We start from the raw sequence: 115,343 nt of genomic DNA on the forward strand, positions 1-115,343 counted from the left end.
CAACCAAGTCAAACAGAGGTTAAGACAACAGAAGGCACATGGAGCTTCAAGTCCTATGACAAGACTTCAGAAACCATTAATGGTTCAGATGTTAAGTTTGTAGGGACATGGGAATTTACAGCAAGCCCAGCTCCAACTGTGACTCATAAAGCAGTTCACGAGTTTGTCAGTGGAACTCCAGGAAAAGAACTTCCACAAGAAGTAAAAGCTCTGCTTCCAGCAGACATAACAGACTTGAAAGATGGCATTCAAGTAACTCCAACTCAACCAAGTAAAACAGAGGTTAAGACATCAGAAGGCACATGGAGCTTCAAGTCCTATGACAAGACTTCAGAGACTGTCAACGGTTCGGATGTTAAGTTTGTAGGAACATGGGAATTTACAGCGAGCCCAGCTCCAACCTACAAGGCAACTCACGAGTTTGTCAGTGGAACTCCAGGTAAAGAGCTTCCACAAGAAGTAAAAGCCTTGCTTCCAGGAGATCAAACAGATCTGAAAGATGGTATTCAAGTAACTCCAACTCAACCAAGTCAAACAGAGGTTAAGACATCGGAAGGTACTTGGAGCTTCAAGTCCTATGACAAGACTTCAGAAACCATCAATGGAGCAGATGCACACTTCGTAGGAACATGGGAATTCACCCCAGCTTTAACACCACATAAAGGTTCCGGAACTAATACTAAATCAGAAGAAGCTACGACTAAAAATAAGAATGTTTTACCAGGTACTGGTGAATCTTCTATTAAAAACAAGAATGTTTTACCAAGTATTGGTGAATCATCTACTAAAAATAAGAATCTTTTGCCAAATACAGGTGAAACTTCTACCGTTCTTCTTTCAATGATTGGTTTTGCTTTCGCAGGTCTAGTTGGTTACGTAGTTCGTAAGAAAGGTAAAGCTTAGAATTTTCAGCTGAATAAGGAATCTAAATATTGATTCTTTATCATATCATGAGAGAGAACGAGCTCGTTCTCTCTTTTTATGTGACTTTTAGTCTATTTCTTTTTGTAAGGAAAATAACAAAAGAACCACTCGTTAAGCGAGTGGTTCTGATTTTGTATTTTGAAAAATTTGACTTCTATTAAGGTGTTTATATGAACTAAGTAGATTAACTAAACGAGTTCATCAATCGAAGTGTAGTCCTTATTTAAGCCTTCAGCAACAGGCTGACTAGTAATGTGACCTTGGTAGGTTGTAACACCTTGGCGTAATCCCTCGTCATCTGCAATAGCTTTTCTGAATCCTTTTTCCGCCAAAGCTTCGACGTAAGGAAGGGTAACATTGGTTAAAGCGATAGTAGATGTGCGGGCTACGGCGCCAGGAATATTTGCAACTGCATAGTGGAGGACACCGTGTTTTTCATAGACAGGCTCGGTGTGAGTTGTTACACGGTCTGCTGTTTCAATGACACCGCCTTGGTCAACAGCTACGTCTACAATGACAGATCCTGGACGCATATGCTTAACCATATCATCTGTCACCAATTTTGGAGCTTTAGCTCCAGGAATGAGGACAGCACCGATCACGACATCTGCCTCTCGAACACTAGCTTCGATATTGAAAGGATTAGACATGAGGGTCTGGATTTGATGGCCAAAGACATCTTCTAGGACAGATAGACGCTTAGCACTGATATCCAGAATAGTTACCTGAGCACCCAGTCCAAGAGCAATACGAGCGGCATGAGTTCCTACGACACCACCACCGATGATGGTTACTTTCCCTTTAGGAACACCTGGTACACCACCTAATAGGACACCAGATCCTCCTTCTTGTTTAGTCAAGAAGTGTGCCCCGATTTGGACAGCCATTCGTCCAGCGACCTCACTCATTGGTACCAAGAGTGGCAATTGTCCATCTTGATCGCGTACGGTTTCATAGGCTAGACCAGTCGTCTTGGCACTCGTCATAGCATCAGCTAGCTCAGGAGCGGCAGCCATGTGCAGGTAGGTAAAGAGCAAGAGATCATCACGAAGGTAGCCATATTCAGCTTCTAAAGGCTCTTTAACTTTTACTACAAGTTCAGCCGCCCAAGCTTCTGCAGCAGTAGGGACGATTTTTGCACCTTGTTTTTCGTAGTCTGCATCCGCAAAGCCAGAACCAAGTCCTGCATTGGTCTCAATCAGAACTTCATGGCCTTTACCAACTAAACTGTGAACACCAGCAGGTGTCAAGGCTACACGATTTTCATTATTTTTGATTTCTTTTGGAATACCGATTAACATTGTATTTCTCCTTACTTGAACACATTTGAGTAAAAGACTGTGATAACTTAAACTTTCTTTTTCTCATCATTCATTTTTCTAATTTAATGTAATTATTTTATATAAAAGAAGCTTAAATTGCAAGGAGAAAATGACATATTGCTTTGATTGATCACTTATGATATGCTTAAAAACAAAAAGGAGGACGATAATGGAAAATATTTATGTTAAACTATCTAGACACACTAGACTGGAGACAGATAGACTAGTTTTGCGTCCTGTAACTTTAGATGATGCACCAGCAATGTTTGAATATGCATCAGATGAGGAGAATACTCGCTATACTTTTGAGACAAACAAAAGCCTAGAAGAGACTCGTAATAATATTGCTCTATTTTACCTGGCAAACCCTTTGGGACGTTGGGGAATAGAAGTAAAATCTAGTGGTCAGTTTATTGGAACCATCGATCTCCACAAAATAAACCTAGATTTAAAGACAGCTGCTATTGGCTATGTTCTTAATAAAAGACACTGGAACCAAGGCTACACGACAGAGGCTAATTGTGCAGTGATAAAATTAGCTTTTGAAGAAATTGGAATGAATAAACTTGTAGCTTTACATGATAAGACTAATCCAGCTTCAGGCCGTGTGATGCAAAAATCTGGAATGATTTTTTCTCATGAGGAACCTTATGCAAGCTTGGACAAACATGAAAAAGGCCGTCTAGTGACGCGAGTATACTATGGCCTGACCAAAGAGGAATATTTTGCGGATAAATGAGTCAGCAAGTATTGACAAGCACCTATCTGCATGGTATAGTAGATAGGTACGCTGATTTAGCTCAGTTGGCAGAGCGCATCCATGGTAAGGATGAGGTCGCCGGTTCGATCCCGGCAATTAGCATCTTGTAGAACAAGGTTGGGTCTTCCCAGCCTTTTCTTTTTGTCAATGAAAGCAGCTAGTAAAAGGAAAAGTTTTTGGGAAGGGAAAAAATAAAAATAGCTTCTTTTTTTTTGCAGTGAGAGTTTGACGAATCTGCTCTGCTATTTTGAAAAAAGAAAATTCCTAGCTATTATCTAGCCTCGATTATGATATAATAAAGGTGATACAAGTAAAGTAGGTGCATTATGTATATAGAAATAGTTGATGAAACGGGTCTGGTTTCAGAAGAAATCATCAAACAGACCCAAGACATTTTGGAATTTGCTGCCCAAAAAACGGGCAAGGAAAAGAAAGAAATGGCTGTGACTTTTGTAACCAATGAGCGTAGTCATGAGCTCAACTTGGAATACCGAGATACGGACCGACCAACAGATGTTATCAGCCTAGAATACAAGCCTGAGCTAGACATTGCTGTTGACGAGGAAGATTTACTGAATCATCCTGAACTGGCTGAGATGTTAGATGATTTTGATGCCTATATCGGCGAGTTATTCATTTCGGTGGATAAGGCGCGTGAGCAGGCAGAAGAATATGGCCACAGCTTTGAGAGGGAAATGGGCTTTTTGGCAGTACATGGTTTTCTGCATATCAACGGCTATGATCACTATACACCGGAAGAAGAAGCAGAAATGTTTGGTTTACAGGAAGAGATTTTGACGGCCTATGGACTCACAAGGGAATAATAAACGCAAATGGAAAAACCGAGATGTCGTCTCGAGTTTGGAATTTGCCTTAACAGGGATTTTTACCGCCATTAAAGAAGAACGAAATATGCAAAAGCATGCTTTTTCTGCTGTTCTTGTAGTGATTGCGGGTTTGATTTTTCGAGTTTCTGCCATAGAATGGCTATTTTTGCTATTGAGTATTTTTTTGGTTGTCTCATTTGAGATTGTTAATTCAGCCATTGAGAATGTAGTAGACTTAGCCAGTGATTATCACTTTTCTATGTTGGCTAAGAATGCTAAAGACATGGCAGCTGGAGCTGTTTTAGTGATTTCTGGTTTTGCAGTGATTACAGGTTTGATCATTTTTGTTCCCAAAATTTGGGACTGGATTTTTTAAAGATTTGAAAATCGGGGGAGATCGCCGATTTTCTGCTGTTTTAATGGAAATAATAGAGGTGAAATAATGACTTTTAAATCAGGCTTTGTAGCTATTCTAGGCCGACCAAATGTCGGTAAATCAACTTTTTTGAATCATGTTATGGGGCAAAAGATTGCCATCATGAGCGATAAGGCTCAAACCACACGCAATAAAATTATGGGAATTTATACGACAGATAAGGAGCAGATTGTCTTTATCGATACGCCGGGAATTCATAAACCTAAGACGGCTCTAGGGGATTTCATGGTAGAAGCAGCTTACAGCACCTTGCGTGAGGTGGATACCGTCCTCTTCATGGTGCCGGCTGATGAGCCACGTGGCAAGGGCGATGACATGATTATCGAACGGCTGAAAGCGGCTAAGGTGCCAGTTATTTTGGTGGTTAATAAGATCGATAAAGTCCATCCGGATCAGCTCTTAGCGCAAATTGATGATTTCCGTCAGCAGATGGACTTCAAAGAAATCGTACCGATTTCAGCTCTTCAGGGTAATAATGTTTCTCGTCTGGTTGACATCCTCAGTGAGAATTTGGAGGAAGGCTTCCAGTATTTCCCAGAAGATCAGATTACTGATCATCCGGAGCGCTTTCTGGTGTCAGAAATGATTCGGGAGAAGGTTTTGATGCTGACGCGGGAGGAAATTCCTCACTCAGTCGCTGTGGTTGTTGACAGCATGAAGCGAGACGAGGAGACGGACAAGGTTCATATTCGAGCGACTATCATGGTGGAGCGTGACAGCCAAAAAGGTATTATCATCGGTAAAGGCGGTTCCATGCTGAAGAAAATCGGATCCATGGCTCGGCGCGATATTGAGCTCATGCTGGGGGACAAGGTCTTCCTAGAAACCTGGGTCAAGGTCAAGAAAAACTGGCGGGATAAGAAGCTGGACTTGGCGGACTTTGGCTATAATAAGAAGGAGTATTGAGGTTTTCTAAGCCAGTAAGTGAGGTGATGGAGATGCCGTCATTATTCATTGACGAAAGAGGGCAGCAAAATCCAAAAAGTATTATCTTTTTGCATGCTTCAGGCTCGAGCAGTCAGATGTGGTGGCACAATGTTGCTGCGCTTGAGCAAGATTTTCATTGCATTCTTGTGGATTTACCTGGTCACGGAGCCAGTCGTGATATTGAGTGGACAAACTTTGATAATGTCGTAGAAATGATTGTGGCTGTCATTAAAAGCAAAGCACATGGCAAGCCGCACTTGGTTGGGCTTTCATTAGGCGGTTCACTCATACTTAAGTTGTTGGAAAAACATTCTAGCCTTATAGATAGAGTCATTGTGGATGGGGCAACCCCTCAGCCAATTAAGGGCTATCGCAAGATCATTGCCATTGTATATCTGATTTCTTTCTTGAAAAACACTAAATTTGTAGCTAATCTCCTGACAAAAATTATGAAAGAGGACGGAGCGCCCGTCCAAGACGTTCAGCACTTTGTTGCAGATTTCCAAAGCGCTGAACGGCGCTCATTTCGACGTGCGATGTCACAGGCGAATCTCTTGAGGCTCAACTTGCAGTTTGATAATCCTGCTTTCTTTGTCTCAGGTGGGAAAGAAGCCGAAACCATTCATGACTGGCACCGCAGGTTGGCAGATAAAAATGCTAGGTCTGAATGCGCCTATTATCCTGGTAAAGGGCACGCTTGGCTATTTAGTGACGTGGATACGCATATTCAGCTGTTAGGCTATTTCTTTCAAGATGCTGCTTTCCCAGAGAAATTGAAGAGATTTTGATATATCCTAGACTTGTTATATTGTCTCCAAGCTAGTGAAGATAAGATTATTCTTTGTTTTGTTGGCTTTCTGTGAAAAGGCGGATTATCAACTTAATGATATTTTAGAGTATATTTCTGACTAATAAATAGAAGATAGAAAGGAACTTTATGCCTGAATTACCTGAAGTGGAAACGGTTCGGCGAGGTTTGGAGCGTCTGGTTGTTGGCAAGACGATTGGGCAGGTGCGGGTCCGCTATGCCAAGATGATTGGAACGGGAGTGGACAGCTTTATCCACGACTTGCCAGGCCAGACCATTGAAAAGATTGGCCGTCGGGGCAAGTATTTGCTTTTTTACCTGACGGGTGGAGTGCTGATTTCCCATCTACGAATGGAAGGCAAGTATCTTTTTTATCCTGATGCGTTGCCTGAGCGCAAGCATGCCCATGTCTTTTTCGAGATGACAGATGGTGGGACGCTTGTTTATGAGGATGTCCGCAAGTTTGGGACCATGGAGCTGTTGAGAAAGGATCAGCTGGAGGCTTATTTTGCTGCCAGAAAGCTTGGTCCTGAGCCGACAGAGGCGGACTTTCTTTTGCCGCCTTTTGCAGCAGCTTTGAGTCGTTCTAAGAAGCCCATCAAACCCTATTTGCTGGAGCAGACCCTGGTCGTCGGTCTGGGCAATATCTATGTAGATGAGGCTCTTTGGCGGGCGCGGATTCATCCGGCAAGACCAGCAGCTAGTCTAAAGCCTGCTGAAGTGAAGAGGCTACGCGAGCAGATTATAGAAGTTTTGCAGCTTGGGATTGAAAAGAGAGGATCGACCATTCGGACCTACCGCAATGCTTTGGGTGAGGATGGCACAATGCAGGACTTTCTGCAGGTCTATGGAAAGACTGGTCAACCTTGTGCTAGATGTGGTAGCCCGATTGAGAAAATTAAGCTGGGTGGACGTGGTACTCATCTCTGTCCTCATTGCCAGAAAGCGAGGTAGCTGCCATGGTAAGAATTATCGGTATTACTGGTGGTATTGCCTCGGGTAAGTCAACAGTGACAGAGTTTTTGAGGCGGCAGGGCTACCAAGTCATTGATGCGGATCAGGTGGTTCATGAGTTACAGGAGCCTGGGGGACGGCTTTATCAAGCTCTTTTATCCGCTTTTGGTCCAGCTATCTTACAAGAAGATGGGCGCTTGAATCGACCCAAGCTGGGAGCTATGATTTTTGGGAATCCCGAACTTTTGGCCAAGTCCAGTCAAATACAAAATCAGATTATCCGTGAGGAACTGGCTCACAGGCGTGACCTACTAGCAGAGACGGAAGATATCTTTTTCATGGATCTTCCCCTCTTGTTTGAGCTGGGTTATGAGTCCTGGTTTGACCAAATCTGGCTGGTGGATGTGACGGAGGAAACTCAGCTCAGTCGACTTATGACTCGAAACGCTCTCAGTCAGGAAGAGGCAGAAAAACGTATAGCTGCTCAGCTATCTTTCCAAGAAAAACGAAAGAGGGCGGATGTACTTATTGATAATAATGGCTCGCTTGAGGAAACTCGACAGCAGATTCGCGATGCTTTGCAAAAACTAGAAAGAAGATGATTTTATTACAAATCAAGTAAATTGGAAACACAATCTTTGGATTGCCTGGTTGGGAAATTTTTTTGTTGGAGCTAGTCTATCTTTGGTCGTTCCTTTTATGTCCCTTTTTGTGGAAGAATTAGGAGTGCGTGGCCATATGGTTGATCTGTATGCAGGGATCGCTGTATCAAGCTCAGCTATGACAGCAGCTTTTCTCTCGCCGGTTTGGGGAAGTTTAGCAGACAAATATGGTCGTAAACCCATGATGATTCGGGCTGCACTGGCTATGACCTTTACTATGGGGGGAATGGCATTTGTACCAAGTGTCTTTTGGCTGATTGTCTTACGGCTTTTAAACGGTGTTTTTTCTGGCTATGTTCCAAATAGTACAGCCTTAATCGCTAGTCAGGCTCCCAAAAAGTATTCTGGCTATGCTTTAGGAACGTTATCGACTGGTGTGGTGGCAGGAACACTGATGGGGCCACTATTAGGAGGTTTTGTAGCACAAAGCATCGGAATTCGAAATGCCTTTTTGCTTGTTGGTTTATTTCTTTTTATTGTCACTCTTTTGACAATCTTCTATGTAAAAGAAGACTTTGAGCCAGTGGCTAAAGATAGACAGCTGGCAACCAAGGATCTTTTAGCTGAGCTACCCCATAAATCTATATTGTTTGCCTTGTTCTTAACTAGCATGGTGATTCAAATGTCTGCTCAATCTATTTCTCCTATTTTGACTCTTTATATTCGATCCATGGGGCAAACAGATAATCTGATATTTGTCTCTGGACTTATTGTGTCAGCTATGGGAGTTTCTAGTATTTTGTTTTCTAGTCATCTTGGGAAATTAGGGGATAAGATTGGTAACCACCGTCTCCTGCTTTTGGCACTTTTGTACAGTTTTGTTATTTATCTATTCTGTGCTTGGTCGAAGACACCTTGGGAATTGGGTTTTTTGCGTTTCTTATTTGGCATGGGAACAGGTGCACTTTTACCTGGAGTCAGCTCTCTGCTTAATAAGTTGACACCTAAAGAAGGGATTTCTAGGATTTTTAGCTATAATCAAACCTTTTTTTATATTGGTGGAGTCGTAGGACCAATAATGGGGTCAGCTATTGCGGTCAGTCTCAGTTACCACTGGGTCTTCTATGTGACGGCAGGTTTGGTCTTACTAAACTTTTTAGTTTTGTTAATTTGTTTTAGAAAATATTTAGGAGTGAGAGAAATCAGTGCGGGTTAAAGTAAATCTCAAATGTTCTTCCTGTGGCAGTCAAAATTATCTGACAAGCAAGAATAGTAAAAACCATCCAGAAAAGATTGAAGTATTAAAATATTGCCCTAAAGAAAGAAAAGTAACTTTACATCTTGAATCTAAATGAATTTTATGATAAAATAGATAAGATTTTAAGGAGTTTGTATTTATGTATAATCTATTATTAATGATTCTATTAATTTTGTCAGTCATTATTGTCATTGCAATCTTTATGCAGCCAACAAAAAACCAATCTAGCAACGTTTTTGACGCCAGCGCGGGTGATTTATTTGAACGATCAAAGGCGCGAGGTTTTGAGGCTGTTATGCAGAATTTGACCGGTCTTCTCGTCTTTTTCTGGTTAGCGGTTGCCTTAGCGTTGACAATCTTATCTAGTAGATAAAATGGGCTCTGACTTTGTCTTAGCCTTTTTTTAAAGTTAAAAATAGGCTATAAAATAGTTTAATGGAGCAAAGAAGAGAAAAAGTATGAAATCAGAAATAATTCAATATTTAGAAATGAGACAGCAGGCCAGCGTGGATGAGCTGGCGGCTGCTTTGGGGAAAGAGTCTTCCAAGGACTTTAGTGACTTGGTCAAGACCATCTCCCAGATGGAAAGAAAGCGTCAGATTCGCTTTGATGACAAGGGGCGGATTGAGCTTTATGAGAAGAAAAAGCAGGAGCGTCTGACGCTCAAGGGTGTTTTTCATGCCCACAAGAATGGCTTTGGCTTTGTCACTCTGAATGAGGAAGAGGATGACCTCTTTGTCGGCCGTAATGATGTCAATCATGCCATTGATGGCGATACGGTGGAAGTAGTCATCACCAAGGTGGCAGACCGAATCAAGGGAACATCAGCTGAAGCTAAGATTATCGATATTTTGGAGCACAGCCTGACGTCAGCGGTTGGCCAGTTGGTTTTGGATGAGGAAAAGCCTAAGTACGCGGGCTATATCCGCTCGAAAAATCAGAAAATTAGCCAGCCTATTTATGTCAAAAAACCAGCCATGGTTTTGGATGGCACAGAAGTGCTCAAGGTTGCTATTGATAAATATCCAACCAAGAAACACGATTTCTTCGTGGCTAGTCTGGTTGATGTCGTCGGTCATGTCAACGACCCAGGTATTGATGTACTGGAAGTGCTGGAGTCCATGGATATTGTCTCTGAGTTTCCAGAAAAGGTCTTGGAAGAGGCCGAGCGAGTTCCAGAGGCACCGACAGAGAGTGATTTGACAGGACGTTTGGACCTGCGTGAAGAGATTACTTTTACTATCGATGGGGCGGATGCCAAGGACTTGGACGATGCGGTTCATATCAAGCGCCTGAAAAATGGTAACTTTGAGCTGGGCGTCCATATCGCAGATGTGTCCTACTATGTCAAAGAAGGCTCTGAGCTGGACAAGGAAGCCCTCAATAGGGCGACCTCTGTCTATGTGACTGACCGCGTGGTGCCTATGTTGCCAGAGCGCCTGTCTAACGGTATCTGCTCGCTCAATCCCAATGTGGACCGGCTGACCCAGTCGGCTATCATGGAGATAGATGCCAAGGGTCGCGTGGTCAAGCATACTATTACCCAGACTGTGATCAAGACGATCTTCCGCATGACCTACAGCGATGTCAACGACATCATTGCTGGAAATCAGGAAAAAGCTGAGCAGTTCAAGGCTATTGTGCCTAGTATTGACAGCATGGTCCAGCTACATGAGATTCTGGAAAGCATGCGCTTTAAACGCGGTGCACTCAACTTTGACACCAATGAAGCCAAAATCATGGTCAACAAGGAAGGTCGTCCAGTGGATATTGTCCTGCGCCAGCGTGGGATTGCCGAGCGAATGATTGAGTCCTTTATGCTGGTGGCGAATGAGACGGTGGCTGAGCATTTTGCTAAGCTAAATCTGCCCTTCATCTATCGGATCCATGAGGAACCTAAGGCGGAGAAGGTGCAGAAGTTCATCGACTACGCCTCTAGCTTTGGGATTCGGATATACGGGACGGCTAGCTCTATGAGTCAGCAGGCCCTGCAGGATATTATGGAAGCGGTCAAAGACCAGCCTTATGAGGATGTCCTATCCATGATGCTTCTACGCTCCATGCAGCAGGCTCGCTATTTTGAGCACAATCACGGACACTATGGTCTGGCAGCGGAGTTTTATACGCATTTCACCAGTCCGATTCGTCGCTATCCGGACCTTCTGGTTCACCGGATGGTGCGGGATTATGGCAAGTCTAAAGAAATAGCAGAGCATTTTGAGCAAGTGATTCCAGAGATTGCCAGCCAGTCTTCCAGCCGGGAGCGTCGGGCTATCGAAGCCGAGCGTGAAGTTGAAGCCATGAAGAAGGCTGAGTACATGGAAGAATTCGTTGGGGAAGAGTTTGACGGCGTGGTCTCAAGCGTAGTTAAGTTTGGACTCTTCGTCGAACTGCCTAATACAGTCGAAGGCTTGATTCATGTTACCAACCTGCCAGAGTTTTATAGCTACAATGAGCGGACGATGACCCTTCAAGGAGAAAAGTCTGGCGTGGTCTTCAAGGTCGGTCAGCAGATTCGCATCAAGCTGGTCCGAGCAGATAAGGCTACAGGCGAGATTGACTTTGAATATCTGCCTAGTGAATTTGACCTGGTAGAAAAGACAAGTAAGAGTGGTAGGGGCAAGTCAGGCAGAAAGAGACGCCGTGAGGATGACAAGCGAAGCCATTCTTCCAAAGAAAAAGGCAATAGAGATAAGAAAGATAAGAAGTCCAAGAAAGGCAAGAGCCAGAAGGCATTTTACAAGGAAATAGTCAAGAAAGGAGCCAAGCATGGCAAAGGGAGAAGGAAAGGTCGTCGCGCAAAATAAAAAGGCCAGACACGACTACACCATTGTAGACACCATCGAGGCTGGCATGGTACTGACCGGGACGGAAATCAAAAGTGTCCGTGCTGCCCGCATCAATCTCAAAGATGGCTTTGCCCAGATCAAGAACGGTGAGGCCTGGCTCAGCAATGTCCATATCGCACCTTATGAAGAGGGCAATATCTGGAACCAAGAGCCTGAGCGCCGCAGAAAACTGCTGCTGCATAAGAAGCAGATCCAAAAGCTGGAGCAGGAGACCAAGGGAACTGGAATGACGCTGGTGCCGCTCAAGGTCTATCTCAAGGATGGCTATGCAAAGCTCCTCCTAGGCTTAGCCAAAGGGAAGCACGACTACGACAAGCGCGAGTCAATCAAACGTCGCGAGCAAAACCGCGATATAGCAAGACAGATGAAGAACTTTAATACAAGATGAAAGACTGGGCGACCGGTCTTTTTTATCTCTTCTCTTTCCGTCCATTGCCATAAATAGACTAAAAGTACACAAAAGAAGCATTAAATCAAAATAATATAGAATAAACAAACACTTTTGTAATAAATATTGTAAACGCTTGCAAAAATACCTTTATATAGTATACTGAGGATGGAATGTTTTGGTATTATGGTTTATACTACTTAGACTGGGACTTGATTCCAGCCCTGCAGATAGTCAAAAGGAGATAGACTATGAAGAAAATACTGCTCAGACTAATGTTCCTTGCAATGTTAGTTGCTCTTTTGCCTGTTCAAGTTGCACAGGCTTGTTCTGCGTTTATTGTCGGTAAAGACCTGACAGCAGATGGCTCTACTCTATTTGGTCGGACAGAGGACTATCCCTACGCCCCTGACGGTGGTCGGCACAATCAAAACTATGTAGTTGTGCCAGCTAAGACCTATAAAGATGGCGATAAGATAGAAGATGAGTCAAATGGCTTTACCTATCCGCATTTGGCGAATGAAATGAAATACACAGCTGTCTACGACTCTGATCGTGACAACGGAAGTAACGGAAACTTCGCTGCGCATGGTTTTAATGAACTTGGTGTAGCTATGACAGCGACCGTTTCAGCAACACCAAACGATAAAGTGTTAAAAGAAGATCCACTTGTAAAAGATGGTCTTCCAGAAGCATCATTAGTTGACCTTGCTTTGCCTCGTGCGAAAACAGCACGTGAAGTTATTGAGACAGTCGCGAAAGTTCTGGATGAAAAAGGGTCAGCAGAAGGAAATATCATCGTTGCAGCAGATAAAAATGAGCTATGGTACATGGAAATCCTGTCTGGTCACCAATATGTAGCCATCAAATTCCCAACGAATAAGTATGCTGTCTTTGCGAACACTTACTATCTTGGTCACGTTGACTTGAACGATAAGGAAAATGTCATTGCTTCTAAAGATGTGGAAGAAGTAGCTAAAAAAGCAGACAACTATAAGACCGACAAAGATGGCAACTTTATGATTGCTAAATCATACGGACCTGATAAATATATGGAACGTAACCGTTCTCGGACTTATGCAGGTATCAAGTGGATGGACCCACAAGCAAAAGTAAATTATGACGATGAAGCTTTTGATCTCTTGCGCGAACCAACTGATCCAAATAAGAAATACACGGTTCATGATGTGATCGCGGAACAAAGAAATCGTTTTGAACACTTGCCAGAATATAAGGCAGATGATTTGGTTGAAGTTGGTAAGAAAATAGATACCAATGTTTATAAGTATGCTTTAGGTAACGAAAATGTAATCGACGCCCACGTTTATCAAATCAAACCAAACCTACCAAATGCCTTTGGCGGTGTTATGTGGCTGGGTCTGGCACAAAGTCGCAACACACCATATGTACCATTCTATGGTAATGTAGAAGATACTTACGAAGCTTTCAAGAACCGTTCTACTAAATATGACGGAAAATCTTGGTATTGGACTGTTTGGCATATTGACCAAATGGTTATGAAATATCCAGAAATCTTTGGTAACAGCATTCAAGAAAAATGGAAAGAAAAAGAAGCTGAATGGGATAAAGAACAAACCGAACGCGACGCCAAATATGCAAACTACACAGATGAACAAGCCAAAGCCGCTGGACCAGAAGTGACTAAGGAAGCCTTGGAACGCTCAGAAAAAATCTTTAAGGAAATCAAAGCAGTTGAAGCTGAGATGGAAGAAAAGATCAAGAAAGAAAAAGGTCAAGATGCCGACCTTGTTTATACCGGATATAACAAGGCAAATCTCTTGGCAGATGCCAAAAAAGGTAAGCAAAAAGACAAAGCTAAGGAAAGTGACACCAAGAAAGAAAACTCTGAAACTAAGAAGAGCGATTCTAACCAGTACGGCTTGTGGATAGTCATAGCCTTAGTCGTTGTTGTAGGTGGCTTTATTGCATTCAAACAATTTAGCAATAAGAAAGAAGACTAAGTTTTTCTGATCTATTCTGACTAAAGAGCCGAGTTCCGATACTCGGTTCTTTTTCCATTTCTAGCTTTAACTTCTCAAAGGTTTGGTATTTTCTTAATTTTGATGTGCAGGTAAGCTTGTCAAGAGGACGATTTTTCGGTATGATTAAAAAGAAATCAGATTGCTTGGAAGGAATTATATGATGCAAGATTTAGTTATGTATAAACGTATGCCCATTTGGACTGCAGAAACTATGCCAGAAGCTGTGCAACGCAGGCATAATACCAAGGTAGGTACTTGGGGGAAAATCACAGTTCTTACTGGAGAATTAAAATTTATTGAAATGACTGAGGATGGGGAAGAGTTGGCTGAGCACATTTTTAAAGCTGGTGAAGACAATCCCTATGCCCAGCCCCAGGCTTGGCATCGTGTCGAAGCCTTGACTGACGATCTCGAATGGTACTTAGAGTTCTACTGTCTACCTCAGGATTACTATGCAAAGAAATATGGTCTGACGCCTGTGCATTCTGAGGTACTGGAAGCTGCAGAAACTGTAAAATCTGGAAAAGCTTTGGATTTGGGCTGTGGCCAAGGAAGAAATGCTCTCTTTTTGGACCAGTTGGGATTTGATGTAACTGCTGTAGATGTTAATCCCTTGTCATTAAACAATCTTGCCTCTATTATTGAAGAAGAAGATCTGAATATGTTAGCTGGAACTTATGACATTAATTCTGCAAATCTGACTCAAAAGTATGATTTTATTGTATCCACTGTAGTCTTTATGTTCTTGAATCGCGAACGTGTTCCTGAGATTATCCGCAATATGCAAGAGCAAACAAACCCAGGCGGCTATAATCTTATCGTCTGTGCTATGGATACAGAAAGCCATCCTTGTCATATGCCTTTCTCTTTTACCTTTAAGGAAGGAGAGCTACGTGAATACTACAAGGATTGGGAATTCATCAAATATAATGAAGATTTAGGCAGACTTCATAAGGTTGATGAAAATGGCAATCGAATCCAGCTTCAATTTGCGACGATGCTGGCTAAAAAGAAATAAACAATAATGGAAGTACTAGTTTTGCTAGTATTTCCAATTTTTTTATGTTTGCAAAAAAATTTTTATACAGCTTGATAGGAATGTTTGTAAATTTATACAAGAACCTCAAGTGAAAAATTAAATTTACAAAGTAATCAGAATTTTTCTTAGGTGAATTTATTCATTTTTCTGTAGAAGTCTAATTTGGAAACGCTTGCAAGCATAGAAGGAGAATAGTATACTAAACATGTGGTATTCGGTTTACCAATTAATATATAAAGGAGAAACTGATGAAAAAGAATCTTTTCAGATGGCTTGTCACAGCCATGATGCTTCTTATACTCTTTCCTTTCCAAGTCGTCCAAGCTTGTACGGGCTTTATCATTGGGAAGAATTTGACGACCGATGGTTCGACTCTCTATGGCCGAACAGAGGACTTAGAGCCCAATCACAATAAAAACTTTGTTGTGAGGGAGAGAAAGAATAATAAAGCTGGTGATAAATTCGTAGATGAAACCAATGGCTTTAGCTTTGATTTACCGTCTGTTAGTTACAAGTATACGGCAGTTCCAGATGTGACTCCAGAACAAGGTGTCTTTGATGAAGCTGGCTTCAACGAGGAAGGAGTTTCTATTTCTGCGACTGTCTCAGCAAGTGCCAACGATGACATTCAGAAAAAAGATCCTTACGTTAAGGATGGTATTGCCGAGTCAGCTATAACTTCTGTAGTTCTTCCTCATGTCAAAACGGCTAGAGAAGGAGTAGAGCTCCTAGCAAAAATTGTTAGAGAAAAGGGGGCAGCTGAAGGAAATATTATAACGATTGCAGACAAGACTGGTGTTTGGTATATGGAGATCCTTTCTGGGCACCAATACGCAGCAATCAAGTTTCCGGATGACAAATACGCTGTCTTTCCTAACACCTTCTTCCTTGGCAATATAAATGTAAATGATACAGAAAATACTATTGCTTCAGCAGATCTTGAGAAAACAGCTCGTGATGCTGGAACTTACAAAGAAGTTAATGGGGCATTTCATATAGCTCAATCGTATAATCCGCCTTTGGCTGAAGCGAATCGTTCTAGGGTTTGGTCTGGTATCAAGGCTTTGAATCCAAATGCAGATGTAAAATATGACGATGAATATTTTGAACTCATGCACTCAACCAATGACAAGCTTAGTCTACGAGATGCTATGAATTTGCAACGGAACCGCCTAGAGGGAACAGACTTTAAACCGCTTGATAAGATGGAGCTAGATGGTAAAGGGATTCCAGATAAGAAAAAGGCAGATCCTGTTTATAAGTATCCGATCTCCAATCCTAATGTCATGGAAGCACATATCTTTCAGTTAAAAGATAATTTACCTGCTAAAACAGGAGGAGGCATTTTCTGGCTTTCTATGGGAAGTCCGCGAAATGCACCATACCTACCTTACTATGCAAATATCAACAATACTTATCAGGCTTATCAAGAAATGAGTACAGCCTATAATGAAAATTCTTGGTATTGGACAGTTAGCCGTATCAATGATCTAGTAGCTAAATATCCTGATTTATTTGAAGATGGCTCTATCCGTAGTGAAATTGAACGTCTAGAAACCCAATGGATGGAAGAGCAGGCTGCTTATGATAAAGAACAAATTAGCCTTGCTAATCAACCAGAGGAAGCTAGTCTGAAAGCAACGAAACTTTCCATGGAACGAGCGGAATCAGTCTTTAAACACCTCAAGGAAATTCAGAAAAAAGCTGAAGACAAGGTAGTAAGTGAATATGGTATTAAAGCCCTAAAAGAAATTGAGGAATCAGAAGATTCTAATACTGAAGAAACCATTCGTCTGGAGGATTTTGATTACGATATTGCTTTGGCTGGAGGAATCTTTGTTCTGACTGTTGTTGGAATAGTGATCTATCTCGTAAAACGCAAAAATAAAAAAGGAGCAGACAGTCATGAATAAAACAAGAAGAATTGCTCTTTATATCTACTTAGCATTAGCAGGTATTGGCTTGCAGTTTGAATTAGGAGACATGGCAAATAAGGACATCACCCTAGAGGCTGGTCGCGACCTCATCCTTAATCTAGCTGTTTTAGCGGCCTTCTTCCTACCTATCTATTTCTTGATTAAAAAGCTTGCCAAAAAGTTATCTGTAGAGACCATTGTTCTCGGAACTGCCCTTTTTGGAGGTGCATTTATTGCAGGCTGGCTTAGCTTTGCAGGTAATAGCCTGATTGACATTATTAACTCAAATTTCATCAAAGATCCTGCTGTTTTTAATGACTGGACCAATGCATTGACAGCTCCATTTGCTGAGGAATTTTTCAAGGCCTTGACTGCCTTTGCAGCCCTTTATATTTTGGGCAAAAAAGATCTTCAATCTGTCTTAATAGCTGGACTGAGCTCTGGTTTTGGTTTCCAAGTCATAGAAGATATTGGTTATGTATCCAGACAGACTTTTGGTGGAGAAAATAGCGGTGCTTTGGAAGCGATTGGTAGAATTGCTGGTGGATTTGCTTCTCATACGCTCTATACGGCAGTTGTGACTGTTGGGGTCTACCTTCTCTTTTCTAAAGTTTATAAGAAATATCGCCGCTTCGGTCTCTGGTGCGTCGTTTCAACAGTTGTTAACCATTTTATTTGGAACTCTCCATTTTACGAAACAGAACACCGGATCAATCTAGTTGTTGGAGCTCTTTTTGCCTTTCTTGCCGCTACCTTTGTAGAGGTTTACCGACTAGTCATAAAAGAGAGTAATTTAAGTTGAATAAACTAAAAACAAGCCTTTGAGAGGCTTGTTTTTAGTTTGAAAAGTGAGGTCTGTTTGCACATATCAGTTAGGTTCAGCATATAATTCTCTCTTCCCAGACTACCAGTATTCCGTGTAAGTAGAAGCTTATGTCACAAAGAGATTGACAAAGTAGTTCTGCTCCTTCTTATCTCAAATAATCATAGTTATAAGTAGTCAAAATTATGTCAGTGAGTTCTTCAGGTTCTTCTTGAGCTCCGCCAGCTATCCAAAGAGAAATAATCCCCTCAACACTTGATAGGAAGATTTCTAGGGCGTATTTCTGAGGGATATGGAAGTTCTCTTCTAAAAAACGCTGGGTAGCAGCCTTTTGCTTATCACTCAGAATGATAGTGGTTATGTACTCCCGAATAGCTTCGCGAAAGTCAATATAATGGCTCTTGGTCAGGGCATTGATAAGACGTTCATTAGCGCGCAGTATATGAAATTTTGCTATCATTAACTTTTTGGGATATTCGTTCTCCGCTTCAAACATGCTATAACTAGAAAGTTGGGAAATAATTTCTTTTTTGAGACTATCAACCATCTGATACTTATCTTGGTAGTGGAGGTAGAAGGTGCCGCGATTAATCCCTGCCCGTTTGCAGAGTTTGCTGATGGAGATAGTATCAAACCTTTCTTCTGATAGTAGCTGAATCAAGGCTTCTTTGATATCTTCCTTGGTGCTGGTTTTTCGTTTCTGGACCATTTTCTTCCTTTTTCTTAAATCAACACTTTGTTGATTTTTGCTTATTGCTTTTTATCTAAGCTCATTATATAATATCTGTGATTTAGAATCAACATCTTGTTGATTTAAGGAAACGAGCTTTGAAAAGGAGAGATGATGACATGGCTTATATTGAAATGAAACATAGCTTTAAACGTTATCAGGTAGGTGACTCAGTGATTGTTGCTAATAACGATGTTTCTTTTGAGATTGAAAAGGGGGAACTGGTCATTATCCTGGGGGCTTCTGGTGCCGGTAAGTCAACAGTGCTCAATATTCTCGGAGGTATGGATACCAATGATGAGGGAGACATCCTGATAGACGGCCAGAATATTGCTGACTACAATTCCCACCAGCTGACGGACTATCGTCGTAATGATGTGGGCTTCGTCTTTCAGTTTTACAATTTGGTGCCCAATCTGACAGCCAAGGAAAATGTTGAATTGGCTTCTGAGATTGTCAAGGATGCTCAAGATCCTGTTGCCGTTCTAACTGCGGTTGGTATGGAAAATCGCCTCAATAATTTTCCTGCGCAGTTATCAGGCGGGGAGCAGCAGCGAGTGTCCATTGCTCGGGCTGTGGCAAAAAATCCCAAGATTTTGCTCTGCGATGAGCCGACAGGGGCTCTGGACTACAATACTGGCAAGCAAGTGCTGCAAATCTTACAGGACATGTCTCGCAATCAAGGAGCGACGGTGATTATCGTGACCCACAATGCTGCCTTGGCTCCCATTGCTGACCGGGTCATCCGCATGCACGACGCGAGAGTCAAGAGTATCACAGTCAATGATCAATCACAGGATATAAGTACATTGGAGTATTGATATGAAGAGAAAGATTTATTGGAAAGATATTCTGCGCTCCTTCACTAGCTCTAAAGGACGTTTCCTATCTATTTTAATCCTCATGATGCTGGGTTCTCTAGCTCTCGTGGGGCTCAAGGTCGCTCCTCCCAATATGCGCAGAACAGCAACAGATTACTTGAAAGAACAGCGAACCATGGACTTGGCTATTATGGCGGACTATGGTTTGGATAAGGCGGATCAGAAAGAGCTGGAAGCTATCAAGGGAGCCGATGTCGAGTTTGGCTATCTGACAGATGTCACTGTAGATGAAGAGGCTCTCCGAGTTTTCTCAGATACCAAGGATATTTCAAACTTTCAAGTGACCTCCGGTCGTCTTCCTAAGAATGAGCAAGAAATTGCCCTAGCTAGCTTTTGGTCTAAAAAATATAAAATTGGCCAGGAGATTGATCTGACCGAAAAAGCCGGCAGTCGATCAGTTCTGAAAAACAAGACCTATAAGATCGTGGGATTTGTCAACTCGGCAGAGCTCTGGTCTGATAGAAATCTGGGCAATGCGACTAGTGGTAGCGGGGCTTTATCAGCCTATGCTGTAGTCAGCCCTAAGGCTTTTGATTCAGATGTTTACACTATTGCCCGCCTGCGCTATCATGATATAGAAAAGCTGGCTCCCTTCTCTGAAAGCTATCAGGAGCGTTTGGAGCAGCACCAGACTGCTTTGGACAAGAGCCTGGAAGATAACGGAGCGGCCCGGTTTAAGCGATTAGAGGCGGATGCCAAACGTACCGTTCAGAAGGGCCAAGATAAGATTGCTCAGGCTGAGGGTGAGCTGACCCAAGGTAAAAAGCAATTAGAGCAAGCTCAGAGTCAGCTGGACCAGCAAAAAAACCAGCTAGCGGCAGCTCAAGCCGCTTCTATCCTAGCTCCTGCACAGCTCAGCCAGAGCCAGCAGCAGATTCAGGAAGCTGAGTCCCAGCTCAATCAGAAAAAAGTAGAGCTAGCTCAGGCAGAGAAAGACTTATCAGCTAGCAAGGACAAGCTAGCTAACGCTAAGGCAGACTTGAATCGTTTGAAAGAGCCAGCCTATCATAGCTATGACCGCAAGTCTCTGCCAGGTGGTAATGGCTATCATATGTATACAAACTCCATGAATAGTATTGCGTCGATTGGCAATATCTTCCCGGTGGTGCTCTATCTGGTGGCAGCTATGGTGACCTTTACCACCATGACTCGCTTTGTCGACGAGGAACGAACGAATGCAGGTGTTTTTAAGGCTCTAGGCTATCATAGCCGAGATATCATTCGCAAGTTTTCTCTTTACGGTTTGGTGGCGGGGAGTCTAGGTACCCTCATAGGGATTCTGCTGGGACATTATTTCTTGTCGGGAGTGATTTCTTCTATTATTACCAGAGGGATGGTGCTCTCTGCCCCTCATGCATATTTTTATATTTCCTATAGTTTACTGGCCCTTGGGCTTTCCCTTCTTTCTAGCGTTCTCCCTGCCTATTTGGTGGCAAGACGGGAGCTAACAGAAGAAGCAGCCCACTTGCTTTTGCCCAAGCCACCAGTCAAGGGCTCCAAGATTTTCTTGGAAAGACTGTCCTTTATTTGGCGGCGCCTTAGCTTTACTCAGAAGGTCACTGCTCGAAATATCTTTCGCTATAAACAGCGGATGTTTATGACTATCTTTGGTGTGGCGGGTTCTGTTTCCCTGCTCTTTGCCGGCCTAGGACTCCAATCTTCTATTGGTGGTATTCCAAAGCGTCAGTTTGAGGAGATTCTGCGCTACGACTTGATTGTCGCTGTCAATCCTGGGGAGAATCAATCTGAGCAAGACAAGCTGAAAAAGATGCTGTCAGATGGCTCGATTGCTGATTATCAGGAGATCTATAGTGAAACCTTGACAGAGAAATACAAAGGAAAAAAAGAGACAGAGTCAATCACTTTAATGGTTACGGACAAGGAAAATTTTGAACCTTTTATTTCTATGGAAAGTCCTGACAGCCGACAAAAGCTGACTCTCAAGGACGGTGCAGTGGTTTCGGATAAACTGGCCCGTATAGCTGGGGTTAGCCCCGGTGACCGTATAGAGCTGGGTGGCAAGTCTGTCAAGCTCGCAGCAGTCAATGAGAATCATTTTGGCCATTTTGCCTTTATGAAGGCGACTGACTACCAGAAGATTTACAGAAAAAAGCCCGAGAAAAACGCTTATCTAGTGCGACTCAAGAACCCTTCTAGTAAGAATATTGTGGACAAGGCCAATGAATTTATGAGCCTCAAGTCTGTCAAGAGTGTCTCACAAAATGCTAGTATGGTGAAGCAGTTCAACGTTCTAGCTGATTCTCTTAATAATACGATGCTTATTTTGGTGGTGATCTCTGTTCTTCTAGCAGTTGTCATTCTCTACAATCTGACCAATATCAATGTAGCTGAGCGGATTCGCGAGCTGTCCACTATCAAGGTTCTAGGCTTCCATAATAAGGAAGTGACCCTCTATATCTATCGAGAGACCATTATTCTGTCAGTGATTGGGATGGTAGTTGGGCTTCTAGGCGGTTTCTTCCTGCATCGTTTTTTGATTGAGAAGGTTGCGCCTAGCATTATCAGCTTAAACCCTCAAGTAAGTTCCTCAGTCTATCTGTTTCCTCTAACAGCAGTGACTCTTATCCTGACCTTGCTTGGCTTCTTTGTCAACTACCGCCTCAGACGGGTGGATATGCTGGAAGCGCTCAAGTCTGTTGATTGATAAAAAAAGACTTCAAAACTTTCACTCACTTGATGGGTGGAAGTTTTTTTGAACTTTGATATAATATTCCTTGTAAAGAAAGAGAAAGACACATGATGACACGAAAAATTGCCTTATTATCCGATGTACATGGAAATAGCACAGCCTTGGAAGCAGTACTGGCGGATGCGGAAAGCCAGCAGGTGACAGACTATTGGTTTTTGGGAGATTTGCTCCTGCCAGGAACCGGTCGCAGAAATATTTTAGACAGGATGGAGCAGCTGAACATCAGCGTCCAGGTCAGGGGGAATTGGGAAGACAGTCTCTGGCATGCTCTGCATCAAAAGTTAGACTTGACACGTCCCAGCCATCTCTACCTGACCCGGCTCTGCCATTTTGTCCTAGAGGAAATCAGTCCTGAAGAGATCAACCGTATGCAGGAACTTCCTCTGCAAATCTTGACAGAAGTAGAGGGATTGAAGATTGCGGTCAGCCACCATCTGCCAGATAAGAATTGGGGACGGGAGTTGATTCATATTGGTGAACAGAGTGATTTCGACCGCCTTTTTGAAGGAAACGACTGCGCTATCGCTGTTTATGGTCACATTCACCAGCAGTTTCTCCGCTACGGGACTAAGGGCCAGCTGATTATCAATCCCGGCTCTATTGGTCAGCCATTCTTTCTAGATTCGGCTTTGCGTCAGGACTTGCGAGCCCAGTATGCCATTTTAGAGATTGATGAGACGGGGCTGGCTGATGTCGACCTTCGGCGCGTTGCCTACGATGTAGAGCAGGAGATGAGATTGGCTCGGGAGCTCCACTTGCCTTACTATGAGATTTATCGGGAGAGCTTGGTCAATGGTATCCACCATACTCACAACCACGACCTGCTGCGGGAAATCAGTGAGCGGGAAGGCTATGCGGATGAGATTGCAGCTTTCTTAAAGTCCAGTCGTAACTCTTGAAGTTACACCATTTTTGAGCTATAATAAAAATAAAGGAAAATGATAAGGGAGAAGAAGAGATGCAGATTTCTAGCCGTTTTACCATTGCCACCCATATGCTGATTGTTCTGGCTTTGGAAGGAAAAAAACAAAAACTGACAAGTGATATCCTTGCTGGCAGTGTCGGCGTCAATCCAGTTATTATTCGCAAGACCCTGTCCCAGCTCAAGAATGCAGGAATGATTACCGTTGCTCGTGGGACCGGAGGAGCAGAGATTGCTAAAGATTTGAAAGATATTAGCCTTTTAGATGTTTATTGTGCTGTTGAGTGTCTAGGAAAGAGTGGCCAGCTCTTTAGCTTTCATGACAAGCCCAATCCAGACTGTCCTATCGGCAAGAACATTCACAATGTCTTAGACGACCGCTTGGCAGCTATTCAGGCAGCCATGGAAGCTGAATTGGCTCAGACCAGCCTTGACGAAGTTGTCGCAGCAACCGAAAAAGAAATTAAAGAACAATCTGTTTCCTAGAAAGCAGGTTGTTTTTTTTTGGTGAATAGTATTCTGAGATGTAATTATTGACATTACATTAGGATGTGCTATACTAGTAGTTGTAACAAAGACAATTACAATTTAGAAATAATCCTTAGGAACAAATGGCAATGTGAAAAGCCATATCAAGGAACCTATCTCTGTTTTGGAGAAATAAAAAAAGATGGAGCAGGAGCACTCCTGACATTTAAAATTAAAGAGAGGAGAAAGGACATGACATTTGAATATCAAAGCAAGATTTATCTAGGAGAGGTGGCACTTTATGTGGCCGATTTAGCAAGACAAAGGGATTTTTATCAGCGCGTTTTAGGCTTGGAACTTTTGGAAGAGCAAGACGGACAGGTGGCTTTGGGCAGGGACGGACAAGTGCTGGTGAGGCTCTTAGCGACCAGTGACCGGCAGTCCATTAAGTCGGCTTACGGTCTTTATCATCTGGCACTTTTGCTTCCAAGCCGTCAAGCCTTGGCAGATATCCTGAAGCATTTATCAGAAAATAAAGTTCCTATGGTCGGAGGAGCAGACCACGGTTATAGTGAAGCCATTTATCTGGAGGATCCAGAAGGCAATGGCATTGAGCTTTATCGGGACAAACCTCAGGCTGATTGGGATATTCGAGAAGATGGCCACATTATCGGAGTGACGGAAGCGCTCGCGGCTCAAGAAATCTATGAACTAGGTCAGAAAGTCCAGCCGTTTAGTATTGCTGAAGGTACTCGTATGGGCCATGTCCACCTATCTGTGAAAAATAGCAGAGCTGCCAGTCATTTTTACCAAAAGCTTCTAGGCTTGGAGGATAAATTTTCTGTACCTTCTGCTAGCTGGCTGGCATCCGGAAACTACCATCATCATTTAGCTGTTAATGAATGGGGAGGTTCTCACTTGAATCATCGCCAATCTAAGCAACTGGGGCTAGCCTATTTTGAGGTGCAAGTAGAAGGAAAAGAAGAGCTAGTATCTATTTATGAAAATGCTCTGGACTTGCAGTCGCCAGTCCGGTGGATTAGCTCCCAAGAGCTAGAAGTCACAGACCCAGATGGAATTGCTGTGAGAATGATTGTACCCGCTAAATCAAATATAGAAAATAAAGGCTAAGAATTTTCTTAGTCTTTTCTTTGATATTAATCAGAATCAGCCTTGAGCCTGATGGATTTTCCAAAATAAATGATAAAATGAGATTATCTACAGAAAGAGGGAATAGAACATGAAAACGGTCCTTTATAAAACAAGAAGAAATCGATTGGTGGCTGGTGTTTTAGCTGGTTTGGCAGATAAGTTTAAATTTGATCTTAGTTTGATTCGTTTTTTATATATCCTTTTTACCATTTCGTCTTTTGGACTTGGAGTTGTTATTTACATTTCTTTAGCAGTACTTCTTCCAACTAAGGAAGATATAGAAGCTGAAATGTACGGGACTGGACCAAGAAAGCGTAAGGATGCAGAACCAATTGATGACGATAAAGGACTCTTTTGGTAATGGTTGGCCGGTCAAAAAGGAGAACTATGGAAATATGGGATGCTTATAATGACAAGCGAGAAAAAATTGGCCAGTACTTGGTAAGAGGAGAGCGGATACCGTCTGGCCTATATCATCTCTGTGTGAATGTCTTAGTACGACATGAGGATGGAGATGTTCTTTTTATGAAAAGAAGTAGTCAAAAGGAACTCTATCCCAACTACTTTGAATTTGGGGCTGGTGGCAGTGTCCTAGCTGGTGAGGATAGCCTTAGCGCTGCGCTTCGAGAGTTGAAAGAAGAAACAGGTTTAGTCCCCAGCCAGATAAGACTCATTGAGCAGACAATATCCTTTGAAGATCAGTGTCTATTTGACTACTATGAAGCAATTATAGTAGGCGATAAGGGGAATATAACCTATCAAGATGGAGAGACTGATGGACATGTCTGGATAGGAATAAATGAATTGTCTGCATTCATGAAAGAGGAGCTTCTCTTTCAACATCAAAAAGCACTATTAAAAAAACTAATAGAGAAACAAGGTGACAGATAAAGTGTAGAAGCCTTCCCTGTCATCTTTTCTTTTCCCAAAAAGGACGCTGAAACTCTCTATAAAAGTAATTTTTTGCTATAATAGAAAAAGAAAGATTCCAAAGGGGGAAACTTATGTCTGTTAAGGTCAAGGACCTCTTGCAAAAAGTAAGATTACAATTGATTTATGGTAGCGAAGAACTACTGGAAAAAGAAATTACGACATCCGATATTTCACGGCCTGGGCTTGAGATGACAGGATATTTTGACTACTATACACCAGAACGCATTCAGCTGATTGGGATGAAAGAATGGTCTTATTTGATGAAGATGACGAGTCATAACCGCCATCAAGTTCTTCTGAAAATGTTCCAACCGACGACACCTGTTGTCATCATTGCCAGAGATTTGGAAATTCCAGATGAAATGATGCAGGCTGCCCAAGAAAAGCAGATTGTTATTTTGCGTAGCCATACAGCAACCAGCCGATTGTCAGGAGAAATATCCAGCTATCTAGATTCTCGCTTGGCTGAAAGAACAAGCGTTCACGGTGTCTTAATGGACATCTACGGCATGGGTGTCCTCATTCAGGGTGATAGTGGTATCGGTAAAAGTGAGACGGGACTTGAGTTGGTCAAAAGAGGTCACCGTTTGGTAGCGGATGATCGTGTTGATATCTTTGCTAAGGATGAAATGACTCTCTGGGGTGAGCCAGCTGAAATTTTACGTCATTTACTTGAAATTCGAGGTGTTGGAATTATTGATGTGATGAGTCTCTATGGTGCTAGTGCAGTTAAAGATTCGTCACAGGTTCAAATTGCAGTATATTTGGAAAATTATGATGTCAATAAGACCTTTGACCGCCTAGGTAATGGTTCAGATGAATTAGAAATTGCCGGTGTTCGAATTCCAAGGGTCCGCATTCCTGTTAAAACTGGTCGTAACATCTCCGTTGTAATTGAAGCTGCGGCCATGAATTATAGAGCAAAAGAGATGGGCTTTGACGCTACAAAGATTTTTGAAGAACGCTTGACAAATCTGATCAGCCAGAATGAGGTGAAGCATGATTAATCCAATTGCCTTTCAAATCGGACCATTTGCTATTCGCTGGTATGCAATCTGTATACTTTCGGGTTTAATATTAGCTGTTTATTTAGCTAGGAAAGAAGCACCTCGTAAAAAGATTAAACCTGACGACATTATTGATTTCATCTTGATTGCATTTCCACTTGCTATTGTGGGTGCACGACTGTACTATGTGGCCTTTGAATGGTCTTATTATTCAAAACAGCCCTTTATTGAGATTTTTATTACCTGGCATGGTGGTTTAGCTATCTATGGAGGACTGATTACTGGTGCTCTAGTTCTTTATTTCTTTTCTAGGAGTAAATTTATTAATACTTTAGATTTCTTAGATATAGCGGCTCCAGGTGTTATGATTGCTCAGAGTATTGGACGCTGGGGGAATTTTATCAACCAGGAAGCTTACGGTGCTGCGGTCAAGAGTTTAGACTACTTGCCAGGATTTATCAGAGATCAAATGTATATTGATGGAGCTTATCGACAACCTACTTTCCTTTATGAATCTTCTTGGAACTTGCTAGGCTTCATTCTTATTCTCTTTTTACGCAGAAAACCCAATTTTCTCAAGCAAGGAGACATTACAGCCTTCTACCTTATCTGGTACGGTTGTGGTCGGATGATTATTGAAGGAATGCGGACAGACAGTCTCTACTTTATGGGACTCCGGGTTTCTCAGTGGTTGTCTGCTCTCTTAATTATTCTTGGTGTCGCCTTGGTTGTTTATCAACATAGAAAAAAAGATACACCGTATTATTACACATCTTTAGAAATGGAGAAGAAAAATGCTTGAAATTTCATATAGTTTAGTCGCAGTCGCTTTGATTGCTTTGATTGTTTACTCCATCTTCTTGGTTAGAAAAATTAGCAATGTTGTGGATGAGACAGAGAAGACGATTAAAGTTCTTACAGCGGATGTTAATGTCACACTATATCAAACCAATGAATTACTAGCTAAAGTCAATGTTTTGACTGATGATATTAACGGTAAAATGGAGACCATAGAACCCCTCTTTACAGCTGTTGCAGATCTGTCACTATCTGTTTCAGATTTAAATGATTCAGCTCGTAATCTGAGTAAAAAAGCAGCAACGGCTGGTAAAAATTCAGTCAAGGCGGGTGCAGGTTTAACAGCTTGGCGTCTATTATCAAAATTTTTCAATAGATAATCACAAGAAAGAAGGTCCGTTATGGGTAAATTTTCATCGATTGTATTAGGAGCAGCATCTGGGGCTGTAGCAGCTATCTTCTTAAGCAGTGAAAAAGGCAAAGAAGTAAGAGCTAGAGTCAGCAATTTTATCAAAGAAGTGCAAGAGAATCCAGAAGAAGTAAAAGAGCAAGTTTGCCATTCGGCTACTGAGTTAAAAAATCATGCAGTAGATACCGTAGCTCAAGTAAAAGACAAGGTCAATAATGGTGAGATTACAAAAGAGTCTATTTTGACATCTGTAAAGGAGACTACAAAAGAGATGTTAGACTATTCACAGGGTAAGTTCCAAGCCATTAAAGAAAAAATTCAGGAAGAACATCTGACTAAAGATGATTTGGTATCTTCTATCAAAGAAAAAGCACATGCTTTGACAGATGAAAAAGATCATTCTGAAGAAATCGTTATAGACCTAAAAGAAGAATAAAAGAGCTGGTTAATCCAGCTTTTTTATTTTGTAGAATAACTTGACTCCAGGTCTCTAAAAGAATATGATAAAACTGGGGAGGTGGTCTGATGAAATGCATCAAACTTTTAAGCCTTATGTTTGCGATATTGTTTTTTACTGCATGTGCTAACCAAAGAAAAGTAGCAAAGCCATTAGATTCTTCTAACTCTGTTTCTAGTAAGAAGTTTTCAAGCAATTCATCTACTTTTTACAGATCAAAAGAAACTTCTTCGGACAATGGTTCGTCTTCGAGTAGTGCTTCAGAATCGCAGGAGATGCCACAAGTTCAAAAAACAGAAGAAGGATCACTTCAGTTGAGACATAGGCTGGAAGTACCTATGCAGGTGCAAAGAGCATGGAATACTTGTGCTCCAACGACTGTCAGCATGATGTTAGCCTGTCGGGGAATCGATATATCGCAAGAACAATTGGCTGAGGAAATGGGCACAGATGCTCATTTTGGGACCCATAATGCCAATGCTATTCAGGTACTTAATCAGCATTTATTTGGTTATCCAGAACCAACTGATGGACAGGCGGGCTATCGCTTGGAAACTGTGAGATCTAGCTCATCTAATTCAATTGATATGCGCCTCTTTAAAGAGCGACTCAAGAAGAACATTGATGCAGGCTATCCTCTATATTATACCTTTGATAATTCAAAGATGTATCCTGGACGTAGTGGGGAGCACAATGTTATCGGAATTGGATATGAATTAAACTCAGATGCTTCTGATATTATTGGAGTTTATTATATTGATCCATCTTATACTGTTCAAGATCCGGTTTATGGAGGGTTAAAGAAAGTGACCCCTCAAGAGCTTTTGACAGCTATGTTGACTTGCCAAGAGCCGAATTATGCATGGTAAGAGAAAAGACCTGCTTCAAGTCAGAAGCAGGTCTCTTGTTTGATTAAAATTTCTTTTTTGAAATAAAACGATAGGTTTGCACTGTTGCAAAGCTTAAAGTCATAGCTAATGCCAGAGCAAAGAAAGTATTCAGTTTGAAAGACAGAAACAGAAAACTAAAAATTGCTGTTAAAATACAAAACGCAGCAATATTAAAGAAGAAAAGCAACTCTTTTATTTTAGGTTCAATATCTGATTCTGGAATATATTCTTGGTATAAAGGTAATTGTTCTTCAGGAAGTTCCTGATAGACATAATCCTCTTGATAATTTTTATAATCTCTAAGTGCCATTTTTCTCTCCCCTACTAGTACTATAACATTGTATCATGATTTATTGAGTCAATTATTACATTTTTGTTACAGAAAGAATAAAAATAGTTTTCAATATAAAAATAAAGTATCGAAAATTTAAGGGAAATAAAAGTAAAAGAAAGAATTTAAAAAGAAAACTGGTTCATTTCTAAAAGTGTGTTATAATTAACTTTATGGAAAAGATAATTATTACAGCGACAGCTGAAAGTATTGAGCAAGTGAAGGAACTGCTGGAAGCAGGAGTTGATCGGATTTATGTTGGAGAGAAAAACTATGGTCTTCGTCTTCCCCATACTTTTTCTTATGAAGAACTACGAGAAATTGCTAATTTAGTTCATGAGGCGGGCAAAGAAATCGTCGTAGCAGTCAATGCTCTCATGCACCAGGAAATGATGGACAAGATCAAGCCGTTTCTTGATTTTCTAGCAGAAATTCAGACGGATTATATTACTGTTGGAGATGCGGGAGTTTTTTACGTTGTTAACCGCGATCACTATCCCTTTAAGACAATTTATGATGCTTCGACCATGGTTACCAGCAGTCGTCAGATAAATTTTTGGGGACAAAAAGCTGGTGCATCAGAAGCAGTTTTAGCTAGAGAAGTTCCCTCAGCTGAACTTTTTGCCATGCAGGATATTTTAGAGATTCCTGCAGAAGTCTTGGTCTATGGGGCTAGTGTTATTCATCACTCCAAACGCCCTCTACTTCAAAACTATTATAATTTCACTCATATTGATGACGAGAAAACTCGGGAGCGAGATTTGTTCTTAGCTGAGCCGGGAGATCCAAGCAGTCATTATTCCATTTTTGAAGACAACCACGGAACACATATATTTGCAAATAACGACTTAGATTTGATGACAAAATTAACCGAGTTAGTGGATCATGGATTTACTCATTGGAAATTAGAAGGAATCTATACTCCAGGTCATAATTTTGTAGAAATCGCTAAGTTGTTCATTCAAGCTCGAGATTTAATTTTGGCTGGTAAATTCACTCATGATCAGGCTTTTCTTTTGGATGAAGCTGTTCATCGTTTTCATCCTAAAAATCGTTTCTTGGATACTGGTTTTTATGAATATGATCCAGATATGGTCAAATAATTATAGCTAACAAAGAAAGCAAGAAATTTTCTTGCTTTTTTCTGTTGCAAAGATGTAAAATCACAATTTATTTAATTCAGAATAAATTAGAATTGTGAAAACATTTGCCACATCTTGATTTTCCAAGTTTTTTGCTATAAAATAGAAAGGATTAAAAATTAGGGATTATCGATCTTATCTTGCAAATAGGAGAAATGATGACAAAAACATTGAAACGGCCAGAGGTCTTGGCACCTGCTGGTACTTTAGAGAAGTTAAAAGTAGCTGTTCGTTATGGAGCAGATGCAGTATTTATTGGTGGTCAGGCCTACGGACTTCGTAGCCGAGCTGGGAACTTTACTTACGAACAAATGGAAGAAGGAGTCCAGTTTGCAGCAAAATATGGTGCAAAAGTATATGTTGCTGCTAATATGGTGATGCACGAAGGTAATGAAATTGGTGCTGGAGAATTCTTCCGTAAACTACGCGATATTGGTATTGCTGCAGTAATTGTATCTGACCCAGCTCTGATTGCTATTGCAGCATCAGAAGCACCAGGACTAGAAATCCATTTGTCTACTCAAGCTAGTGCTACCAACTACGAAACCCTAGAATTTTGGAAAGAGCTAGGGTTGACACGTGTGGTTTTGGCCCGAGAAGTGTCTATGGAAGAATTGGCAGAGATTCGCAAAAGAACTGATGTTGAGATTGAAGCCTTCGTCCACGGAGCAATGTGTATTTCCTACTCAGGACGCTGTACACTTTCTAACCACATGAGTATGCGTGATGCCAACCGTGGTGGGTGCTCGCAGTCTTGTCGTTGGAAATACGACCTTTACGATATGCCTTTTGGCCAAGAAAGAAAGAGCTTGAAGGGTGAAATCCCAGAAGAATTTTCTATGTCTGCGGTAGATATGTCCATGATTGATCACATACCTGATATGATTGAAAATGGTGTGGACAGCCTGAAAATCGAAGGTCGAATGAAGTCCATACACTATGTATCCACAGTATCGAACTGTTACAAGGCTGCTGTTGATGCCTATTTGGAAAGTCCTGAGAAATTTGAAGCGATTAAACAGGACTTGATTGATGAAATGTGGAAAGTGGCTCAGCGCGAATTGGCAACAGGATTCTACTACAGTACTCCGACAGAAAACGAACAGCTGTTCGGAGCTCGTCGAAAAATTCCTGAATACAAGTTTGTGGCTGAAGTTGTAGACTATGATGCTGAAAAACAGATCGCGACTATTCGTCAGAGAAATGTTATTCATGAAGGAGATCAGGTTGAATTCTATGGTCCTGGCTTCCGTCATTTTGAGACAGTCATTACAGATTTGCATGATGCACAAGGCAATAAAATTGATCGAGCGCCAAATCCTATGGAACTCTTAACGATTTCTATGCCGACACCTGTCTGCCCAGGTGACATGGTGCGTAGCAGAAAAGAAGGCCTTATCAATCTATATAAGGAAGATGGTACTAGCGTAACTGTCCGAGCCTAGATATAAAATAAATCCCAGTTTGTAAAAACTGGGATTTACTTTTTCTTTGGATTAGCTTTCTGTGCTACTCGAACTGTCTGAGGAACCAGACGTACACGTTGAATATCAGGAATCCGAATAATAGTTGACATGCTCTTATTGAAATTCTTAACAATCAACTGCTGGCGTTCTTGGTCATACTTAACAATATCGCCAGTAAAGCTTTTATTTTGAAAAATAACATGAATTCCGGATTTTTTCTTTAAGGCTAGCTCAATCGCGGATAAAATAGCAGTATTATTCTCACCGATCTGTTCGGTTTTTTTATCGTTTATAAACTCATTAGCTTTCTCAGTCAGCATTCTTAGAAATTTTTTCATAGCTAAAATCTCCATAACTTGATACAATATCATTATATAACATTTTCTCGTAAAATTCTAAATTTTTACGAATGAATTAAATGAAAGATGGACAATTGTTAAACAGCTGAGGCTGTTTTAGCATATCTGCTTTTGAATTCACCAAGGAGGTACTATGTCAGAATTTACATTTGAGATTGAAGAAAAACTTCTAGTCTTATCAGAAAACGATAAAGGTTGGACCAAAGAGCTTAACCGAGTTAGCTTCAATGGAGCGCCAGCTAAATATGATATTCGAACTTGGAGTCCGGATCACAGTAAAATGGGCAAGGGAATTACTCTTTCTAATGAAGAATTTCAGGTTCTACTTGATGCATTTAAAAACTGATAGAAAAGTCTATCAGTTTTTTTGTTTATCAGCAAAGTAAGGATGAAATCCGAGACTTTTTAATACTGGCAAGCTGATAATAGCTATCAGGAGCATTTTTAAAAGATCCGGTAGAATGAATGGGGTAACGCCAACAGCGATAGCCTTTGAAAAATCAAGATTCCCTAAGATATTCAAACCTATAATTCCACCGATAAAAAGGATGGTATCTCCCAACATATTTGCTAGTAAAATAGTCAAGAATGAACTGTTTTTATGAGTTAAGTTAGAAGTAATGAAGGCAAAGAGAGGAGCAGACAAAAGGTAACCAGCAGTTGGATTTAGGAATGATTGGAATCCGCCATGACCGCCTGCAAAAACTGGGAGACCGATAGCACCAAGTAGTAAATAAAGTAGCGTAGCTGAAACCGCTTCTCTGGGTTTAAAAATAGTTGCAATCAAACCGAAAGCAAAGGTTTGGAGAGTAATAGGAACAGCACCAATAGCAAAGCTAAATTGTGATAAAACCGCTAAAATAGCAGCCCCAATGGCTGGGAGTACAAGTAAGAAAACTTTATTTCGATTCATAATAGTAAACCTCTTTTGTTTTATATGGTAACTATTTTAAAATCTCTAGTGATAAAAGTCAAGTATTTTTTATCGACTCTGACTATTTCGTATTATTTTTTCCCTTTACTTCTGAAATATAAGAAAATAAATGCTATTAAGCCAAAGATGTTAAAGAAGACAATACCGAATGTTGCAAGAATTTTATTTGTTTTACTCATCAAATCCTCCTCATATATACGTGTTTCTATAGCATAGCAAATTAATATCCAAAAGAAAAGTAGGAATTGGAAGAAAAGATATAGTTATAAACTATATAATAATCAATAAAATAAGATTAGCTCAAAACCCTTTAAAAACTTGAGATAAGCTGGTCATGTTGATATAATGAACCATAACCAAATTTCCATTTGATTTTTATAACATTTTTATAGTAGAAAAAGAGAGTTGAGATGACAGTTAATCATGGACCATTTCGAGTAGATCACGTTGGCTCTTTCCTTCGTCCTAAGGAATTGGTAGAAGCAAGGGAAGCCTTTGCTGAGGGGACTATTAGCCAAGAAGAGTTGACTGCAGTGGAAGACCAAGCTATTCGAGCTTTAGTTTCTAAAGAAATTAAAGCTGGATTGAAGAATGTAACAGACGGAGAATTTCGTCGGGCTTATTGGCATTTGGACTTCTTCTGGGGGTTTCAAGGAATTGAGCATGTCCAAGCCGCTGAAGGCTATCATTTTCATGGGGAGACAACCAAGGCGGATTTGGCCCTCATTGCTGGTAAGATTACCGGATTCCACCATCCCTTTGTGGAACATTTTAAGTTTCTAAGAGATTTAGTGGCTGATCAAGATGGAGTTGAAGCAAAGTATACCATTCCGGCCCCTGCCCAATTTTATTTTGAATTAATACGAGATGCTGAGCATGTGGACAAGCTCAATCAAGTTTATCCTGACTTCAACCAATTAAGGGAAGATATAAAACAAGCTTATTTACAAGTTGTTCAAGATTTATACGACGCTGGCCTTAGAACCCTGCAAGTGGATGACTGTACTTGGGGCGTCTTGGTAGATGACAATTTTTTGACAGCCTGGGGTGCTCTTCAAGGAAAGAGCAAAGACCAAGTTCGTGCTGAATTAGCGGAGCTCTTCTTAAACTTCAACAATGATCTTTATCAAAATGTTCCTTCTGGCTTAACTGTTAATACCCATGTCTGCCGTGGTAACTACCATTCTACCTGGGCTTCTTCGGGTGGCTACGGTCCGATTGCAGATGAATTATTTGAAAAAGAAAAGGTGAATGCTTATTTCCTTGAATTTGATACTGAGCGAGCTGGTGGATTTGAACCCTTGGCTAAAGTAACACCAGGAAAAAAAGTAGTCTTGGGACTTTTGACTTCAAAAAGTGGTGATTTAGAGAACAAAGAAGAAGTTATTGCTCGGATTAAGGAAGCTAGTCAGTATGTACCGCTAGAAAATCTTTACCTTTCAACCCAGTGTGGCTTTGCTTCTACGGAAGAAGGAAACATCCTAACAGAAGAGAGTCAGTGGGAAAAAATTGCTTTGATTTCAGATATTGTAAAAGAAGTCTGGGGATAATAGAATCGGAGGAAAAACATATGGCAGATTTGCTTGAAATATACCAAGAATTAAAAAATAAAAAATGGGTTAATCTTTCTCATCAAATTAAGGAAGATAGTCCGCACTTTCCAGCTTTACCATCCTTGGAGAAGAAAGATATTTTTACTTTAAAAGATGGTTTCCATGTGCAGCAGTTTTCTGTAGTTGGTCAGTATGGTACTCATATTGATGCTCCTATTCATTTTGTAGAGGGCGGCCGTTGGTTGGAAGAAATTGACTTAAAAGATCTCCTTCTTCCTTTGTTCGTCATTGATAAATCAAAAGAAGTAGAGGAGAATCCAGACTTCATTTTGACCAAACAAGATATTTTGGACTTTGAAGCTGAGCATGGGAAGATTCCTGAAGGAAGTTTCGTAGCTTTTCGGTCAGACTGGTCCAAGCGTTGGCCTAGTCAAGACGCCATGAGAAACTTAGATGATCAAGGAATCCAGCATACACCTGGCTGGGGACGAGATGCTTTGGAATTTCTGATTCATGAGCGCGGTGTTACTGCAGTAGGTCATGAAACGTTTGATACTGATGCAGGCCTTCCTACAGCTGAGCATGGCTTGGTTAATGAATATTATCTCTTGGCTGAGGATATCTACCAAGTTGAGGTATTGTCTAACTTGGACCAATTACCTGCTAAGGGTGCCTTAATTTCTATCAGTTTCCCTAACTGGCATCAAGCTAGTGGTTCGCCAGTACGAGCTTTAGCCATTTTACCATAAGAAAAAAGAGTCTAAAGTTTTACTTCAGGCTCCTTTTTTACAAAACTTTAGAAATTTTTGAGATTTTCTTGATGAAATCTTGATAAATAGACTGTAAAATGAGTAATATAGGATTAACAAGTTAATACAAGCCTACACTCTCTTTTAGTAACTAAAATTGACGATGAGAAGGTAAAAATTTTTGAAGAATCCTTATAGAATCTTACAAAAATGTAAGATTCAAAAGAAAAATGAAAGATTAGATTATGGAATACTTATATACTTTATAATAAAATAAGGACACAAGTCAAAAAAGGCTTGTAAAACAAACCTTTTCTCTTCTTATCTCATAGTAACGAACTCTTCTGATCCCGTTGGGTGAATGGCCACTGTGGCATCAAAATCAGCCTTGGTTGCTCCCATTTTGATAGCGACAGCGAAGCCTTGAATCATCTCGTCTACCCCATATCCGATACCATGCAGACCAACAACCTTTTCATTCTCACCAGCTGTGATGAGCTTGAACTTAGCCTGTTGGCGATGCTGAGTTACTGCCGAATACATGGAAGCAAAGCTAGATGTATAGAGGTGAATATTATCAGCTCCATAAGTTTTTCTGGCCTCTTCCTCGGTTAGCCCAACAGTTCCAATAGCGGGGTGGGAGAAGACGACAGTAGGAATAGTTGAATAGTCCATCTTTGCGTCTGTTTTGCCATTGAAAAGTCGCTCGGCTAATGTACGGCCAGCCTTGATGGCAACAGGAGTTAGTTCTTTCTCGCCTGTTACGTCACCTAGGGCATAGATACCTGAAACTATAGTGTTTTGGTATTCATCTACAGCGATGAAACCTCGTTCGTTGAGAGTGACACCAGCAGCTTCTAGATTGAGGTCTTGAACATTAGGTTTTCGGCCGATTGCCCAGATGACATGCTGAGCTATGTGGCTACTGCCATCTTCAAAATGAAGTTGCAGTTGATTGTCATCTAGTTTCTCAAGTTTTGTAGGTACTTTGTGAGTGTGTAGGGCAAGACCTGTCTTATCCATTTCTTCAAGTAAACCATCTACGATATAAGAATCAAAGTTCCGTAAGGGACGATCACGTCGGACAAAGAGGTCTGTTTTGACTCCCAGAGTATGGAGGACTCCTGCCAATTCAACTGCGATATAGCCAGCTCCAACGATGGCTACAGATTCGGGTAATTCTTCCCAAGCGAAGACATCATCAGATGTTTCACCTAATTCAGAGCCAGGAATAGAAGGGATAGCAGCATGAGCACCTGTTGCAATGACAATGTGTTTAGCACGGATTAGCTTACCGTTAACCTCGACAGTGTTAGCATCAACAAAGCGACCGCGTCCTTCAATCAATTCAACTCCATTGCGCTTAAAACTTCCATCGTAAGAAGATCGAGCACGATCAATATAGGCTTCGCGATTTTTACGCAAAGTGGCAAAGTCAAACGCTTGTTTATCTGAAGTAAAACCATAGTCAGGACCGTAGTATTGGATGGCCTCAGCAATTTGAGCACCATACCACATGATCTTTTTAGGAACACAGCCAACATTGACACAGGTACCACCTAACTTCTTTTCCTCAATGACAGCGACCTTGGCACCGTGTTCACCAGCTCGATTCATGGTAGCAATACCCCCGCTACCACCTCCGATAGCAATCATATCAAATTCTTTCATAATGTTTATTCTCCTTCTTTCAATATGAGGTAATTGTACCCTTTTTAAGAAATGAATGCAAAAATCTGCTACGAGAAAAATTGACATTTGAGAAAGATAAAATGTCATTTGAAAATTGCTAAGTTCAAAACAATAGTTCTAGGTTATAATGTATGTTATAATGAAAAAAATTAATTAGATTTCATTTTTAAAGGAGATTCCAATGAAAAAATTGAAAAAGTGGCAGTTGACTGCTCTGATTGCTGTTCCTCTTGCCATTGTAGTAGTTGTTCTTGCTATGCTATTTTTGAATCAGAAAAATGGCAATCAAGAGGCTTTAGATTCGAAACCTCTGGTTCAAAAAGCAAAAGAAGGATCAGTAGCATCTTCCGTACTTTTGTCAGGACAAGTATCTGCTAATAATGAGCAGTATATTTATTATGATTCGACAAAGGGGGATCTAGAAGGCGTCCTCGTTAATGTGGGTGATCAAGTTACAGTCGGACAAGCTTTGGTCCAATATCGAAACACTGAGGCACAATCTAACTATGATTCCGCTGTTCGAGCTCTCAATAAAATTGACCGTCAAATTTACGAACTTCAAAATAATGGGACAGCTCCTACCCCAAGCCCAACAGCAGAAGGAGAAGAATCTGGCGAAAGCACTGCACCAGCGGTTAATACACAACAATCCTTGGATTCTCAATTAAAAGATTTGCAAGACAATCGAGCTGATGCTGCGGATAAAGTCAATAGTTCAAAGCTTTTGCTTGATGCTACAACTGTATTAAGTACTGTTGAAGGAACAGTAGTTGAAGTTAATCGTGATGTTTCAAAATCAACAACTGGATCTAATCAAACATTGGTCCATATTGTTAATAATGGTAATCTTCAAGTCAAGGGTGAGTTGTCAGAGTACAATTTAGCTAATCTGTCAGTGGATCAAGAAGTCAGCATTACTTCAAAAGTATATCCCGATAAGACTTGGACTGGTAAAATCAGCTATATCTCTAACTATCCAAAAGATGCTCAGCAAGCAAGCTCAAGTGCGTCAGCTGCTGGAGGATCAGGTGGAGGGTCAGGTGCTAAATATCCCTTTACCATTGATTTCACTAGCGAAATAGGCGATTTAAAACAAGGATTCTCTGTAAATATCGAAGTGAAGAATAATAGCAAGGCCATTCTTATTCCGGTAAGTAGTGTTGTTACTGATGAAGATGGGAAAAATTACATTTGGAAACTAGATGATAAGGGTATAGCTAAAAAAGTTGAAGTCACACTTGGCAATGCTGATGCTGAAAATCAAGAAGTAACATCTGGCTTAGCAAAAGATGATAAAGTGATTATAAATCCAACTGCTGATTTAAAAGATGGGCAGGAGGTAAAATCCTATGAAGAAATTAATTGATTTAAATGGCATCAATAAGAGCTATCGCAATGGAGATCAAGAACTGCAGGTTTTAAAAAACATTAATCTTCAAGTTGAGGAAGGTGAGTTTTTAGCCATTATGGGGCCATCTGGATCTGGTAAATCAACTTTGATGAATATTATTGGTATGTTGGATCGTCCTTCTAGTGGAACCTATCATTTAGATGGGACAGAAGTGGCTCGTTTGGGTGAAAAGAAATCAGCCAAAGTTCGTAATCAGGCAATTGGATTTGTCTTTCAGCAGTTTTTCCTCTTGTCCAAGTTAAATGCTCTTCAAAATGTTGAATTACCCTTAATTTATGCAGGAGTTTCTCAGTCTAAACGTAAGGCTTTGGCAGAACAATACTTGGAAAAAGTTGAGTTAGAAACGCGGATGCATCACTTACCATCAGAATTATCAGGTGGGCAAAAGCAGCGTGTTGCGATCGCTCGTGCCCTAGTAAATCGTCCCTCTATTATTTTGGCAGATGAGCCAACAGGGGCCTTGGATACAAAAACAGGTGAACAGATTATGGAATTGCTGACTGAATTAAATAAAGAAGGCAAAACCATCATTATGGTTACCCATGAACCAGAAATTGCAGCCTATGCTAAACGACAAATTGTCATTCGAGATGGCGTAATTTACTCTGATTCAGCGCAGAAAGGAGAAGCATAGATGCAAAACTGGAGATTTGCTATTGGATCTATTATGGGCCACAAAATGCGCTCCTTTCTAACAATGATTGGAATTATCATTGGGGTCGCTTCTGTTGTAGTTATCATGGCCTTAGGAAATGGGATGCAACAGGGAGTTACCAAAAGTTTCACGAAGGATCAACAATATGTCGCTCTGAATTATTCACCAACAAAGAGTAATTATGTTATGGGGATGAATCTTATGGAAGGTCCTGCAGGAAATGAGGGAGGCAGCCAAGAAGTTGATAACGAAGAAAACGAAGCTCCACCAGTTATTCAAGATGCTTGGGCTAAAGAGCTCTTAAAAATTGATGGAGTGAAAGGTTACTATACAACCAATGGAGGTCCATCTGCAACATTCTCTTATCAAAATAAGAAAGCAGATGGAGTATTTATTACTGGCGTTAGCCAATCTTTCTTTCAAATTAGAAAATACGAGATCTTGGCAGGTCGTACCCTTCTTCCTGTGGATTACCAGCGCTTTTCTAATGTGATGATGATTGATGAAACAGTTGCAAATTCACTTTTTGGAAGTAGCGCAGAAGCCTTAAACAAAATCGTATCAGTAGGAGATAGCAACTATCGGGTTATTGGAGTCTTTAAAGATCCCAATGCTGGTCAAAGTATGAGTATGAGTTCAGGAAGTGCTCTAATGGCTAATACCCAAGTAGCATCTGAGTTTCATTCAGAAGAAATCTCAACTGTTTACGTCTATGTCCCAGAGGTCAGCCGTGTCAACGAAGTTGGGATAGAAGCAGCTAAAAAATTGACCCAGCTTTCAGGAGCACGCCAGGGTGAATATCAAATCTTGAATATGGAGAGTATGCTGGAACAGTACAAGCAGATTACAGGTACCATGACAGGAGTTATTGGCGCGATAGCAGGAATCTCACTCTTTGTCGGTGGTATCGGGGTTATGAATATCATGCTGGTATCAGTTACCGAGCGGACTCGTGAAATCGGTCTGAGAAAAGCTTTAGGAGCTACGAGAGGAAACATCTTAACCCAATTCTTAATTGAATCCATGGTTCTTACCCTAATTGGAGGAATGCTGGGCTTAGGACTGGCTTATGGTATTAACGCGTTAATTGCTGCAGTCGTACCAGAAGATGTCTTTGGTGGACCTCCAATCGTATCTACTACCGCTGCAGTAGGAAGCCTTGTCTTCTCAGCAATGGTAGGTGTTGTTTTTGGAATTCTACCTGCGAATAAAGCTTCTAAATTGGATCCAATTGAAGCACTGAGGTATGAATAATGAAATAAGAAAAAGAGTTTAGGAACCTAAACTCTTTTTTTGGTTATAAAAAACACCGCTGGAGTACAGCAGTGTTTGAATGTGAAAATTATTTCATTGTCGGGAAGAGCAAGACGTCGCGAATAGTAGTCACGTCAGTCAGCAACATAACTAGACGGTCGATCCCAATACCCAGACCTCCAGTTGGTGGCATACCATATTCTAGAGCTTCGACATAGTCATAGTCAATGCCAGTTGCTTCATCATCACCAAGCTCTTTGGCTTTAGCTTGCGCTTCAAAACGAGAGAGTTGATCGATTGGATCGTTCAATTCGGTGAAGGCGTTGGCATATTCTTTGGTCATGATGAAGAGTTCGAAACGGTCAGTGAAGCGTGGATCTTCTGGATTTTTCTTGGCCAGAGGAGATACTGCAACAGGATGACCATAGACAAAGGTTGGTTGAGTTAAGGTTTCTTCAACAAATTCTTCAAAGAAAGCGTTAATAACATGGCCGACCTCTGTGAAGTGCTTTTCGAGAGGAACATTCTTTTCTTTGGCCAAGGCAGCGGCTTCTTCAAAGCTCATATCTCGCCAGAAATCTACGCCAGTAATTTCCTTGATGGCATCTACCATATGAACGCGTTTAAATGGTTCATTGATCTTGATTTCAGTTCCCTGATAGTTTATAGGTCCATCTCCACATACAGAGATAGCTGCATGTTGAATAATGCCTTCTGTCAAGTCCATAATATCTTGGAAGTCTGCATAAGCTTGGTAAACTTCAATAGATGTAAACTCTGGATTATGAGTAGCGTCCATTCCTTCGTTACGGAAGATACGTCCGATTTCATAGACCCGTTCCATACCACCTACGATGAGGCGCTTAAGGTGCAATTCAGTTGCAATTCGAAGCACCATATCAATATTTTGGGCATTGTGATGAGTAATGAAAGGACGGGCAGCAGCACCGCCTGCTTCATTGTGGAGAACAGGAGTTTCAACTTCAAGGAAGCCTTGACCATCTAAGTAACGGCGGATTTCAGAAATGATTTTTGAGCGAGTAACAAATCGATTGAAGCTCTCACGGTTAGAAATCAAATCCAAATAGCGTTTGCGGTAGATAGTCTCCACATCTGTCAGTCCATGGAATTTTTCAGGAAGAGGACGAAGTGCTTTAGAGAGGTGGGTAATATGGGTAGCTTTAATAGATAATTCCCCCATATCAGTACGCATCACTTCACCTTCGACTCCAAGGAAGTCGCCTAAGTCAGCTTTTTTAAAGATTTCATAGTTTTCTTCACCGACTTCATCTTTGCGGACGTAAATTTGGATTTGGCCCTCACGGTCTTGAATGTGAGCAAATCCAACTTTTCCTTTGCCACGTTTAGTCATGAGACGTCCAGCAATAGTAGCTGTCTCAGATAAGTCATGCAACTCTTCTTTACTTTTTTCAGCGTATTTTTCTTTTAATTGTCCAGAGTTTGCTGTTCTCTCAAAGCGTTTACCAAAAGGGTCAATCCCCTGTTCAGCCAGCGCAGCCATTTTTTCACGGCGAATAATTTGCTGGTCATTTAATTCTTCAAAATGTTCAGTAGTCATGTTTTCCTCCAAAAGTATTCCAATTTATTTTATCACAAAATCTATGGAAATTCATCTATATTTAGCTTTTAAGAAAGAAAAAACTGTGAATTTAAAGATTCACAGTATCAAGATTTTCAAGATGGTCGGTATTGTTCCAATCTAAGAGAGAAAACTTCTCAAAATCAGTTGTTTCTAGGATAGTGACACTTCCATTACTGAGACCACCATTTTTTCGTATGTTGCCAACATCGTAGCCAAGAAGAGTCCGAATTGAAGCCGTAAGATTAGCTCCATGGCCAACAAATAAGAGGTTTTCAGCTTCTAAATCTTTTAGAGACTTAATAAAATGGATAACTCGATGGGTCGTTTGGTAAACCGATTCAGCATCAAATAAACTATGGTCAAACTGAGCAAGATTATGCCGAAAGGCATGCATTTGGTGGGGATATACTGCAGCAACAGTTGCCCACTTGGCCCCCTCTAATTTACCTAATTTCCATTCTCTTAGTTCCTCTTTAAGAATAATTTCTTGCGGAAACTGGTTTTCTGAATTTATAATTTCAGCTGTTTTTACAGCTCTGCTTAAATCACTAGAGAATATCTTATCAAAGCGAGTCTTAGCAAGGTGCTTCCCTAAAATATGTAATTCTTCAATAGCAGTAGGTAAGAGCGGTGAATCACCTCCAGCACCCTGAAAGCGACCTTCCAAATTCCACTCAGTCTTTCCATGACGGATAAAGTATAGTTTCATAGTTTTCTCTTTCAAATAAAATGCCTGATTTAGTCTTCTTTTATATCTGCAAAATCTGCTTTGACAAAATCCGCCAAGTCCTGAGCCTTGATTAGAACGCTACGTCCAACTTCTCCAGCGGATACGATAATGGCTTCTCGTTCTAGAGCGATCTGGTCGATGAAGATAGGGTAGGAGTGCTTTTGGCGGATACCAACTGGATTGTTGGCACCATGCACATAACCGGTTGTTTTTTCGAGTTCCTTTTGAGGAATCATAGCAACCTTTTTGTTTCCAGAAATCTTGGCTAATTTTTTCTCAGATAAATGCTCAGTAATGGGGAGAATACCAATTACAGGTCCGGTTTTATCCCCTGTCAATGCAAGGGTTTTATAGATCTGAGACCGGTCATCTATGTCGCCAGTTTCATTTTCGAGGGCATTAATTTGCAATCCTTGGTGGGGAATATCCGCCTTGGTTAAGATTTGTTCAACTAATGTTTTTTTTAATTTTGTTTTTTTTGCCATTATTTATACTTCTCTTCTAACTGACTCATCCAAATTCCCAGCCAAATACCTAAGCCAAAGAAGAAGGCTGTTATGACAAAGGTGATAATAGAAGTTCCTGCATAAGTAATGCTTTCACTATTACCAGCATTTGGAATGACAATAAGCAAGGTGCTAGAAAGCACAACACCTATAATGAAATGATAGACTCGCGAGTGAAAATTTTTGAGTGCATAGTCCATTGTTTTTGAAAAAGCTATGAGAGCTAAGGCTCCTCCGATTGCAATTGGTAAAAATGTTCCAAAAAGATCTAAGGACTTGAAACCAGTCAACATTGGAGTGTATAAGCCTAATATCAAAAGTAGATTAGAAGGACTAAGACCAGGAACTAATATTCCTAAGGCAATTAAGGCTCCTGCAAGTATAAAGGTCAAGAAGTTTGCTGGCAGAGTTCCAACCATACTATTGAGAAAATAAAGGAAAAAACCAGACAGGACAAAAGTCAGCCAGAAAATAGCTATATCTATTCGATCACGGTCTGACTCGCGAACAGACTCCTTGATTAAACTAGGAATCGTCCCAATAATAGCTCCAGCAAATCCCCAAAGAACAATAATCTTATAGTGGGCTAGTAAATATTCAACCGGAAGAGAAAAGAGGGCAATTCCAAGAATCATACCTATACCAACCGGAAAGAAAAAGAGGACATTCTCTTTGAAGTTATCTTTGATATGAGCTAGAAAGGATATCATACGCTCATAAATTCCCAAGATGGCAGCTAAGACTCCGCCAGAAACACCAGGCAAGATAAAACCTAGTGCGATAATCACTCCTTTAATCATTCTTGTAATCCAAGAAAACATCAAAATCTCCTTAACATGTTCAATGTAGTTTATTATAACATATTTTACTTTTAGTTAGTGAAAATTTAAGTAAAGTCCTAAAATGGGCAGAACTTGCTTAAAGTGAAAAGAAAAAATCAAGTAAAATACTTGATTTTAAATCATTGTTTGCCAAATAATTTGGCATGTGTTTCCTCTCGGTTCTTTAAAGTTGAAATCTGGTTTAAGTCTAATGGATGAGAGAAACCATTTAAAGTTCCTTGGGAAGTATATTGGTGCAAGTCATAATCAATGTCAGTCTTGGGAGCGGCATTGTAATAACCATTATCAGTTCCATAAGTTGGAATCCAAAGAGCTGTAAATTTCTCAGTATTTATGCTGTGTTCTTCCATGAAGTAAGTGCCTACATAAATCCCGATATTCTTTACGCCTAAAGACTCTAATTTAGCACGGAAGGCTTCGACTCCTCCGTTCATATCAGACATAGTTTTTTCTTCAACATCTAGCCAGTAATAGGTCGGCTTGTATTTTGATGCAGCCTTGTAAAAACTTTCTGCCTCTTTTTCCATTTCCTTAGTTGAAGAAGCAGATACATAAGCATAGACTGCTACAGGGATGTTACGTTTTTGAAATTCCTTGATATGGGTTTTATATGCTTTATCCAGCCCGTTAGCATAGGTAGCAGCATTCTCCTTTTTGGTATAGGAACCGCTTTGGATACGCACAATGACTCCTGAAACATTTTTTGCCAATTGATCATAATCAATCTCGCTCGGAAGTTGCCAACCAGACAAATCGATGATTGGTTTAGAAAGATCTATTTTTTCCGAAGAGCTTGAAGAAGATGATTGGACAGTTTTTGTTTGTTCTCGTTGACCTTTCGCATTCGATAATTGCCTGCTAACCAATATTGTTAGAATAAAGCAGACAAAGAAAACGAGTACAACGATTGGTTTTATCTTCTTTCTCATACTTTTTTTATTTTAACCTAAAATAAATAAAAAAGCAAAAAAAATCATTTATAATAGAACTTTTTGAACACCTAGCGCTTAAGTTTTTCCTTGTTTGAAATTTATTCATTTTAAAAGTTTTTGAATGTCATTTTCAATATCTTGAGGAGATGTTTGAGGAGAGTAGCGTTTTATCACATGTCCTTCTTTATCTAAAAGAAATTTGGTGAAGTTCCACTTAATATCTTTAGAAAGAAATCCACCTTTTTCTTTTTTAAGCCAAGTATATAGTGGGGCAGCTTCTTTCCCATTTACGTTAATCTTTTGAAAACGGGGAAAGGTGGTCTGATAGTTTAGTCTACAGAAATTATTGATTTCTTCTGCATTTCCTGGAGCTTGGTTTTTAAACTGATTGCAGGGAAAATCTAATATTTCAAATCCTTCACCATGATAGCGAAGATATAATTCCTGCAGTCCTTTATACTGTGGAGTAAATCCGCAGCCAGTTGCTGTATTTACAATGAGTAAGACTTTCCCATTAAAACTGTCCAGTGAAAGCTGACTGCCATCTTGTTTTTCGACAGAAAATTGGTAAACATTCATAGTTTTAGACCTCCAATCAGTTGTTTTCTTACATTTTATCATAAGATTTTGCTACATTGCGAAAAGGATATGGCTTTTTTTTCGTTTTGAAAAATGATATAATGTACAATGAAATTTTAGAAAATTTAGGTGAAGTATGAAGATTGACAAACGACACCTATTAAACTACTCTATCTTGATTCCCTATTTGATTTTATCAGTTTTAGGCTTGATTATTGTCTATTCAACAACCAGTGCGACTTTGGTTCAGTCAGGTGCTAATTCTTTTAAATCAGTTATGAATCAAGGCATATTTTGGATTGTGAGTTTAATAGCAATTGTCTTTATCTACAAGGTAAAGATCGATATTTTTAAGAAACAAGAGGTTTTGTTCGGCTTCATTTTAGTGGAAGTGATCCTGTTACTCTTATCGCGTTTTGTAACTCGTGCTGTAAACGGAGCTCATGGTTGGCTTTTTATTGGCGGTTTTAGTATTCAGCCTGCTGAGTATCTGAAAATTCTGCTTGTCTGGTTCCTAGCTCTGAGGTTTTCAAGAAAGCAGGAAGAGATTGAAATATATGATTATCAAGCATTAACTTTTAACCGTTGGTTGCCCAGAACTTTAAGCGATTGGCGGACCATCACAGGAATTTTGATAGGTATCGTTGTTATCATGCCGGACTTGGGGAATGCAACTATTTTAGCTCTGACAGTCCTGATAATGGTTTCTGTAAGTGGTATTGGACATCGATGGTTCTCGGCTATTCTGGGAATACTAGTAGGAACTTCAACCTTGATCTTATCCAGTATTTGGCTGATTGGTGTGGAAAAGGTCTCCAAAGTTCCCTTATTTGGATATGTTGCTAAGAGATTTAGTGCTTTCTTTAATCCCTTTACTGATGTGTCTGGAGCAGGACATCAGCTTGCGAATTCATACTATGCGATTGTTAATGGAGGCTGGTTCGGGTTAGGATTGGGAAACTCCATTGAAAAGCGAGGATACCTGCCGGAGGCTCAGACAGACTTTGTATTTTCAATTGTTATTGAGGAATTGGGCTTTATTGGTGCAAGCTTAATTTTAGCTCTACTGTTTTTCCTAATCTTGCGAATCATTTTGGTAGGTATTCGAGCTAGAGATCCTTTTAATTCTATGGTGGCTTTAGGAATCGGAGGCATGATGTTGACCCAAACCTTTATAAACATTGGTGGGATTTCAGGATTAATTCCTTCAACAGGGGTGACTTTTCCATTCCTATCACAAGGCGGGAACAGTCTCTTAGTTCTGTCAGTTGGAATTGCCTTTGTGCTTAATATTGATGCTAATGAAAAACGAAACAATATCAATCGTGTTTTAGAAGAAACTTTGTGAGACCAGCTGGTTGTTAGCTAGTCTTTGTCCTTAAATAGAAAGGTTCAGACCATGTCATTTAATAAGTTAGAAAGCTTTAGTAATAAAGAAGTTATTCGAGAAGAAGTTTCCATTTTAACAGACTTACTTACTGATGTTACGCGTAAAATTCTTAGTCCTGAAACGTTTGAAAAGATTGCAACGATGGAGGACTTAGCTGTTCATTCCAAATATCAGGAACTAAAGGAAATCGTAGAAGAATTAACAACAGAAGAAATGGTCTATATTTCCCGTTATTTTTCTATTCTGCCACTCTTGATTAATATTTCTGAAGACGTTGATCTAGCCTATGAAATCAATCATCAGAATAATATCGACCAAGATTATCTTGGAAAGCTATCAACGACTATTGACTTGATTTCAACACGGGAGAATGCAAAAGAAATTCTAGAGAATTTAAATGTTGTTCCGGTACTGACAGCTCACCCAACTCAGGTGCAAAGAAAGACAATGCTGGATCTGACAAATCATATTCACACCCTTTTACGTCAGCATCGAGATGTTAAGGCTGGTCTGGTTAATGAGAAGAAGTGGCTAGGCAATCTTCGCCGATACATCGAGCTCATGATGCAAACAGATATGATTCGGGATAAGAAGCTAAAAGTAACCAATGAAATCACCAATGTTATGGAGTACTATAACAGTTCTTTCCTACAAGCCATCACCAACTTTATGGTCGAATACAGACGCTTGGCAGAAGAGCGGGGCATCAAGTTGGATAATCCTAAACCTATTACCATGGGAATGTGGATCGGTGGCGACCGGGATGGGAATCCTTTTGTAACGGCAGAAACCTTGAAACTATCAGCCACTCTCCAGAGTGAAGTCATTCTCAACTATTACATTGACAAGGTTTATACACTTTATCGTACTTTCTCTCTATCAACAAATCTCTCAGAAACTAGTCAGGCAGTAGCAGAAATGGCTGCTTTGTCAACTGATAAGTCTGTTTATCGTGAAAATGAACCTTACCGACGTGCTTTTCATTATATACAGTCTAAGCTGATTCAGACCTTGCTGTACCTAAAAGAAGGTAATTTTTCAAATGAAGGTCAGCGCTTTACTGATCGAGCTGAGAAAACATTGTCTACCAAAACAACTCCTTCTGTGAGTAATAAGGGGCGGGAAATTATTCCAAACTATATCCAGTCACGTATCAGTGAAACCTTAACTGAGTTGAAGAAAGAGGAAACACCTTCTTACAAAACTGCAAAAGAATTCAAGGAAGACTTACAAGTCATTTATGATTCTCTTATCGAACATCATGGTGAGGCTTTGGTGACAGGAGACCTGACTGAACTTTTACAAGCAGTAGATGTTTTTGGCTTCTTCTTAGCCAGCATTGATATGCGACAAGATTCCAGTGTTCATGAGGCTTGTGTGGCTGAACTCTTGGCTTCGGCAAACATTGTAAAAGATTACAGTAGCTTATCTGAAGAAGAGAAATGTCAGGTACTACTTAAGCAGCTGCTAGAAGATCCTCGTATCCTATCAGCTACCCATGAGCCTAAGTCTGAACTTCTGCAAAAAGAATTAGAAATTTTCAAGACTGCTCGACAGCTGAAAGATGCACTTGGTGAAGAAGTCATCAAGCAGAATATTATCTCTCACTCGACCAGTGTATCAGACTTACTGGAGTTGGCTATCATGCTGAAAGAAGTAGGACTGATTGATGAAAATGGGACTCGAGTACAGATTGTTCCTCTTTTTGAGACCATTGAAGATTTGGATAATTCATGCGAAACAATGGAGAAGTATCTATCTTTGCCTATTGCTCAGAAGTGGATTGCCTCTAAGAATAATTACCAAGAAATCATGCTGGGCTATTCAGACAGTAATAAAGATGGTGGTTACCTATCTTCTTGCTGGACTCTCTATAAGGCTCAGCAACAGCTGACTGCTATTGGTGATAAATTTGGTGTTAAAATTACCTTCTTCCATGGTCGTGGAGGTACAGTCGGACGTGGTGGCGGTCCAACCTATGAAGCTATTACTTCACAACCCTTAAGAAGTATCAATGACCGTATCCGTCTTACTGAACAGGGCGAAGTGATTGGAAACAAATATGGTAATAAAGATGCCGCCTACTATAACTTGGAGATGCTTGTTTCTGCAGCAATCAATCGAATGGTAACACATAAGAAAAGTGATACCCATACTTCCAATAAATATGAGAGGATTATGGATCAGGTTGTCGAGCGAAGCTATCAGATTTATCGTGATTTAGTTTTTGGCGACGAGCGCTTTTATGATTATTTCTTTGAATCTAGCCCAATCAAAGCAATTTCTAGCTTTAATATTGGCTCTCGTCCTGCTGCTCGTAAAACGATTACTGAAATCGGTGGTCTTCGAGCGATCCCATGGGTCTTCTCTTGGTCTCAAAGTCGAGTGATGTTCCCTGGTTGGTATGGTGTTGGCTCAAGTTTCAAAGAATTTATTGATCAAGATCCGGAAAATAATCTTGCTTTTCTACAACTTATGTACAAGAGATGGCCATTCTTCAAGTCTCTATTATCAAATGTTGACATGGTCCTGTCTAAGTCCAATATGAACATCGCTTTTGAATATGCTCAGTTATGCGAAGATCAAAATGTTCGAGATATTTTCAACATTATCTTAGACGAGTGGCAACTAACCAAGAATGTTATTCTTGAGATTGAAGGACACGATGAGCTCTTGGCTGAAAATACTTATTTAAGAGACAGCTTGGACTATCGTATGCCTTACTTTAATGTTTTGAACTATATTCAACTAGAGCTGATTAAACGTCAGCGCAATGGCCAGCTCACACCTGATCAAGAAAAGCTGATTCATATCACTATCAATGGTATTGCAACAGGTCTACGAAATTCGGGCTAATACAAAGAAAAAATCGGAATTATTTCCGATTTTTTTATAATCGATTAAATCATTTTTGTAGTTTTGTTAAACCATTTAACGAAGTAAGAAGAGAAGCAGCTGATGAGTTTAAGATTATATGCTAGTAGTCAACTTGTCATATACAAGTTGAGCTTTCTGTTAGAAAAGGTTTATTCACAAAAAATGTGTAAAAGGCTTGCATTTTCACTAGAATTTGATAAAATAGTAAGGAAAGTTAGACTGTATTGCCTACTGTCTATCTATAAAATATATTTTATTGGAGGCTTTTACTCAAATGGCAAAAGAAAAATACGATCGTAGTAAACCACACGTTAACATTGGTACTATCGGACACGTTGACCACGGTAAAACTACTTTGACAGCAGCTATCACAACTGTATTGGCACGTCGCTTGCCTTCAGCAGTTAACCAACCTAAAGATTATGCGTCTATCGATGCTGCTCCAGAAGAACGCGAACGCGGTATCACTATCAACACTGCGCACGTTGAGTATGAAACTGAAAAACGTCACTACGCTCACATCGACGCTCCAGGACACGCGGACTACGTTAAAAACATGATCACTGGTGCCGCTCAAATGGACGGAGCTATCCTTGTAGTAGCTTCAACTGATGGTCCTATGCCACAAACTCGTGAGCACATCCTTCTCTCACGCCAAGTTGGTGTTAAACACTTGATCGTGTTCATGAACAAAGTTGACTTGGTTGACGATGAAGAATTGCTTGAGTTGGTTGAAATGGAAATCCGTGACCTCTTGTCAGAATACGACTTCCCAGGTGACGATCTTCCAGTTATCCAAGGTTCAGCTCTTAAAGCTCTTGAAGGTGACTCTAAATATGAAGATATCATCATGGAATTGATGAACACTGTTGATGAGTACATCCCAGAACCAGAACGCGACACTGACAAACCATTGCTTCTTCCAGTCGAAGACGTATTCTCAATCACTGGACGTGGTACAGTTGCTTCAGGACGTATCGACCGTGGTATCGTTAAAGTCAATGACGAAATCGAAATCGTTGGTATCAAAGAAGAAATCCAAAAAGCAGTTGTTACTGGTGTTGAAATGTTCCGTAAACAGCTTGACGAAGGTCTTGCAGGGGACAACGTTGGTGTGCTTCTTCGTGGTATCCAACGTGATGAAATCGAACGTGGACAAGTTATTGCTAAACCAGGTTCAATCAACCCACACACTAAATTCAAAGGTGAAGTTTATATCCTTACTAAAGAAGAAGGTGGACGTCACACTCCATTCTTCAACAACTACCGTCCACAGTTCTACTTCCGTACAACTGACGTTACAGGTTCAATCGAACTTCCAGCAGGTACTGAAATGGTAATGCCTGGTGATAACGTAACTATCGACGTTGAGTTGATCCACCCAATCGCCGTTGAACAAGGTACTACTTTCTCTATCCGTGAAGGTGGACGTACTGTTGGTTCAGGTATGGTTACAGAAATCGAAGCTTAATTCAATTAAGTTACCAGATTAACAATTTAAGTCAGACACTAAACCCGCTTATGCGGGTTTTTTTATATTTTTGAAAGAAGCTTTTGTTTATTACCATTTTAAACTCCAATAGATTTGATCATTTATTGAACATATTGATAGGTCTTTTATGAGATAGAGAGCAGTGTTTTCACTGTTTCAATTTGATAAAAACTTAGCTAGCTCCTTTATTTATTGAGCTAACTGTGATACAATGGAACATGAAAATAAAATGAAAAAAGAGGTATGTGAAATGTCACGTAAACCATTTATCGCTGGTAACTGGAAAATGAACAAAAATCCAGAAGAAGCAAAAGCATTCGTTGAAGCCGTTGCATCAAAGCTTCCTTCATCAGACCTTGTTGAAGCAGGTATCGCAGCTCCTGCGGTTGATTTGACAACTGTTCTTGCTGCTGCTAAAGGTTCAAACCTTAAAGTTGCTGCTCAAAACTGCTACTTTGAAAATGCAGGTGCTTTCACTGGTGAAACTAGCCCACAAGTTTTGAAAGAAATCGGTACTGACTACGTTGTTATCGGTCACTCAGAGCGTCGTGACTACTTCCATGAAACTGACGAAGATATCAATAAAAAAGCAAAAGCAATCTTTGCAAACGGTATGCTTCCAATCATCTGTTGTGGTGAGTCGCTTGAAACTTACGAAGCTGGTAAAGCTGCTGAATTCGTAGGTGCTCAAGTATCTGCTGCTCTTGCCGGATTGACAGCTGAACAAGTTGCTACATCAGTTATCGCTTACGAGCCAATCTGGGCTATCGGTACTGGTAAATCAGCTTCACAAGACGATGCACAAAAAATGTGTAAAGTCGTTCGTGACGTTGTAGCAGCTGACTTTGGTCAAGAAGTTGCGGACAAAGTTCGTGTTCAATACGGTGGATCTGTTAAACCTGAAAACGTTGCTTCATACATGGCTTGCCCAGATGTTGACGGTGCCCTTGTTGGTGGTGCGTCACTTGAAGCTGAAAGCTTCTTGGCATTGCTTGACTTTGTTAAATAATGATTAGATATAAGCTTGTTGCCTTCCAGCAACAAGCTTTTTTTGTTAGAAATTGATTTAAGAAGAATACGAGAAGGGGAAGTAAAGGTCATTTCCCATTATTTAGTATTTTTGGTATAATAGGTCTATGATTCAAATAGTTTTTACGCTTAGCAGTCATTTACTATTTATTTTTTTGTCTCATCAGTTATTATCTAGCCTTGTTAACTGGGAGAGGCTCTTGAAAGTAAATGCTGATAATGCTTTAAAAATTCGCTTACTCATTCTATTCTTGAGTATTGCGCTTGGTTATCTGGTTAGTCTCTTTTTCCTAAGTATTTATCAAGTGAGTTTTGATATTTTGAATGGAAATGTAAAATAAGAGAAACTAGAAACAATGAATGAGTAAGGGAGTATATATGGATAAAATTATTATTCAAGGTGGAAATAATCGCTTAGTTGGAACAGTACAAATCGAGGGTGCAAAGAATGCGGTCTTGCCTCTTTTGGCTGCAACAGTTTTGGCAAGTAAAGGAAAAACGATTTTAACAAATGTCCCTGTCCTTTCAGACGTCTTTACCATGAACAATGTTGTTCGCGGTTTAAATACTACTGTAGACTTCAATCAGGATGAACATGAGATTGTGGTTGATGCTAGTCAAGATATTACAGAAGAAGCACCCTATAAGTATGTCAGCAAGATGAGGGCATCTATTGTTGTCCTAGGGCCTATCTTAGCGCGTAATGGACATGCTAAAGTATCAATGCCAGGTGGCTGTACGATTGGTAGTCGTCCAATTGATTTGCATCTGAAAGGCCTTGAAGCAATGGGGGCTGAGATTACTCAGACAGCCGGCTATATTGAAGCAAAAGCAGATAAGTTACATGGAGCACATATTTATATGGATTTTCCAAGTGTAGGTGCGACTCAGAATATTATGATGGCTGCGACACTGGCTGAAGGGACAACTGTTATTGAAAATGCTGCTCGGGAACCAGAGATTGTTGATCTAGCTGTCTTGCTCAATAAAATGGGTGCTAAGATCCGTGGTGCAGGGACTGAGACCTTAACCATTCTTGGAGTCAAAGAATTAACAGGAACCAAACATAGTGTCGTTCAGGATCGAATTGAAGCGGGAACATTTATGGTTGCTGCTGCTATGACAGGCGGTGATGTTCTGATTCAGGATGCGATTTGGGAACACAATCGTCCTTTGCTAGCTAAGCTACAGGAAATGGGTGTATCAGTAACTGAAGAAGAAGAGGGAATCCGGATTCAATCAGATTTATCTCGCTTAAAAGCCGTTAGTGTTAAAACCCTGCCTCACCCTGGTTTTCCAACGGATATGCAGGCTCAGTTTACTGCTTTGATGACGGTAGTCCGTGGTGAATCAACCATGATTGAAACAGTTTTTGAAAATCGCTTCCAACATTTAGAAGAGATGCGTCGTATGGGCTTGCACTCTGAAATTATGCGGGATACAGCAAGAATTGTTGGAGGGCAGAAGCTTCAAGGAGCAGAAGTCATGTCTACTGACTTAAGGGCTAGTGCGGCCTTAATTTTGACTGGCCTTATCGCTAGTGGAGAAACCAAGGTTAGCAAATTAGAGCATTTAGATCGTGGTTACTATCTTTTCCATGAGAAATTGGCTGCTCTAGGAGCCAACATCAAGCGTGTGAAGGAAGATGACGATGAATGATGAGTTAAAATATGTAGCGAAACAAGTTGGGATTGTTCTCTTAGTGATTTTATTGGGGCTCCTTGTCTTTGCTATTGGTTTAGTTATTGGTTATGGTGTGATTGGTGGTGGCGATAATCCTTGGTCCATCTTATCACCTGATAAATGGCAGAGTATTATTAATAAATTCACAGGTAAATAAGGAGTATAGGGCAGTTTGTCCGCTCCTATTTTTATGAGGAAAAAATGAAGAAGAAACAAGAAGAGAAACTCTTTCAAAGTATAGTCGGACTGATTCTGGCACTTGTTCTGATAGCTGGTGCTAGTTACTTCTCAAACCATCAGAATCAGGATAAGATAAAGTCTAATTCACAGGTTCAAAGAACAGGAAGAAGGGATATCTCAAGTCCCGAGCAAGCACTATCTCAGAGTGTGCTGACTGATTCTGTTCGCAAGCAATTAAAAGGCAACATAGAATGGAATCAGGCAGGTGCTTATATTATTAATGGCAACAAGACAGACCTGAATGCTGATATTGCCAGTCAGCCTTATGCACAAAATCAGACAAAGTCAGTTCAGGGACAGTTAGTACCAATAATTGGGAATGCTCTGCTTTCTAAACAGACTAGACAATACAAAAATCGAGAAGAAACCGGAAACGGAACGACAAGTTGGGTTCCCGCCGGCTGGCATCAAGTGAGAAATCTTAGTGGAGATTTTAATCATGCTGTTGACCGAGGGCATTTATTAGCTTATTCTTTAGTCGGAGGCTTAAAGAACTTCGATGCTTCTACAAGTAACCCAGAGAATATCGCTGTCCAAACAGCTTGGGCAAATCAGGCAAACAGTCCTTCATCTACTGGGCAAAATTTTTATGAAAGCTTGATTCGGAAGGCTTTGGATAAAAAGAAGCGAGTTCGTTATCGGGTAACCTTGATTTATGCTAATCCTGATGACCTGATAGCAGTAGGATCTCATTTGGAAGCAAAGTCTAGCGATGGAAGTCTTGAGTTTAATGTCTTCGTTCCGAATATTCAAACCGGGATTCGTATCAACTATAGAACTGGAGAAGTAACAGTAGAGTAGTCATGCAGTAAGACAGAAAAAGCACCAATTTTACCAGACCCTAATCTTTAGATTATTTCAATCTAACTTTTAGGGTCGATAAATCTGGTGCTTTTTTATTTACTTTCTAAAATTAGAAGAGAGGAAGAAATGTATAAGCTATCTACTTTGATATGAATTAAAAGTGTTTCTCAATATAGTTCCTTGATTAGATTAAAGTTTTTTAAGAAAGATAGTTAACTAGTTGTTTCTAAATGCCAGTATTGAACTAACCATTTTATAAAGGAATCATACCTTGATTGAAGAGCTTCATGATGTCCATAAGGGTCAAAGATGGAGCACGTGGAAAGGATTTCTTTCTGAATCAAGCGATGAATTTCTTCAGCATAGAAAGGAGCCTTGGAAAGTCGGTTCGAGTGATTCGCACCTTCTGTCTTTCCATTCTGCAAATAGACTAGACAGTTCCTGTTTTTCAAGTCCTGTGTCCGGCAATAGTCGGTAAAACCTGGGTACCAAAAGGAACCGCAGATAGAAAAAATACAAGGAATCTTGCAGTCGCTATAGAGACTGTAAACAGCCGCTAGTCCACCGAGAGAGTAGCCACCATAGGCAATTCTCTTCTCATCCAGTAGGTAGTGCCGTCTGATTTCTGTAAGTATACCGGTAAAAAGCTTTTGGTGATAGCTATCTGCTCTGCCGCCAAAATCGGGATTGCTAGGCTTTAGAGCATTGGCTTTCCAGGGTGTATAATCGTCCAGCCTGTTGTTTGATATCAGTCCGATTAAGATTACCGATGAAGAAAGGCTGCTCAGGTAGTTTATCTGGCCATCATTTAGAAAGATTGCTGGATAAGGTTTCGATTCGTCATAATCTTGGGGCAGGGCAATATTGACAGTGATCCCATCCCAGACAAAGGTCTTATTTATTGACAAAGTCATTGATTTTCTCGAGTGAGTCGATTACAGCAGGACCGTAATCCATGAACTCATCATAGGAGATGGTCATGATTTTCTGATTTTTGATCGCTGGGACATCTTCCAGAACTGGATTGGCTTTCATTAGATCAACTGCTTGCTCATCCATGGACTTGTTGCGATCGCTGGTTACGTAGATGATGACTTCTGGATCCATAGAGACCAGGTTTTCCAAGGTCAAGTCAGAGGTTCCGGTCGCTACATTGGTATAGCCGAGCTGGTTAAGCAGGCTCTCCTGCAGGGCAGATTTATAGGCACCGAAAGTCTCATCGTTGTAGGCACACATAATGAGTGCTTTTTTCTTTTCGCCTTGACTAGCCTTATTAGCTTTCTTGACAGTGTCAATTCTTTTTTGTAGCTGGTCAGCATACTGATTGGCCTTGTCTTGGACATTAAAGATGGTTCCTATATTCTTGACATCTTCAACGATATTGCCTAGGTCTTGCTTGGTATTAGATAGGGAAGCCTTCTGTGTGTAGACAGGGATTTTGTTTTCATTCCAGGCGCTGACTGTTCCCAGAGACTTCTCAGAAAACATCATGTTTCGGCCAAGAAGAGCGTCTGGTTCATAGGATAGCACGGTTTCCTGTGATACGGTTTTCTTGTCGCCAACTTGCGGAATGGTGGCAATATCAGCCTTGTATTTATCTGTGACATCATTGTCTGGATTGAGCATACCAGCGATCTTGTCTTTCAATCCTAGTTCAATCAGGATTTCGGTTGTCGAAAGGTTGTTGGTGATGACCTTTTTTGGTGCCTTTTCAAAGACCTGATCAATCTCCTTGCCTTCGGCATCGTAAGTTTTGATTGTCACTGGATATTTTGTCTCTGCTGTGCTCTTTTTCGCGCTTTCTGTTTTGGAGGAAGATTGTGAAGTTGAGCTTTCTTTCGTGCTCTCCTTAGATGAAGAATTGCAGGCTGCCATTGTCAGTGCAGCAGTTGCGACGAGTAAGATACTGAGTGTTTTTTTCATATTTCCTTCCTTTCTTGGGCTTGGAGCTTGTATAGATAAAGCTGAGAGTAGGCTCTTATAGATACTGAATCATGGCCTGTTGATCCTTGCTCCAGATCACGTTGCTCTGAATGCCGTAAACGGCTTGCAGTGAATCATGGGTGATGGTCTCCTTTGGAGCGCCTTGGTATGCAATCTCACCTCCCTTCATGAGGTAAATATAGTCTGAATACCGACAAGCCAGTTGGATATCGTGTAAAACTGCTAAAACATTGATGTTCAGGTCTTTGACGATTCGTAGCATATCCAGCTGGTATTTGATATCCAAATGATTGGTCGGCTCGTCTAGGAGTAGTAAGCTTGGTTGCTGAGCTAGGGCTCTAGCCAACAAGACCCTTTGCTTTTCTCCTCCTGATAGGGAAGAGTAGGAGCGTTTGGCTTTATCAAGCATATCTACTTGAAGCAAAGATTGACGAACTAAGTCATAATCTTCTTCTTTCTCCCTCTGTAGAAAAGATAGGTGGGGAATTCGGCCCAGTAACACGATTTCCTCTACAGTGGTGTCAAATTGTAACTGGTTAAATTGACTTAGAACGGCCATACCTTTGGCGGTAGCTTTTAAACTCAAATTTTTTAATGGATTTCCGTTTAAAAAAATCCTACCACTGTCTGGTTTAATTTGACGATATATAGTCTTCAATAGGGTTGTTTTACCGCAGCCGTTGGGTCCAAGAATAGTGTGGAATTTTCTCCCTTCGACTTTTAGAGAAATGCCATTTAAAATTTTTTTCTGGCCAATTGAATAGTGAATATCTTCGCAAATTAGATCCATCTCAACTAAGCATCTCCTTTCGACTTTTAGCAACCATATAGATAAAAAAGGGAGCTCCTACTAAAGCGGTAAAAATACCAATCGGAAGCTCGGCATTTTTTATTAAAACACGAGCAAAAACATCTGCCCAAAGAACAAAGAGAGCTCCAAGCAAGCTGGCTATAGGTAAGATTTCTTTATAATTGCTTCCTATTAGGGTTCTTGCTAAATGAGGAGTGATCAATCCTACAAAACCAATAATCCCGCAAGACGCCACTAGCATAGCAGTGATAATCGCGACAATAGTGATATAAAGATACCAATAAAAGCGTAAGGGCACACCCAATGTTAAAGCAATTTCTTCCCCCATCGTCATGGCGTTAAAAATTCGATATTGAGACCAAAAGAACAAAAGGGAAAGACTGACAATGAAAGCAGGAAAAGTTAGATTCGACCAAGATGCTCCTGCCAGAGAACCCATAGTCCAGAATTTGATAGTCAAAGCGCTATCAGCATTGGCGCCAAGAGAAATGATAAAATTAGCAAAGGCGATAAAGAGGGCGTTAACTACTGTACCGGAAAGAATCAGACTGGATGTTGTCGACTTTCCTTGTATAGTCGCAATTAGCAAAACAGTAGCAGTTGCTAGAAGTGCTCCCGCAAAAGCAGCAACTCCAGTGAAGGCTTTAAGGCCTAAAATGATACTGAGTGTAGCTCCAAAAGTAGCTCCTGAAGAAATCCCCAGAATGTAAGGTTCAGCAATGGGGTTGTTGACAGTGGACTGCATCACACACCCGCAGATAGAAAGTCCAGCTCCTGCAATAATGGCAAGGAGTACTCTTGGGACTCGCATATTCCAAACGATTGCAATACTTGATTTGGAAAGGTATCTTATATTTGAGAACCAACCTAACTTACTGAACACAATCCGGTAGGTATCTAACAAATTGATTTTAACAGCTCCTAAAGAAACAGATAAGAACAACGAAAAAAGTAAAAATATAATGAGAAATAGTAAGAGAGTAAGATAGAGAAGATAGCCTCTACTTTTGACTTTCTTGACGGACATAGATGGCTCCTTAAAACGAAACTATATTAGAATGTTCTGACAATTTAATAAAATTATAACATTTTAAAAAAAGAAGGGCAAGGGAAGACATGATTTGATACGTTAATCATTTATTCATTTAAAAAATTTCACCAAATGGTTGTTGACTGTTTTTTAGGATTCTTATTTTTTAGAAAAAAAAACCAAACAATAGAGTTCAGGCTTGTAATTGCTGTTTCAAAGTGAGGACAACGAGAATCTAGAAAGTGCTAAAAAAATTCCATCTAATAGCGAATAGAAACAAAGAAAAGATAATCTTTCATTTGCAAGTAAAGTCCAGAGACAGAAGCCTAAAGTTTATGTCTTTGTTCCGACTATTCAAACTGGAATTCGTCTCAACTATAGAACTGGCGGAATACGGTAAACTAAGAAGATGTCAAACTAGCAAAAAAGCACCGCAATGGGCGCCTTTTGTTATTCTAATCAAAGTAGAGCAAGTCCTTGCTAGTTTCAGTGAAGAGTTCAAATCCGTTTTTAGTGACATAACCACAATCTTCGATGCGGACACCGACCTTGCCAGGAATGTAAATACCAGGTTCAACAGAGAAGCACATACCTTCTTCAATAACCATGTCATTACCTTCCATGATAGATGGAAATTCATGAACATCCATACCAATACCATGGCCAAGACGATGGTTGAAATATTCGCCATAGCCAGCTTTTTCGATAACTTGTCGAGCGGCCCGGTCTACCTCATGAGCTGTCACACCTGGTTTGATAAAGTCAAGTGCAGCTTGCTGAGCTTCTAATGTTAGATGGTAGATATCTTTTTTGAACTGGTCAGGTTGGCCAACAGCAACGGTCCGTGTCATATCGCTGGCGTAGCCATTAACCATACAGCCTAGGTCAAATAGTAGGAGGGCATTGTTTTCAATTTTGTTTGCTCCTGGGATACCATGAGGGTTGGCTGCATTATTTCCAGTTAAGACCATGGTTTCAAAGCTCATTTCATATCCTTCTTGCTTGATGGCAAAGTCAATCTGCGCAATGATATCAGTTTCAGTTTTATTCAAAGAAATATTGTCAAAACCAATGTTAACAGCCTTATCGGCATATTGGCCTGCTACAAGCATTTTTTGGATTTCATCAGCAGACTTAATGAGTCGCATCCGTTGAATAAATGGTGTAAGGTTTGTAAAGTCAGCCTGCTCAAAAACAGTTTTCAAACCGTGGTATTTAGTTAAAATTAAATTGTCAAATTCAACAGCCACAGTTTTAACCCCTTTGACTGGTAGGGAAGCCTTAATTTTGTTCCAAGGGTTTTCAGAATCTACATAACCTACTACAGGAAAAGAAACGGTGCTAGAAGCGCGCTCTACTTCTAAAGCAGGAACAAAGAGTAGAGGTTCTTGATCTGTGAAGGCAAAGAGAAACATTTGACGCTCATGAGGGTCGCTATAAAATCCGGTTAAGTAATGAATTGTAACTGGATCTGAAATGATTGCAGCGTCTTTTTTCTCGTTTTCAAGAAAATTACGAATTTGATTCAATTTTGTCATAATGAAACCTTCTTTCTATGCCTCTATTTTGGCAAAAAATGGCTAAAAAAGCAAGAGTTTTCAAATAAACTCATCAAAATGCTTGAAAGTGTTTCCAAGAAGTGATAAAATGTTCTTGGTAGGAATATGAAAACGTTATTTTCAAATTTAGGAAAGGAAACAATATGAACACAGACGATACAGTAACCATTTATGATGTCGCCCGTGAAGCAGGGGTTTCTATGGCGACAGTTAGTCGTGTAGTTAATGGAAACAAGAATGTAAAAGAAAACACTCGGAAAAAAGTTTTGGAAGTAATTGATCGCCTTGATTATCGTCCAAATGCAGTGGCTCGCGGTTTGGCTAGCAAGAAGACTACAACAGTTGGAGTCGTGATTCCAAGCATTACAAATAGTTATTTCTCAACACTGGCTAAGGGAATTGATGATATTGCTGAGATGTATAAATACAATATCGTCCTAGCAAATAGTGACGAGGATGATGATAAGGAAGTTTCAGTTGTAAATACTCTCTTTTCTAAGCAAGTAGATGGTATTATCTTTATGGGTTACCACCTTACAGAAAAGATTCGTTCAGAATTTTCTCGTTCACGCACGCCAGTTGTCTTGGCTGGAACTATTGATGTGGAGCACCAATTGCCAAGTGTTAATATAGATTATAAACAGGCTACGATTGACGCTATCACATTCCTTGCTAAGCGCAATAAAAAAATTGCTTTTGTATGCGGACCTTTAGTTGATGATATCAATGGAAAAGTACGCTTATCCGGTTATAAAACGGCTCTTAAGAGCAAAAAGCTGTCATACAGCGAAGGTCTTGTCTTTGAGTCTAAGTACAGCTATGATGATGGTTATAATTTAGCTGAACGAGTAATTGCTTCTAAAGCAACGGCTGCTTTTGTGACAGGTGATGAGCTGGCAGCTGGTCTTTTAAACGGACTAGCTGATCGCGGAGTAAAAATTCCAGAGGATTTTGAAATTATCACTAGCGATGATTCACAAATATCTCGCTATACACGTCCAAATTTGTCAACTATCAGCCAGCCTTTATATGATTTAGGTGCTATTAGTATGCGTATGCTGACTAAGATTATGCACAAAGAAGAGTTGGAAGAACGTGAAGTTGTTCTGTCTCATGGTATTTACGAACGTAACTCAACTAGAAAATAAAAGTTAAAGTCACCATTCGGTGGCTTTTTTGATATGCCGTTTAAGGCTACTTATTGGCAAGAAAAGCAATAGGATTGAGAAATCCATACCTGCTTTTGCCATTTAAAGTTTAATTTTTTTCTGCTTTCAGGTATAATAGTATTTATGAAAGTTTTATTGTATTTAGAAGGAAAATCAGTGCTAGAAAAATCTGGTATTGGTCGAGCTTTGCAACACCAAATGCATGCCTTGGACCTGGCTGGTATTCCGTATACGACAGATATTTTAGGTGATTATGATGTAGTCCATATTAATACTTATGGACCAAGAAGTTTGCTTCTCTTACATGCCGCCAAGAGACATGGGAAGAAGGTTATTATGCATGGCCATTCTACCAAGGAGGATTTTCAGAATTCTTTTATTGGGTCAAATTTATTTGCACCGTTATTTGGTAAATATCTGGCTCATATGTATCAAAAGGCTGACTTTGTTATTACACCGTCAGAGTATTCTAAAAAGCTTATTGCAGGCTACGGGGTAACGACACCGATTATTGCTGTTTCAAACGGTATAGATCTTGGAAAATACCAAGCAGATCCTAAAAAAGAAAAGGTTTTTAGAGAACATTTTCAGGTTAAGGAAGGTCAAAAGGTTGTTGTCTGCGCAGGTCTCTATTTTAAGAGAAAAGGAATAGAAGACTTTGTTGAAGTGGCTAGAAGGATGCCTGATGTTCGTTTTATCTGGCTAGGTTCGATCAATAAGTGGTTGATCCCTGCTTCGATTCGTAGATTAGTAGAAAAAGATCATCCTTCTAATGTGGAGTTTCCTGGCTATTTTAAGGGAGCAGTTTTTCAAGGAGCTATGTCAGGAAGTGATGCCTTCTTTTTCCCATCCTACGAAGAGACAGAAGGTATTGTGGTCTTGGAAGCCCTAGCTAGCAAGCAACATGTTGTCCTTCGAGATATTCCTGTGTATGAGGGATGGATTAGCGAAGAATCTGCTGAGCTTTGTCATAATGTTGATGAATTTGTTGAGTCACTTCAAAAAGTTTTAGACGGTCAAGTTGATAAACGTGAAGCTGGTTATCGAGTGGCTCAAAGCCGTTCAATTGATGATGTGGCCTATCAGCTAGTAGAAGCCTATCGAAAAGTATTGGAGATGTAATATGCGCGTTGGTCTTTTTACAGATACCTATTTTCCTCAGGTCTCGGGTGTAGCGACGAGTATTCGTACTTTGAAGACGGAACTTGAAAAGCAAGGACATACGGTTTTTATCTTTACGACAACTGATAAAGACGTGAATCGTTATGAGGATTGGCAGATTATTCGGATACCGAGTGTTCCCTTTTTTGCCTTTAAAGATCGTCGGGTTGCATACCGCGGTTTTTCTAAGGCTTTAGAGATTGCTCGCCAGTATCAGCTTGATATCATTCACACACAGACTGAATTTTCATTGGGATTGTTAGGAGTCTGGATTGCTAAGGAATTAAAGATTCCTGTCCTGCATACCTATCATACTCAATATGAAGATTACGTCCGCTATATTGCAAATGGAATGCTGATTCGGCCTAGTATGGTTAAGTATATCGTCCGTGGTTTTTTGAATGATATGGATGGTGTGATTTGTCCTAGTGAGATCGTCTATGATTTGTTAACACGCTACAAGGTTACAACTGAAAAGAGGGTCATTCCTACAGGGATTGATTTGGCTAAGTTTGAACGACCTGAAATCACCAAAGATCATATTGAAGATTTACGAAAGAAATTGGCAATCGATGACTCAGAAACTATGCTACTCAGTTTGTCTCGGGTTTCCTATGAGAAAAATATTCAAGCAGTTATTGCAGCTTTACCAGATGTCTTAAAAGAAAATGCTACTGTAAAATTGGTAGTAGCAGGAGACGGCCCTTATTTGTCGGACTTGAAGGAACAGGCTGAGAGTTTGGGTATTACTGATTCTATTATTTTCACGGGCATGATACCTCCAAATGAAACTGCCCTTTACTATAAGGCGGCTGATTTCTTTATCTCTGCATCAACTAGTGAGACGCAGGGACTAACATATTTGGAAAGTATTGCCAGTGGTACACCGATTATTGCCCACGGCAATCCTTATCTAGATAATGTTGTGACGGATAAAATGTTTGGGACACTTTATTATGAGGATAACGACCTATCTGGTGCTATTTTAGAAGCAGTTATGACAACACCAAAAATGGATGAAGAGAGATTGGCAGATAAACTCTATGAAATTTCAGCAGAAAATTTTGGGCGCCGTGTCTATGAATTCTATCTGGACTTAGGGATTTCTAAAGATTTTCAAAATGAAATTAGGCCGGATGAAACAAGAACAAGACGCTTTGCCAAATCAATGATAAAATTGCCTGGTAAAATTATCCTTCTTCCAGTAAATGGATCCACTCGGATGATCAAAGCTTCAAGAAAACAAATCAGAAAAATTCGCAAATACCTAGAATAAGTTTACTCTTTGAAAGGTGAAAAGGAGGTGAGGGGATGAGAGACAGAAAAAATGAATTTCTTTTCTTATTTCCCCTTGTCTTTTTCTATTTAGTGTTTGATATTTTGCTAATATATTTGCCACTTGATTCAATAGTAAGTAAAAGCCTTATGGTTGGAAATGTTCTTATATTTTCACCTCTGGTCACTCTTTTGGTGTCTTTGCTATATGCAGTATTTTATGGATTTTCATTGCGTTTTTCACTCTTGGTCGGCCTTCTATTTTTGTTGACAATTTTTATCTTTGGAGAATGGATTCCTCTCTATCACTTGGTTTATTTTCTTTCTTCACTGTCTGGTAATGGATTAGGGCATTTGTTTTATCATCTGAGAAAGAAAAATAACGAAGCTAGAAAAATGTAAAAGTTCTTGCAAATTTTTTCAATCGTGCTATAATGTTTCCTAGAGACATATCACCTGCAGGAAATCTTTTAGAGAGCGCGTGGAGCTGGAAATCGCGTAGAGGATGCAGTTGGGACTACTCTGTCATTTTTTATGCAAACATAAAACGGTGGCTACGTTAAAGCCAATCTGAGGTGTCCCTCTTTTTTGAGGAACATAAATGAAGGTGGAACCACGTTGCGACGTCCTTTTGAGGATGTCGTTTTTATTTTGTCAGAAGGAGGTAGAATGATGCTTTATTTGATTGGCGGATCGTCTTGTAGTGGGAAGTCAACAATTGCTTCACTTCTTGCTAGACAGTATCAGCTACTTCATATCAAACTGGATGATTTGGTAGACGAGATGATGAGTCAAGCAAGTGCAGACGCACAGCCGATTTGCCTTCTTAGACAGGACAGAAATCCGGAACAAAACTGGATGAGAAATCCAAAAGAGATGGCAGATGAAGAATGGCGCTTTTATGAAGAGATTTTTCATTATGTAAAATCTTACTTGATAAAAAATCAAAACAGACCTCTCTTGTTGGAGGGAGCAGGACTTTTGCCTCACTTGGTAAAGGAGCTTGAATGTCCAGCGTCTTCCTATCTATGCTTGACTCCAACAGCCGATTTTCAAAAAAAGCATTATAAACAGAGAGACTGGGTTCCTTATGTTTTAGAGGGAACAACCAATCCTGAGCAAGCTTTTGAAAACTGGATGCAACGAGACATTCTTTTTGCCCAAATGGTGCGTAAGGAAGCGATGAAATTAGGTTATTCTAGTCTCGTAACAGATGGTAGTCAATCAGAGAATCAGAATGCGGAAGAAGTTGCTCGGCTCTTAAAATTGTCCAACAAAAATAGAATAAATATTTAAGGAGAAAACCATGATTAAGATTACTTTCCCAGATGGCGCTGTTCGTGAATTCGAAGCTGGCGTTACTACTTTTGAAATTGCACAAAGCATCAGCAATTCCCTAGCTAAAAAAGCCTTGGCCGGTAAATTCAACGGCAAACTCATCGACACGACTCGTGCTATCACTGAAGATGGAAGCATCGAAATCGTGACACCTGATCACGAAGATGCCCTTCCAATCTTGCGCCACTCAGCGGCTCACTTGTTTGCTCAAGCAGCTCGTCGCCTTTTCCCAGACATTCACTTGGGAGTTGGTCCAGCTATCGAAGATGGTTTCTACTACGATACGGACAATCAAGCTGGTCAAATCTCAAACGAAGACCTTCCTCGTATCGAAGAAGAAATGAAGAAAATCGTCAAAGAAAACTTCCCATCAATTCGTGAAGAAGTTACTAAAGACGAGGCACGTGAAATCTTTAAGAACGACCCTTACAAGTTGGAATTGATTGAAGAACACTCAGAAGACGAAGGCGGTTTGACTATCTACCGTCAGGGTGAATACGTGGACCTTTGCCGTGGACCTCACGTCCCATCAACTGGTCGCATCCAAATCTTCCACCTGCTCCATGTAGCTGGTGCTTACTGGCGTGGAAATAGCGACAATGCTATGATGCAACGGATCTACGGTACTGCTTGGTTTGACAAGAAAGACTTGAAAAACTACCTTCAAATGCGTGAAGAGGCCAAAGAACGTGACCACCGTAAACTTGGTAAAGAGCTTGACCTCTTCATGATTTCACAAGAAGTTGGTCAAGGACTTCCATTCTGGTTGCCAAATGGTGCGACTATCCGTCGTGAATTGGAGCGCTACATTGTCGACAAGGAAATCGCTGCAGGCTACCAACATGTTTACACTCCACCACTTGCATCAGTAGAGCTTTATAAAACTTCTGGTCACTGGGATCACTACCGTGAAGATATGTTCCCAACTATGGACATGGGAGACGGTGAAGAGTTTGTCCTTCGTCCAATGAACTGCCCACACCACATCCAAGTCTTCAAACACCATGTTCATTCTTATCGTGAATTGCCAATCCGTATCGCTGAAATCGGTATGATGCACCGCTACGAGAAATCTGGTGCCCTCACTGGTCTTCAACGTGTGCGTGAAATGTCTCTCAACGACGGCCACCTCTTTGTCACTCCAGAACAAATCCAAGAAGAATTCCAACGTGCCCTTCAGTTGATTATCGATGTTTATGAAGACTTCAACCTGACTGAATACCGCTTCCGTCTCTCTCTTCGTGACCCTCAAGATACTCACAAGTACTTTGACAACGATGAGATGTGGGAAAATGCCCAAACCATGCTTCGTGCAGCCCTTGATGAAATGGGTGTTGACTACTTTGAAGCTGAAGGTGAAGCAGCCTTCTACGGTCCGAAACTCGATATCCAAGTTAAGACTGCCCTTGGAAAAGAAGAAACCCTTTCGACTATCCAGCTGGACTTCTTGCTTCCAGAACGCTTCGACCTCAAATACATTGGGGCTGACGGTGAAGAACACCGTCCAGTTATGATCCACCGTGGGGTTATTTCAACCATGGAACGCTTCACAGCCATCTTGATTGAAAACTACAAAGGTGCTTTCCCAACATGGCTTGCACCACATCAAGTAACTCTCATCCCCGTTTCTAACGAAAAACACGTAGACTACGCATGGGAAGTGGCGAAGAAACTCCGTGACCGTGGTGTCCGTGCTGATGTAGATGAGCGCAATGAAAAAATGCAGTTCAAGATCCGTGCATCACAAACTAGCAAAATTCCATACCAATTGATCGTTGGGGACAAGGAAATGGAAGACGGAACAGTCAATGTTCGTCGCTACGGCCAAAAAGAAACACATACAGTAGCAGTAGAAGAATTTGTTCAAAATATCCTAGCTGATATCGCCAACAAATCACGCGTTGAAAAATAATGATCAAGAACTCGCTTTGCGGGTTCTTTTTGAGTTCTGTTTCTTTTTTGGCTGTTAATTTTTAGATTTTTTTATAAGCTATTTTTTTACAGTATTGTCACGAATGTCTTTAAATTGTAAGATAAAGAAATAGTATTTTTAATTGGGGAAATTAGTCTATTTTAAGAAAGTTTGTTATAATAAAAGAGACAGAAAAAAAGGTGAAAGATATGAAGAAAATATTAGTTGTAGATGATGAAAAACCAATTTCAGATATTATAAAATTTAATATGGTAAAAGAGGGCTATGAAGTTGTTACGGCTTTTGATGGCCGTGAAGCTCTTGAGATGTTTGAAGCAGAAAATCCTGATATTTTGATTTTGGATTTGATGTTGCCAGAATTGGACGGGCTAGAAGTAGCACGCACCATTCGGAAGACCAGTAATGTTCCAATTATTGTCCTATCGGCCAAAGATAGTGAGTTTGATAAAGTTATCGGCCTCGAAATTGGAGCAGACGACTATGTGACCAAGCCTTTCTCTAACCGTGAGCTCCAAGCTCGTGTCAAGGCTATTTTGCGACGTTCAGAATTTGCTGTAGATACCCAAGAAAGTGAAAAGGGCTCGAATGAGTTGACAGTGGGCGAATTGCAAATTTTACCAGATGCTTTTGTTGCTAAGAAACATGGCGAGGAACTAGAATTAACCCATCGTGAGTTTGAATTACTCTACCATTTGGCCAGTCATGTTGGTCAAGTCATGACACGCGAACACCTGTTAGAGACAGTTTGGGGTTATGATTATTTTGGTGATGTACGCACTGTTGATGTGACGATTCGCCGCCTACGTGAAAAGATTGAAGATACGCCAAGCCGACCAGAGTATATTTTAACTCGTCGTGGCGTTGGCTACTATATGAGAAACAATGATTGAAAATATTAGACAATTTGTGTTTTCTGTAGATTTTGTTTTTGTTTTAATTGTTTTAGGTTTTATTTTGGTCGTTGCCCTTCTCTTTTTAGAGAATAGAAGAGATAATCGCCAACTTCGTCTGCTCAATCAAAAGATCAAAGATTTAATCGCAGGAGACTATTCCGAGGTTCTGGATATGCAGGGCAGTCCAGAAATTACGGATATGACCAATAGTATAAATGATTTGTCTGAGGTGACTAGATTAACACAAGAAAATCTGGAGCAAGAAACCAAACGTTTGACTAGTATTTTGTCCTACATGACGGATGGGGTTTTGGCAACCAACCGTAGGGGCCAGATTATCATGATTAATGATATGGCTTCTAAGCAACTAGGTGTTGATCCAGAGGAAGTCCAAAATACAAGTATTTTAGACTTGTTAGATATTGCGGATGAATATGATCTGCGGGATTTAATTACCAAGATGCCGGAGTTGACTATTGATTCTCAAGATGAAAATGGTGAATTTTTAAGTCTACGTGTTCGTTTTGCCTTGGTTCGTAGAGAATCTGGTTTTATCTCTGGTTTGGTAGCTGTTCTGCATGATACGACAGAACAGGAAAAAGAGGAACGGGAGCGTCGGCTTTTTGTATCAAACGTAAGTCATGAGCTCCGTACCCCTTTAACAAGTGTTAAGTCTTACTTAGAAGCTTTGGATGAAGGAGCTCTTTCTGAACCAGTTGCTCCCGAATTTGTTAAGGTCTCCCTTACGGAAACAAACCGAATGATGCGGATGGTTTCTGATTTGCTTAGCTTATCAAGGATTGATAATGATAGCAGCCATTTGGATGTGGAATTAACTAATTTTACAGCCTTTATCACTTTTATTTTGAATCGTTTTGATAAGATTAAAAGTCAGGATGAAACCAAAAAATACGAGATTGTGCGCGATTATCCAATCACACCTATATGGGTTGAAATTGATACTGATAAAATGACGCAGGTCATTGATAATATCATGAATAATGCTATCAAGTATTCTCCAGATGGTGGAAAGATTACCGTAGGAATGAAAACGACGGAAGATCAGCTGATTATTTCAATTTCTGATGAGGGATTGGGAATTCCTAAGAAAGACCTGCCTAAGATCTTTGACCGTTTTTATCGAGTGGATAAGGCTCGAAGCCGTGCGCAAGGTGGAACAGGCTTAGGACTTGCGATTGCAAAAGAAATCATCAAGCAGCACCATGGTTTTATCTGGGCCAAGAGTGAGTATGAAGTCGGATCGACTTTTACAATTGTCCTGCCGTATGATAAGGATGCTGTTTTGGATGATGGCTGGGAAAGTGAAGAAGTAGAAAGTAAAGATGACTAAGGAAGGTTTTAAGTATAGCATTTTAGCATCTGGATCCAGTGGTAATTGTTTTTATTTAGAAACAGACAAAAAGAAGATTTTGGTGGATGCAGGACTATCTGGTAAAAAAATCACTAGTCTTCTAAGTGAAATTAATCGTAAACCAGAAGATTTAGATGCTATTTTAGTAACTCATGAACATAAGGATCACATTCATGGTGTTGGGGTTTTAGCCCGAAAATATAACTTAGATATCTATGCTAACGAAGATACTTGGAAAGCTATGGATAGTGCCTTGGGAAAAATTGATATTAGCCAAAAGCATATTTTTGAAATGGGTAAGGTTATGACTTTTGGTGATATAGATATTGAAAGTTTTGGTGTTAGCCATGATGCGGCGGCACCACAATTTTATCGGTTTATGAAAGACGATAAAAGTTTTGTTATGCTGACGGATACGGGCTATGTGAGTGATCGTATGGCTGGAGTAGTTGAAAATGCTGATGGATACTTGATTGAGAGTAATCATGATGTAGAAATTTTGCGTAGTGGAGCTTACCCTTGGAGTCTTAAGCAACGTATTTTATCCGATAAAGGGCATTTATCTAATGAAGATGGTGCTGATACGATGATTCGAACCTTGGGGAACAGAACCAAAAAGATTTATCTAGGTCACTTAAGTAAGGAGAATAATATCAAGGAGCTGGCTCATATGACTATGGTTAATCAGCTGGTTCAAGCTGACTTGGCAGTCAATCATGATTTTCAAGTTTTGGATACTTCTCCTGATACGGCTACGCCTCTGACATCAATTTAGTCATGTTGAAAATGAAAAATTACTAGGAGATTTTATGCGTCCCATTTATTTTCTTGTTGGGCTAGTGTCTTTGGGGCTGGGTGTTGTTGGAATTCTTCTTCCAATCTTGCCCACAACTCCTTTTTTGCTCTTGTCCATAGCTTGCTTCTCTCGGAGTTCCAAACGTTTTGAAAATTGGCTCTATCATACCAAAATGTACCAGATCTATGTGGCGGATTTTCGGGAGACAGGTTCAATAGCTAAGGAGCGTAAGAAAAAGATTATCGTATCCATCTACATTTTGATGGGCATTTCTATCTTTTTTGCTCCTCTTGTACTTGTAAAGATCGGTCTATTTTCTCTGACAATTTTTATCACCTACTACTTATTTAAGGTCATTCCTGATAAGTAAGAACTTTAGAAAAGACAATTGTTATAATTGTCTTTTTTCCTTTGCCTAAAGCAAGAAAAAGAGGGCAGGAAAATTTAATTTTTGGTATAATAGTAGCTGTGCAGTCTTCTTTCTAATAGAAGATTTAAACAGCAGTAGAACTTACTTTTACCATTTGTTAAGAGTGTCTTTCTACTCTACTTTGCTATAAAGATAGAAAGGATTGGACTTGTGTTTATCAGTTTGAACACAGGTAGAGGTTTATGAAAAAATTAGAAAACCTTTTGTTTGATAGATTTGGCTTGGTTTTTAAGGATGTTTCATTGCTAGAAACAGCTTTTACTCATACAAGCTATGCCAATGAACACCGCCTCTTAAAAATTTCACACAATGAACGCCTGGAATTTTTAGGAGACGCTGTTCTGCAATTAATTATCTCTGAGTATTTATTTGAAAAATACCCCAAGAGACCTGAAGGAGATTTGACTAAGCTTCGTTCAACGATTGTTCGTGAGGAAAGTTTGGCGGGTTTTAGTCGTGATTGTCAGTTTGATCTCTTTATCAAGCTGGGTAAGGGAGAAGAAAAATCTGGGGGCCGTGAGCGCGAAACGATTTTAGGTGACTTGTTTGAAGCTTTCTTAGGAGCTTTGTTACTTGATAAAGGCTTGGAAGTTGTGAAGGACTTTATTTATCAAGTCATGATTCCTAAGGTGGAGGCAGGTGATTTTGAGCAGGTGACAGACTATAAGACAAAATTGCAAGAGTTACTTCAGTCTAATGGAGATGTAGAGATTCTTTATCAAGTCGTGTCTGAATCTGGCCCAGCTCATGCCAAAAATTTTGAGGTTAGCGTTTCAGTTGATGGTCGTTTAGTAGGAAAAGGCCAAGGGCGTTCTAAAAAGCTGGCAGAACAAGAGGCTGCTAAGAATGCCTTTGAAAAGGAAAATCATTCATGTATTTAAAAGAAATTGAAATCCAGGGTTTTAAATCTTTTGCGGATAAAACTAAGGTAGTTTTTGACCAAGGGGTAACAGCGGTTGTCGGCCCCAACGGTTCAGGTAAGTCCAATATTACAGAAAGTCTGCGCTGGGCTTTGGGAGAATCCAGTGTTAAGAGTTTGCGTGGCGGTAAGATGCCCGATGTTATTTTTGCCGGGACAGAAACACGCAAGCCCCTTAATTATGCGTCTGTAGTAGTGGTTCTTGATAATAGCGACCAATTTATCAAGAATGCAGCTAAGGAGATTAGAGTAGAGCGTCATATTTATCGCAGTGGTGATAGTGAGTACAAAATAGATGGTAAAAAGGTTCGTTTGCGTGATGTTCATGATCTCTTTATGGACACAGGGCTTGGACGGGACTCCTTCTCTATTATTTCCCAAGGTAAGGTAGAAGAGATCTTTAACAGTAAGCCGGAGGAGCGGCGTGCTATTTTTGAAGAGGTTGCAGGCGTACTGAAATATAAGACTCGTCGTAAGGAAACTGAGAGTAAATTGGCTCAAACCCAAGACAATTTGGATCGCTTGGAAGATATTATTTACGAATTGGATGGGCAAATCAAACCTTTAGAGAAGCAAGCACAAACTGCTAAACGCTTTTTGGAGTTAGATCAGGAAAGGCGAGAACTTTACCTAGATGTCTTGGTTGCTCAAATGACAGCTAATAAGGAAAAGTTGAACCAGGCAGAGGAGAATTTGGCCAAGATTCAGGAAGAGCTGTCTGCCTATTATAGCAAACGAGATGAATTGGAACGGGAGAACCAAGCTCTCAAATCCAAGCGTCATGAGCTTAACCAGACCTTGGCGGCCGACCAAGCTAAGCTACTCGAATTAACTCGTCTGATTAGTGATTTGGAGCGACAAATTGATCTCTCTAAGTTAGAGTCGAGTCAGGCAGCAAGTAGCCGTAAAGAGAATGAGGCTCGTTTGGCTACATTGGTAGAGAAGTTGGAACAAACAGAGCAAGATTGTAAGGCCAAGACTGAAAATCTGGCTCTTATTGCAGAAAAATTGGACAAGAATCAGCAGGAAATGGCTGGGCTAGAAAAAGAGATTGCCGATTTTTCTGAGGATCCTGATCAATTGATTGAGCATTTACGAGATCAATATGTCAAACTCATGAAAGAAGAGGCCGATTTATCCAATGATTTGACTGCTTTGGAAAGCCGACAGGCTAATGAGTTGAAACTAAATGAGAGCAAACAGGCTGATTTTGAAAAAATTAAAACAGACTTGTTAGAAAGCCAAAAGGCTGAAACAGCCCATATAGAAGAGTTAGAAACAGCTCGGAAGAATCTAACAGACTTATTGAATGCTTACCAGGTGCAGGTGGAAAAAGTACAAGAACTGCAGACAAGTTACCAAAATCAACAAAAAGCCATGTTTGATTTGTTGGATGATTTGAAAAATAAGAAGGCTCGTTCTGCAAGTTTGGAAGCTATTCTTAAAAATCATAGTAACTTTTATGCAGGTGTAAAAAGTGTTCTGCAAGAATCTGATCGCTTAGGTGGGATTGTTGGTGCTGTTAGCGAAAAATTAAGTTTTGATCCGCATTATCAGACAGCTCTTGAGATCGCTTTAGGAGCTAGCAGTCAGAATATTATTGTCGAAGATGAAGCTGCTGCTACAAGAGCAATTGATTTCTTGAAGAAGAATCGAGCTGGTCGGGCAACTTTCTTGCCACTGACAACGATTAAACCCCGTCAGTTAGCTGATCATCATCGGACAAGCATTGAGTCTAGTAAAGGTTTTCTTGGTCTTGCTTCTTCACTTGTCACTTATGATGCCAGCTTGGATACCATCTTCCAAAATCTGCTGGGAACAACAGCCATTTTTGATACGGTAGACAATGCTCGTGCAGCGGCCCGTCAGGTTCGTTACCAAGTCAGAATAGTCACTCTAGACGGGACAGAACTGCGAACAGGTGGTTCCTACGCTGGTGGAGCAAATAGAAACAACAATACGATCTTTATCAAGCCGGAATTGGACGCTCTTTTGTCTGATATAAAGGAAAAAGATGTCCAATTGAAGGAAAAAGAAGAGGCTGTCCAAATCCTACACAATCAACTGAGTCAAGCTAAGCATGTCTTAGATCAAATCAAGGAAGATGGTGAAAGCGCCCGTTTGGCAGAACAAAAAGCTAGTTTAGCTTATGAGCAAATTGCAAAGCGAGTGGAAGAGCTGACGAATCTGAAAGATATGCAAGAGCAAGAATTGGCAAGGTTGTCTGGCTTTGATATTTCTGGTGAACAAGCCAAATTGCAGGCCCGTTTAGCAGAAATTGAACAGGCTAAATTGGATGTGACACAGGAAATTGAGCAGGTTAAATCGAATAAAGATGCTGTTCAAGAACGCTTTGATAAACTTTCCAATAAATTGTCAGACTTAAAACTATCTCGGACTGAGCTGACCTCTCTTCAACGTTTTGAGAAAAATGACTTAGAACGTTTAGAAGAAGAAAAAACAGCTTTAGTCAAAGAACAGTCTACTCTAGAACTCTTAATGGAACAAAAAGAATCCAGTCTCCAAAAGGTGGACATTGCAGTTCTAGAAGATCAGTTGAAGACTGCTAATCAGGAAAAGACAGACTTAAACCAAGGACTGATTCGTTTGAAATTTGAATTAGAAGACTTGGAAGGTCAGTCTGAAGATATCCTCAGTCATTTAGATCAGGCACGTAAGCAAAATGAAGAATTGATACGTAATCAGGCCAAGGCTGAGGCTGAAAAAGAAAAGATTACAGATGTTTTGCGTCGTCTCTTAACCAGTCTGACGGAAGAATATCAAATGAGTTTTGACGAAGCCAATCAGAAGGCTCGTCCTCTCGAAAACTTAGCAGTATCGGAAGGGCAAGTCAAAGACTTGGAACGATCTATACGTGCGCTTGGCCCAGTAAACCTGGATGCTGTTGAACAATTTGATGAAGTAAAAAATCGTTTGGACTTTCTCAATACACAACGAAATGATGTCTTGTCCGCTAAGAATCTTCTCTTGACAACCATCGAAGAAATGAACGATGAAGTCAAGGAACGTTTCAAGTCAACCTTTGAGGCTATTCGTGAAAGCTTTAAAATGACCTTCAAACAAATGTTTGGTGGAGGATCTGCAGACCTAATTTTAACAGAAGGCGATCTTTTGACAGCTGGAGTTGAAATTTCGGTGCAGCCACCTGGCAAGAAGATCCAGTCCCTCAATCTCATGAGTGGTGGGGAAAAGGCCTTGTCAGCTCTCGCTTTGCTCTTCTCCATTATTCGAGTGAAGACCATTCCTTTTGTTATTTTGGACGAAGTGGAAGCAGCCTTGGATGAAGCCAATGTTAAACGTTTTGGGGATTATCTCAACCGCTTTGACAAGGAGAGTCAGTTTATCGTTGTTACCCACCGAAAAGGAACCATGTCAGCGGCAGACTCTATCTACGGTGTCACTATGCAGGAGTCCGGTGTGTCGAAGATTGTTTCGGTGAAATTGAAAGATTTAGAAGGTATGTAAAATGGATATTAAACTAGTTGCAACTGATATGGACGGCACCTTTTTAGATGGTCAAGGACAATTTGACATGGAGCGTCTGAAAAGTCTTTTAGTCAAATTTAAAGAGAAAGGTCTCTATTTTGCGGTAGCTAGTGGCCGAGGGATTCTGTCTCTGGAGAAGCTGTTTGCCGAAGTTCGTAATGAGATTATTTTCATCGCCGAAAATGGCAGTCTGGTTGAATTTCATGGACAGGATTTATATGAGGCTACGATGAGCCGAGATTTTTACTTAGATACTTTTGAAAAGTTAAAGGAGTCTCCATATGTAAATACTGGTAAGCTCCTGTTAACAGGTAAAAAAGCTTGCTATGTTTTAGACAGTGTAGATCCGACCTATCTTCATTTTTCTGCCCACTACAATGAAAATATTGTCAAGGTGGCTAGTTTAGCTGATATTGATGATGAGATTTTCAAATTCACGACTAATTTCACACCTGAAACTATAGCTGAAGGAGAAGCTTGGGTCAATGAAAATGTTCCTGGAGTCAAAGCGATGACAACCGGTTATGAATCCATTGATATTGTTCTTGATTATGTAGATAAGGGGGTTGCGATTGTCGAATTAGCCAAGAAACTTGGTTTAGATATGAACCAAGTCATGGCTTTTGGAGACAATCTTAATGACCTCCATATGATGCAGGTAGTTGGCCATCCAATTGCACCTGAGAATGCCCGTCCAGAGATTTTAGAATTAGCAACTGAGGTAATTGGCTCTCATAAAGATCAGTCTGTAATTGCCTATATGGAGAAACTAGTATGACAGCTATTAAACTGATTGCGCTCGATTTAGATGGAACCCTGTTGACTTCTGACAAGAGAATTTCTCAGAGGAATTTAAAGGCTCTAGCAGCTGCCAGGGCAAAGGGAGTAAAAGTTGTATTGACGACAGGCCGACCACTAAAGGCTATGGAGTTTTTACTAGATGAGTTGGGAACAGCAGGTTTAGAGGATGAATATACCATTACATTTAACGGTGGCTTGGTTCAGCGAAATACTGGTGAAATTATAGATAAAACCGTTTTTTCCCATGCTGATGTAGTTCGCATTTTTGAAGAAACGCAGAAGCTTTCTTTGCCACTCGATGCTATTAGTGAGGGAGTTGTGTATCAGCTCCAGTCAGAACAGAAATCCCTCTATGCCCAAGCCAATCCTTATCTCCAGTTTGAACACGTATCGCTAAACGATTTATCTGAGGGGCTGACCTACAATAAATGTGTCTCAGCCTTTGATCCATCCAGGATTGATAGGGCTTTACCACAGATTTCGAGTGAATTATTTGAGCGATATGAAATTTTTAAATCTCGGGATATGCTGTTAGAGTGGTCTCCGAAAAATGTTCATAAAGCAACTGGTTTAGCAAAATTAAGCCAGCATCTTGGTTTAGATTCCAGTCAGATCATGGCTTGCGGTGATGAAGCAAACGACCGCTCCATGATTGAATGGGCTGGACTTGGTGTGGCCATGGGGAATGCAACGGAAGAAACCAAAGCAGTAGCTAAAGTAGTTGCCCCGCTGACCAACGATGAAGACGCAGTCGCTTGGGCGATTGAAAACTATATTTTATAGAGAAAAGGAGGACAGACCATGGGCTTATTTGACCGCCTTTTTGGCAGAAAAAAAGAAAAAAAAGAAGACATCCGAGAAGAGGAGTCTGTTCAGACGGAAGTTTCTGAAACAGAGGACGCAATAGAAGAACTAGAAAACGAAAATCAGTCTCAAGTAGAAACTGCTGCTGAAGTAAGTTTACAAGAGGAAATCCTGCCTTTTGAAGAAGAGGACAAGCAAGAATTTTACGAAGAGTTAGATGAACGCTTATCAGAAGATCAGGTCTTGAATGAAGTCATAGAAGACAAGTCTCAAAACAGATTCGAGGAGCAAGAAGCGGATGAACTCCAGCAAGAAGAGACTGAAGAGAGCGCAAGCATTGCTGAAAAGTCTGAAGAAGCTCAAATAGACAATTCAAGTGAAGAAGAGCTTGCTGAAGAATCAGTCCCAGTCCAAGAGGGGTCTGAAGAAAAACAATCAGAACTTGACTCAGAAACACCAGCACTTGAAGATATCAAGTTAGAAGACCAAGGACCTCTAACCGTTGATGAACCAAGTCAGGCTGATGAAGATGCGAAAGACTCAAATCAAGCAGAAACCCAAGCAGAAGCTGTTGAGGAAGAGAAGCAAGATTTACCAGATGAAGCGGAGCAAGGTCTAGATACAAGCGAAGAGGCTGAAGTTACAAAGTCAGACCAGGAAGAAGGTCATACTGAAACTGTTCAAGAAAAGTATGATCGCAGTTTGAAAAAAACTCGGACAGGTTTTGGAGCTAAGCTCAATGCTTTCTTTGCTAATTTCCGTACTGTCGACGAAGAGTTCTTTGAAGATTTGGAAGAGCTGTTGATTACAAGCGACGTTGGTGTGCAAGTGGCCTCTAATTTGGCAGAAGAGCTACGATATGAGGCTAGATTAGAAAATGCTAAGAAACCTGATGCTTTACGAAAGGTTATCATAGAAAAGCTAGTTGATATCTACGAAAAAGATGGTCGTTACAATGAGAAAATTAATTTCCAAGATGGTTTGACAGTCATGCTTTTTGTCGGTGTCAATGGTGTTGGGAAAACTACATCAATTGGTAAATTAGCTTACAAATACAAGCAAGAAGGCAAGAAGGTTATGTTGGTAGCAGCAGACACCTTCCGTGCTGGAGCAGTAGCCCAGTTAGCTGAGTGGGGAAAACGTGTTGATGTACCTGTTGTGACTGGTCCTGAAAAGTGTGATCCAGCCAGTGTTGTTTTTGACGGTATGGAGCGTGCTCAAGCTGAAAATGTCGATATTCTGATGATCGATACTGCTGGTCGCTTGCAAAATAAAGATAATCTCATGGCTGAATTGGAAAAGATTGGTCGGATTATTAAGCGGGTTAATCCAGATGCTCCTCACGAGACTTTCCTAGCTTTAGATGCTTCAACAGGTCAAAATGCCCTCGTTCAAGCAAAGGAATTTTCAAAGATTACTCCAGTGACAGGTATTGTTCTGACTAAGATTGATGGAACAGCGCGTGGAGGAGTTGTTCTCGCTATTCGCCAGGAATTGGATATCCCAGTTAAATTGATTGGATTTGGTGAGAAGATTGATGATATTGGGGAGTTCAATTCAGAGAACTTTATGCGTGGCCTTTTAGAAGGACTGCTTTAAATACGAAAAAAGAAATCCATATTCCTTGGATTTCTTTTTCTATCTTTAATTTTGAGGGTTCCATTGCCACTCAGCACCAAACTGAGCCAATAATTCTGCTGAAGCAACTGGTCCCATTGTTCCAACTGCATATTCATGAAGTGGCGCTTGATTGTTTCTCCAGAGTTCTTCGATTTTATCAATTAATTTCCAGCTGGCCTTTACTTCTTCCCAGTGACTAAAGTTAGTTGAGTCATTGTTAAGTACATCAAAAATTAATTTTTCGTAAGGTTCAGGTGAAGCTCCAGAAGCAGTCGCATCTGTACGATAATCTAAAGAAATAGGGGATAAACTGAAGAGTTCACCGACTTCTTTACCATTAACACTGAGAGAGAAACCTTCTGTTGGTTGGATATAAATGGTCAAAACATTCGGTGCTAGTTTTTCTCCAAAAATAGAATCCATTTGTTTGAAGACGATGTTAACATGGGTCCCTTTTTCTGTTAGACGTTTACCTGTGCGGAAAAAGAAAGGAACATCACGGAAGCGGTCACTGTCAACAAAGAAGGCACCTGAAACAAAAGTTTCAGTCATAGATTCTGGATTGACATTGGGTTCACTTCTATAAGCAATATATTTCTTACCATTGACTTTTCCAGACTTGTATTGGCCACGAATGAAATATTTTTTCAAATCTTCTTGACTCGGTTGTGTCAAACGTTCAAAAACCTTGATTTTCTCTGCACGGATCTCATCTTTTGTAAAGCTGTTGGGCTTATCCATGGCAAGAAGAGACAGTAATTGCAAGGTATGGTTTTGGACCATATCTCTTAGGGCACCGGATTCATCGTAATATCCGCCTCGTTCTTCTACACCCAGTTTTTCGGCAAAGGTGATTTGGACATTGTCAATGTGGTCGCGGTTCCAAATATTCTCAAAAAGTGAGTTGGCAAAACGAATAGCAAAGATGCTTTGGATCATTTCCTTGCCCAGGTAATGGTCAATTCGGAAGATTTGCTCTTCATCAAAAGTTGCCAACAAGTCGTTGTTAAGTTGGCTAGCTGTTTCTAAGTCTGTTCCAAAAGGTTTTTCGACGATCAAACGCTCAAAGCCTTTGCCATCGACAATGTTTTCAGATTTGAGATGTTTAGCGATAGTTCCGAAAAACTGCGGAGCCATGGATAGGAAGAAGAGTTTATTGTGTTCTGCTTGATATTCTTCATTGAGTCGGTTTTGAAGCTTGCGTAGCTCAATGTAGTGCTCGGTATCCTGCACATCGTGACTTTGATAGTAGAAGTGGCTGGCAAATTCCTGTGCTTGCTCAGGACTATCAGCTAAATCGGCGATAGACTCAACGACAACAGATTCAAAGTATTCCTTGCTCCATGGCCTGCGAGCTGTTCCGATAACAGCAAAATGCTTAGAAAGGTTGCCAGACTTATATAATCTAAAAAGTGAGGGATAGAGCTTACGTTTAGCCAAATCTCCACTAGCTCCAAAAATTGTAACAATAACTTTAGATGACATCCTAATATCCTTTTTTCTAAAATGATGTATCTATTTTATCACAAATGCCTAAAAAATGGTAAATGACGCTACGAATAGAATATATTTTGTCTGAGGTTAAGAAAAGAGTTAGATTACTCGTCTAACTCTTCTAAAATACACGATAAACATAAGGATTGTCTGGTTTTTCTACCTTTTCAAAACTGGAGACCTTTAGGATAGGCAGACTCTGTCCTAAATTCTTATGGTATTGTACAGCAATCTTTCCTTTGGCATGGATCCAAGTATTGTCTTCAAAATGCTGGGTATTTCCAGTTGTCAAGAGGCCATAGACTCCAGAGTCAGCAATACAGTGGATGATACCAAAGCGAAAGAGAAATTGACTTTTCTGATCGCTCGGGTCATTGTAGACAAAACCGGTAAATTCAAGCGTTTTACCAACAAATTCATCTGGATAATCATAGATAACTTCCATAACTTCCATGTAATTTTCAGTCGTGACCTGAATGGTATCTTGGTTGATATACTTCTTGGCAGCTGCCCGCATTTCTTTTTCATAGGCCCCTTTGGTAAAGTAGGTACTGGTGTCCGGCTTCAGGTATTGGCTGGTTGTGCCTTCGTCCTGCTGAATAGCAGTTGAAGTTCCCTCAGCCAGTGGGAAATGAAATCCTTTGGCCGAAACTGTTGTCGAATCCAAGGTAACGGTTGGAAAGAAAATTCCAACAAAAAGCGGAATGATAAGGAGCAACACGCTACCTAGTTTTGCCCAACGAGTGCTCAAATGACTGTGGACCTCCATCTTCTTCATCCAGATGATAAGCTGCACAACTGCTAGGATAAAGGACAGAATCATAGACAAGTATGCCAGATAGGAGTAATGAAGGTTGATATATTGATTAAGCTTGCCTGTCAGCTGCAGATACATGGTGATCTCAAAGTAGCCGACTAAGATTAGAAATCGAATCATAGCACTACCCCCACAAGCCAAGAGTAAAGAAAGACGACGACAGTAACTAGACTGATAAATTGCCAGATAAAGCGTGTCTTAAAGTAATTTTTCATCATCAGTAGATTCTTGACATCTAGCATAGGCCCAATGACTAAGAAAGCTAGGACTGGCGATAAGCCAAAGCTAGCAATCAAGGAGCTCCCGATAAAAGCATCAGCTTCGCTGCAAAGTGAAAGCAGGAAGGACAGTAGCATGAGGAGAAGAATAGCAACAGCTGGTGTCGAGCTAATTGAGGTCAGGATTCTGGTTGGCACATAGACTTGGACCAGGCTAGCAAAGAGACAGCCAAAGACTAAATAGCGACCTGTATCGAAAAATTCGTCAATGGCCTGCACAAAGACCTGAAAAAACTTTTGTCCTTTGCTGAGATGTGAAAAGTCATGCTCATGAACAGCCTTGCGGTTTTCTTTTTGAATATTGCTGTCTGCAAAGAAACCTAAAAAGATCCCTAAAACGATAGCCACTACCATAGAACCTAGGGCACGAAGCAGAGCCATTCGGAAGGAATTACCAAAGGCTGAGTAGGTCGCAAATAGCACGATAGGATTGATAACGGGTGCTGTCACTAGAAAAGGCACAGCAGTGTAACTGGGGACTTTTTTTTCTAAGAAGCGGTTAATAATGGGAACAATTCCGCACTCACAGGAGGGAAAGACAATACCAATCAAGCTTCCAAAGAAAATCCGAGCCCATTTATTTTTGGGTAAGAAGTGATAGACTTTTTCTGGAGTGACGTAAACTTCAATAAAGCCAGAAATAATACTTCCAATCAAAACAAAAGGTAGGGCTTCAATGATGATAGAGAGAAAGATAGCACCAGCCTGTAAAACGCTAGCAGGCAGATTTGAAAAGAGACTCATGATTTTTTAGCCTTTTCTTCCGCTTCTTTTTTCTTTTTATCATCAGGAAATTCTACTTTTTCTAACTTAGGAAGAGTTGCAAATTCCTCGAACATCTTATCTAAATCATCTGTTTTGGTAAATTTTACAGCCATAGGGCCACCTCATTTCTAAAATAATAATTCTATTATACTACCAAAAAGAAAAAAATGATATTTTGAGACATAGGACCTAGTCTCTAATGATAACTTGGTGCTATAAAAGAATAATAGAAGCTTGACTTTCTGAATTTTTAAGATCGATCTTATGGTATAATAGAAGAGCTATGGAAAATATAAATATTGAAAAAATTGCCCAGAAATTGGGCATTAAAGAAAGACAAGTATCACAGGTCCTAGATCTGACTGCTGAGGGAAATACAATTCCTTTTATTGCTCGTTACCGTAAAGAAATGACGGGAAATCTAGATGAGGTCGAGATTAAGGCGATCATTGATTTAGATAAGAGCATGACTGCCTTAGCAGAGCGTAAAGCGACGGTCTTGGCTAAGATTGAGGAGCAGGGTAAACTAACAGATGCGCTACGCTCTGAGATTGAGGCTGCTGAAAAGCTGGCTGATGTGGAAGAACTTTATCTTCCTTATAAGGAGAAACGCCGTACCAAGGCTACGATTGCGCGTGAAGCAGGTCTCTTTCCTTTGGCTCGTTTAATCCTTCAGGATGCGGCTAATCTGCAGGAAGAAGCAGAGAAACTGACTAGTGAAGCCTTTCCAACAGCAGAAGCTACTCTAGCTGGAGCAGTGGATATTCTGACTGAGGCGATTTCTGAAGATACTAAGCTGCGGGCTTGGACCTACCACGAGATGCAGACCAATTCTTTTATCGTATCCAGTCTCAAAGACGGTGATTTGGATGAAAAGCAGGTCTTCCAGATTTATTATGATTTTTCCGAAAAAGTAGCGACTATGCAAGGCTACCGGACCCTGGCCCTTAACCGAGGTGAGAAGCTAGGTGTTCTAAAGGTTGGTTTTGAGCACAATCTTGAGAAAATCCTGCGCTTCTTTGAAGTACGTTTCAAAGTGAAAAATGCCTATATTATCGAAGCTGTCCAGCAAGCAGTTAAGAAGAAAATCATTCCAGCCATGGAGCGCCGTATTCGGACCGAGCTGACTGAGGTCGCTGAGGATGGAGCGATTCAACTCTTCTCAGATAATCTCCGCCATCTTCTCCTGATTGCTCCTCTCAAAGGTCGCGTAGTACTGGGCTTTGACCCAGCCTTTCGGACAGGAGCCAAGCTGGCTGTTGTTGATGCGACAGGAAAAATGCTGACAACTCATGTCATCTATCCCGTGCCACCAGCAAAGCCAGCTCAGATTGAAGCTTCTAAGAAGGAGTTGTCAGAGCTGATTGAGCAGTTTGGCGTGGAAATCATTGCCATCGGAAATGGAACTGCCAGCCGAGAAAGCGAAGCTTTTGTAGCAGAAGTTTTGAAATCCCATCCAAGTGTCAGCTATGTCATCGTCAATGAGAGCGGAGCATCTGTCTACTCTGCTAGTGAACTGGCTCGTCATGAGTTCCCAGATTTGACTGTTGAAAAGCGTTCAGCTATTTCCATTGCCCGCCGATTGCAGGATCCTTTGGCTGAGCTGGTTAAGATTGATCCTAAGTCTATCGGGGTTGGTCAGTACCAGCATGATGTCAGCCAGAAAAAGCTGTCTGAAAGTCTGGACTTTGTCGTTGATACCGTGGTCAACCAAGTCGGAGTCAATGTCAACACCGCTAGTCCTGCCCTTCTAGCTCATGTAGCTGGTCTTAATAAGACTATTTCAGAAAATATCGTCAAGTATAGGGAAACGGAAGGCTTGATTCGGTCTCGCGAGGCCATCAAGAAAGTGCCGCGTCTAGGCGCAAAGGCTTTTGAACAGGCAGCTGGCTTCCTGCGTATTCCTGAAAGTGATAACTTATTAGATAATACAGGTGTTCACCCAGAGTCTTATCAGGCAGTGGAAGAGCTCTTTAAGCGCCTGGAAATCAGCAGTTTGGATGAAGTGGCTCAAGCTAAATTAAAGGCTGTTCAGACTGCTAGTTTGGCTGCAGAGCTAGGCTTGGGAGAAGAAACCCTCAAAGATATTATTGCGGATTTGCTCAAGCCTGGCCGAGATTTGCGTGATTCCTTTGACGCGCCAGTTCTGCGGCAGGATGTCTTGGATATCAAGGACCTGCGCATCGGTCAAAAGCTGGAAGGTGTCGTACGCAATGTCGTCGATTTCGGAGCTTTTGTGGATATTGGTATCCACGAAGACGGTCTCATCCATATTTCTAAGATCAGTAAAAACTTTGTTAAGCATCCAAGTCAAGTCCTGTCTGTTGGTGATTTGGTCACTGTTTGGGTGGATAAGCTAGATGTGGAGCGGGAGAAGGTCAACCTTTCTCTGATAGCACCAAATGAATCTAAATGAGTATGTCAAGCAGGTTTCGCTTGAAGATTTCGGTTGGGAATTCCGCCATCAAGCTTTTTGGAATAAGCGTCTTCGGACGACTGGTGGGCGCTTCTTTCCCAAAGACGGTCATCTGGATTTCAACCCAAAAATATATGAAGCTTTTGGGCTGGGAACCTTCCGAAAAATTGTCCGCCATGAGCTAGTCCACTACCATCTCTATTATCAAGGAAAGGGGTATCGTCATAAAGATAGAGATTTTAAGGAACTGCTTAAACAGGTAGGAGGCTTGCGCTATACACCCAGTATTTCTAGTCCAGAAAGCAAGTTACATTACCAATGCCAGCAATGTCATGCAGATTTTTATCGAAAAAGGCAGATTGATATTAAGAAATATCGCTGTGGTCGCTGTAAAGGGAAATTACGATTACTAAAGCAAGAAAGATAGAAATTCTATCTTTTTTGTTTGCAGTAGACTAACCTCATTTTTGAAAAAAGAGTGAAAAAGTTGTATAATATAGAGGATATGCAGCGAAAGTTGCAAGACTGTAATTCGACTTGGATTCCAAGGACCGTTAGTAATAAAATATAAATGTATGGAAGGATACAAAATTAATGAGTAAAGTGAAAATCATCGCTTTAGGTGGTGTCAGAGAGAATGGTAAAAATCTCTATATCGCCGAGGTGGATGAATCAATTTTTGTTTTGGACGCAGGTCTAAAATATCCAGAAAATGAGCAGTTAGGTGTCGATGTGGTGATTCCTAACATGGATTACCTTTTTGAGAACAGCGACAGAATTGCGGGTGTCTTCCTGACCCATGGTCACGCGGATGCTATTGGAGCTTTGCCTTATCTTTTAACTGAAACCAAGGTGCCTGTATTCGGTTCAGAACTGACTATTGAGCTGGCTAAACTTTTTGTTAAAAATAATGATGTTGTCAAGAAGTTTAATGACTTCCATGTGATTGATGAAAATACTGAAATTGAGTTTGGAAATGTGGTTGTTTCCTTCTTTAGAACGACTCACTCGATACCAGAGAGCTTGGGTATTGTGATAAAGACTGATGAAGGAAATATTGTTTACACAGGCGATTTCAAGTTTGACCAATCAGCTAGTCAGTCTTATGCGACTGATTTTGGCCGCTTGGCTGAGATTGGACGGGAAGGTGTATTAGCTCTCCTTAGTGATTCTGCTAATGCAGACAGTAATGTTCAAGTAGCAAGCGAAAGTGAAGTGGGCGATGAAATTATGCACACTATTGGCGACTGGGATGGCCGTGTAATTGTGGCTGCAGTAGCCAGCAACCTTTCTCGGATTCAGCAGGTCTTTGATGCTGCAGCTGATACTGGACGGCGTGTTGTCTTGACAGGTTTTGATGTTGAAAACATCGTCCGCACTGCCATTCGTTTGAAGAAGCTTTCTTTGGCAGATGAACGTCTCTTGATCAAGCCAAAAGAAATGTCTAAGTTTGAAGACCATGAGCTGATTATCTTGGAGACTGGTCGGATGGGTGAACCTATCAACGGCTTACGCAAAATGTCAATTGGTCGTCACCGCTATGTGGAAATTAAAGAGGGAGACCTGGTTTATATCGTAACGACACCGTCTATTGCTAAAGAAGCAGTTGTTGCCCGAGTAGAAAATATGATCTACCAAGCAGGTGGAATCGTGAAATTGATTACCCAGCATTTACGTGTATCTGGACATGGAAATGCTCGAGATTTGCAATTGTTGCTCAATCTCTTGAAGCCTCAATTCCTCTTCCCAATTCAAGGGGAATACCGAGAACTGGACGCCCATGCTAGGGCGGCTATGGAAATTGGCATTTTACCTGAGCGGATTTTCATTCCAAAACGCGGAACCATTATGGAATATGACCGTGGAGATTTTGTCCCTGCAGGGTCAGTGTCAGCAGGAGATGTTCTTATTGATGGAAATGCTATTGGTGATGTTGGCAACATTGTCCTCAGAGACCGCAAGGTCTTATCAGAAGACGGGATCTTTATCGTTGCAATCAGTGTGAATCGTCGGGAGAAAAAAATTATTTCCAAGGCTAAAGTTCATACTCGTGGTTTTATTTATATCAAAAAGAGCCGTGATATTTTGATAGAAAGTGCTGAATTAATTAATAAAACAGTTGAAGACTACCTTGCAAAAGATGAATTTGATTGGAGTGAACTAAAAGGAAACGTTCGCGATGTACTTTCAAAATATCTCTTCGAACAGACCAAACGTCGCCCAGCTATTTTACCAGTAGTGATGGAAGTAAAATAAATGAAAAACAGCCTTTAGGCTGTTTTTAAATCATAGAATAGGAGACTAAGATGGCTTTTCTTGAAATTGAATATAATTCCAAAGTTTTAGAAATGGAAAGACATGTCAATGTTATCTATCCAGATGCCAGTGAGATTGATCCAGTCCTAGTAGAGGACAAGGATATTCCAGTTTTATACCTTCTGCATGGGATGGGGGGAAATGAAAATTCCTGGCGTAAGAGAACCAATATTGAACGTTTGTTGAGACACACAAATCTGATTGTTGTGATGCCCTCAACTGACTTGGCCTGGTATACAAATACAAACTACGGGCACCGTTATTATGACGCCATAGTTAAAGAGCTACCAGAGGTCTTACAGCGTTTCTTTCCAAATATGAGCCGTAAGCGGGAGAAAACTTTTATTGCGGGTCTTTCGATGGGAGGATACGGAGCCTATAAAATTGCTTTGAGGACCAATCGATTTTCTTATGCAGCTTCCTTTTCTGGTGCTCTTGGTTTAGGAATTGATGGTACTAGTCTTGATGATCTTCCTGGTGACAATCGTGCTTACTGGGAAGGGGTCTTTGGCAACTTGGATTCTCCTGATATGAAGCAACACTTTTTAACAAGTATGGTAGCAGAGTCAGACAAGAAAACTAAGTTTTATGCTTGGTGTGGAGAGCAAGATTTTCTCTATAAGGCTAACCAAGTAGCTGTCAAAGAGTTGAAGAAACTTGGCTTAAAACTGGATTACAAACATAGTCCTGGTAAGCATGAATGGTATTATTGGGAAAAGCAACTGGAATATCTCTTAGAGTGGTTGCCGATTGACTATAAGCCAGAAGAGCGTTTGTCATAAAATTAGAGACGAGTAGAAAGTGGGTAGAAGTCGTTGATTTATCTAGTGAAATCCACTTTCTTCTATTTGTATCTTTAGAAAACTTTAAGCAAGGTCTTTTATAATCTGTTTCTATCTAGGAGAGAGAGGAGGCGAGAATGAGATTCCTTTTAAACCTTTTTCGTTTCATATGGCGAATGTTCTGGCGCCTTGTATGGGCAGGAATCGTAGCCTTTATTATCTTAGTGAGCGTTCTCTATTTAACGAATCCTAGTCAAACTGGACTACCGGCTATAAGACAGGCTGTACAGACAGCGGTTAATCAGTTAGATACTTTTTTAGATCAACAAGGTATTCACACTGGACTTGGTCAAAATGTTCAGAATCTAGGAGAGCATTTAACTGATGAACATGTAGCGAGTTCGGATGGAGCACGTTGGGAAACTGCTAGAGCGACAGTTTATATTGAGACGGGAAATCCTACTTTTCGAGCAGCTTATCAGGAGGCAATGAAGTCTTGGAATGCAACAGGAGCCTTTACTTTTCAACTTGTAGAGGATAAAAGCCAAGCTAATATCATCGCTACTGAAATGAATGACAGTACTATTACGGCAGCTGGAGAAGCTGAGTCTCAGACGAATGTCTTGACCAAGCGTTTTACTAAAGTAACTGTTCGTTTGAATTCTTATTATCTTTTGAACAGCTACTACGGATATTCTCACGAAAGGATTGTGAACACAGCAGCTCATGAGTTGGGTCATGCCATTGGACTGGACCACAATGAGTCAGCATCCGTCATGCAGTCTGCAGGATCTTTCTATAGTATTCAGCCAATAGATATCCAAGCTGTTAAGGAATTGTACCAAGACTAAAGACAGAATTATTTAAGTTCAGAAGAATTTTCATTCCTCTCTCCTTTCGATGGAGAGGGGCTTTTAAATGCGAAGACTTGAGTTTAAAAGCCATTTTTTTCTTTTAGCTAGATATCAGATTAGGCAACTTTCATTTCTTTCTAAGAAAACTATTTTATCTTTGGAAAAATTGGATTGGATTGGATGGTAGAGGAAAGGCCAGCGATTTAACAAAAATTGTGAGTAGTCGTGATAGATTCGTGACGTATTCAGATTTGATTGTTCTTTTATTTAGAGTTGTAGTGTAGAAGAAGAGCTAGTAGCTTTTATAGTGTAGAAGATTTAAGAAGCTGAAAGACCGATGATAAAACAATCCTCAGTATAATTTTTCCATGAGGGGATTTTTTATTTTTGTTAAAAAATACCTATTTTTCCTTGTTAATTGAAAGTCTGAGTGCTACAATATAGGCAAAATAGAAGAAAGACAGGTTCTCTGTTCAGGTGAAGAAAATGAAGGAACGAATAGCTGATATATTTCAAAAAAGTATGGCCATAAAAAGCTTTACTCACACTGCTTTTGAACGAGATATAGAAAATTTTTTGATGAACTATATAGGACAAATCCCTTATTTTCAAACTCATCCAGAACTTTTTGGTTCTTATCCGATTCCTGAGGATAGTCTGGGACGTAGTGTTAATTGGGCCTTGGTGCGTCGTGATTCGGATGATACAGTCATTCTTTTCCATCATCACGATACAGTGGATACGGAAGACTTTGGTTCATTGAAAGACTTGGCTTTTGATAATCAGGCACTGAAAGAAAAGTTAAAAGAAGAGTCTATACGTCAAGATGTCCTGGCTGACATTTCTTCAGGAGATTGGCAATTTGGTAGAGGTTCCTGTGATATGAAGGCAGCCCTAGCCTTGCAGTTGGGGGTCTTAGAGGAATACTCGTCTGTCTCCACTGGCCAAGCAAACTTGCTTTATTTGTCTGTTGGCGATGAGGAAGCGTATTCTCAAGGGATGAGGGCAGCTGTTGGCTTGCTCTATGATTTAAAAGAGTGCTTTGATCTTAATTACATTCTTGCTATAGATTCGGAACCTTTTGAAAGTACATCTGAATCAGAAAAGGTCCTGCATGTTGGTACAGTTGGGAAATTGATGCCCTTGATCGTGACCCAGGGTCTGCTTTCTCATATGAAAGAACCATTAAAAGGTGTAAATGCGATTTCTCTTTTAGCTAAAATTGTTGAAAAAATAGACTTAAATCCTTTGCTGTCTGATGCGGCTTACGGAGAACAGTCTCCCTTGCCTTCTTGGTCCTTTATGAGAGACCTAAAAGAGCAGTATGATGTGTCAACGGTCCTACGTGCAGCTGGATACTTTAGTCTACTGTATCTGGATAAAAGTCCTCAGGACTTGCTAGAACTGATCCAAGGACTGATGCAAGAAGCACTAGATGAATTTTATGATAAGTATTCCAACTTGCAGGATCAATATCAGGAAAGCAAATCAATGGCTAAGCCAAGAGTGCTAACCTATCAAGACTTGTTAGAAGAATGCAAAAAAAAGGCGGGTTTCAAAGATTTCATGGAAAGGGTCAATCAAGAAGCTAAAGTAGAATTACAAAAAGGCTTGTCCTATCAAGAAGTTACTCTGTCTAATGTACAAAAAGCTCTTGATTTTTACGATAAAAAAGAAGCCTTGGCTGTACTTGCTGTTGCCCCGCCTTATTACCCAACAATGAATAGCCGACGACTTCAAGAACAAGATCTTGATATGGATCGATTCGTTTCTTTCTATCAGAATTATTTGGCAAATAAGGGTAGTTACCAGTTGAAAGTTGAAGAGTTTTTCATGGGTATTTGTGATATGAGTTACTGTGCTTTGGAGAAGCCTTTAACTGACTATCAATCTCTTCTGAACAGTATGGCTGTCTCAAAAGAGGTTTACCCGCTTGATTTGGAAAAAATTGCTGGAATTAATGTAGCCGCTGTAAATTTGGGCCCTTGGGGCAAGGACCTTCATCAGTTGACAGAACGGGTCTATGAGGAAGATATGTTAGATACCATACCAGCTTTCTTTCTCTATCTTTTAGAGCACCTTGACGAAGTCAAAAGGAACTAATTCAGCCTTTTTATTGTGTAATAGAGGAAAAAACGAACATTATCGTTACAAGAGAGACAAACAATTTTAAAAGATATATAATAAATATATTATAAATAAGAGCGGAGGAACTCTGATGATTGAATTTAAAAATGTAACCAAAGATTATGATGGCCATCTGGCCCTTAGGAATCTAAACTTGACCATTCAAAATGGTGAAATTGTCGGTCTGATTGGTCATAATGGTGCAGGAAAATCAACGACAATCAAGTCACTAGTCAGTGTCATTAATCCAACGAGTGGTCAAATCATTGTTGACGGACAAGAGTTGTCTGCTAACCGACTGGCCATCAAGAAAAAAATTGGTTATGTCGCCGACTCACCAGACCTCTTTCTTCGTCTAACAGCTAATGAATTCTGGGAGTTAGTAGCTACATCTTACGATATGAATGAAGCTGACTGTGAGGAACGATTACAGTACTTGTTGGAAACATTTGATTTTGCAGATCATCGATATGAGGTCATCGAATCCTTCTCACATGGTATGCGTCAAAAAGTTTTCGTCATTGGTGCTCTACTTTCTGACCCGGATATCTGGGTATTGGACGAGCCCTTGACAGGTTTGGATCCTCAAGCGGCATTTGATCTTAAGAACATGATGCGGGAGCATGCGGATAAGGGAAATACTGTTATCTTTTCAACCCATGTCCTAGAAGTAGCTGAGCAACTCTGTGATCGTTTGGCCATCTTGAAAAAAGGAGAGTTAATTTTTTATGGAACGATCGAAGAACTCAAGTCCCAACACCCTGAGCAAAGTCTAGAGACTATTTATCTGGGCTTGGCTGGACGGAAAGAAGAGGTGGTCCACGATGCGCTTTAAAGCCTTAAAAAGTTTAATTCGGACGAATATTATTTATACAACACCCCCGTCAAGTCTCACACGCTTTCGTCAGAAGCAAGCAAAAAAGCCGGACAAGAAAATCAATGTTTCTAGACAGTTGATTATGACCCACTTGTTTACAAGTTTACTTTATCTTCTTATCTTTGGAGTGATGAGTGCCTTTTATCCTTTAGTAGACCATCCAGGAATCTTTACCAATATGGTATCTATTTTTAGTCTGATGGTTCTATCACAGGGGTTCTTATCTTTCTATAACGTTTTCTATGAAAGTAAGGACTTGCAGTCTTATCGACCCTATGCTTTTAGTGAAGCAGAAATCATGATTGGGAAGAGTATCTCTGTTGTTCTGACGGTTTTGCTTGGAGCTCTTCCGATTTTAGCTTATTTCATAAATCTTCAGATTCAAAGTGGGAATCCTTTTTGGCTGGCTATTCCAATCGTTCTGATTTCGCTAGTGGTTTTGGGATCTGTTCTGGCTTTCGGGATTTTGACAGCTGTTCATTTTATTACTAAAACTTCTGTCTTCCGTCAGCATAAGCAAGTAGCCTCTAATATTCTTTTGGGAGTGACCAATCTCTTGATTTTTGGATCAATTATTTTGGTCAATACTCAAAATAGAGAATTACTTCTTAAAGATACTGGTAGCTATTTGCCACCGATGGAAGCCTTTTATTATTTTGGTGTTACTCCTTTTGCGCCCCAATCTCTTATTGGAATTGGTGCCTGGGCCTTGGTTGCCGCGCTTCTATTTTCAATCGTAAAATGGAAGGTTCTACCAGAGTTTTATGAAGCGGCTTTGAAAACTTCTGAGACTGTTAATAAGAAACAACGTGTTCGTAAATTTCAACTTGGAAATCAGAAGTCATTCCCTCGCTTTGTTTGGAGCTATCAGCTTAGCTTGATCAGTGACGGTTCTGTTTTTCTTCAATCAGTCTTTATGTCTAGTGTTATGCCTTATCTCTTCATACTTCCTGGACTAATGGGCTTTATTCAGGGAGGAGGATTTGAGCTTAGCCCGTACTTAACACCGAAGTTTCTGTTACCATTGATGTTGATCACGGTGTTCATTGCTACTTTTAATGCAGGTTCGACCAACTTAACTATGATTGGGATTTCCTTGGAGCGCGAGAATTTTTCCTATTTGAAAGTACTTCCCTTTGATATGAAAGCATATCTTCGCTTAAAATTCTGGTATCTTTTCTTGATCCAGTCAATCTTGCCACTCTTGATATTTGTAGTGGTCAACCTATTATTGGGCACCCATTTGTTATCTCTTTTGGTTATGGTCCTTGTCTGGATCAGTAATTGTTTAGCATGGAGTATCTGGGGCTTCCAACGGGACAATCGTCTCTTGGTTACCAACTGGTCTAATGTCACAGAATTATTCAACCGATCTAACAATACTCTAAAGACAATGATTGCTTTTCTAATCTTATTTGTTTTTATTGCTGCAATTGGTGGTTCCTATGCCTTGATATTCTATCTAAAAGAAGCAGTAGTCTATGGTATTACCTTAGGATTTTTCCTTATTATCATGGTTCTTTCTGGTGTTCTTTATTTTCACTATGCAAATAAATTTAAAAAGGCTCTTGAATGAGAGCCTTTTTGTTATGGTCTTTAATTTGCTATCTCATCTAGGAGACTCTGTGCAGTGGTCGTTGGATTGACACGAACACGATTGAGTGATAGAAGTCCGTCTGAGAGAGAAGCCAAGCCATTATTGGTCGTCAATCCCATTTTATATCCTAACTTTTCTGCAAGCTGAAGAGTTGTCTCACTGTAACGGCCAGAAGGATAAGCTACGGTAGTGGTTGTCTGAGAAAGATTACGATCTAAATACTCTTTTGAATCTTGTAATTCTGAATTTTGAGTATCAGCACTTGATACGGATAAATCTGGATGGTTCACGGTATGATCTTCAAAGGACATGCCATTTTTCTTCATTTCTTTGATCTCATCAAGTGTTAGAATATCTTCGCGACCTGCTTGAACAAAACCTGTAATGACATTGTTAGTAGCCTTCATTTGGTATTTTTGTAGGATAGGATAGGCTTGAGTATAGAAGTCCTTGAGACTATCATCAAAAGTTAACCAAACGACCTTCTTATTCTCTGGGAGGACATTTTCAGTTAAGGCCTTATAAGCTTCAGCAGGAGAAAGAGTGTAGTATCCTGCTTCTTTCAAAGCTTTTAAGTGGCTTTCAAAAGTTTCAGGATCAACAATTAGTCCAGAGTTAGCGGCTTCAGATGGGTCCATGACATGGATAGCATGATACATCAAGATGGGCAATTTAACAGGCTTATCTTGCTTGACCCATTTGATTTCCTCTTTCTTTTGACTAGTAGATGAGGGCTGGCTTGCCTCTTTTGAAGGGCTTGCTTTACTAACTTGGCTAGCTTCAGGCTTGCTGGCTTCTTGCTGACTATTACTGTATTCTTTCCAAAGGAAAATACCACCAGTAACGATAAAGATGAGAAGAATGAGGTTCAACAGAAGTAAGATATCTCTTTTCTTTCGAGCCTTTTTTTCTGCTGAACGATTGCGATTAGGATAAGTCATAATTTCTCCTTGGCTAGATATTTGCTTTTATTATATCAGATCTAGAGAAGAATAGTATGAATTTTGTGCTAAATTCTGATATAATAGACTTTATACAGAAAAAATTTGAGGAGTGCTTCATGTCTATTAAAATAGCTTTACTTGGTTTTGGAACAGTGGCCAGTGGTGTGCCATTTCTACTGAAGGAAAACGGAGAGAAAATCGTTCAAGCTGCCCATTCAGAGATTGAGGTTGCTAAAGTCTTGGTTAAGGATGATGCTGAAAAAGAGCGTCTTTTGGCAGCAGGAAATGACTTTAACTTTGTCACAAATGTCGAAGAAATTTTGAAGGATTCCGAAATTACCATCGTTGTCGAATTGATGGGACGGATTGAGCCGGCGAAAACTTTCATCACTCGTGCTCTTGAAGCTGGCAAGCATGTGGTAACAGCCAATAAAGACTTGCTGGCTGTTCATGGCGCAGAGCTACTGGAAATTGCTCAAAAGCAAAATGTAGCTCTCTACTATGAAGCAGCTGTTGCTGGCGGTATTCCGATCCTGCGTACCTTGGTCAATTCATTGGCTTCTGACAAAATTACCCGTATCCTAGGTGTGGTTAATGGAACCTCTAACTTTATGATGACCAAGATGGTCGAAGAAGGCTGGTCTTATGAAGATGCTCTTGCTGAAGCTCAGAAACTTGGATATGCTGAAAGTGACCCAACCAATGACGTAGATGGCATTGATGCGGCTTACAAGATGGTCATTCTTAGCCAGTTTGCCTTTGGTATGAATGTTAAGTTTGAAGATGTAGGCCATCAAGGAATTCGAAATATCACACCAGAAGATGTGGCTGTAGCTCAGGAATTGGGCTATGTAGTTAAACTAGTTGGATCTATCGAAGAGACGCCATCAGGGATCGCAGCAGAAGTAGCTCCAACTTTCCTACCTAAAGCTCATCCACTTGCTAGTGTCAATGGAGTGATGAACGCTGTCTTTGTCGAGTCGATCGGTATCGGAGAGTCTATGTACTTCGGACCGGGAGCTGGCCAAAAACCAACTGCAACTAGTGTCGTGGCAGACATTGTTCGGATTAGTCGTCGTTTGAATGAAGGAACAGTTGGCAAGGCATTTAATGAATTTAACCGTGAGTTGGTCTTGGCTAAGCCAGAAGATGTGAAGAGTAGCTATTACTTCTCTATCTTAGCGCCTGATTCTAAAGGCCAAGTTCTGCATTTGGCTGAGATTTTCAATGCTGAGGATGTTTCCTTTAAGCAGATTCTGCAGGAAGGTACAGACGGTGAGAAGGCTCGTGTAGTGATTATTACCCATGCTGTCAGCAAGACACAGCTAGAAAATGTCACTGCTAAGCTCAAAGAAGTTGCTGAGTTCGACTTGCTCAATACCTTCAAAGTATTAGGAGATTAAGATGAAGATTATTGTACCCGCTACCAGTGCTAACATTGGTCCAGGCTTTGATTCAGTCGGTGTGGCTGTCAGTAAATATTTGACCATTGAGGTTCTGGAAGAACGCGATGAGTGGCTAATCGAACATGACTTAAATCCAAGAATTCCTAAGGATAAACGAAACTTGCTAATCAAAGTAGCCTTGCAACTGGCGCCAAACCTTCAGCCTTACCGTCTGAAGATGACTAGTGACATTCCTTTGGCACGTGGTTTGGGTTCATCTAGCTCAGTTATCGTAGCTGGGATTGAATTGGCTAACCAATTAGGAAAACTGGATTTAACGGATGATGAAAAGCTGGATTGGGCAAACAAGATTGAAGGCCATCCAGACAATGTGGCTCCAGCTATCTTTGGAAATTTAGTCATATCTAGTGTTTTTAAAGGGGCTGTTTCCTCTGTTACGGCAGACTTTCCTGAGTGCTCTTTCATTGCTTATGTTCCTAAGTACGAACTGAAGACACGGGATAGTCGCAGTGTTTTGCCTTTTAAATTTTCTTATAAGGAAGCAGTAGCAGCTAGTTCGATTGCCAATGTTGCAATTGCAGCCCTTCTTCAGGGGGACCTTGTCAAGGCAGGCCGAGCCATTGAATCGGATCGCTTCCATGAGCGTTTTCGCCAAAAACTCGTCAGAGAATTTCCTAACATTAAGAAATTGGCTAAAAAACATGGAGCTTATGCTACCTATTTATCTGGAGCAGGCCCAACGATTATGATTTTAGCTCCAAAAGATAGGGCCAAATTAATTCAAACACGGATTGAGGGATGCAAGTATAATGGAGAAGTCTTTATACTAGATGTTGACAGAGATGGTGTTCGAGTGGAATTTTAAATGCTTTAAAATAGACGAAGAGACTGTCTATTCCTATCAAAAAAATTATGATATAATCAAATGAATATCCAACTAGGAGGTTTTACACGAATGGATAAACTTGAATGGCAGGATCTTGCTAGCCAGCTAGGACTTGAGTACGATGAAGATACGAAAATTATTTTCGGTTAGAAAGATGGGTACACTCTTTTTATTGAAGATGCTGGTGAAAAAATCTACCGAATTTGCTTTTCAGTTAAAGGTGATGAAGCACTTTCCATTGCGGAAGATCTGAAAGAATTGAAAAAATCCACTAAGGGTATGACAAATGCTCAGCTTACGCGTTACAAGCTTGTTGTTACTGTTAAAGGCGGAATGACTAAGGGTAGAACCAAAGAAACAATTGCTGAATGTTTGGAAGCTAGTGTCACCTTCTTAAAAGAGCATGGGTTAATCAATGTTTGTGAGCACACTGGAGAAGCAGAGCCAACAGCAGTCTATCAAGTAGGAACAAACTTGTTGATTTTATCGGCTGATAGCTTCCAACAGTTGAGCTCTAATCTTGCAATTGAGAATCAAAGCTATGATCAGCAAAATGAAAATGTGATTGGCGGAATCGTCGGAGCCTTTGTTGGGTGTTTGATCGGTGGAGCAGTTACATTGGGAATTGCTCAATTGGGTTATGTCTCTTTTGTATCTGGTTTGGTTATGGGGGTTTGTACCATTAAGGGTTATGAACTTTTAGGAAAGAAATTATCTAAACTTGGAATTGGTATCAGTATTTTCTTTATGCTTGTGATGATTTTATTTGTTCACCAGCTTGACTGGGCTTTATTAGTTTCAAGAGAAGTAGGTACGGATGTCTTCACAGCTTTCTCTTATTTCACAAATTATCTCTTATCTGGTGGAGAAGTTCATTATACCTACTGGCTTAACCTTGGATTGCTCTATCTCTTTACAGGAATTGGTGCCTACTCTATGGTACACAATGCTTTAGGTAATCATACCTTGAAGTATGTCACTCGGAAATTATAAAAGAAAACTGGCTGAGACCAGTTTTTTTGTATTTTTATCGAAAATGCCGATTAATTTTGATATAATAGAATCAATTTGTGATAAGAAAGAGAAATCATGGTGAATATAGAATTATTAAAGTCGGAACTAGCGGGAATTGATATCCGTTTTGATGAACCACTGAAGAAATACACTTACACAAAAGTTGGTGGTCCAGCTGATTATTTAGCTTTTCCTCGTAACCGATACGAATTAGTTCGACTGGTCAAGTTTGCTAATAGAGAGCAGATTCCATGGATGGTTCTGGGGAATGCTAGTAATATCATTGTTCGTGATGGTGGTATTCGTGGCTTTGTGATTATGTTTGACCAGTTACATACCATTATGGTAAACGGCTATACGATTGAAGCCGAAGCCGGGGCTAAATTAATCGACACCACTCATGTAGCCCTACATCATAGCTTGACAGGTTTTGAGTTTGCATGTGGAATTCCAGGAAGTGTAGGTGGAGCTGTCTTCATGAATGCTGGCGCCTATGGTGGCGAAATCGCTCATGTCCTAGTATCTTGTAAGGTCCTGACTCCAGAAGGAGAAATCAAGACGATTTCAGCAGAGGAAATGAAGTTTGGCTATCGCTCTTCGGTAATTCAGGAAACGGGTGATATTGTCATTTCTGCTAAATTCGCCCTTTCTCCAGGAAATTACACAGCCATCCAGCAGGAAATGAAACGTCTGACACACCTGCGTGAACTTAAGCAACCGCTAGAATATCCATCGTGTGGTTCGGTCTTTAAACGTCCTTTAGGCCATTTTGCTGGCCAGTTGATTAGTGAAGCTGGTCTCAAGGGACATCGGATTGGTGGCGTTGAGGTTTCAACCAAACACGCTGGTTTTATGGTCAATATTGCAGATGGAAATGCTCAGAACTATGAAGATTTGATTGCTCACGTGATTCAAACTGTTGAAAATGAATCTGGTATAAGGTTGGAGCGTGAAGTCCGGATTATTGGAGAGACTTTACAGTAAAATTTTACTGAGATTGAAATGTTAGATAAGAAGGTTAGTCGTTGTCTAGTAATGAACGACTTTCTGCTTTTTTCTGACCGCTACGTTTTAGTTGAGGGGGTGACGCCTATCGATATCGCAAGTATGCAGGGCACTAGTTGCCCTCGAGAAGCAGTAGCGGCTTGACAGAGCCCCAATCTGTTAATACATGAAAAAGAAGGAATTTATGTGAATTGAAAAAACCAATTATCGAATTCAAAAATGTTTCTAAGGTTTTTGAGGATAACAATACTGTTGTTTTAAAAGACATTAACTTTGAGCTAGAAGAAGGAAAATTTTATACTCTTTTAGGTGCTTCAGGGTCTGGTAAGTCTACGATTTTAAATATTATCGCAGGTCTCTTAGATGCCTCCTCAGGAGATGTCTTTTTAGATGGGGTACGGATCAATGACGTACCTACCAATAAACGTGATGTACACACTGTCTTTCAGTCTTATGCCCTTTTTCCGCATATGAATGTCTTTGAAAACGTGGCCTTTCCGCTACGTTTGCGTAAGGTTGAGAAGAAGGAAATTGAACGTCGTGTCAAAGAAGTGTTGAAAATGGTTCAGCTGGAAGGTTTTGATCGCCGTTCTATTCGAAAATTATCAGGAGGTCAGCGACAACGGGTTGCCATTGCTCGAGCGATCATTAATGAACCTCGAGTAGTCCTCTTAGATGAACCACTATCAGCTCTTGATTTGAAATTGCGCACGGACATGCAGTATGAACTTCGTGAGTTGCAACAGCGCCTAGGGATTACCTTTGTCTTTGTTACTCACGACCAGGAAGAAGCTCTAGCAATGAGCGATTGGATCTTTGTCATGAATGACGGAGAAATTGTCCAGTCTGGTACACCGGTTGATATCTATGATGAGCCGATTAACCATTTTGTTGCGACTTTCATTGGAGAGTCTAACATCCTTCCGGGTAAGATGATTGAAGACTATTTGGTTGAGTTCAATGGTAAACGCTTTGAAGCGGTGGACGGGGGTATGCGTCCTAATGAGTCGGTTGAAGTTGTTATTCGACCAGAAGATCTGCGGATTACTCTGCCAGAGGAAGGAAAACTACAGGTTAAGGTTGATACTCAGCTTTTCCGTGGAGTCCACTATGAAATCATCGCCTATGACGAACTAGGTAATGAATGGATGATTCACTCGACTCGCAAAGCCATTGTCGGTGAAGTCATTGGTCTTCAGTTTGAACCAGAAGATATCCATATCATGCGTCTCAATGAAACAGAAGAAGAATTTGATGCTCGTATCGAAGAATATGTTGAAATTGAAGAACAAGAAGCTGGTCTGATTAACGCAATCGAGGAGGAAAGAGATGAAGAAAACAACCTCTAACCTCTTTATCGTTCCATATTTTTTATGGATTGTGCTTTTTGTACTAGCACCAGTGGCTATGATTATCTGGAATTCCTTCTTTAATATTGAAGGAGGATTCACCTTAGAAAACTACCGGACTTATTTTGCCTCTCAGAATTTGACCTATTTAAAAATGAGTTTCAATTCGATTTTTTACGCGGGAATTGTAACTTTGGTCACCTTATTGGTTAGTTATCCAACGGCATTTTTCTTGACTCAGCTCAAGCACAAGCAACTCTGGCTTATGTTGATTGTCCTACCGACTTGGATTAATCTTTTGCTGAAGGCCTATGCCTTTATCGGAATTTTCGGTCAGGATGGCTCTATCAACCAATTTCTTAGCTTTATCGGAGTTGGACCTCAGCAAATTCTTTTTACCGATTTTTCTTTCATTTTTGTTGCTAGTTACATTGAGCTTCCCTTCATGATTTTACCAATCTTTAATGTGTTGGATGATTTGGATCCAAATCTCATTAACGCCAGTCGTGATTTGGGAGCCAATCGTTGGGATACTTTCCGTCGCGTGATATTCCCACTTTCGATGAATGGAGTGCGCTCAGGAGTTCAGTCTGTTTTCATCCCTAGTCTCAGCCTCTTCATGCTGACTCGTCTGATTGGCGGAAATCGAGTTATTACCCTGGGGACAGCGATTGAGCAACACTTTCTAACGACACAAAACTGGGGTATGGGTTCAACCATCGGAGTGGTTCTGATTATTGCTATGCTTCTGATTATGTGGGCAACCAAAGAAAGGAGAGATCGATGAAGAAACTATCCAGTATCTATCTAGCTTTTGTCTTTCTGATTCTTTATCTGCCAATCTTTTATCTGATCGGTTATGCCCTCAATGCTGGTGACGATATGAATCAATTTACCGGCTTTAGCTTGACTCACTTTGAGAACCTCTTTGGTGACAAGCGTTTGATGCTGATTTTGGCTCAAACCTTCTTTCTGGCCTTTCTCTCTGCTTTAATTGCGACAATCATTGGGACTTTTGGAGCAATCTATATCTATCAAGCCAAGAAAAAATACCAGGAAGCTTTCCTTTCTGTCAACAATGTCTTGATGGTAGCGCCAGATGTAATGATTGGTGCCAGTTTCTTGATTCTCTTCACAAATATGAAATTCCAGCTGGGCTTTATCTCAGTTCTGGCTAGCCACGTGGCCTTCTCTATTCCGATCGTTGTTCTGATGATTCTGCCAAGGCTTAAAGAAATGAATGACGACATGATTAAGGCGGCTTACGACTTGGGAGCCAGTCAGTTACAAATGTTGAAAGAAATCATGTTGCCCTATCTGACACCAGCTATTATAGCAGGGTATTTTATGGCCTTTACCTACTCTTTGGATGATTTTGCAGTGACCTTCTTTGTAACAGGGAATGGTTTTACTACCCTCTCAGTGGAAATTTATTCTCGCGCCCGTCAGGGGATTTCTTTGGAAATCAATGCCCTATCTGCTTTAGTCTTTCTCTTTAGTATTTTACTGGTGATTGGCTATTACTTTATTTCACGAGAGAAGGAGGAGCAGGCATGAAAAGACTCTATTCCTTTCTAATCGGTATTGTTGCCATTGTCGCTGTCTTATGGCTAGTTAGTGTTCAGCTTGAAAATCAAACCAAAACTAGTGGTGGCGATAAGCTGGTCATCTATAACTGGGGTGACTACATTGATCCAGAATTGCTAGAAGAATTTACCAAAGAAACAGGAGTTCAAATCCAGTATGATACCTTTGATTCAAATGAATCAATGTACACTAAAATCAAGCAGGGAGGTACGACCTATGACATTGCCATCCCTAGTGAATACATGATTGCCAAGATGATCAAAGAGAATTTGGTAGAAAAGCTAGATCACAAGCAGATCAAGGGGATGGAGAATATCGGTTCAGATTTCTTAGACCAGCCTTTTGATCCAGGGAACCAATATTCTGTTCCTTATTTCTGGGGAACCCTGGGCATTGTATATAATAGCAAGTTGGTTGACAAGGCTCCAGAACATTGGGATGACCTTTGGCGCCCAGAATACAAAAACTCTATCATGTTGATTGATGGAGCGCGTGAGGTTATGGGCTTAGGTCTCAATTCTCTTGGCTATGGATTGAATGACAAAAATGCGGATCATTTGCAGGAAGCTGTGGACAAGCTCTACAAGCTTACACCAAACATTAAAGCCATTGTAGCAGATGAGATGAAGGGCTACATGATCCAAAACAATGCAGCAATTGGTGTAACTTTCTCTGGAGAAGCTAGGCAGATGCTAGAGAAGAACGAAGACTTACGTTACGTAGTTCCTAGTGAAGCCAGCAACCTTTGGTTTGATAATATTGTCATTCCAAAAACAGTTAAAAATAAAAAAGCAGCTTATCAATTTATTAACTTCATGCTGCGTCCAGAAAATGCCTACAAGAATGCGCTTTATGTTGGCTATGCAACACCCATTCCAAAAGCCAAGGCTCTTTTACCAAAAGAAGTCCAAGATGATGAAGCTTTCTATCCAACGGCAGAAACGATGAAACACTTAGAAGTCTATAAACAAATTGGACCAAAGTGGTTAGGGATTTATAATGACCTCTATTTACAGGTTAAGATGTATAGAAAATAAAAAAATGAGCTGGAACAGATGTTCTGGCTCATTTTATTGTTGACTTCCTTGCTCACTGCTACTAGCACTTGTCTCAGACTGGCTAGTAGAAGTGGTATCGTTGCTTGAAGAACTTGAACTGGTCTCCGTACTAGTTGCAACTGAACTCTCTTGTGTGGAGGTCTCAGTGGCCTCAGAAGTAGATGCAGTAGTCGTCTCTTTTTCGACTTCCTTGATGATAGTAGTCGTTTGAGCAGAAGAACTGGTATCTGATTTCTTTTGTTCATTGGACTTCATTGCATTCATAATAGTAATAGTCGCTGTGATAATACCCAGAACACTACCAATCAAGGTTAAGGTTTTCTGAAAAGCAGATAGGCCTTTTTTGATATGGCGCCCAGCTTTTCCAGTTTCCTGATTATCTTTATTTGTTTCCTTATTTTGACGAGAATAGTTGGTCATAATGTTTTTCAAACTCCTTTGCAAATACTAAATATGAATTCAAGTTCATTTCATATTTTCCATTATACGTCTTTTATTTTAAAATGTCTTAAAAAAATAAAAATTTTATATTTGAAAACGCAGTCAGTAGGTTTTTTCTTTTATCTCTAGCTAAGAAGTTTGATGATAAGAGATGTCTGGGTAAACTTTCAAAATAATAAAAGAAATCCTGCTTAGGGAAACGTGGCTTTTATCATAAAGTGAGGCTGGGAATTCTTTGTCCCAGCCTCTTTTAAATACCCATAAAGAATTTTAATTTTTTCCCTCTTGTAGAACAGCTTGCGCAACGGCAAGTCTAGCTGCAGGGACCCTATATGGTGAACAGGAAACGTAGGTAACCTCGATATCCTGGAAGAAAGAAATAGAAGTAGGATCTCCGCCAACCTCACCACAAATACCGATGGATAAATTTGGTTTTACTTGGCGAGCCTTGCTGACTGCAATTCTCATTAACTCACCAACACCATCCTTATCAATATTTTGAAATGGATCGGATGAGAGAATGCCCTTCTTTTTATAATGGCCAATAAATTTTCCTATATCATCCCGAGAGAAACCAAAGGTCATTTGAGTCAAGTCGTTGGTTCCAAAACTAAAGAAATCAGCTTCCTGAGCCAGCTTGTCTGCGGTCAGACAAGCGCGTGGTAATTCAATCATAGTACCAATTTCATATGGGAAGGGCTTTTGTTCATACTCATTGAAGAGACACTGGATATGTTCATTTAGATATGATTTAACAAAGTCCAGTTCTTTTTTATCTGCTATCAAAGGGATCATAATTTTTGGCTTGATTTTAAGTCCTTCTTGATGCAGTCTAATGTCACTTCTTAAAATAGCCTCGGCTTGCATTTTGTAAATTTCTGGCTGGGTAATTCCAAGACGGCATCCCCGATGACCTAGCATAGGGTTGCTTTCCTGCAAGTTCTCGATTTGACGGGCTAACTTTTCTGGTGACTTGTGCAATTTTTCGGCTAAAAGCTTGATTTCATGAGGATCCTTAGGCAAAAATTCATGCATTGGTGGATCTAAAAGACGAATAATCATCGGTTTATCCTGAACTGCTTGGAACATTTGGTAGAAGTCTTCTTCTTGGAAATGTAAAAGTATCTTGAGGGCTATCTTAATCTCCTCCTCGTTGTCAGCGAGAATGAGGCGACGCATTTCTAGGATCCGGTCTTGACCAAAAAACATATGTTCAGTACGAGCCAGTCCAACCCCTTGAGCACCAAATTTCATAGCTGTTTCCAAATCTTTGACAGTCTCAGCATTTGCTCGAACTTTCAGATGAGCAACTTCATCTGCCCAAGAAAGGAGACGCTGGAGCTCTTGATTATTTTCAACTAGGACGGTTGGGATTTCTCCGCTATAAATGCAACCTGAACTACCATCAACAGAAATGATATCTCCTTCAGTAAGGGTAAGACCTCCACATGAAAGTGTCTTGCTTTCCTCGCGAATGCTTAGTTCTCCACATCCAGCGACACAGCAGGTTCCCATTCCTCTAGCGACAACGGCTGCATGAGAGGTCATACCACCTTGACTGGTTACAATAGCTTGGCTGACCACCATTCCTTCAATATCTTCTGGAGAAGTTTCCTGTCTGACTAAAATAACTTTTCTTCCCAGATCATGTAGTTCTTTAGCTCGATCAGCTGTAAAGACTATTTCACCAGTAGCAGCTCCAGGACTGGCTGGCAACCCTTGTGCTATGAATGAAGCTTTTTCCAATGCTGTATCTTCAAAGACAGGATGAATGAGCTGACTAATAGACGCAGGAGATACTCTTAAGAGGGCATCATTTTTACTGATAATACCTTGGTCTACTAAATCTAAAGCGATTTTTAAAGAGGCTTTAGCTGTCCGTTTACCATTTCTAGTTTGTAAGATATAAAGTTTCCCTTTCTCAATAGTAAATTCAATGTCCTGCATGTCTTTATAGTGGTTTTCAAGAATACTAGCATAGTTTTTAAAGGCTTTATAAGCTTGAGGCTGAGCTTTTTCTAAGGCAGCAATAGGTTCTGGAGTCCGTATGCCAGCGACTACATCTTCTCCTTGGGCATTCAATAAAAATTCCCCGAATAATTCAGCTTCACCACTAGCAGGATTTCTAGTAAAACAGACTCCAGTTCCACTGTTTTGATCACTATTTCCAAAAACCATGGCTTGAACGTTTACAGCTGTTCCCAAATCATGAGAAATGTGATTTAAATCACGGTAAATTTTAGCTCGATTATTATTCCAGGACTTAAAAACAGCTTGAATAGCAGCGTAAAGCTGCTCTATCGGATTTTCTGGAAAATTCTTATTTTCTTGATGGTAAATTTCTTTATATTGCTTAACCAAGTCTTGGTGCTCAGCAATTGACAATTCTTTAAGGCTTTTATTCTGATTCTTTTCAAAGTTTTCTAATAAAGTATCAAAAAGTTCTTTAGGAATACCATATACAACGTCTGCAAACATTTGAAGAAGACGTCGGTAACAGTTGTAGGCAAAGTCAGGATTAGTCTGTTCGGCTAATATTTGTGTCCGATGATCATTGAGCCCAAGATTCAAAATGGTATCCATCATTCCTGGCATGGAGAATTTTGCACCGCTACGAACGGAGACTAAAAGCAAGTCAGAGTTCTCTCCATTAAAAGATTTATTCGTTTTCCTCTCAAGAAGGGTAATCGCTTTCAAAATATGATCTTTTAAAGAGGAATCAAAGAAATCAGGATTTTCGAGAAACTTGATGCAGCTTTCTGTAGTAATGGTAAAACCGGGAGGAACAGGCAATCCCAAATTGCTCATCTCTGCTAAATTGGCTCCTTTTCCGCCAAGGAGAGCTTTGTCATTCGCACTTCCTTCCTCGAAGGAATAAATCCATTTTGTCATATCTGCCTCCAAATTAATTTAATATGTGTCATATTAAAAGACAAGTACATTGTAATATACATCATATATACTTGTCAAATAAAAAAACATGCAGGTTTTTTGTTGACATATTTAATTTTTTTGATATAATGTGTAACAAAAATGATGATTATATAATAACTTTTAATTTAAATATGCCAAGAATATCCATTATTTATTTTTATCATTTATTGAATACAGAAAGGTTTTATGTTAATTGAAATTAAGCGAACGACAAAAGAAAATTGTAGAAATTGTTAAAGTTCAGCAGCCTTTAAGCGGTGAGAAAATTTCGGAGCTACTGGATATTTCTCGGGCGACATTACGATCAGATCTTTCCTTTCTAACCTTGGTTGGAATTTTAAAGGCTACTCCGAAAGTTGGTTACACGTATTCTGGCACTGATCTTGAAACACTTTTCTTTTTTGATACTTTTCGAAAAGAGGTAGCAGAGATTATGACTTCACCGGTCTTGGTAAGCCATGATTCTTATATTCAGGATGCTATTATTACTCTTTTTATGTATGATGCAGATGTTCTCTATGTCATTGATGAAGAAAAGCTTCTCCTTGGAATTATGTCGCGTAAAGATCTTCTGAGGGCTTCACTCAATTCTAATATCAATAGTACACCTGTAGCAGTTTGTATGACTAGGATGCCCCATATTAAAACATGTCACAAGAATATGAATATTTTAGAAGCTGCTGCCCTCCTTCAAGATTATGCCATAGATTCGTTGCCAATAGTGGACGAGGAGAATGAGCGTAAAATTTTAGGAAGCGTGACCAAGTCAGCCTTGTTGGATTATATTATTCAGCAAGCCCGAAGCGCTGAGGTGAATAGAGAAGAGGAATAAATATGAAAAAAGAAATGATTGTTTATAGTGTTTCAGATTCATTGGGTGGGACTTCGCAAAAGTTGCTGTCAGCAGTTACGGCTCAGTATCCGGATATCATTTTTAATAACAGCTATCGTTTTCCTTTTATTAACAAAGAGGAGGAACTGTTAGATATTTTGCGTGATGCCATCAAGGATGATGCCCTGGTTATTAGTACTCTGGTTGATGGAAAGCTAGCCTCTGTAGCTAGAGAGTTTAGTCAGGCTCACGGTCTGTCCTATTTGGATTTGATGCATCCATTTTTTGAAATTATCAAGGAAAAGACTGGAACTGACCCGATTGAAGTGCCTGGGACCCTTCATCGTTTAGCTAGCGAATACTTTAATAAAATTTCAGCCATTGAATTTGCGGTTAAATACGATGATGGTAAGGCACCACAGGGATTTTTAGATTCAGATATAGTCCTGTTGGGTGTTTCTCGCACGTCGAAAACACCTCTTAGCATTTACTTGGCTAATAAAGGGTACAAGGTTTCAAATCTTCCTTTAATCCCAGAAGTTCCTCTGCCTCAGGTTTTGGAAAAAGTTGATTCTCGCCGTTTAATTGGTCTTGTGTGTGAGCCAGAAAAACTAGCGAAAATTCGTAGTCACCGTCTCGACTCTTTAGGCTTGACCCAAGAAACCAGCTATACAGATCTGGAAAAAATTTATCAGGAATTGGACTATTCTAAAACCGTATTTAAAAAATATGGAGCTCAGATCATTAATATGTCAGATAAATCAATTGAAGAGACAGCTTTCTTGATCGAAGAGCATTTAAAGAAACTGAACTAAGCGAATGAAGAGTTAACTGTTTTTCATAAATAGGTTAGAGCGTTGGAGGGCAGATATGGAGCAATATAAGCGTATTTTACTGAAAGAATTTGACTCTCGGCAAAAGGTTATTACAGAACTAACCAACCTTGAAGCAATTTTAAACCTTCCTAAAGGGACAGAGCTTTACATCAGTGATATTCATGGAGAATTCGAGGCTTTTGACTATATTTTAAGAAGCTGTGCTGGTATTCTTAATGAAAAAATTAAGGATTACTTCGGGGATTCTTTATCACAAGATGATAAAAACAGACTATCAGCTTTGGTTTCCTATCCAGAACTTGTCTTGAAAGAAGGCAATAAAAGCAGAGACTGGTATAAGGACACCATCCCTCAGCTGTTAAGCTTGCTGACCTTTGCAGCAGCCAAGTATAGTCGCTCCAAGCTAAGAAAGGCCTTGCCCCCTCAATATGCCTATATCATTGAAGAATTGGTTTATAGTGATACTACTTTAGCGGATAAAAAATCTTACTTCGAAAATATTCTGTCTTATGTTATTGAGCTACGCGAAGCTGTTCCTTTTATTCTGGGGATATCTGGCAGTATCCGTCGCTTATTGATTGACCACTTGCATGTAGTAGGAGATATTTTTGATAGAGGGGCTGGTAGTCCTCAAGTCATGGATGAACTCTTGCATTTTCATTCTTTAGACATTCAGTGGGGAAATCACGATATTATTTGGATGGGAGGCTTTTTCGGCTCTAAAGCCTGCATGCTCAATGCCTTGCGTATTGCAGCACGCTATGGTTATCTGTGGGATATCGAAAAGGCGTATGGCTTAAATCTTCGAGCCTTAACGCTATTTGCGGATAGAACCTATAAGGCCAATCCTAAGTTTAGACCTATTCTGGGACATAGAGAAGACGATTTCACTGCAGAAGAAATTTTACAGTTGGAAAAGGTTCATCAAGCTCTTACCATAATACAGTTTAAGCTAGAGAGTCAATTAATAAAAAGACGCCCTGAGTTCCAGATGGAGGACCAGGTTACCTTGGATAAAATTGATTACTGGGAAGAATGTCTGATGATCGATGATAAAAAACATCCTTTGATTAATACTTGTTTTCAAACTATTGATCCAACAAATCCATCAGAATTAAGTCCAGAAGAAGCGCAAGCAGTTGACAGTATGTTGGCTTCCTTCCAAGAATCTCTCAAGCTGGCTGAACATATCAACCTGCTCATGAAAAAGGGTTCAATGTATAAGATTTACAACCAACATTTGCTCTTTCATGGCTGTATTCCTCTTGAACCTTCTGGAGAGTTTCAACCTCTTATGATTCATCAAGCGCATTATGTAGGAAGAGAATTGCTGGATTTCTTTGAATACCATATTCGCCAAGCAGCAAAGAATAAGGAAATCGGCGATGATTTTTCGACAGACTTAATTTGGTATTGTTGGAGAGGTAAATTGTCCCCTCTATTTGGGAAAGATAAGATGACCACTTTAGAACGTTATTTTATCGAGGATAAGGAAACCCACAAGGAAGTGGAAAATTCTTATTTTTCTTATCGTAATTCTGAGAAAATTTGTCAGTTGATTTTAGAAGAATTCGGCCTCTTTTCCCAGGAGTCTAGAATGGTCAATGGCCATACTCCAGTCAAGACAGGCAAGGGAGAATCTCCTATTCGTGGTGGTGGCTTGCTCTTCGTCATTGATGGCGGTTTGTGTGAAGCTTATCAAGAAAAGACTGGAACAGCAGGATATTCTTTGCTGAATAATTCTTACGGTTTTCAACTGGTAACCCACCAACCCTTCCAAAATGCCCAAAAGGTAGTAGAAGCACCTTTTGCCCAGACTTCTTTAAAGAAAGTTATTGAAAATGTTGAACAGCGAACTCTGATTAAATCCACTAGTATCGGTCAAATATTGATGGCTCAGCAACAAGAACTTTTTGCTCTGCTACATGAATTTTACGACTTTTAAAACATACCCTAGATTCTTCTTGAATTTAGGGCTTTTTCTTTCTTGTTCCTGTTTCTCTTTCGTGTTACAATAGGAGTATTGAATTTTAGAGGAAAGAACATGATTTATTTAGATAATTCAGCAACAACCAAGCCTTATCCTGAGTCTTTGGCCACTTACACAGAGGTTGCTTCTAAAATCTGGGGAAATCCTTCCAGTCTGCACAGTTTAGGTAGTCAGGCAACCCGTCTCTTAGAAGCTTCTCGTAGGCAAATTGCAGAGCTTTTGGGCAAGTCTTCGTCGGAGATTTTTTTTACGTCTGGAGGGACAGAAGGAGACAACTGGGTGCTTAAAGGAGTTGCTTTTGAAAAGATTCCCTTTGGAAAACACATCATCGTATCCAATATTGAGCATCCCGCGGTTAAAGAATCAGCCCTCTGGCTGCAGAGTCAAGGATTTGAAGTGGATTTCGCTCCAGTGGACAAGGCTGGTTTTGTTGATGTAGACAAGCTAGCGGAGTTGATTCGGCCAGACACCACACTAGTCTCTATCATGGCTGTCAATAATGAAATCGGCAGTATTCAGCCTATTCAGAAAATATCCGAACTGCTAGCAGACAAGCCGACTATTTCCTTTCATGTGGATGCTGTACAGGCTGTTACGAAGATTCCGACAGCTACTTATCTGACGGATCGCGTGGATTTTGCGACATTTTCCAGTCATAAATTTCATGGTGTCCGGGGCGTAGGCTTTGTCTATATCAAGTCTGGCAAGAAAATCAGTCCGCTTTTGACTGGTGGAGGTCAGGAGTCGGACAAGCGCTCAACGACGGAGAATTTAGCTGGCATTGCTGCGACAGCCAAGGCCTTGCGATTGTCTATGGAAAGGCAAGAAGTATTTGCCCAGAGGACGACTCAGATGAAGAAGATTCTCCTTGAAGAGCTGCAGAAGTATCCAGATGTGATGATTTTCTCAGACATGGAAGATTTTGCGCCCCATATACTAACCTTTGGTATCAAGGGAGTGCGTGGCGAAGTTGTCGTTCATGCATTTGAAGACTACGAGATTTATATCTCGACTACCAGCGCTTGCTCTTCTAAGGCTGGAAAGCCAGCAGGAACCCTAATCGCTATGGGGGTTGAAAAGTCTATCGCTCAAACGGCTGTCCGTATCAGTTTGGATCTTGACAACGATATGAGCCAGATGGAGCAGTTTTTGACAACTTTTAAAATCATTTACGAAAAAACTAGAAAAGTAAGGTAAACAATGCATTATTCAGAAATTATGGTACGCTACGGTGAGCTCTCAACCAAGGGCAAGAACCGCATGCGCTTTATCAACAAACTCAAACGCAATATCCAATCAGTCTTATCAATCTATCCGCGGGTTCATGTCAAGGCTGACCGTGACCGCACTCATATCTATCTGCATGGAACAGACTATCAGCCAGTCGCTGAATCACTCAAGCAGATTTTTGGGATTCAGAATTTCTCTCCATCTTATAGGGTTAAAAAGTCTGTACCAGCCTTGATTGAAGCTGTTCAAACCATCATGAAGGAAGTCTATCAAGAGGGTATGACCTTTAAGATTTCTAGCAAACGCAGTGATCACAGCTTTGAATTGGATAGCCGCGAGCTTAACCAAACGCTTGGGGATGCTGTTTTTGAGGCTATTCCCAATGTTCAGGTTAAAATGAAAGCGCCTGATATTGAGCTTCGTGTCGAAATTCGTGAAGAAGCGGCCTATATCTCCTATGAGACGATTCGTGGTGCTGGGGGACTGCCAGTCGGTACTTCAGGAAAAGGCATGCTCATGTTGTCGGGTGGGATTGACTCACCAGTGGCTGGTTATCTGGCTCTCAAGCGTGGTGTAGATATCGAGGCTGTTCACTTTGCCAGTCCGCCTTACACCAGTCCAGGAGCTCTGAAAAAAGCTCAAGATTTGACTCGAAAATTGACCAAGTTTGGTGGCAATATCCAGTTTATCGAAGTGCCTTTCACAGAGATTCAAGAGGAAATCAAGGCCAAGGCTCCTGAAGCCTACCTGATGACCCTGACTCGTCGCTTTATGATGCGCATTACGGATCGGATTCGGGAGGAACGGGGGGCTCAAGTCATTATCAACGGAGAAAGTCTAGGTCAGGTGGCTAGTCAAACCATCGAGAGTATGCAGGCTATCAATGCAGTAACCAATACACCGGTTATCCGTCCTGTCGTGACCATGGACAAGCTGGAAATCATTGAGATTGCAGAAAAAATCGATACTTTCCAAATCTCTATCCAGCCATTTGAAGACTGCTGTACCATTTTTGCACCAGACCGGCCTAAAACCAATCCGAAGATCAAGAATGCGGAGCAGTACGAAGCTCGCTTAGATGTTGAAGGTTTGGTAGAGCGCGCTGTTGCAGGCATCATGATTACTGAGATCAGACCACAAGCAGAGACTGATGAAGTTGACGAGCTGATTGAGGAGCTGTTGTAAAAGCGAGAGAAGGTGACCTTTATGCTTGCTGTTTTTCTCTTAATTCCTTTTTTGCTGATTCGCTTTCCTTTATTGAGTCATTACAGCAAAAACGCTTTGTCACGAGCGGCTTATTTTGCATCAGTCCAAGGAAAGGAAAAGATAGCATATATGATTTATCAATTGAGCAATCTAACCTTGTTCATAACTCCTTTTTTGCTTGAAGTTAAGTTTGATTCTTCTGTTTTCTTTTATGCTGGTATAGCTATTTACCTGCTTGGTTTGGCTTTGTGTGCTATCAGTATGAGGGATTTCGCTAGACCAGCTGCAAACGGCATGAATACAAAGGGTCTTTATCGCTATTCCCGTAATCCCATGTATCTAGCTTACTTTGTTTGTTTTTTAGGAATAGCTTTTTTGACTAAGTCAATGATTTTCTTTCTGATTTTAGTGATTTTTCAGACTGCGGCCCACTGGATTATCCTCTCTGAGGAGCGCTGGTGTCTTGAAAAATTCGGAAAGTCTTATCAAGACTATCAAGATAAAGTACGACGCTATTTTTAAGCTTCTTCCAATCAATAATTACAAGATAAATTTATTAATAAATAGAATAGTAAAATACTCTTGATTTAAGTTTTAATAAAATAGTAGAAAAAAGGAGAATGAATGAGCGATTGGTATTATTTTTGGAGAGGACTTGCTGGAGCATTTTCTTGGGAAAAGGGCCAAGATAATGCTTTGATTGGAGGAGAACCTAGCTGGACTTATTTATTAGGGCTTAGCATTAACTTTTTAGTGATTCTAGGAATTTTTGGTCTAGTCTTGTTCGGATTCTATAAAACCAAAGTTCAAGCAGGTTCTTGGAAGGCGGCTTTCGGAGTCTTTTGGGATAATCTATTTTTAAGAGGGCGCGCCAGAGGTATTTTAGGTCTTATAGTTGGCTTCCCCATTATTTTCATTGCAATCCCCTTCTATGCTGGATATCGTGTGACAAATGGTGTTTGGCGCTACAATTATTTTACAAATCAAGAAACAGTTACTAAGACGGTCTTACTTTCTGAGTTAGATACTTATGTTGGAAGTAGGAAGTCAGGTAGCTCTAGTATTACCTTGACAGTTTTTACTGGAAACGAGAAGCGTACAGTCAACATTGCAAACTCAAGTCAGACACTAGCCCGCACCTTAAAATCAGAATTAAAGACACCGACAATGATTGATGTTGAAGTCAATAAAGAAGGACAGATTATCTTTGTTCATTAAAAAAATTTAATAAGCTTGAAAATCCGTTTTCATTGGGTGAAAAGGCTTGTCAAAAGGGAAGAGAAGTGCTATACTTAGAGAGTTGACTATGCACGTTCCTGTGCAACCGCACGAACATCGTTGCTCACATAGTGAGTATAAAGTGGTTAGTCCCACGATGCTAGGCGAGTCTTCACAAAAATACGGGGGAACCCCAAAAAAATCATAGGAGGTGCATAATGAGCACATACGCAATCATTAAAACTGGCGGAAAACAAGTTAAAGTTGAAGTTGGTCAAGCAATCTACGTTGAAAAATTGAACGTTGAAGCTGGTCAAGATGTTACTTTTGACGAAGTTGTTCTTGTTGGTGGTGAAAAAACTGTTGTCGGAACTCCACTTGTTGCCGGAGCTACTGTTGTCGGAACTGTTGAAAAACAAGGTAAACAAAAGAAAGTTGTTACTTTCAAATATAAACCTAAAAAGGGCAGTCACCGTAAACAAGGTCACCGTCAACCATATACTAAGGTTGTCATCAACGCGATCAACGCTTAATTTTCAGGAGAACACATGATACACGCAGTCTTTGAGAGAGCTGAGGATGGCGAACTGAGATGTGCAGAGATTACTGGACACGCCGGAAGCGGCGAATACGGCTTTGATGTCGTGTGTGCATCGGTTTCGACGCTTGCCATAAATTTTGTCAATTCAATTGAAAAATTCGCGGGCTATGAACCGACCTTAGAATTAAACGAAGATCAAGGTGGATTCTTACGGGTTGAAATCCCAAAAGATATTGCACCGAACCAGAGAGAAATGACTCAGCTTTTCTTTGAATCCTTTTTCTTAGGAATGGCAAACCTATCGGAGAACTCATCAGAGTTCGTCCAAACAAGAGTTATCACAGAAAACTAACACGGAGGAAAAACATTATGTTAAAAATGAATCTTGCTAACTTGCAATTATTCGCCCACAAAAAAGGTGGAGGTTCTACATCTAACGGACGTGATTCACAAGCGAAACGTCTTGGTGCTAAAGCTGCTGACGGTCAAACTGTTACAGGTGGCTCAATCCTTTACCGTCAACGCGGAACTCACATCTATCCAGGTGTAAACGTTGGCCGCGGTGGAGACGATACTTTGTTTGCAAAAGTTGAAGGCGTAGTTCGCTTTGAACGCAAAGGACGCGATAAAAAACAAGTTTCTGTTTACCCAATCGCTAAATAAGGTTATAAAACCACTAAACAAAAGGCTTTCTGAGAGATCAGAGAGCCTATTTTTTATTTTGATAACTGTATTTTAATAAGTAAGATGATAGGGAAACCGTTTCCTTGACTTTAAAGTATTGAAATGATTGAATAGTTTTTATAAAAAATAAATCGGAGGGCATATGTTCCATTTTTTTACAAAAGTTGAAAGTATTTCAACAGCAGAATTAGAGAAAAGGTTGAAGACGAATATTAAGCTACTGGATGTTCGAACCCCGTCTGAATATAGCAAGGGTCACATCAGGGGAGCCCAGAATCTTCCTTTAGGGCAACTCGATCGCTATTCGCAGTCAAAAGAAGAGAAGCTTTATGTGATTTGTCACTCAGGTGTTCGTAGCAGATTAGCAGCGAAAAAGCTTAAAAAGAAAGGCTATGATGTTGTGAATGTTTCTGGAGGCATGATGTCTTGGAAAGGGGATGTCGTTTAAAGTAAGTCAATAAAAAACTCTTTGCCAATTTTTAATGAATGGCAAAGAGAAGGAGTCGCTTATTTGACTGTTGTAGGGATGATATCTTTAGTTTTTCCAGAATGAGCAATCACACGATATTCGTTTGGTTTTGTTTCGTATTGGAATGCAATGGTTGTGGTGTCGTCTGGTAATTTTTGTGCAATGTCAGCAATAGTCTGACGGAAACCTTGCAGGATTTGTTTGTCTTCTTCTGTGGCAGTATTATTATCAAAAGCAGCCATCATTTCCTTAGTTCCAGCAGCTGTATCACCTTTGATAGAAGCTGTAATGACGGTATGTCCATTCGGGAAAGCTTCGTCTTTTACATCTTTTTCAACTTTAATATCAAAATCTTTAGAATTTCCATTTGGATCAAATATTGATTTCAGCTCATTGATAACATCTTCTTGAGAAGTACCAGCTGATTTGCTTTTTTTGGCAGTAGATACTGATGAAGTGACTTCTGAAGAAGATGATGAGGATGTTTCTTCAGTTGACTTCGCAGAGCATGCGGCTAAAACGATAAATGATAGGGCAGTTAAACTATAGAGTGAAATTTTCTTCATAGATTCCTCCTGGAAA

111 protein-coding genes, 1 tRNA gene, 1 pseudogene and 1 other annotated feature are annotated in these 115,343 nt (G+C 40.3%); of the genes and pseudogenes, 88 read left to right on the forward strand and 25 right to left on the reverse strand.

The window, feature by feature from the left end; all coding sequences use genetic code 11:
* A partial coding sequence (locus AWH02_RS07270; RefSeq protein WP_145762188.1) for an SHIRT domain-containing protein occupies window positions 1–903 on the forward strand: 903 nt, incomplete at its 5' end.
* Window positions 904–1,112: 209 nt separating this feature from the next.
* On the opposite strand, the gene ald is transcribed toward AWH02_RS07270, so the two are convergent.
* Window positions 1,113–2,225: an alanine dehydrogenase gene (gene ald / locus AWH02_RS07275; protein ID WP_060554035.1), complete on the reverse strand. Its 1,113-nt coding sequence runs from the start codon at window positions 2,223–2,225 to the stop codon at window positions 1,113–1,115.
* 190 nt (window positions 2,226–2,415) lie between these two features.
* Between ald and AWH02_RS07280 the strand changes: the two genes are divergently transcribed.
* From AWH02_RS07280 to AWH02_RS07355, 17 genes are all read left to right on the forward strand, one after another.
* A complete protein-coding gene (locus AWH02_RS07280; protein ID WP_060554034.1) occupies window positions 2,416–2,985 on the forward strand; it encodes a GNAT family N-acetyltransferase in 570 nt (189 codons plus the stop codon).
* A 50-nt stretch (window positions 2,986–3,035) separates the two neighbouring features.
* Window positions 3,036–3,108: transfer RNA gene (locus AWH02_RS07285), tRNA-Thr, on the forward strand.
* Between the two features lie 224 nt (window positions 3,109–3,332).
* On the forward strand, window positions 3,333–3,830 hold the full coding sequence (gene ybeY, locus AWH02_RS07290; protein ID WP_045501976.1) for an rRNA maturation RNase YbeY: 498 nt from the start codon (window positions 3,333–3,335) through the stop codon (window positions 3,828–3,830).
* A complete protein-coding gene (gene dagK / locus AWH02_RS07295) occupies window positions 3,811–4,209 on the forward strand; it encodes a diacylglycerol kinase (protein WP_008809070.1) in 399 nt (132 codons plus the stop codon). Before ybeY ends, dagK begins: the two co-directional genes overlap by 20 nt.
* 66 nt (window positions 4,210–4,275) lie before the next feature.
* Entirely contained in the window at window positions 4,276–5,175 is a 900-nt protein-coding gene (gene era, locus AWH02_RS07300) for a GTPase Era (RefSeq protein ID WP_002931140.1), read from the forward strand.
* Window positions 5,176–5,201: 26 nt separating this feature from the next.
* Window positions 5,202–5,984, forward strand: coding sequence for an alpha/beta fold hydrolase (locus AWH02_RS07305; RefSeq protein WP_060554033.1), 783 nt, complete (start codon window positions 5,202–5,204; stop codon window positions 5,982–5,984).
* 149 nt (window positions 5,985–6,133) lie between these two features.
* Window positions 6,134–6,958: a DNA-formamidopyrimidine glycosylase gene (gene mutM / locus AWH02_RS07310; RefSeq protein ID WP_060554032.1), complete on the forward strand. Its 825-nt coding sequence runs from the start codon at window positions 6,134–6,136 to the stop codon at window positions 6,956–6,958.
* Window positions 6,959–6,963: 5 nt separating this feature from the next.
* Window positions 6,964–7,560 (forward strand): dephospho-CoA kinase, encoded by a 597-nt coding sequence (gene coaE / locus AWH02_RS07315; protein WP_060554031.1) that lies wholly within the window; start codon window positions 6,964–6,966, stop codon window positions 7,558–7,560.
* A gap of 4 nt (window positions 7,561–7,564) precedes the next feature.
* Window positions 7,565–8,776, forward strand: coding sequence for a multidrug efflux MFS transporter (locus AWH02_RS07320; RefSeq protein ID WP_282954022.1), 1,212 nt, complete (start codon window positions 7,565–7,567; stop codon window positions 8,774–8,776).
* Window positions 8,766–8,915, forward strand: a complete 150-nt coding sequence (gene rpmG, locus AWH02_RS10735; RefSeq protein WP_008809064.1) for a 50S ribosomal protein L33 — start codon at window positions 8,766–8,768, stop codon at window positions 8,913–8,915. Before AWH02_RS07320 ends, rpmG begins: the two co-directional genes overlap by 11 nt.
* Window positions 8,916–8,957: 42 nt before the next feature.
* Window positions 8,958–9,191 carry a preprotein translocase subunit SecG gene (secG, locus tag AWH02_RS07325; protein ID WP_012000186.1) on the forward strand — a complete coding sequence of 78 codons (234 nt, stop codon included), beginning with the start codon at window positions 8,958–8,960 and terminating at the stop codon, window positions 9,189–9,191.
* A gap of 85 nt (window positions 9,192–9,276) precedes the next feature.
* Window positions 9,277–11,625, forward strand: coding sequence for a ribonuclease R (rnr, locus tag AWH02_RS07330; RefSeq protein ID WP_060554029.1), 2,349 nt, complete (start codon window positions 9,277–9,279; stop codon window positions 11,623–11,625).
* Entirely contained in the window at window positions 11,588–12,055 is a 468-nt protein-coding gene (smpB, locus tag AWH02_RS07335) for an SsrA-binding protein SmpB (protein ID WP_002894882.1), read from the forward strand. The genes rnr and smpB overlap by 38 nt, the downstream gene beginning before the upstream one ends.
* Window positions 12,056–12,306: 251 nt before the next feature.
* A complete protein-coding gene (locus AWH02_RS07340; protein ID WP_060554028.1) occupies window positions 12,307–14,037 on the forward strand; it encodes a C69 family dipeptidase in 1,731 nt (576 codons plus the stop codon).
* A 178-nt stretch (window positions 14,038–14,215) separates the two neighbouring features.
* A complete protein-coding gene (tehB, locus tag AWH02_RS07345; protein ID WP_060554027.1) occupies window positions 14,216–15,076 on the forward strand; it encodes an SAM-dependent methyltransferase TehB in 861 nt (286 codons plus the stop codon).
* Window positions 15,077–15,345: 269 nt separating this feature from the next.
* Entirely contained in the window at window positions 15,346–17,010 is a 1,665-nt protein-coding gene (locus AWH02_RS07350) for a C69 family dipeptidase (RefSeq protein WP_045634675.1), read from the forward strand.
* Window positions 17,003–17,815 (forward strand): PrsW family glutamic-type intramembrane protease, encoded by an 813-nt coding sequence (locus AWH02_RS07355; protein WP_012000192.1) that lies wholly within the window; start codon window positions 17,003–17,005, stop codon window positions 17,813–17,815. Before AWH02_RS07350 ends, AWH02_RS07355 begins: the two co-directional genes overlap by 8 nt.
* A gap of 169 nt (window positions 17,816–17,984) precedes the next feature.
* Here AWH02_RS07355 and AWH02_RS07360 read toward each other — a convergent pair whose 3' ends face one another.
* Entirely contained in the window at window positions 17,985–18,545 is a 561-nt protein-coding gene (locus tag AWH02_RS07360) for a TetR/AcrR family transcriptional regulator (protein WP_045502009.1), read from the reverse strand.
* Between the two features lie 140 nt (window positions 18,546–18,685).
* Between AWH02_RS07360 and AWH02_RS07365 the strand changes: the two genes are divergently transcribed.
* From AWH02_RS07365 to AWH02_RS07420, 12 genes and pseudogenes are all read left to right on the forward strand, one after another.
* Window positions 18,686–19,387, forward strand: a complete 702-nt coding sequence (locus AWH02_RS07365; RefSeq protein WP_060554025.1) for an ABC transporter ATP-binding protein — start codon at window positions 18,686–18,688, stop codon at window positions 19,385–19,387.
* Between the two features lies 1 nt (window position 19,388).
* Window positions 19,389–22,112: an ABC transporter permease gene (locus AWH02_RS07370; RefSeq protein WP_060554024.1), complete on the forward strand. Its 2,724-nt coding sequence runs from the start codon at window positions 19,389–19,391 to the stop codon at window positions 22,110–22,112.
* A 95-nt stretch (window positions 22,113–22,207) separates the two neighbouring features.
* On the forward strand, window positions 22,208–23,056 hold the full coding sequence (locus AWH02_RS07375; RefSeq protein WP_060554091.1) for a metallophosphoesterase family protein: 849 nt from the start codon (window positions 22,208–22,210) through the stop codon (window positions 23,054–23,056).
* A 59-nt stretch (window positions 23,057–23,115) separates the two neighbouring features.
* Window positions 23,116–23,565 (forward strand): Rrf2 family transcriptional regulator, encoded by a 450-nt coding sequence (locus AWH02_RS07380; protein ID WP_012000198.1) that lies wholly within the window; start codon window positions 23,116–23,118, stop codon window positions 23,563–23,565.
* 234 nt (window positions 23,566–23,799) lie between these two features.
* The gene (locus AWH02_RS07385) at window positions 23,800–24,678 is read left to right on the forward strand and encodes a VOC family protein (protein WP_060554023.1); all 879 of its coding nucleotides are present in this window, start codon (window positions 23,800–23,802) and stop codon (window positions 24,676–24,678) included.
* Between the two features lie 109 nt (window positions 24,679–24,787).
* Window positions 24,788–25,060: a PspC domain-containing protein gene (locus AWH02_RS07390; RefSeq protein WP_060554022.1), complete on the forward strand. Its 273-nt coding sequence runs from the start codon at window positions 24,788–24,790 to the stop codon at window positions 25,058–25,060.
* Between the two features lie 26 nt (window positions 25,061–25,086).
* The gene (locus AWH02_RS07395; RefSeq protein ID WP_060554021.1) at window positions 25,087–25,590 is read left to right on the forward strand and encodes an NUDIX hydrolase; all 504 of its coding nucleotides are present in this window, start codon (window positions 25,087–25,089) and stop codon (window positions 25,588–25,590) included.
* A 113-nt stretch (window positions 25,591–25,703) separates the two neighbouring features.
* On the forward strand, window positions 25,704–26,639 hold the full coding sequence (gene hprK, locus AWH02_RS07400) for an HPr(Ser) kinase/phosphatase (protein ID WP_060554020.1): 936 nt from the start codon (window positions 25,704–25,706) through the stop codon (window positions 26,637–26,639).
* Window positions 26,632–27,441, forward strand: coding sequence for a prolipoprotein diacylglyceryl transferase (gene lgt / locus AWH02_RS07405; RefSeq protein WP_060554019.1), 810 nt, complete (start codon window positions 26,632–26,634; stop codon window positions 27,439–27,441). The genes hprK and lgt overlap by 8 nt, the downstream gene beginning before the upstream one ends.
* A pseudogene (locus AWH02_RS07410) lies at window positions 27,434–27,866 on the forward strand (DUF948 domain-containing protein). The gene lgt and the pseudogene AWH02_RS07410 overlap by 8 nt, the downstream one beginning before the upstream one ends.
* Complete coding sequence (locus tag AWH02_RS07415) at window positions 27,839–28,282, forward strand: YtxH domain-containing protein (protein ID WP_060554018.1); 444 nt, start codon at window positions 27,839–27,841, stop codon at window positions 28,280–28,282. Before AWH02_RS07410 ends, AWH02_RS07415 begins: the two are co-directional and overlap by 28 nt.
* A gap of 89 nt (window positions 28,283–28,371) precedes the next feature.
* A complete protein-coding gene (locus tag AWH02_RS07420) occupies window positions 28,372–29,172 on the forward strand; it encodes a C39 family peptidase (RefSeq protein WP_060554017.1) in 801 nt (266 codons plus the stop codon).
* 43 nt (window positions 29,173–29,215) lie between these two features.
* Here the strand turns inward: AWH02_RS07420 and AWH02_RS07425 are convergent, their stop codons facing one another.
* A complete protein-coding gene (locus AWH02_RS07425) occupies window positions 29,216–29,503 on the reverse strand; it encodes a DUF3270 family protein (protein WP_045634661.1) in 288 nt (95 codons plus the stop codon).
* Window positions 29,504–29,697: 194 nt separating this feature from the next.
* On the opposite strand from AWH02_RS07425, the gene AWH02_RS07430 reads away from it, so the two are divergent.
* The gene (locus tag AWH02_RS07430) at window positions 29,698–30,627 is read left to right on the forward strand and encodes a peptidase U32 family protein (protein WP_060554016.1); all 930 of its coding nucleotides are present in this window, start codon (window positions 29,698–29,700) and stop codon (window positions 30,625–30,627) included.
* A gap of 197 nt (window positions 30,628–30,824) precedes the next feature.
* Complete coding sequence (locus tag AWH02_RS07435) at window positions 30,825–32,111, forward strand: peptidase U32 family protein (RefSeq protein ID WP_020992677.1); 1,287 nt, start codon at window positions 30,825–30,827, stop codon at window positions 32,109–32,111.
* A 35-nt stretch (window positions 32,112–32,146) separates the two neighbouring features.
* On the opposite strand, the gene AWH02_RS07440 is transcribed toward AWH02_RS07435, so the two are convergent.
* Window positions 32,147–32,485, reverse strand: coding sequence for a hypothetical protein (locus tag AWH02_RS07440; RefSeq protein WP_172604602.1), 339 nt, complete (start codon window positions 32,483–32,485; stop codon window positions 32,147–32,149).
* A gap of 139 nt (window positions 32,486–32,624) precedes the next feature.
* Here AWH02_RS07440 and AWH02_RS07445 point away from each other — a divergent pair, with 139 nt between their 5' ends.
* Window positions 32,625–32,837 carry a YdbC family protein gene (locus tag AWH02_RS07445; RefSeq protein ID WP_008809037.1) on the forward strand — a complete coding sequence of 71 codons (213 nt, stop codon included), beginning with the start codon at window positions 32,625–32,627 and terminating at the stop codon, window positions 32,835–32,837.
* Between the two features lie 12 nt (window positions 32,838–32,849).
* Here AWH02_RS07445 and AWH02_RS07450 read toward each other — a convergent pair whose 3' ends face one another.
* Window positions 32,850–33,404, reverse strand: coding sequence for a biotin transporter BioY (locus AWH02_RS07450; RefSeq protein ID WP_045502045.1), 555 nt, complete (start codon window positions 33,402–33,404; stop codon window positions 32,850–32,852).
* A 431-nt stretch (window positions 33,405–33,835) separates the two neighbouring features.
* On the opposite strand from AWH02_RS07450, the gene AWH02_RS07455 reads away from it, so the two are divergent.
* Both AWH02_RS07455 and AWH02_RS07460 read left to right on the forward strand, forming a co-directional pair.
* Window positions 33,836–34,975, forward strand: coding sequence for a 5-methyltetrahydropteroyltriglutamate--homocysteine S-methyltransferase (locus AWH02_RS07455; protein WP_060554014.1), 1,140 nt, complete (start codon window positions 33,836–33,838; stop codon window positions 34,973–34,975).
* 20 nt (window positions 34,976–34,995) lie between these two features.
* A complete protein-coding gene (locus AWH02_RS07460) occupies window positions 34,996–35,727 on the forward strand; it encodes a cyclase family protein (protein ID WP_060554013.1) in 732 nt (243 codons plus the stop codon).
* A gap of 321 nt (window positions 35,728–36,048) precedes the next feature.
* On the opposite strand, the gene gorA is transcribed toward AWH02_RS07460, so the two are convergent.
* The gene (gene gorA, locus AWH02_RS07465) at window positions 36,049–37,398 is read right to left on the reverse strand and encodes a glutathione-disulfide reductase (protein WP_060554012.1); all 1,350 of its coding nucleotides are present in this window, start codon (window positions 37,396–37,398) and stop codon (window positions 36,049–36,051) included.
* Between the two features lie 202 nt (window positions 37,399–37,600).
* On the opposite strand from gorA, the gene AWH02_RS07470 reads away from it, so the two are divergent.
* The 3 genes from AWH02_RS07470 to AWH02_RS07480 are packed head-to-tail and all read left to right on the forward strand — an operon-like array spanning window position 37,601 to window position 40,739.
* Window positions 37,601–38,785, forward strand: coding sequence for an efflux RND transporter periplasmic adaptor subunit (locus AWH02_RS07470; RefSeq protein WP_008809032.1), 1,185 nt, complete (start codon window positions 37,601–37,603; stop codon window positions 38,783–38,785).
* Entirely contained in the window at window positions 38,769–39,464 is a 696-nt protein-coding gene (locus AWH02_RS07475) for an ABC transporter ATP-binding protein (RefSeq protein WP_060554011.1), read from the forward strand. Before AWH02_RS07470 ends, AWH02_RS07475 begins: the two co-directional genes overlap by 17 nt.
* Complete coding sequence (locus AWH02_RS07480) at window positions 39,465–40,739, forward strand: ABC transporter permease (RefSeq protein WP_012000216.1); 1,275 nt, start codon at window positions 39,465–39,467, stop codon at window positions 40,737–40,739. It abuts the gene before it with no gap.
* Between the two features lie 88 nt (window positions 40,740–40,827).
* Here AWH02_RS07480 and lysS read toward each other — a convergent pair whose 3' ends face one another.
* The 6 genes from lysS to AWH02_RS07510 form a co-directional block, all read right to left on the reverse strand.
* Window positions 40,828–42,318 (reverse strand): lysine--tRNA ligase, encoded by a 1,491-nt coding sequence (lysS, locus tag AWH02_RS07485; RefSeq protein ID WP_060554010.1) that lies wholly within the window; start codon window positions 42,316–42,318, stop codon window positions 40,828–40,830.
* A 91-nt stretch (window positions 42,319–42,409) separates the two neighbouring features.
* On the reverse strand, window positions 42,410–43,051 hold the full coding sequence (locus AWH02_RS07490; protein WP_060554009.1) for a histidine phosphatase family protein: 642 nt from the start codon (window positions 43,049–43,051) through the stop codon (window positions 42,410–42,412).
* Between the two features lie 29 nt (window positions 43,052–43,080).
* Window positions 43,081–43,557, reverse strand: a complete 477-nt coding sequence (locus AWH02_RS07495; protein WP_060554008.1) for an aminoacyl-tRNA deacylase — start codon at window positions 43,555–43,557, stop codon at window positions 43,081–43,083.
* On the reverse strand, window positions 43,557–44,399 hold the full coding sequence (locus AWH02_RS07500; RefSeq protein WP_060554007.1) for a DUF368 domain-containing protein: 843 nt from the start codon (window positions 44,397–44,399) through the stop codon (window positions 43,557–43,559). Before AWH02_RS07500 ends, AWH02_RS07495 begins: the two co-directional genes overlap by 1 nt.
* Window positions 44,400–44,539: 140 nt before the next feature.
* Window positions 44,540–45,349 (reverse strand): glycoside hydrolase family 25 protein, encoded by an 810-nt coding sequence (locus tag AWH02_RS07505; protein WP_048778509.1) that lies wholly within the window; start codon window positions 45,347–45,349, stop codon window positions 44,540–44,542.
* Window positions 45,350–45,454: 105 nt separating this feature from the next.
* Window positions 45,455–45,931 carry a glutathione peroxidase gene (locus tag AWH02_RS07510; RefSeq protein ID WP_060554006.1) on the reverse strand — a complete coding sequence of 159 codons (477 nt, stop codon included), beginning with the start codon at window positions 45,929–45,931 and terminating at the stop codon, window positions 45,455–45,457.
* Between the two features lie 136 nt (window positions 45,932–46,067).
* On the opposite strand from AWH02_RS07510, the gene ftsW reads away from it, so the two are divergent.
* The 8 genes from ftsW (at window position 46,068) to AWH02_RS07550 (ending at window position 55,443) form a co-directional block, all read left to right on the forward strand.
* Window positions 46,068–47,279, forward strand: coding sequence for a cell division peptidoglycan polymerase FtsW (ftsW, locus tag AWH02_RS07515; RefSeq protein WP_060554005.1), 1,212 nt, complete (start codon window positions 46,068–46,070; stop codon window positions 47,277–47,279).
* 51 nt (window positions 47,280–47,330) lie between these two features.
* Window positions 47,331–50,177, forward strand: a complete 2,847-nt coding sequence (gene ppc, locus AWH02_RS07520; RefSeq protein ID WP_060554004.1) for a phosphoenolpyruvate carboxylase — start codon at window positions 47,331–47,333, stop codon at window positions 50,175–50,177.
* Between the two features lie 295 nt (window positions 50,178–50,472).
* Window positions 50,473–51,669: an elongation factor Tu gene (gene tuf, locus AWH02_RS07525; protein WP_060554003.1), complete on the forward strand. Its 1,197-nt coding sequence runs from the start codon at window positions 50,473–50,475 to the stop codon at window positions 51,667–51,669.
* 271 nt (window positions 51,670–51,940) lie between these two features.
* Window positions 51,941–52,699 carry a triose-phosphate isomerase gene (gene tpiA / locus AWH02_RS07530; protein ID WP_060554002.1) on the forward strand — a complete coding sequence of 253 codons (759 nt, stop codon included), beginning with the start codon at window positions 51,941–51,943 and terminating at the stop codon, window positions 52,697–52,699.
* A gap of 127 nt (window positions 52,700–52,826) precedes the next feature.
* Entirely contained in the window at window positions 52,827–53,060 is a 234-nt protein-coding gene (locus AWH02_RS07535; RefSeq protein ID WP_037622338.1) for a DUF1146 family protein, read from the forward strand.
* Between the two features lie 37 nt (window positions 53,061–53,097).
* Window positions 53,098–54,378, forward strand: coding sequence for a UDP-N-acetylglucosamine 1-carboxyvinyltransferase (murA, locus tag AWH02_RS07540; RefSeq protein ID WP_012000226.1), 1,281 nt, complete (start codon window positions 53,098–53,100; stop codon window positions 54,376–54,378).
* The gene (locus AWH02_RS07545; RefSeq protein WP_020992673.1) at window positions 54,371–54,559 is read left to right on the forward strand and encodes a DNA-directed RNA polymerase subunit beta; all 189 of its coding nucleotides are present in this window, start codon (window positions 54,371–54,373) and stop codon (window positions 54,557–54,559) included. Before murA ends, AWH02_RS07545 begins: the two co-directional genes overlap by 8 nt.
* A gap of 44 nt (window positions 54,560–54,603) precedes the next feature.
* Window positions 54,604–55,443: a DNA/RNA non-specific endonuclease gene (locus AWH02_RS07550; protein ID WP_060554001.1), complete on the forward strand. Its 840-nt coding sequence runs from the start codon at window positions 54,604–54,606 to the stop codon at window positions 55,441–55,443.
* Window positions 55,444–55,658: 215 nt separating this feature from the next.
* Here AWH02_RS07550 and AWH02_RS07555 read toward each other — a convergent pair whose 3' ends face one another.
* The 5 genes from AWH02_RS07555 to AWH02_RS07575 form a co-directional block, all read right to left on the reverse strand.
* The gene (locus tag AWH02_RS07555; protein WP_060554000.1) at window positions 55,659–56,360 is read right to left on the reverse strand and encodes an alpha/beta hydrolase-fold protein; all 702 of its coding nucleotides are present in this window, start codon (window positions 56,358–56,360) and stop codon (window positions 55,659–55,661) included.
* Entirely contained in the window at window positions 56,341–57,369 is a 1,029-nt protein-coding gene (locus tag AWH02_RS07560) for an ABC transporter substrate-binding protein (RefSeq protein WP_060553999.1), read from the reverse strand. Before AWH02_RS07560 ends, AWH02_RS07555 begins: the two co-directional genes overlap by 20 nt.
* 55 nt (window positions 57,370–57,424) lie before the next feature.
* Window positions 57,425–58,180, reverse strand: a complete 756-nt coding sequence (locus AWH02_RS07565; protein WP_060553998.1) for an ABC transporter ATP-binding protein — start codon at window positions 58,178–58,180, stop codon at window positions 57,425–57,427.
* Between the two features lies 1 nt (window position 58,181).
* The gene (locus AWH02_RS07570) at window positions 58,182–59,228 is read right to left on the reverse strand and encodes a FecCD family ABC transporter permease (protein ID WP_060553997.1); all 1,047 of its coding nucleotides are present in this window, start codon (window positions 59,226–59,228) and stop codon (window positions 58,182–58,184) included.
* 458 nt (window positions 59,229–59,686) lie between these two features.
* Window positions 59,687–60,769 carry a M24 family metallopeptidase gene (locus AWH02_RS07575; RefSeq protein ID WP_060553996.1) on the reverse strand — a complete coding sequence of 361 codons (1,083 nt, stop codon included), beginning with the start codon at window positions 60,767–60,769 and terminating at the stop codon, window positions 59,687–59,689.
* Window positions 60,770–60,933: 164 nt separating this feature from the next.
* Between AWH02_RS07575 and ccpA the strand changes: the two genes are divergently transcribed.
* From ccpA to ftsY, 15 genes are all read left to right on the forward strand, one after another.
* Window positions 60,934–61,938: a catabolite control protein A gene (gene ccpA, locus AWH02_RS07580; protein WP_048775076.1), complete on the forward strand. Its 1,005-nt coding sequence runs from the start codon at window positions 60,934–60,936 to the stop codon at window positions 61,936–61,938.
* Window positions 61,939–62,082: 144 nt separating this feature from the next.
* Window positions 62,083–63,081 carry an LTA glycolipid anchor biosynthesis glycosyltransferase, IagA/BgsA family gene (locus AWH02_RS07585; protein ID WP_060954917.1) on the forward strand — a complete coding sequence of 333 codons (999 nt, stop codon included), beginning with the start codon at window positions 62,083–62,085 and terminating at the stop codon, window positions 63,079–63,081.
* A 1-nt stretch (window position 63,082) separates the two neighbouring features.
* Window positions 63,083–64,396, forward strand: a complete 1,314-nt coding sequence (locus tag AWH02_RS07590; RefSeq protein WP_060553994.1) for a glycosyltransferase family 4 protein — start codon at window positions 63,083–63,085, stop codon at window positions 64,394–64,396.
* A 35-nt stretch (window positions 64,397–64,431) separates the two neighbouring features.
* On the forward strand, window positions 64,432–64,797 hold the full coding sequence (locus tag AWH02_RS07595) for a hypothetical protein (RefSeq protein WP_060553993.1): 366 nt from the start codon (window positions 64,432–64,434) through the stop codon (window positions 64,795–64,797).
* A 267-nt stretch (window positions 64,798–65,064) separates the two neighbouring features.
* A complete protein-coding gene (locus tag AWH02_RS07600) occupies window positions 65,065–65,691 on the forward strand; it encodes an AAA family ATPase (RefSeq protein WP_196755809.1) in 627 nt (208 codons plus the stop codon).
* A 10-nt stretch (window positions 65,692–65,701) separates the two neighbouring features.
* A complete protein-coding gene (gene thrS, locus AWH02_RS07605; RefSeq protein ID WP_060553992.1) occupies window positions 65,702–67,645 on the forward strand; it encodes a threonine--tRNA ligase in 1,944 nt (647 codons plus the stop codon).
* A 209-nt stretch (window positions 67,646–67,854) separates the two neighbouring features.
* The gene (gene yycF, locus AWH02_RS07610; protein ID WP_008809004.1) at window positions 67,855–68,556 is read left to right on the forward strand and encodes a response regulator YycF; all 702 of its coding nucleotides are present in this window, start codon (window positions 67,855–67,857) and stop codon (window positions 68,554–68,556) included.
* Complete coding sequence (gene vicK / locus AWH02_RS07615) at window positions 68,549–69,910, forward strand: cell wall metabolism sensor histidine kinase VicK (RefSeq protein WP_053794800.1); 1,362 nt, start codon at window positions 68,549–68,551, stop codon at window positions 69,908–69,910. Before yycF ends, vicK begins: the two co-directional genes overlap by 8 nt.
* A complete protein-coding gene (locus AWH02_RS07620) occupies window positions 69,903–70,706 on the forward strand; it encodes an MBL fold metallo-hydrolase (protein ID WP_060553991.1) in 804 nt (267 codons plus the stop codon). Before vicK ends, AWH02_RS07620 begins: the two co-directional genes overlap by 8 nt.
* Window positions 70,707–70,740: 34 nt before the next feature.
* Window positions 70,741–71,097, forward strand: coding sequence for a YbaN family protein (locus AWH02_RS07625; protein ID WP_060553990.1), 357 nt, complete (start codon window positions 70,741–70,743; stop codon window positions 71,095–71,097).
* A gap of 242 nt (window positions 71,098–71,339) precedes the next feature.
* Window positions 71,340–72,038, forward strand: a complete 699-nt coding sequence (rnc, locus tag AWH02_RS07630) for a ribonuclease III (RefSeq protein WP_045502139.1) — start codon at window positions 71,340–71,342, stop codon at window positions 72,036–72,038.
* The gene (smc, locus tag AWH02_RS07635) at window positions 72,029–75,562 is read left to right on the forward strand and encodes a chromosome segregation protein SMC (RefSeq protein ID WP_060553989.1); all 3,534 of its coding nucleotides are present in this window, start codon (window positions 72,029–72,031) and stop codon (window positions 75,560–75,562) included. The genes rnc and smc overlap by 10 nt, the downstream gene beginning before the upstream one ends.
* Window position 75,563: 1 nt before the next feature.
* Window positions 75,564–76,361, forward strand: a complete 798-nt coding sequence (locus AWH02_RS07640; protein WP_048778544.1) for a Cof-type HAD-IIB family hydrolase — start codon at window positions 75,564–75,566, stop codon at window positions 76,359–76,361.
* Window positions 76,358–77,167, forward strand: coding sequence for a Cof-type HAD-IIB family hydrolase (locus tag AWH02_RS07645; protein WP_060553988.1), 810 nt, complete (start codon window positions 76,358–76,360; stop codon window positions 77,165–77,167). Before AWH02_RS07640 ends, AWH02_RS07645 begins: the two co-directional genes overlap by 4 nt.
* An 18-nt stretch (window positions 77,168–77,185) precedes the next feature.
* Complete coding sequence (gene ftsY / locus AWH02_RS07650; RefSeq protein ID WP_060553987.1) at window positions 77,186–78,787, forward strand: signal recognition particle-docking protein FtsY; 1,602 nt, start codon at window positions 77,186–77,188, stop codon at window positions 78,785–78,787.
* A gap of 45 nt (window positions 78,788–78,832) precedes the next feature.
* Here ftsY and zwf read toward each other — a convergent pair whose 3' ends face one another.
* From zwf to AWH02_RS11080, 4 genes are all read right to left on the reverse strand, one after another.
* Window positions 78,833–80,293: a glucose-6-phosphate dehydrogenase gene (gene zwf / locus AWH02_RS07655; protein ID WP_060553986.1), complete on the reverse strand. Its 1,461-nt coding sequence runs from the start codon at window positions 80,291–80,293 to the stop codon at window positions 78,833–78,835.
* Window positions 80,294–80,423: 130 nt separating this feature from the next.
* Complete coding sequence (locus AWH02_RS07660) at window positions 80,424–81,239, reverse strand: TIGR03943 family putative permease subunit (RefSeq protein WP_060553985.1); 816 nt, start codon at window positions 81,237–81,239, stop codon at window positions 80,424–80,426.
* A complete protein-coding gene (locus AWH02_RS07665) occupies window positions 81,236–82,141 on the reverse strand; it encodes a permease (RefSeq protein ID WP_008808993.1) in 906 nt (301 codons plus the stop codon). Before AWH02_RS07665 ends, AWH02_RS07660 begins: the two co-directional genes overlap by 4 nt.
* Window positions 82,138–82,275 (reverse strand): SPJ_0845 family protein, encoded by a 138-nt coding sequence (locus tag AWH02_RS11080; protein WP_111705905.1) that lies wholly within the window; start codon window positions 82,273–82,275, stop codon window positions 82,138–82,140. The genes AWH02_RS07665 and AWH02_RS11080 overlap by 4 nt, the downstream gene beginning before the upstream one ends.
* A gap of 170 nt (window positions 82,276–82,445) precedes the next feature.
* Here AWH02_RS11080 and AWH02_RS07670 point away from each other — a divergent pair, with 170 nt between their 5' ends.
* The 8 genes from AWH02_RS07670 to AWH02_RS07705 all read left to right on the forward strand — a co-directional run bounded on the left by AWH02_RS07670 (window position 82,446) and on the right by AWH02_RS07705 (window position 93,110).
* Window positions 82,446–84,578 (forward strand): Tex family protein, encoded by a 2,133-nt coding sequence (locus tag AWH02_RS07670; RefSeq protein ID WP_060553984.1) that lies wholly within the window; start codon window positions 82,446–82,448, stop codon window positions 84,576–84,578.
* Entirely contained in the window at window positions 84,565–85,005 is a 441-nt protein-coding gene (locus AWH02_RS07675) for a SprT family protein (RefSeq protein ID WP_045773772.1), read from the forward strand. The genes AWH02_RS07670 and AWH02_RS07675 overlap by 14 nt, the downstream gene beginning before the upstream one ends.
* A gap of 167 nt (window positions 85,006–85,172) precedes the next feature.
* Entirely contained in the window at window positions 85,173–86,834 is a 1,662-nt protein-coding gene (locus AWH02_RS07680) for a ribonuclease J (RefSeq protein WP_060553983.1), read from the forward strand.
* Window positions 86,835–86,884: 50 nt separating this feature from the next.
* Window positions 86,885–87,676, forward strand: a complete 792-nt coding sequence (locus AWH02_RS07685) for an alpha/beta hydrolase (RefSeq protein WP_060553982.1) — start codon at window positions 86,885–86,887, stop codon at window positions 87,674–87,676.
* Between the two features lie 137 nt (window positions 87,677–87,813).
* Window positions 87,814–88,527, forward strand: a complete 714-nt coding sequence (locus tag AWH02_RS07690; protein WP_060553981.1) for a matrixin family metalloprotease — start codon at window positions 87,814–87,816, stop codon at window positions 88,525–88,527.
* A gap of 489 nt (window positions 88,528–89,016) precedes the next feature.
* Window positions 89,017–90,633 (forward strand): M20/M25/M40 family metallo-hydrolase, encoded by a 1,617-nt coding sequence (locus AWH02_RS07695; RefSeq protein ID WP_060553980.1) that lies wholly within the window; start codon window positions 89,017–89,019, stop codon window positions 90,631–90,633.
* Between the two features lie 115 nt (window positions 90,634–90,748).
* A complete protein-coding gene (locus AWH02_RS07700) occupies window positions 90,749–91,492 on the forward strand; it encodes an ABC transporter ATP-binding protein (protein WP_060553979.1) in 744 nt (247 codons plus the stop codon).
* On the forward strand, window positions 91,482–93,110 hold the full coding sequence (locus AWH02_RS07705) for a hypothetical protein (protein ID WP_060553978.1): 1,629 nt from the start codon (window positions 91,482–91,484) through the stop codon (window positions 93,108–93,110). Before AWH02_RS07700 ends, AWH02_RS07705 begins: the two co-directional genes overlap by 11 nt.
* A 20-nt stretch (window positions 93,111–93,130) precedes the next feature.
* Here the strand turns inward: AWH02_RS07705 and AWH02_RS07710 are convergent, their stop codons facing one another.
* Window positions 93,131–94,072: a polysaccharide deacetylase family protein gene (locus AWH02_RS07710; RefSeq protein ID WP_060553977.1), complete on the reverse strand. Its 942-nt coding sequence runs from the start codon at window positions 94,070–94,072 to the stop codon at window positions 93,131–93,133.
* A gap of 119 nt (window positions 94,073–94,191) precedes the next feature.
* Here AWH02_RS07710 and AWH02_RS07715 point away from each other — a divergent pair, with 119 nt between their 5' ends.
* The 8 genes from AWH02_RS07715 (at window position 94,192) to AWH02_RS07750 (ending at window position 102,359) form a co-directional block, all read left to right on the forward strand.
* Window positions 94,192–95,478: a homoserine dehydrogenase gene (locus AWH02_RS07715; RefSeq protein ID WP_060553976.1), complete on the forward strand. Its 1,287-nt coding sequence runs from the start codon at window positions 94,192–94,194 to the stop codon at window positions 95,476–95,478.
* Window position 95,479: 1 nt separating this feature from the next.
* Window positions 95,480–96,346, forward strand: coding sequence for a homoserine kinase (gene thrB / locus AWH02_RS07720; protein WP_060553975.1), 867 nt, complete (start codon window positions 95,480–95,482; stop codon window positions 96,344–96,346).
* 300 nt (window positions 96,347–96,646) lie between these two features.
* Window positions 96,647–97,360, forward strand: a complete 714-nt coding sequence (locus tag AWH02_RS07725) for a hypothetical protein (RefSeq protein ID WP_223358731.1) — start codon at window positions 96,647–96,649, stop codon at window positions 97,358–97,360.
* Window positions 97,361–97,456: 96 nt separating this feature from the next.
* A complete protein-coding gene (gene murB, locus AWH02_RS07730; protein ID WP_045502202.1) occupies window positions 97,457–98,365 on the forward strand; it encodes a UDP-N-acetylmuramate dehydrogenase in 909 nt (302 codons plus the stop codon).
* A 212-nt stretch (window positions 98,366–98,577) separates the two neighbouring features.
* On the forward strand, window positions 98,578–99,735 hold the full coding sequence (locus AWH02_RS07735) for an ABC transporter ATP-binding protein (RefSeq protein ID WP_060553974.1): 1,158 nt from the start codon (window positions 98,578–98,580) through the stop codon (window positions 99,733–99,735).
* The gene (locus AWH02_RS07740) at window positions 99,716–100,522 is read left to right on the forward strand and encodes an ABC transporter permease (RefSeq protein WP_012000265.1); all 807 of its coding nucleotides are present in this window, start codon (window positions 99,716–99,718) and stop codon (window positions 100,520–100,522) included. The genes AWH02_RS07735 and AWH02_RS07740 overlap by 20 nt, the downstream gene beginning before the upstream one ends.
* A complete protein-coding gene (locus tag AWH02_RS07745; protein WP_008808976.1) occupies window positions 100,519–101,292 on the forward strand; it encodes an ABC transporter permease in 774 nt (257 codons plus the stop codon). Before AWH02_RS07740 ends, AWH02_RS07745 begins: the two co-directional genes overlap by 4 nt.
* Complete coding sequence (locus tag AWH02_RS07750; protein WP_046165813.1) at window positions 101,289–102,359, forward strand: ABC transporter substrate-binding protein; 1,071 nt, start codon at window positions 101,289–101,291, stop codon at window positions 102,357–102,359. Before AWH02_RS07745 ends, AWH02_RS07750 begins: the two co-directional genes overlap by 4 nt.
* 33 nt (window positions 102,360–102,392) lie before the next feature.
* On the opposite strand, the gene AWH02_RS07755 is transcribed toward AWH02_RS07750, so the two are convergent.
* Together AWH02_RS07755 and ppdK are read right to left on the reverse strand one after the other, a co-directional pair.
* The gene (locus AWH02_RS07755) at window positions 102,393–102,800 is read right to left on the reverse strand and encodes a DUF6556 family protein (protein WP_060553973.1); all 408 of its coding nucleotides are present in this window, start codon (window positions 102,798–102,800) and stop codon (window positions 102,393–102,395) included.
* Window positions 102,801–103,091: 291 nt separating this feature from the next.
* On the reverse strand, window positions 103,092–105,713 hold the full coding sequence (ppdK, locus tag AWH02_RS07760) for a pyruvate, phosphate dikinase (protein WP_060553972.1): 2,622 nt from the start codon (window positions 105,711–105,713) through the stop codon (window positions 103,092–103,094).
* A gap of 235 nt (window positions 105,714–105,948) precedes the next feature.
* Between ppdK and AWH02_RS07765 the strand changes: the two genes are divergently transcribed.
* The 11 genes from AWH02_RS07765 (at window position 105,949) to AWH02_RS07815 (ending at window position 114,740) form a co-directional block, all read left to right on the forward strand.
* A complete protein-coding gene (locus AWH02_RS07765; protein ID WP_012000270.1) occupies window positions 105,949–106,587 on the forward strand; it encodes a CBS domain-containing protein in 639 nt (212 codons plus the stop codon).
* 2 nt (window positions 106,588–106,589) lie between these two features.
* Window positions 106,590–107,402: a pyruvate, water dikinase regulatory protein gene (locus tag AWH02_RS07770; RefSeq protein WP_060553971.1), complete on the forward strand. Its 813-nt coding sequence runs from the start codon at window positions 106,590–106,592 to the stop codon at window positions 107,400–107,402.
* A gap of 55 nt (window positions 107,403–107,457) precedes the next feature.
* Window positions 107,458–109,368: a fructose-bisphosphatase class III gene (locus AWH02_RS07775; RefSeq protein WP_060553970.1), complete on the forward strand. Its 1,911-nt coding sequence runs from the start codon at window positions 107,458–107,460 to the stop codon at window positions 109,366–109,368.
* A gap of 99 nt (window positions 109,369–109,467) precedes the next feature.
* On the forward strand, window positions 109,468–110,610 hold the full coding sequence (locus AWH02_RS07780) for a cysteine desulfurase family protein (protein WP_060553969.1): 1,143 nt from the start codon (window positions 109,468–109,470) through the stop codon (window positions 110,608–110,610).
* Between the two features lie 3 nt (window positions 110,611–110,613).
* A complete protein-coding gene (thiI, locus tag AWH02_RS07785; protein ID WP_060553968.1) occupies window positions 110,614–111,828 on the forward strand; it encodes a tRNA uracil 4-sulfurtransferase ThiI in 1,215 nt (404 codons plus the stop codon).
* 21 nt (window positions 111,829–111,849) lie between these two features.
* Entirely contained in the window at window positions 111,850–112,371 is a 522-nt protein-coding gene (locus AWH02_RS07790; protein ID WP_060553967.1) for a methyltransferase family protein, read from the forward strand.
* Between the two features lie 102 nt (window positions 112,372–112,473).
* Window positions 112,474–113,067 carry a hypothetical protein gene (locus AWH02_RS07795; protein WP_060553966.1) on the forward strand — a complete coding sequence of 198 codons (594 nt, stop codon included), beginning with the start codon at window positions 112,474–112,476 and terminating at the stop codon, window positions 113,065–113,067.
* Between the two features lie 94 nt (window positions 113,068–113,161).
* Window positions 113,162–113,249: a sequence feature (ribosomal protein L21 leader region), on the forward strand.
* A gap of 36 nt (window positions 113,250–113,285) precedes the next feature.
* Window positions 113,286–113,600 carry a 50S ribosomal protein L21 gene (gene rplU, locus AWH02_RS07800; RefSeq protein ID WP_009754237.1) on the forward strand — a complete coding sequence of 105 codons (315 nt, stop codon included), beginning with the start codon at window positions 113,286–113,288 and terminating at the stop codon, window positions 113,598–113,600.
* Window positions 113,601–113,615: 15 nt separating this feature from the next.
* On the forward strand, window positions 113,616–113,960 hold the full coding sequence (locus AWH02_RS07805; protein ID WP_012000277.1) for a ribosomal-processing cysteine protease Prp: 345 nt from the start codon (window positions 113,616–113,618) through the stop codon (window positions 113,958–113,960).
* 17 nt (window positions 113,961–113,977) lie between these two features.
* Window positions 113,978–114,271, forward strand: a complete 294-nt coding sequence (gene rpmA / locus AWH02_RS07810) for a 50S ribosomal protein L27 (RefSeq protein WP_003032879.1) — start codon at window positions 113,978–113,980, stop codon at window positions 114,269–114,271.
* A 163-nt stretch (window positions 114,272–114,434) separates the two neighbouring features.
* Entirely contained in the window at window positions 114,435–114,740 is a 306-nt protein-coding gene (locus AWH02_RS07815; RefSeq protein WP_060553965.1) for a rhodanese-like domain-containing protein, read from the forward strand.
* 59 nt (window positions 114,741–114,799) lie between these two features.
* Here AWH02_RS07815 and AWH02_RS07820 read toward each other — a convergent pair whose 3' ends face one another.
* Window positions 114,800–115,327, reverse strand: coding sequence for a hypothetical protein (locus AWH02_RS07820; RefSeq protein ID WP_008808966.1), 528 nt, complete (start codon window positions 115,325–115,327; stop codon window positions 114,800–114,802).
* Window positions 115,328–115,343 lie beyond the last annotated feature (16 nt).

The organism is Streptococcus gordonii, assembly GCF_001553855.1.
Classification (GTDB): Bacteria; Bacillota; Bacilli; order Lactobacillales; family Streptococcaceae; genus Streptococcus; species Streptococcus gordonii.

Excerpts from the sequence above, each read along its gene's own strand:
- ald (WP_060554035.1), bottom strand. The coding sequence starts at position 2,225 with ATGTTAATCGGTATTCCAAAAGAAATCAAAAATAATGAAAATCGTGTA.
- AWH02_RS07280 (WP_060554034.1), top strand. The coding sequence starts at position 2,416 with ATGGAAAATATTTATGTTAAACTATCTAGACACACTAGACTGGAGACA.
- ybeY (WP_045501976.1), top strand. The coding sequence starts at position 3,333 with ATGTATATAGAAATAGTTGATGAAACGGGTCTGGTTTCAGAAGAAATC.
- dagK (WP_008809070.1), top strand. The coding sequence starts at position 3,811 with ATGGACTCACAAGGGAATAATAAACGCAAATGGAAAAACCGAGATGTC.
- era (WP_002931140.1), top strand. The coding sequence starts at position 4,276 with ATGACTTTTAAATCAGGCTTTGTAGCTATTCTAGGCCGACCAAATGTC.
- AWH02_RS07305 (WP_060554033.1), top strand. The coding sequence starts at position 5,202 with ATGGAGATGCCGTCATTATTCATTGACGAAAGAGGGCAGCAAAATCCA.
- mutM (WP_060554032.1), top strand. The coding sequence starts at position 6,134 with ATGCCTGAATTACCTGAAGTGGAAACGGTTCGGCGAGGTTTGGAGCGT.
- coaE (WP_060554031.1), top strand. The coding sequence starts at position 6,964 with ATGGTAAGAATTATCGGTATTACTGGTGGTATTGCCTCGGGTAAGTCA.
- secG (WP_012000186.1), top strand. The coding sequence starts at position 8,958 with ATGTATAATCTATTATTAATGATTCTATTAATTTTGTCAGTCATTATT.
- rnr (WP_060554029.1), top strand. The coding sequence starts at position 9,277 with ATGAAATCAGAAATAATTCAATATTTAGAAATGAGACAGCAGGCCAGC.
- smpB (WP_002894882.1), top strand. The coding sequence starts at position 11,588 with ATGGCAAAGGGAGAAGGAAAGGTCGTCGCGCAAAATAAAAAGGCCAGA.
- AWH02_RS07340 (WP_060554028.1), top strand. The coding sequence starts at position 12,307 with ATGAAGAAAATACTGCTCAGACTAATGTTCCTTGCAATGTTAGTTGCT.
- tehB (WP_060554027.1), top strand. The coding sequence starts at position 14,216 with ATGATGCAAGATTTAGTTATGTATAAACGTATGCCCATTTGGACTGCA.
- AWH02_RS07350 (WP_045634675.1), top strand. The coding sequence starts at position 15,346 with ATGAAAAAGAATCTTTTCAGATGGCTTGTCACAGCCATGATGCTTCTT.
- AWH02_RS07355 (WP_012000192.1), top strand. The coding sequence starts at position 17,003 with ATGAATAAAACAAGAAGAATTGCTCTTTATATCTACTTAGCATTAGCA.
- AWH02_RS07360 (WP_045502009.1), bottom strand. The coding sequence starts at position 18,545 with ATGGTCCAGAAACGAAAAACCAGCACCAAGGAAGATATCAAAGAAGCC.
- AWH02_RS07365 (WP_060554025.1), top strand. The coding sequence starts at position 18,686 with ATGGCTTATATTGAAATGAAACATAGCTTTAAACGTTATCAGGTAGGT.
- AWH02_RS07370 (WP_060554024.1), top strand. The coding sequence starts at position 19,389 with ATGAAGAGAAAGATTTATTGGAAAGATATTCTGCGCTCCTTCACTAGC.
- AWH02_RS07375 (WP_060554091.1), top strand. The coding sequence starts at position 22,208 with ATGACACGAAAAATTGCCTTATTATCCGATGTACATGGAAATAGCACA.
- AWH02_RS07380 (WP_012000198.1), top strand. The coding sequence starts at position 23,116 with ATGCAGATTTCTAGCCGTTTTACCATTGCCACCCATATGCTGATTGTT.
- AWH02_RS07385 (WP_060554023.1), top strand. The coding sequence starts at position 23,800 with ATGACATTTGAATATCAAAGCAAGATTTATCTAGGAGAGGTGGCACTT.
- AWH02_RS07390 (WP_060554022.1), top strand. The coding sequence starts at position 24,788 with ATGAAAACGGTCCTTTATAAAACAAGAAGAAATCGATTGGTGGCTGGT.
- AWH02_RS07395 (WP_060554021.1), top strand. The coding sequence starts at position 25,087 with ATGGAAATATGGGATGCTTATAATGACAAGCGAGAAAAAATTGGCCAG.
- hprK (WP_060554020.1), top strand. The coding sequence starts at position 25,704 with ATGTCTGTTAAGGTCAAGGACCTCTTGCAAAAAGTAAGATTACAATTG.
- lgt (WP_060554019.1), top strand. The coding sequence starts at position 26,632 with ATGATTAATCCAATTGCCTTTCAAATCGGACCATTTGCTATTCGCTGG.
- AWH02_RS07415 (WP_060554018.1), top strand. The coding sequence starts at position 27,839 with ATGGGTAAATTTTCATCGATTGTATTAGGAGCAGCATCTGGGGCTGTA.
- AWH02_RS07420 (WP_060554017.1), top strand. The coding sequence starts at position 28,372 with ATGAAATGCATCAAACTTTTAAGCCTTATGTTTGCGATATTGTTTTTT.
- AWH02_RS07425 (WP_045634661.1), bottom strand. The coding sequence starts at position 29,503 with ATGGCACTTAGAGATTATAAAAATTATCAAGAGGATTATGTCTATCAG.
- AWH02_RS07430 (WP_060554016.1), top strand. The coding sequence starts at position 29,698 with ATGGAAAAGATAATTATTACAGCGACAGCTGAAAGTATTGAGCAAGTG.
- AWH02_RS07435 (WP_020992677.1), top strand. The coding sequence starts at position 30,825 with ATGACAAAAACATTGAAACGGCCAGAGGTCTTGGCACCTGCTGGTACT.
- AWH02_RS07440 (WP_172604602.1), bottom strand. The coding sequence starts at position 32,485 with ATGGAGATTTTAGCTATGAAAAAATTTCTAAGAATGCTGACTGAGAAA.
- AWH02_RS07445 (WP_008809037.1), top strand. The coding sequence starts at position 32,625 with ATGTCAGAATTTACATTTGAGATTGAAGAAAAACTTCTAGTCTTATCA.
- AWH02_RS07450 (WP_045502045.1), bottom strand. The coding sequence starts at position 33,404 with ATGAATCGAAATAAAGTTTTCTTACTTGTACTCCCAGCCATTGGGGCT.
- AWH02_RS07455 (WP_060554014.1), top strand. The coding sequence starts at position 33,836 with ATGACAGTTAATCATGGACCATTTCGAGTAGATCACGTTGGCTCTTTC.
- AWH02_RS07460 (WP_060554013.1), top strand. The coding sequence starts at position 34,996 with ATGGCAGATTTGCTTGAAATATACCAAGAATTAAAAAATAAAAAATGG.
- gorA (WP_060554012.1), bottom strand. The coding sequence starts at position 37,398 with ATGAAAGAATTTGATATGATTGCTATCGGAGGTGGTAGCGGGGGTATT.
- AWH02_RS07470 (WP_008809032.1), top strand. The coding sequence starts at position 37,601 with ATGAAAAAATTGAAAAAGTGGCAGTTGACTGCTCTGATTGCTGTTCCT.
- AWH02_RS07475 (WP_060554011.1), top strand. The coding sequence starts at position 38,769 with ATGAAGAAATTAATTGATTTAAATGGCATCAATAAGAGCTATCGCAAT.
- AWH02_RS07480 (WP_012000216.1), top strand. The coding sequence starts at position 39,465 with ATGCAAAACTGGAGATTTGCTATTGGATCTATTATGGGCCACAAAATG.
- lysS (WP_060554010.1), bottom strand. The coding sequence starts at position 42,318 with ATGACTACTGAACATTTTGAAGAATTAAATGACCAGCAAATTATTCGC.
- AWH02_RS07490 (WP_060554009.1), bottom strand. The coding sequence starts at position 43,051 with ATGAAACTATACTTTATCCGTCATGGAAAGACTGAGTGGAATTTGGAA.
- AWH02_RS07495 (WP_060554008.1), bottom strand. The coding sequence starts at position 43,557 with ATGGCAAAAAAAACAAAATTAAAAAAAACATTAGTTGAACAAATCTTA.
- AWH02_RS07500 (WP_060554007.1), bottom strand. The coding sequence starts at position 44,399 with ATGTTTTCTTGGATTACAAGAATGATTAAAGGAGTGATTATCGCACTA.
- AWH02_RS07505 (WP_048778509.1), bottom strand. The coding sequence starts at position 45,349 with ATGAGAAAGAAGATAAAACCAATCGTTGTACTCGTTTTCTTTGTCTGC.
- AWH02_RS07510 (WP_060554006.1), bottom strand. The coding sequence starts at position 45,931 with ATGAATGTTTACCAATTTTCTGTCGAAAAACAAGATGGCAGTCAGCTT.
- ftsW (WP_060554005.1), top strand. The coding sequence starts at position 46,068 with ATGAAGATTGACAAACGACACCTATTAAACTACTCTATCTTGATTCCC.
- ppc (WP_060554004.1), top strand. The coding sequence starts at position 47,331 with ATGTCATTTAATAAGTTAGAAAGCTTTAGTAATAAAGAAGTTATTCGA.
- tuf (WP_060554003.1), top strand. The coding sequence starts at position 50,473 with ATGGCAAAAGAAAAATACGATCGTAGTAAACCACACGTTAACATTGGT.
- tpiA (WP_060554002.1), top strand. The coding sequence starts at position 51,941 with ATGTCACGTAAACCATTTATCGCTGGTAACTGGAAAATGAACAAAAAT.
- AWH02_RS07535 (WP_037622338.1), top strand. The coding sequence starts at position 52,827 with ATGATTCAAATAGTTTTTACGCTTAGCAGTCATTTACTATTTATTTTT.
- murA (WP_012000226.1), top strand. The coding sequence starts at position 53,098 with ATGGATAAAATTATTATTCAAGGTGGAAATAATCGCTTAGTTGGAACA.
- AWH02_RS07545 (WP_020992673.1), top strand. The coding sequence starts at position 54,371 with ATGAATGATGAGTTAAAATATGTAGCGAAACAAGTTGGGATTGTTCTC.
- AWH02_RS07550 (WP_060554001.1), top strand. The coding sequence starts at position 54,604 with ATGAAGAAGAAACAAGAAGAGAAACTCTTTCAAAGTATAGTCGGACTG.
- AWH02_RS07555 (WP_060554000.1), bottom strand. The coding sequence starts at position 56,360 with ATGACTTTGTCAATAAATAAGACCTTTGTCTGGGATGGGATCACTGTC.
- AWH02_RS07560 (WP_060553999.1), bottom strand. The coding sequence starts at position 57,369 with ATGAAAAAAACACTCAGTATCTTACTCGTCGCAACTGCTGCACTGACA.
- AWH02_RS07565 (WP_060553998.1), bottom strand. The coding sequence starts at position 58,180 with ATGGATCTAATTTGCGAAGATATTCACTATTCAATTGGCCAGAAAAAA.
- AWH02_RS07570 (WP_060553997.1), bottom strand. The coding sequence starts at position 59,228 with ATGTCCGTCAAGAAAGTCAAAAGTAGAGGCTATCTTCTCTATCTTACT.
- AWH02_RS07575 (WP_060553996.1), bottom strand. The coding sequence starts at position 60,769 with ATGACAAAATTGAATCAAATTCGTAATTTTCTTGAAAACGAGAAAAAA.
- ccpA (WP_048775076.1), top strand. The coding sequence starts at position 60,934 with ATGAACACAGACGATACAGTAACCATTTATGATGTCGCCCGTGAAGCA.
- AWH02_RS07585 (WP_060954917.1), top strand. The coding sequence starts at position 62,083 with ATGAAAGTTTTATTGTATTTAGAAGGAAAATCAGTGCTAGAAAAATCT.
- AWH02_RS07590 (WP_060553994.1), top strand. The coding sequence starts at position 63,083 with ATGCGCGTTGGTCTTTTTACAGATACCTATTTTCCTCAGGTCTCGGGT.
- AWH02_RS07595 (WP_060553993.1), top strand. The coding sequence starts at position 64,432 with ATGAGAGACAGAAAAAATGAATTTCTTTTCTTATTTCCCCTTGTCTTT.
- AWH02_RS07600 (WP_196755809.1), top strand. The coding sequence starts at position 65,065 with ATGATGCTTTATTTGATTGGCGGATCGTCTTGTAGTGGGAAGTCAACA.
- thrS (WP_060553992.1), top strand. The coding sequence starts at position 65,702 with ATGATTAAGATTACTTTCCCAGATGGCGCTGTTCGTGAATTCGAAGCT.
- yycF (WP_008809004.1), top strand. The coding sequence starts at position 67,855 with ATGAAGAAAATATTAGTTGTAGATGATGAAAAACCAATTTCAGATATT.
- vicK (WP_053794800.1), top strand. The coding sequence starts at position 68,549 with ATGATTGAAAATATTAGACAATTTGTGTTTTCTGTAGATTTTGTTTTT.
- AWH02_RS07620 (WP_060553991.1), top strand. The coding sequence starts at position 69,903 with ATGACTAAGGAAGGTTTTAAGTATAGCATTTTAGCATCTGGATCCAGT.
- AWH02_RS07625 (WP_060553990.1), top strand. The coding sequence starts at position 70,741 with ATGCGTCCCATTTATTTTCTTGTTGGGCTAGTGTCTTTGGGGCTGGGT.
- rnc (WP_045502139.1), top strand. The coding sequence starts at position 71,340 with ATGAAAAAATTAGAAAACCTTTTGTTTGATAGATTTGGCTTGGTTTTT.
- smc (WP_060553989.1), top strand. The coding sequence starts at position 72,029 with ATGTATTTAAAAGAAATTGAAATCCAGGGTTTTAAATCTTTTGCGGAT.
- AWH02_RS07640 (WP_048778544.1), top strand. The coding sequence starts at position 75,564 with ATGGATATTAAACTAGTTGCAACTGATATGGACGGCACCTTTTTAGAT.
- AWH02_RS07645 (WP_060553988.1), top strand. The coding sequence starts at position 76,358 with ATGACAGCTATTAAACTGATTGCGCTCGATTTAGATGGAACCCTGTTG.
- ftsY (WP_060553987.1), top strand. The coding sequence starts at position 77,186 with ATGGGCTTATTTGACCGCCTTTTTGGCAGAAAAAAAGAAAAAAAAGAA.
- zwf (WP_060553986.1), bottom strand. The coding sequence starts at position 80,293 with ATGTCATCTAAAGTTATTGTTACAATTTTTGGAGCTAGTGGAGATTTG.
- AWH02_RS07660 (WP_060553985.1), bottom strand. The coding sequence starts at position 81,239 with ATGATTCGATTTCTAATCTTAGTCGGCTACTTTGAGATCACCATGTAT.
- AWH02_RS07665 (WP_008808993.1), bottom strand. The coding sequence starts at position 82,141 with ATGAGTCTCTTTTCAAATCTGCCTGCTAGCGTTTTACAGGCTGGTGCT.
- AWH02_RS11080 (WP_111705905.1), bottom strand. The coding sequence starts at position 82,275 with ATGGCTGTAAAATTTACCAAAACAGATGATTTAGATAAGATGTTCGAG.
- AWH02_RS07670 (WP_060553984.1), top strand. The coding sequence starts at position 82,446 with ATGGAAAATATAAATATTGAAAAAATTGCCCAGAAATTGGGCATTAAA.
- AWH02_RS07675 (WP_045773772.1), top strand. The coding sequence starts at position 84,565 with ATGAATCTAAATGAGTATGTCAAGCAGGTTTCGCTTGAAGATTTCGGT.
- AWH02_RS07680 (WP_060553983.1), top strand. The coding sequence starts at position 85,173 with ATGAGTAAAGTGAAAATCATCGCTTTAGGTGGTGTCAGAGAGAATGGT.
- AWH02_RS07685 (WP_060553982.1), top strand. The coding sequence starts at position 86,885 with ATGGCTTTTCTTGAAATTGAATATAATTCCAAAGTTTTAGAAATGGAA.
- AWH02_RS07690 (WP_060553981.1), top strand. The coding sequence starts at position 87,814 with ATGAGATTCCTTTTAAACCTTTTTCGTTTCATATGGCGAATGTTCTGG.
- AWH02_RS07695 (WP_060553980.1), top strand. The coding sequence starts at position 89,017 with ATGAAGGAACGAATAGCTGATATATTTCAAAAAAGTATGGCCATAAAA.
- AWH02_RS07700 (WP_060553979.1), top strand. The coding sequence starts at position 90,749 with ATGATTGAATTTAAAAATGTAACCAAAGATTATGATGGCCATCTGGCC.
- AWH02_RS07705 (WP_060553978.1), top strand. The coding sequence starts at position 91,482 with ATGCGCTTTAAAGCCTTAAAAAGTTTAATTCGGACGAATATTATTTAT.
- AWH02_RS07710 (WP_060553977.1), bottom strand. The coding sequence starts at position 94,072 with ATGACTTATCCTAATCGCAATCGTTCAGCAGAAAAAAAGGCTCGAAAG.
- AWH02_RS07715 (WP_060553976.1), top strand. The coding sequence starts at position 94,192 with ATGTCTATTAAAATAGCTTTACTTGGTTTTGGAACAGTGGCCAGTGGT.
- thrB (WP_060553975.1), top strand. The coding sequence starts at position 95,480 with ATGAAGATTATTGTACCCGCTACCAGTGCTAACATTGGTCCAGGCTTT.
- AWH02_RS07725 (WP_223358731.1), top strand. The coding sequence starts at position 96,647 with ATGACAAATGCTCAGCTTACGCGTTACAAGCTTGTTGTTACTGTTAAA.
- murB (WP_045502202.1), top strand. The coding sequence starts at position 97,457 with ATGGTGAATATAGAATTATTAAAGTCGGAACTAGCGGGAATTGATATC.
- AWH02_RS07740 (WP_012000265.1), top strand. The coding sequence starts at position 99,716 with ATGAAGAAAACAACCTCTAACCTCTTTATCGTTCCATATTTTTTATGG.
- AWH02_RS07745 (WP_008808976.1), top strand. The coding sequence starts at position 100,519 with ATGAAGAAACTATCCAGTATCTATCTAGCTTTTGTCTTTCTGATTCTT.
- AWH02_RS07750 (WP_046165813.1), top strand. The coding sequence starts at position 101,289 with ATGAAAAGACTCTATTCCTTTCTAATCGGTATTGTTGCCATTGTCGCT.
- AWH02_RS07755 (WP_060553973.1), bottom strand. The coding sequence starts at position 102,800 with ATGACCAACTATTCTCGTCAAAATAAGGAAACAAATAAAGATAATCAG.
- ppdK (WP_060553972.1), bottom strand. The coding sequence starts at position 105,713 with ATGACAAAATGGATTTATTCCTTCGAGGAAGGAAGTGCGAATGACAAA.
- AWH02_RS07770 (WP_060553971.1), top strand. The coding sequence starts at position 106,590 with ATGAAAAAAGAAATGATTGTTTATAGTGTTTCAGATTCATTGGGTGGG.
- AWH02_RS07775 (WP_060553970.1), top strand. The coding sequence starts at position 107,458 with ATGGAGCAATATAAGCGTATTTTACTGAAAGAATTTGACTCTCGGCAA.
- AWH02_RS07780 (WP_060553969.1), top strand. The coding sequence starts at position 109,468 with ATGATTTATTTAGATAATTCAGCAACAACCAAGCCTTATCCTGAGTCT.
- thiI (WP_060553968.1), top strand. The coding sequence starts at position 110,614 with ATGCATTATTCAGAAATTATGGTACGCTACGGTGAGCTCTCAACCAAG.
- AWH02_RS07790 (WP_060553967.1), top strand. The coding sequence starts at position 111,850 with ATGCTTGCTGTTTTTCTCTTAATTCCTTTTTTGCTGATTCGCTTTCCT.
- AWH02_RS07795 (WP_060553966.1), top strand. The coding sequence starts at position 112,474 with ATGAGCGATTGGTATTATTTTTGGAGAGGACTTGCTGGAGCATTTTCT.
- rplU (WP_009754237.1), top strand. The coding sequence starts at position 113,286 with ATGAGCACATACGCAATCATTAAAACTGGCGGAAAACAAGTTAAAGTT.
- AWH02_RS07805 (WP_012000277.1), top strand. The coding sequence starts at position 113,616 with ATGATACACGCAGTCTTTGAGAGAGCTGAGGATGGCGAACTGAGATGT.
- rpmA (WP_003032879.1), top strand. The coding sequence starts at position 113,978 with ATGTTAAAAATGAATCTTGCTAACTTGCAATTATTCGCCCACAAAAAA.
- AWH02_RS07815 (WP_060553965.1), top strand. The coding sequence starts at position 114,435 with ATGTTCCATTTTTTTACAAAAGTTGAAAGTATTTCAACAGCAGAATTA.
- AWH02_RS07820 (WP_008808966.1), bottom strand. The coding sequence starts at position 115,327 with ATGAAGAAAATTTCACTCTATAGTTTAACTGCCCTATCATTTATCGTT.